Annotated in this window: 105 protein-coding genes, 1 tRNA gene and 1 pseudogene (1 of these 107 running past the window's edge); 76 read left to right on the top strand and 31 right to left on the bottom strand. The window is 46.5% G+C overall.

Annotated elements, in window-relative coordinates:
• Positions 1–924, bottom strand: the 5' portion of a protein-coding gene (locus tag TY10_RS24930; RefSeq protein WP_042169809.1) for a quaternary amine ABC transporter ATP-binding protein. Its footprint begins 276 nt before the window's first position; 924 of the gene's 1,200 nt are visible here — the first part of the coding sequence; the start codon lies at positions 922–924; its stop codon lies off the left edge, out of view.
• 243 nt (positions 925–1,167) lie between these two features.
• Between TY10_RS24930 and TY10_RS24925 the strand changes: the two genes are divergently transcribed.
• Positions 1,168–1,725 (top strand): GbsR/MarR family transcriptional regulator, encoded by a 558-nt coding sequence (locus TY10_RS24925; RefSeq protein WP_042169806.1) that lies wholly within the window; start codon positions 1,168–1,170, stop codon positions 1,723–1,725.
• 66 nt (positions 1,726–1,791) lie between these two features.
• On the opposite strand, the gene TY10_RS24920 is transcribed toward TY10_RS24925, so the two are convergent.
• On the bottom strand, positions 1,792–3,003 hold the full coding sequence (locus TY10_RS24920; protein WP_042169803.1) for a DUF418 domain-containing protein: 1,212 nt from the start codon (positions 3,001–3,003) through the stop codon (positions 1,792–1,794).
• A 140-nt stretch (positions 3,004–3,143) separates the two neighbouring features.
• On the opposite strand from TY10_RS24920, the gene TY10_RS24915 reads away from it, so the two are divergent.
• From TY10_RS24915 to TY10_RS24880, 8 genes are all read left to right on the top strand, one after another.
• Positions 3,144–3,860, top strand: a complete 717-nt coding sequence (locus TY10_RS24915; RefSeq protein ID WP_042169800.1) for a response regulator transcription factor — start codon at positions 3,144–3,146, stop codon at positions 3,858–3,860.
• On the top strand, positions 3,857–5,602 hold the full coding sequence (locus TY10_RS24910; protein ID WP_042169797.1) for a sensor histidine kinase: 1,746 nt from the start codon (positions 3,857–3,859) through the stop codon (positions 5,600–5,602). Before TY10_RS24915 ends, TY10_RS24910 begins: the two co-directional genes overlap by 4 nt.
• 70 nt (positions 5,603–5,672) lie before the next feature.
• Positions 5,673–5,763 (top strand) — tRNA-Ser (locus tag TY10_RS24905).
• A 407-nt stretch (positions 5,764–6,170) separates the two neighbouring features.
• The gene (locus TY10_RS24900) at positions 6,171–8,948 is read left to right on the top strand and encodes an S-layer homology domain-containing protein (RefSeq protein WP_162160686.1); all 2,778 of its coding nucleotides are present in this window, start codon (positions 6,171–6,173) and stop codon (positions 8,946–8,948) included.
• Between the two features lie 456 nt (positions 8,949–9,404).
• On the top strand, positions 9,405–9,815 hold the full coding sequence (locus tag TY10_RS24895; RefSeq protein WP_337588389.1) for a class F sortase: 411 nt from the start codon (positions 9,405–9,407) through the stop codon (positions 9,813–9,815).
• Between the two features lie 386 nt (positions 9,816–10,201).
• The gene (locus tag TY10_RS24890) at positions 10,202–10,573 is read left to right on the top strand and encodes a type IV secretory system conjugative DNA transfer family protein (RefSeq protein WP_081735483.1); all 372 of its coding nucleotides are present in this window, start codon (positions 10,202–10,204) and stop codon (positions 10,571–10,573) included.
• A 697-nt stretch (positions 10,574–11,270) separates the two neighbouring features.
• The gene (locus TY10_RS24885; RefSeq protein WP_052350760.1) at positions 11,271–12,185 is read left to right on the top strand and encodes a helix-turn-helix domain-containing protein; all 915 of its coding nucleotides are present in this window, start codon (positions 11,271–11,273) and stop codon (positions 12,183–12,185) included.
• Positions 12,185–12,550, top strand: coding sequence for a PBECR3 domain-containing polyvalent protein (locus TY10_RS24880; RefSeq protein WP_042169783.1), 366 nt, complete (start codon positions 12,185–12,187; stop codon positions 12,548–12,550). The genes TY10_RS24885 and TY10_RS24880 overlap by 1 nt, the downstream gene beginning before the upstream one ends.
• Before the next feature lie 1,004 nt (positions 12,551–13,554).
• On the opposite strand, the gene TY10_RS31885 is transcribed toward TY10_RS24880, so the two are convergent.
• A complete protein-coding gene (locus TY10_RS31885; protein ID WP_042169778.1) occupies positions 13,555–13,773 on the bottom strand; it encodes a hypothetical protein in 219 nt (72 codons plus the stop codon).
• Positions 13,774–14,550, bottom strand: a pseudogene (locus TY10_RS32635) (MobA/MobL family protein); the annotation flags it as partial.
• A 115-nt stretch (positions 14,551–14,665) separates the two neighbouring features.
• On the opposite strand from TY10_RS32635, the gene TY10_RS24860 reads away from it, so the two are divergent.
• A complete protein-coding gene (locus TY10_RS24860; protein ID WP_042169774.1) occupies positions 14,666–15,022 on the top strand; it encodes a VOC family protein in 357 nt (118 codons plus the stop codon).
• Between the two features lie 448 nt (positions 15,023–15,470).
• Here TY10_RS24860 and TY10_RS24855 read toward each other — a convergent pair whose 3' ends face one another.
• A complete protein-coding gene (locus tag TY10_RS24855; RefSeq protein ID WP_042169772.1) occupies positions 15,471–15,653 on the bottom strand; it encodes a YjzC family protein in 183 nt (60 codons plus the stop codon).
• Between the two features lie 198 nt (positions 15,654–15,851).
• On the opposite strand from TY10_RS24855, the gene rpsF reads away from it, so the two are divergent.
• The 7 genes from rpsF (at position 15,852) to TY10_RS24815 (ending at position 21,607) form a co-directional block, all read left to right on the top strand.
• Positions 15,852–16,136: a 30S ribosomal protein S6 gene (rpsF, locus tag TY10_RS24850; RefSeq protein WP_042169770.1), complete on the top strand. Its 285-nt coding sequence runs from the start codon at positions 15,852–15,854 to the stop codon at positions 16,134–16,136.
• 37 nt (positions 16,137–16,173) lie between these two features.
• Positions 16,174–16,725, top strand: a complete 552-nt coding sequence (ssb, locus tag TY10_RS24845; RefSeq protein ID WP_042169768.1) for a single-stranded DNA-binding protein — start codon at positions 16,174–16,176, stop codon at positions 16,723–16,725.
• A gap of 18 nt (positions 16,726–16,743) precedes the next feature.
• A complete protein-coding gene (gene rpsR / locus TY10_RS24840; RefSeq protein WP_042169765.1) occupies positions 16,744–17,028 on the top strand; it encodes a 30S ribosomal protein S18 in 285 nt (94 codons plus the stop codon).
• Between the two features lie 257 nt (positions 17,029–17,285).
• Entirely contained in the window at positions 17,286–17,723 is a 438-nt protein-coding gene (locus TY10_RS24830) for a helical membrane plugin domain-containing protein (protein ID WP_042169758.1), read from the top strand.
• A 23-nt stretch (positions 17,724–17,746) separates the two neighbouring features.
• Entirely contained in the window at positions 17,747–18,925 is a 1,179-nt protein-coding gene (locus TY10_RS24825; RefSeq protein ID WP_042169755.1) for an NAD(P)/FAD-dependent oxidoreductase, read from the top strand.
• Between the two features lie 200 nt (positions 18,926–19,125).
• Positions 19,126–20,301, top strand: coding sequence for an AI-2E family transporter (locus tag TY10_RS24820; protein ID WP_042169752.1), 1,176 nt, complete (start codon positions 19,126–19,128; stop codon positions 20,299–20,301).
• 151 nt (positions 20,302–20,452) lie between these two features.
• A complete protein-coding gene (locus tag TY10_RS24815) occupies positions 20,453–21,607 on the top strand; it encodes a cation:proton antiporter (protein WP_042169749.1) in 1,155 nt (384 codons plus the stop codon).
• Positions 21,608–21,681: 74 nt separating this feature from the next.
• Here TY10_RS24815 and TY10_RS24810 read toward each other — a convergent pair whose 3' ends face one another.
• Positions 21,682–23,013 carry a hemolysin family protein gene (locus tag TY10_RS24810; RefSeq protein WP_042169746.1) on the bottom strand — a complete coding sequence of 444 codons (1,332 nt, stop codon included), beginning with the start codon at positions 23,011–23,013 and terminating at the stop codon, positions 21,682–21,684.
• Positions 23,014–23,278: 265 nt separating this feature from the next.
• On the opposite strand from TY10_RS24810, the gene TY10_RS24805 reads away from it, so the two are divergent.
• The gene (locus TY10_RS24805) at positions 23,279–24,004 is read left to right on the top strand and encodes a DUF1836 domain-containing protein (protein ID WP_042169743.1); all 726 of its coding nucleotides are present in this window, start codon (positions 23,279–23,281) and stop codon (positions 24,002–24,004) included.
• A 25-nt stretch (positions 24,005–24,029) separates the two neighbouring features.
• On the top strand, positions 24,030–24,377 hold the full coding sequence (locus TY10_RS24800) for an MmcQ/YjbR family DNA-binding protein (protein ID WP_042169740.1): 348 nt from the start codon (positions 24,030–24,032) through the stop codon (positions 24,375–24,377).
• A gap of 51 nt (positions 24,378–24,428) precedes the next feature.
• Here the strand turns inward: TY10_RS24800 and TY10_RS24795 are convergent, their stop codons facing one another.
• Positions 24,429–24,782 (bottom strand): DUF4870 domain-containing protein, encoded by a 354-nt coding sequence (locus TY10_RS24795; protein WP_042169738.1) that lies wholly within the window; start codon positions 24,780–24,782, stop codon positions 24,429–24,431.
• A gap of 232 nt (positions 24,783–25,014) precedes the next feature.
• Here TY10_RS24795 and TY10_RS24790 point away from each other — a divergent pair, with 232 nt between their 5' ends.
• The 15 genes from TY10_RS24790 (at position 25,015) to TY10_RS24720 (ending at position 43,940) form a co-directional block, all read left to right on the top strand.
• A complete protein-coding gene (locus TY10_RS24790; protein ID WP_042169735.1) occupies positions 25,015–26,082 on the top strand; it encodes an LCP family protein in 1,068 nt (355 codons plus the stop codon).
• A 30-nt stretch (positions 26,083–26,112) separates the two neighbouring features.
• Positions 26,113–26,529, top strand: a complete 417-nt coding sequence (locus TY10_RS24785) for a CBS domain-containing protein (RefSeq protein WP_155986047.1) — start codon at positions 26,113–26,115, stop codon at positions 26,527–26,529.
• A 104-nt stretch (positions 26,530–26,633) separates the two neighbouring features.
• Entirely contained in the window at positions 26,634–28,571 is a 1,938-nt protein-coding gene (locus TY10_RS24780; protein ID WP_042169731.1) for an amidohydrolase family protein, read from the top strand.
• Positions 28,572–28,814: 243 nt separating this feature from the next.
• On the top strand, positions 28,815–29,759 hold the full coding sequence (locus tag TY10_RS24775; RefSeq protein WP_238327999.1) for a DUF2232 domain-containing protein: 945 nt from the start codon (positions 28,815–28,817) through the stop codon (positions 29,757–29,759).
• Positions 29,760–29,777: 18 nt separating this feature from the next.
• Positions 29,778–31,739, top strand: a complete 1,962-nt coding sequence (locus tag TY10_RS24770) for a DHH family phosphoesterase (protein WP_042169729.1) — start codon at positions 29,778–29,780, stop codon at positions 31,737–31,739.
• A complete protein-coding gene (gene rplI, locus TY10_RS24765) occupies positions 31,736–32,182 on the top strand; it encodes a 50S ribosomal protein L9 (RefSeq protein ID WP_042169727.1) in 447 nt (148 codons plus the stop codon). Before TY10_RS24770 ends, rplI begins: the two co-directional genes overlap by 4 nt.
• 223 nt (positions 32,183–32,405) lie before the next feature.
• Positions 32,406–33,770 carry a replicative DNA helicase gene (gene dnaB, locus TY10_RS24760; protein WP_042169723.1) on the top strand — a complete coding sequence of 455 codons (1,365 nt, stop codon included), beginning with the start codon at positions 32,406–32,408 and terminating at the stop codon, positions 33,768–33,770.
• Between the two features lie 199 nt (positions 33,771–33,969).
• On the top strand, positions 33,970–35,259 hold the full coding sequence (locus TY10_RS24755) for an adenylosuccinate synthase (RefSeq protein WP_042169720.1): 1,290 nt from the start codon (positions 33,970–33,972) through the stop codon (positions 35,257–35,259).
• Between the two features lie 239 nt (positions 35,260–35,498).
• Positions 35,499–36,209, top strand: a complete 711-nt coding sequence (locus TY10_RS24750) for a hypothetical protein (protein WP_155986046.1) — start codon at positions 35,499–35,501, stop codon at positions 36,207–36,209.
• A gap of 144 nt (positions 36,210–36,353) precedes the next feature.
• The gene (locus TY10_RS24745) at positions 36,354–37,910 is read left to right on the top strand and encodes a M23 family metallopeptidase (protein WP_042169712.1); all 1,557 of its coding nucleotides are present in this window, start codon (positions 36,354–36,356) and stop codon (positions 37,908–37,910) included.
• A gap of 156 nt (positions 37,911–38,066) precedes the next feature.
• Positions 38,067–38,831, top strand: coding sequence for a response regulator YycF (yycF, locus tag TY10_RS24740; protein WP_042169709.1), 765 nt, complete (start codon positions 38,067–38,069; stop codon positions 38,829–38,831).
• A gap of 2 nt (positions 38,832–38,833) precedes the next feature.
• The gene (gene walK, locus TY10_RS24735) at positions 38,834–40,672 is read left to right on the top strand and encodes a cell wall metabolism sensor histidine kinase WalK (protein WP_042169707.1); all 1,839 of its coding nucleotides are present in this window, start codon (positions 38,834–38,836) and stop codon (positions 40,670–40,672) included.
• Positions 40,669–42,258, top strand: a complete 1,590-nt coding sequence (locus TY10_RS24730; RefSeq protein ID WP_052350759.1) for a YycH family regulatory protein — start codon at positions 40,669–40,671, stop codon at positions 42,256–42,258. Before walK ends, TY10_RS24730 begins: the two co-directional genes overlap by 4 nt.
• Positions 42,259–42,305: 47 nt before the next feature.
• Complete coding sequence (yycI, locus tag TY10_RS24725) at positions 42,306–43,052, top strand: two-component system regulatory protein YycI (protein WP_042169704.1); 747 nt, start codon at positions 42,306–42,308, stop codon at positions 43,050–43,052.
• A gap of 81 nt (positions 43,053–43,133) precedes the next feature.
• Positions 43,134–43,940, top strand: a complete 807-nt coding sequence (locus TY10_RS24720; protein ID WP_042169701.1) for an MBL fold metallo-hydrolase — start codon at positions 43,134–43,136, stop codon at positions 43,938–43,940.
• Here TY10_RS24720 and TY10_RS24715 read toward each other — a convergent pair.
• Complete coding sequence (locus TY10_RS24715; protein WP_042169698.1) at positions 43,909–44,151, bottom strand: hypothetical protein; 243 nt, start codon at positions 44,149–44,151, stop codon at positions 43,909–43,911. The two genes, TY10_RS24720 and TY10_RS24715, sit on opposite strands and share 32 nt — an antisense overlap.
• 483 nt (positions 44,152–44,634) lie before the next feature.
• On the opposite strand from TY10_RS24715, the gene TY10_RS24710 reads away from it, so the two are divergent.
• The 5 genes from TY10_RS24710 to rlmH all read left to right on the top strand — a co-directional run bounded on the left by TY10_RS24710 (position 44,635) and on the right by rlmH (position 48,278).
• Entirely contained in the window at positions 44,635–46,014 is a 1,380-nt protein-coding gene (locus tag TY10_RS24710; RefSeq protein WP_042169696.1) for a S1C family serine protease, read from the top strand.
• A 62-nt stretch (positions 46,015–46,076) separates the two neighbouring features.
• Positions 46,077–47,027 (top strand): acetylxylan esterase, encoded by a 951-nt coding sequence (locus tag TY10_RS24705; protein WP_042169693.1) that lies wholly within the window; start codon positions 46,077–46,079, stop codon positions 47,025–47,027.
• 2 nt (positions 47,028–47,029) lie between these two features.
• On the top strand, positions 47,030–47,212 hold the full coding sequence (locus tag TY10_RS24700) for a hypothetical protein (protein WP_042169690.1): 183 nt from the start codon (positions 47,030–47,032) through the stop codon (positions 47,210–47,212).
• A gap of 413 nt (positions 47,213–47,625) precedes the next feature.
• Positions 47,626–47,793 (top strand): CxxH/CxxC protein, encoded by a 168-nt coding sequence (locus TY10_RS30065; RefSeq protein ID WP_081735479.1) that lies wholly within the window; start codon positions 47,626–47,628, stop codon positions 47,791–47,793.
• Positions 47,794–47,798: 5 nt separating this feature from the next.
• The gene (gene rlmH, locus TY10_RS24690; protein WP_042169685.1) at positions 47,799–48,278 is read left to right on the top strand and encodes a 23S rRNA (pseudouridine(1915)-N(3))-methyltransferase RlmH; all 480 of its coding nucleotides are present in this window, start codon (positions 47,799–47,801) and stop codon (positions 48,276–48,278) included.
• 36 nt (positions 48,279–48,314) lie between these two features.
• Here rlmH and TY10_RS24685 read toward each other — a convergent pair whose 3' ends face one another.
• Together TY10_RS24685 and TY10_RS24680 are read right to left on the bottom strand one after the other, a co-directional pair.
• Positions 48,315–50,240, bottom strand: a complete 1,926-nt coding sequence (locus TY10_RS24685; RefSeq protein WP_042169683.1) for an SEC-C metal-binding domain-containing protein — start codon at positions 50,238–50,240, stop codon at positions 48,315–48,317.
• 369 nt (positions 50,241–50,609) lie between these two features.
• Positions 50,610–51,578: a helix-turn-helix transcriptional regulator gene (locus tag TY10_RS24680; RefSeq protein WP_042169681.1), complete on the bottom strand. Its 969-nt coding sequence runs from the start codon at positions 51,576–51,578 to the stop codon at positions 50,610–50,612.
• Between the two features lie 164 nt (positions 51,579–51,742).
• Between TY10_RS24680 and TY10_RS24675 the strand changes: the two genes are divergently transcribed.
• The 3 genes from TY10_RS24675 (at position 51,743) to TY10_RS24665 (ending at position 53,338) form a co-directional block, all read left to right on the top strand.
• The gene (locus TY10_RS24675) at positions 51,743–52,165 is read left to right on the top strand and encodes a DoxX family protein (protein WP_042169679.1); all 423 of its coding nucleotides are present in this window, start codon (positions 51,743–51,745) and stop codon (positions 52,163–52,165) included.
• A 202-nt stretch (positions 52,166–52,367) separates the two neighbouring features.
• On the top strand, positions 52,368–52,847 hold the full coding sequence (locus tag TY10_RS24670; protein WP_042169677.1) for a GyrI-like domain-containing protein: 480 nt from the start codon (positions 52,368–52,370) through the stop codon (positions 52,845–52,847).
• Between the two features lie 26 nt (positions 52,848–52,873).
• Positions 52,874–53,338, top strand: a complete 465-nt coding sequence (locus TY10_RS24665) for a hypothetical protein (protein ID WP_042169675.1) — start codon at positions 52,874–52,876, stop codon at positions 53,336–53,338.
• 119 nt (positions 53,339–53,457) lie between these two features.
• On the opposite strand, the gene TY10_RS29215 is transcribed toward TY10_RS24665, so the two are convergent.
• From TY10_RS29215 to TY10_RS24645, 4 genes are all read right to left on the bottom strand, one after another.
• The gene (locus TY10_RS29215) at positions 53,458–54,066 is read right to left on the bottom strand and encodes a zf-HC2 domain-containing protein (protein WP_052350758.1); all 609 of its coding nucleotides are present in this window, start codon (positions 54,064–54,066) and stop codon (positions 53,458–53,460) included.
• A complete protein-coding gene (locus TY10_RS24655; protein WP_042169672.1) occupies positions 54,067–54,546 on the bottom strand; it encodes an RNA polymerase sigma factor in 480 nt (159 codons plus the stop codon). It abuts the gene before it with no gap.
• A 374-nt stretch (positions 54,547–54,920) separates the two neighbouring features.
• The gene (locus TY10_RS24650) at positions 54,921–56,663 is read right to left on the bottom strand and encodes a sensor histidine kinase (protein WP_042169669.1); all 1,743 of its coding nucleotides are present in this window, start codon (positions 56,661–56,663) and stop codon (positions 54,921–54,923) included.
• Positions 56,660–58,243 carry a response regulator gene (locus TY10_RS24645; RefSeq protein WP_162160685.1) on the bottom strand — a complete coding sequence of 528 codons (1,584 nt, stop codon included), beginning with the start codon at positions 58,241–58,243 and terminating at the stop codon, positions 56,660–56,662. Before TY10_RS24645 ends, TY10_RS24650 begins: the two co-directional genes overlap by 4 nt.
• A gap of 309 nt (positions 58,244–58,552) precedes the next feature.
• Here TY10_RS24645 and TY10_RS24640 point away from each other — a divergent pair, with 309 nt between their 5' ends.
• From TY10_RS24640 to TY10_RS24625, 4 genes are all read left to right on the top strand, one after another.
• Positions 58,553–59,521, top strand: a complete 969-nt coding sequence (locus tag TY10_RS24640) for an ABC transporter permease (protein WP_052350757.1) — start codon at positions 58,553–58,555, stop codon at positions 59,519–59,521.
• A gap of 33 nt (positions 59,522–59,554) precedes the next feature.
• The gene (locus TY10_RS24635; RefSeq protein ID WP_081735478.1) at positions 59,555–60,496 is read left to right on the top strand and encodes a carbohydrate ABC transporter permease; all 942 of its coding nucleotides are present in this window, start codon (positions 59,555–59,557) and stop codon (positions 60,494–60,496) included.
• A 141-nt stretch (positions 60,497–60,637) separates the two neighbouring features.
• Positions 60,638–62,257, top strand: a complete 1,620-nt coding sequence (locus TY10_RS24630) for an extracellular solute-binding protein (RefSeq protein ID WP_042169666.1) — start codon at positions 60,638–60,640, stop codon at positions 62,255–62,257.
• A 123-nt stretch (positions 62,258–62,380) separates the two neighbouring features.
• The gene (locus TY10_RS24625) at positions 62,381–64,936 is read left to right on the top strand and encodes a glycoside hydrolase family 97 N-terminal domain-containing protein (protein ID WP_042169664.1); all 2,556 of its coding nucleotides are present in this window, start codon (positions 62,381–62,383) and stop codon (positions 64,934–64,936) included.
• Between the two features lie 69 nt (positions 64,937–65,005).
• Here TY10_RS24625 and TY10_RS24620 read toward each other — a convergent pair whose 3' ends face one another.
• Positions 65,006–65,575 carry a LemA family protein gene (locus tag TY10_RS24620; RefSeq protein WP_162160683.1) on the bottom strand — a complete coding sequence of 190 codons (570 nt, stop codon included), beginning with the start codon at positions 65,573–65,575 and terminating at the stop codon, positions 65,006–65,008.
• Positions 65,576–65,707: 132 nt separating this feature from the next.
• On the opposite strand from TY10_RS24620, the gene TY10_RS24615 reads away from it, so the two are divergent.
• Complete coding sequence (locus tag TY10_RS24615; protein WP_042169660.1) at positions 65,708–66,760, top strand: DUF3137 domain-containing protein; 1,053 nt, start codon at positions 65,708–65,710, stop codon at positions 66,758–66,760.
• Between the two features lie 110 nt (positions 66,761–66,870).
• Here the strand turns inward: TY10_RS24615 and TY10_RS24610 are convergent, their stop codons facing one another.
• Positions 66,871–67,974 carry a PRK06851 family protein gene (locus tag TY10_RS24610; RefSeq protein ID WP_042169658.1) on the bottom strand — a complete coding sequence of 368 codons (1,104 nt, stop codon included), beginning with the start codon at positions 67,972–67,974 and terminating at the stop codon, positions 66,871–66,873.
• A gap of 59 nt (positions 67,975–68,033) precedes the next feature.
• Between TY10_RS24610 and TY10_RS24605 the strand changes: the two genes are divergently transcribed.
• Complete coding sequence (locus tag TY10_RS24605; RefSeq protein WP_155986044.1) at positions 68,034–68,690, top strand: hypothetical protein; 657 nt, start codon at positions 68,034–68,036, stop codon at positions 68,688–68,690.
• A gap of 355 nt (positions 68,691–69,045) precedes the next feature.
• Positions 69,046–69,648, top strand: coding sequence for a suppressor of fused domain protein (locus tag TY10_RS24600; RefSeq protein WP_042169656.1), 603 nt, complete (start codon positions 69,046–69,048; stop codon positions 69,646–69,648).
• Between the two features lie 460 nt (positions 69,649–70,108).
• Here TY10_RS24600 and TY10_RS24595 read toward each other — a convergent pair whose 3' ends face one another.
• The 6 genes from TY10_RS24595 to TY10_RS24565 form a co-directional block, all read right to left on the bottom strand.
• Positions 70,109–71,926: an ABC transporter ATP-binding protein gene (locus tag TY10_RS24595; protein WP_052350754.1), complete on the bottom strand. Its 1,818-nt coding sequence runs from the start codon at positions 71,924–71,926 to the stop codon at positions 70,109–70,111.
• A gap of 8 nt (positions 71,927–71,934) precedes the next feature.
• Positions 71,935–72,498, bottom strand: coding sequence for a TlpA family protein disulfide reductase (locus TY10_RS24590; RefSeq protein WP_042169653.1), 564 nt, complete (start codon positions 72,496–72,498; stop codon positions 71,935–71,937).
• A gap of 13 nt (positions 72,499–72,511) precedes the next feature.
• Positions 72,512–73,033: a MauE/DoxX family redox-associated membrane protein gene (locus TY10_RS24585; RefSeq protein WP_042169651.1), complete on the bottom strand. Its 522-nt coding sequence runs from the start codon at positions 73,031–73,033 to the stop codon at positions 72,512–72,514.
• Positions 73,034–73,394: 361 nt separating this feature from the next.
• On the bottom strand, positions 73,395–74,213 hold the full coding sequence (locus TY10_RS24580; protein WP_042169648.1) for an SDR family oxidoreductase: 819 nt from the start codon (positions 74,211–74,213) through the stop codon (positions 73,395–73,397).
• A gap of 87 nt (positions 74,214–74,300) precedes the next feature.
• Positions 74,301–74,837 (bottom strand): PadR family transcriptional regulator, encoded by a 537-nt coding sequence (locus tag TY10_RS24575; protein WP_052350753.1) that lies wholly within the window; start codon positions 74,835–74,837, stop codon positions 74,301–74,303.
• Positions 74,838–75,477: 640 nt separating this feature from the next.
• A complete protein-coding gene (locus TY10_RS24565; RefSeq protein ID WP_042169644.1) occupies positions 75,478–76,200 on the bottom strand; it encodes a YheC/YheD family protein in 723 nt (240 codons plus the stop codon).
• Positions 76,201–76,487: 287 nt separating this feature from the next.
• Here TY10_RS24565 and TY10_RS24560 point away from each other — a divergent pair, with 287 nt between their 5' ends.
• From TY10_RS24560 to TY10_RS24550, 3 genes are all read left to right on the top strand, one after another.
• Positions 76,488–76,979, top strand: a complete 492-nt coding sequence (locus TY10_RS24560; RefSeq protein ID WP_042169640.1) for an SMI1/KNR4 family protein — start codon at positions 76,488–76,490, stop codon at positions 76,977–76,979.
• 237 nt (positions 76,980–77,216) lie between these two features.
• Positions 77,217–77,714, top strand: coding sequence for an RNA polymerase sigma factor (locus TY10_RS24555; RefSeq protein WP_081735476.1), 498 nt, complete (start codon positions 77,217–77,219; stop codon positions 77,712–77,714).
• On the top strand, positions 77,704–78,351 hold the full coding sequence (locus TY10_RS24550; RefSeq protein WP_042169638.1) for a hypothetical protein: 648 nt from the start codon (positions 77,704–77,706) through the stop codon (positions 78,349–78,351). Before TY10_RS24555 ends, TY10_RS24550 begins: the two co-directional genes overlap by 11 nt.
• Positions 78,352–78,513: 162 nt before the next feature.
• Here TY10_RS24550 and TY10_RS24545 read toward each other — a convergent pair whose 3' ends face one another.
• Together TY10_RS24545 and TY10_RS24540 are read right to left on the bottom strand one after the other, a co-directional pair.
• Complete coding sequence (locus tag TY10_RS24545) at positions 78,514–79,197, bottom strand: hypothetical protein (RefSeq protein WP_042169635.1); 684 nt, start codon at positions 79,195–79,197, stop codon at positions 78,514–78,516.
• 44 nt (positions 79,198–79,241) lie between these two features.
• A complete protein-coding gene (locus tag TY10_RS24540) occupies positions 79,242–79,754 on the bottom strand; it encodes a DUF7689 domain-containing protein (RefSeq protein ID WP_420329428.1) in 513 nt (170 codons plus the stop codon).
• 262 nt (positions 79,755–80,016) lie between these two features.
• Here TY10_RS24540 and TY10_RS30645 point away from each other — a divergent pair, with 262 nt between their 5' ends.
• From TY10_RS30645 to TY10_RS24440, 22 genes are all read left to right on the top strand, one after another.
• Complete coding sequence (locus TY10_RS30645) at positions 80,017–80,187, top strand: hypothetical protein (RefSeq protein WP_155986042.1); 171 nt, start codon at positions 80,017–80,019, stop codon at positions 80,185–80,187.
• Positions 80,188–80,470: 283 nt separating this feature from the next.
• Positions 80,471–82,084, top strand: a complete 1,614-nt coding sequence (locus tag TY10_RS24535; RefSeq protein ID WP_042169632.1) for an RNA polymerase sigma factor — start codon at positions 80,471–80,473, stop codon at positions 82,082–82,084.
• A 258-nt stretch (positions 82,085–82,342) separates the two neighbouring features.
• Positions 82,343–83,647, top strand: coding sequence for a VOC family protein (locus TY10_RS24530; RefSeq protein WP_042169631.1), 1,305 nt, complete (start codon positions 82,343–82,345; stop codon positions 83,645–83,647).
• 202 nt (positions 83,648–83,849) lie between these two features.
• Complete coding sequence (locus TY10_RS24525; protein WP_042169630.1) at positions 83,850–84,905, top strand: LytTR family transcriptional regulator DNA-binding domain-containing protein; 1,056 nt, start codon at positions 83,850–83,852, stop codon at positions 84,903–84,905.
• A 141-nt stretch (positions 84,906–85,046) separates the two neighbouring features.
• Positions 85,047–85,892: an ABC transporter ATP-binding protein gene (locus TY10_RS24520; protein ID WP_042169621.1), complete on the top strand. Its 846-nt coding sequence runs from the start codon at positions 85,047–85,049 to the stop codon at positions 85,890–85,892.
• Positions 85,889–86,605, top strand: coding sequence for an ABC transporter permease (locus TY10_RS24515; protein ID WP_042169619.1), 717 nt, complete (start codon positions 85,889–85,891; stop codon positions 86,603–86,605). The genes TY10_RS24520 and TY10_RS24515 overlap by 4 nt, the downstream gene beginning before the upstream one ends.
• A 247-nt stretch (positions 86,606–86,852) precedes the next feature.
• Positions 86,853–87,878: an iron chelate uptake ABC transporter family permease subunit gene (locus TY10_RS24510; protein WP_042169617.1), complete on the top strand. Its 1,026-nt coding sequence runs from the start codon at positions 86,853–86,855 to the stop codon at positions 87,876–87,878.
• Between the two features lie 135 nt (positions 87,879–88,013).
• Positions 88,014–88,160: a hypothetical protein gene (locus tag TY10_RS30640; RefSeq protein WP_155986041.1), complete on the top strand. Its 147-nt coding sequence runs from the start codon at positions 88,014–88,016 to the stop codon at positions 88,158–88,160.
• Positions 88,161–88,216: 56 nt separating this feature from the next.
• Positions 88,217–88,720 (top strand): hypothetical protein, encoded by a 504-nt coding sequence (locus TY10_RS24505; RefSeq protein ID WP_042169615.1) that lies wholly within the window; start codon positions 88,217–88,219, stop codon positions 88,718–88,720.
• A 516-nt stretch (positions 88,721–89,236) separates the two neighbouring features.
• A complete protein-coding gene (locus tag TY10_RS24500) occupies positions 89,237–89,974 on the top strand; it encodes a hypothetical protein (protein WP_042169613.1) in 738 nt (245 codons plus the stop codon).
• Positions 89,971–90,600 carry a glycosyltransferase family 2 protein gene (locus TY10_RS32630; RefSeq protein WP_081735474.1) on the top strand — a complete coding sequence of 210 codons (630 nt, stop codon included), beginning with the start codon at positions 89,971–89,973 and terminating at the stop codon, positions 90,598–90,600. Before TY10_RS24500 ends, TY10_RS32630 begins: the two co-directional genes overlap by 4 nt.
• A 222-nt stretch (positions 90,601–90,822) precedes the next feature.
• Positions 90,823–91,296 (top strand): RNA polymerase sigma factor, encoded by a 474-nt coding sequence (locus tag TY10_RS29210; RefSeq protein ID WP_052350752.1) that lies wholly within the window; start codon positions 90,823–90,825, stop codon positions 91,294–91,296.
• Entirely contained in the window at positions 91,296–92,600 is a 1,305-nt protein-coding gene (locus TY10_RS24480; protein WP_042169608.1) for a hypothetical protein, read from the top strand. Before TY10_RS29210 ends, TY10_RS24480 begins: the two co-directional genes overlap by 1 nt.
• Positions 92,601–92,786: 186 nt before the next feature.
• Positions 92,787–93,251: a hypothetical protein gene (locus tag TY10_RS24475; RefSeq protein WP_042169606.1), complete on the top strand. Its 465-nt coding sequence runs from the start codon at positions 92,787–92,789 to the stop codon at positions 93,249–93,251.
• A 216-nt stretch (positions 93,252–93,467) separates the two neighbouring features.
• Positions 93,468–93,926 (top strand): SMI1/KNR4 family protein, encoded by a 459-nt coding sequence (locus tag TY10_RS24470; protein WP_042169603.1) that lies wholly within the window; start codon positions 93,468–93,470, stop codon positions 93,924–93,926.
• A 99-nt stretch (positions 93,927–94,025) separates the two neighbouring features.
• Complete coding sequence (locus TY10_RS30635) at positions 94,026–94,190, top strand: hypothetical protein (protein ID WP_155986040.1); 165 nt, start codon at positions 94,026–94,028, stop codon at positions 94,188–94,190.
• 167 nt (positions 94,191–94,357) lie between these two features.
• Positions 94,358–100,372, top strand: a complete 6,015-nt coding sequence (locus tag TY10_RS24465) for a cadherin-like beta sandwich domain-containing protein (RefSeq protein ID WP_042169601.1) — start codon at positions 94,358–94,360, stop codon at positions 100,370–100,372.
• Positions 100,373–100,537: 165 nt separating this feature from the next.
• Positions 100,538–101,509 (top strand): helix-turn-helix transcriptional regulator, encoded by a 972-nt coding sequence (locus tag TY10_RS24460; protein WP_042169599.1) that lies wholly within the window; start codon positions 100,538–100,540, stop codon positions 101,507–101,509.
• A gap of 96 nt (positions 101,510–101,605) precedes the next feature.
• Positions 101,606–102,142 (top strand): DinB family protein, encoded by a 537-nt coding sequence (locus TY10_RS24455; protein ID WP_052350751.1) that lies wholly within the window; start codon positions 101,606–101,608, stop codon positions 102,140–102,142.
• A gap of 207 nt (positions 102,143–102,349) precedes the next feature.
• Positions 102,350–103,531: a serine hydrolase domain-containing protein gene (locus tag TY10_RS24450; protein WP_042169597.1), complete on the top strand. Its 1,182-nt coding sequence runs from the start codon at positions 102,350–102,352 to the stop codon at positions 103,529–103,531.
• A 69-nt stretch (positions 103,532–103,600) separates the two neighbouring features.
• Positions 103,601–104,101, top strand: coding sequence for a LytTR family DNA-binding domain-containing protein (locus TY10_RS24445; protein ID WP_238327997.1), 501 nt, complete (start codon positions 103,601–103,603; stop codon positions 104,099–104,101).
• 10 nt (positions 104,102–104,111) lie between these two features.
• Positions 104,112–104,543 (top strand): hypothetical protein, encoded by a 432-nt coding sequence (locus TY10_RS24440; protein WP_042169593.1) that lies wholly within the window; start codon positions 104,112–104,114, stop codon positions 104,541–104,543.
• A gap of 91 nt (positions 104,544–104,634) precedes the next feature.
• Here the strand turns inward: TY10_RS24440 and nspC are convergent, their stop codons facing one another.
• On the bottom strand, positions 104,635–105,759 hold the full coding sequence (gene nspC, locus TY10_RS24435; RefSeq protein ID WP_042169591.1) for a carboxynorspermidine decarboxylase: 1,125 nt from the start codon (positions 105,757–105,759) through the stop codon (positions 104,635–104,637).
• Position 105,760: 1 nt separating this feature from the next.
• A complete protein-coding gene (locus TY10_RS24430; protein WP_042169589.1) occupies positions 105,761–106,999 on the bottom strand; it encodes a saccharopine dehydrogenase family protein in 1,239 nt (412 codons plus the stop codon).
• A gap of 801 nt (positions 107,000–107,800) precedes the next feature.
• On the opposite strand from TY10_RS24430, the gene hprK reads away from it, so the two are divergent.
• The gene (gene hprK, locus TY10_RS24425; protein WP_042169586.1) at positions 107,801–108,718 is read left to right on the top strand and encodes an HPr(Ser) kinase/phosphatase; all 918 of its coding nucleotides are present in this window, start codon (positions 107,801–107,803) and stop codon (positions 108,716–108,718) included.
• A 189-nt stretch (positions 108,719–108,907) separates the two neighbouring features.
• Positions 108,908–109,786, top strand: a complete 879-nt coding sequence (locus TY10_RS24420) for an AraC family transcriptional regulator (protein ID WP_042169583.1) — start codon at positions 108,908–108,910, stop codon at positions 109,784–109,786.
• A gap of 76 nt (positions 109,787–109,862) precedes the next feature.
• Here the strand turns inward: TY10_RS24420 and TY10_RS24415 are convergent, their stop codons facing one another.
• From TY10_RS24415 to TY10_RS31880, 5 genes are all read right to left on the bottom strand, one after another.
• Positions 109,863–112,211 carry an ABC transporter permease gene (locus tag TY10_RS24415; RefSeq protein ID WP_042169579.1) on the bottom strand — a complete coding sequence of 783 codons (2,349 nt, stop codon included), beginning with the start codon at positions 112,209–112,211 and terminating at the stop codon, positions 109,863–109,865.
• 1 nt (position 112,212) lies between these two features.
• Entirely contained in the window at positions 112,213–112,971 is a 759-nt protein-coding gene (locus tag TY10_RS24410; RefSeq protein ID WP_042169577.1) for an ABC transporter ATP-binding protein, read from the bottom strand.
• A gap of 125 nt (positions 112,972–113,096) precedes the next feature.
• The gene (locus tag TY10_RS24405) at positions 113,097–114,368 is read right to left on the bottom strand and encodes a HAMP domain-containing sensor histidine kinase (protein ID WP_042169575.1); all 1,272 of its coding nucleotides are present in this window, start codon (positions 114,366–114,368) and stop codon (positions 113,097–113,099) included.
• A complete protein-coding gene (locus TY10_RS24400) occupies positions 114,365–115,045 on the bottom strand; it encodes a response regulator transcription factor (protein ID WP_042169573.1) in 681 nt (226 codons plus the stop codon). The genes TY10_RS24405 and TY10_RS24400 overlap by 4 nt, the downstream gene beginning before the upstream one ends.
• 104 nt (positions 115,046–115,149) lie before the next feature.
• Positions 115,150–115,343, bottom strand: a 194-nt coding sequence (locus TY10_RS31880; protein ID WP_042169570.1) for a hypothetical protein, incomplete at its 5' end; no start/stop codon positions are given.

The following is a 115,343-nucleotide window of genomic DNA, read 5'->3' as shown; positions in this document are numbered from 1 at the left end:
GACATAAAGGCTGGACACGCCTTGCTCCCTCATAAATTGCAGGGATACACGAGGGCCCTTCTCCGGCGTAATCGTCGCCGCCTTCTTCATGACATGGGAAGCGGTCAACACTTTCGATAAGTCGACGTCTTCAACGAAACGCTCTACATATTTGTTGGCCGGCTGCATTAGAATTTCTTCCGGCGTACCGATTTGAACGATGCTGCCGTCCTTCATCAAAGCGATCTGATCGCCGATACGCAGCGCTTCATCCAGGTCATGGGTGATGAAGACGATCGTTTTTTTCATTTTCAGCTGCAGCTCAATCAATTCATCCTGCATATCCTTCCGAATAAGCGGATCCAGTGCGCTGAAGGCTTCATCCATAAGCAGAATTTCCGGATTGTTCGCTAAGCCGCGAGCCAACCCGACACGCTGCTGCATGCCGCCGCTAAGCTGCTCGGGATAGCTGTTCTCCCAGCCCTTCAGACCAACAAGCTCCAGCGATTCCATCGCCATTTCCCTGCGTTTCTTCTTATCGATGCCTTGGATTTCAAGGCCGTATTCGATGTTCTGCACGACTGTGCGATGCGGGAACAGCGCAAATTTCTGAAAAACCATGCCGATATGCTTGCGTCTATACTGCCGGAGCTGCTCCGGCGACATCTTTAGTACATCCGTGCCGTTAAACAGCAATTGGCCGGAGGTTGGCTCGATTAACCGGTTAAGCAGCCGTACCAGTGTCGATTTGCCGCTGCCGGACAAGCCCATAATGACAAAGATCTGGCCAGGCTCTATCATAAAGTCGGCTTGATTAACGCCAACGGTGTGCTTGGTTTCGGCTAGGATCTTTTCCTTGGACCAACCTTTATCTAATAAAGCAGCTGCTTTCTTGGGGTCGGACCCAAATATTTTTGTAAGCTTTTTGGCTTCTATAATCGCCATAAGTGCGCCCCCTTTGTATGTGGTCTCACCTGTAATAGTGTATCTGGTTAACTTTGTAAGGGTCAAAACGGGTGAGAGACGATATAGAACGTACAGTTTAAACTTTACGTACTGTACATGCCGAATACTCTTGATAACTCCTTTTTCCGGTCGAGAACGAATCTTTACATGCGGATAAGCTCTGTTTACAATACAAGATGTAGGATTTATTGGGAGCAATCAGGTTCCCTCAGGAGGAAAATCATGAATGAACTTGCAGATCTGACAGACGAGCAACGGGAACAGCTGCTGCATACACGTCGTCGCGCGATCGAGTCAATCGGTAAAAATATGGACTTATATGGCATTACATTGTCTATTGGTCATTTGTACGGCAATATGTACTTTAATCAGGAGCCTGTTACCTTGAATGAAATGAGCGAGGCGATGGGGCTCAGTAAGACGTCGATCAGCACAGGTATGCGCACGCTCCATGATTTGAAAATGATTAATAAAGTATGGGGAAAAGGCTCGCGGAAGGACTTATACGAAGTGGAGCCGGATTGGCATCAAAACTTCGCCGATTTCTTCTCCATTAAGTGGAGAAAGGCCGTTGAGCAGAACAGAAGCGCTTTGCGCAAATGTATGAAAGAAATTGAAACGCTTGAGGAGAAATATAGCGAGGACGCCGTCTTTATGAAAGTGCTGGAGCATGATCGGTTGAAGATGCTGGAATCGATGAAATATTATAAATGGCTGGAGCGATTGATCGATTCCTTCGAAAACGGGGATATTTTCACACTTATTCCTAAGGAAGAATAGCAGGGCTCCAATTGAAAAAGCGGATGATGCGAGGGCATCATCCGCTTTTTTTCGTACATAATGCGCTTAAAGGTCGGCAGAAACAGGGGGAACTGGCTTGGACTGCGGGACATTGCGCAGCTTTCCGTTAAGCGAGAAATACGTTCCGATGCGAAGCAGCATTTCGAACGGGCCGTGCTTCACCCGTTTGAGCAGCAAAGCTGATCCAATGGCTTGAAGCGCATAAATCACGATGGCGAGCAGTGTGCCGGTGATAACGCCCACTTTTCCGAACCAGCCTAAGCCATAGCCATAGAACAAGGTGGTGCAAATAACGGTCTGCATCAAATAGTTCGTCAAGCTCAAGCGGCCAACGGATTCAAAGGCTCTGAGCAAGTAAGACGATCTAGACAGATGAGAGAGCACCAACGCGAATGCCGCCAGATAACCCAAGGCAAGCAGGGGGCCGCCGATTTGAGTAAGAACGGGGCCGATTTGCGTCTCGGACATCCCTACCCCAAATCCCTTCAACAGGAGGCCTACAGGCAGAAGTACAGCAGCGCCGTACTGATAAGCGGTCCGCTCCTGCCGGGGATTGCGAAACCAGCCTTTTTTAGCGGCGGCAATACCGAGCAGGAACATCGGCATCAGCATGAAAGGAAGCATAAGGGCTACAAATATGAGGCCGGCTTCTGGAATATCGAGCGGGCTTTCTTCACGGAATTTGGCAATGTCGGCGTAGCTTCCTTCACTTAAAATAGGGATCGAGCGCTGCACGTATTCTGTTGTTTTTGGGTCTTCGCCTTGGGAAGGCTCATACATGCCATAAGTTGCAGCAGCGAATAGAACCCCTAATATAACCGCCCAGATCAGCAATGTCTTAGGCTTGCGGTTCACAAATAGAAGAAGAACAAAGCCGGTAATGCCGTAAGGAAGTAAAATATCGCCGTCCCACAACAGAATCGAATGGAGAAGACCTGCTCCTGCCAATAAAGCAAAACGTCTGAAAAGCGCCCGCCAAGGCTTTAGCCCGCTCTGTACCAAACGCTCTCTAAGCTTAAGTAGGCTGTAGCCAAACAGGAACATAAAAATCGGCATAAAGCTGCCCTCAGCCACAACGAGCAGGACGTTATGAGCGGCAATGTCTACGGGGGACGCATGGAACAGCTCCAGCATTCCTTTTCCGTACATGCCGTATTGGAAAATAAGTATGTTGCATATCAGGATGCCTAATAAACTAAACCCTCGAATCGCATCGATTATACGAATACGATTGACTGAATCGGTTGTCTCCTTCATATCTCCATCACCTCAATAAACAGGTTATCAGCGGAGATTGAATAGGAAACAAACAATACTGTAACGATGGCTTAATTTTTGCCAGTTTTGTTAAACTGCTGTTAAGGTTTATGTGGTAGCCTATTGGTGGGTGATGAATAATGATGACGAGTAAAATATTAATTGTAGATGATGAGCCTTCCATTGTGAAAATGCTGCGTATGGTGTTGGTTAAAGAAGGCTTCGAGCAAGTATATACAGCGGGCAGCTGCCGGGAGGCGCTGGAGCAAATCGAACGCTATGGAGCGGATATCATTATCCTGGATGTCATGCTTCCGGATGGCAACGGCCTAGAGCTCTGTTCCAAGCTTCGCACTTATGGCAATCCTTATATATTATTTCTCACGGCAAAAGTATCGGATCTAGACGTGCTTAACGGTTTCGCGGTAGGGGGAGATGATTATATTCTAAAGCCGTTCAACCCGTTAGAAATCGCAGCGCGCATTAAAGCCCGAGTACGGAGGATGGGGGAGACCTCAGAGCCATTAGCGAGAGCGATAAAGCCTGTCTACAGCTTCGGACGCTTCCAGTTGAATGAGTCGGAGGGAGAGCTGTTAGTCGATGGCAAGCCTGTCAGCTGCCCGGCTCAGGTATTCCAGCTGCTGCTGCACTTCTGCAAGCATCCTGGCATCGTATTTTCCAAAACACAGTTGTATGAGGCGGTATGGGGCCTTGACGGCTTAGGTGATGACAACACAGTCATGGTGCATATCCGGCGAATACGCGAGCGGATTGAGCATGATCCGGGAATGCCCACACATCTGCTGACGGTGCGCGGGCTTGGCTACAAGCTGGCGAAGGAGCCGGAGATGCGATGAAGCTTCAGCGGAGATTGGCCATTCATTTTACATATCAGCTGGCCGCTTATTCGATTGTGGTCTTCGGGCTGATGGTTGCAATGGTGCTTGTGATGGTTAACGTGATGACCCGGGAAGAGATTAAACGGAATTTCCCGGCCAATGGGCTCGGAAGCATCGTTGCAGGAACCTTTTACACCAATGGTGAAATTCAATTGTCCAAGCAGTGGCAGGATGTAATAACCGAGCGCAATGCCTGGCTCCAGGTGGTCGATGTGAAGGGAACTGTCATCTTCGAAGTCAATACGCATGGGGAACAGCCGCAAACGTACACGCTTGCCGATCTGGTCCAAATTCAAGACGGGAAATCAAACGGCCGCTACAACATAAAAGGTGTATTGGACGATACGTTTTCAAGCCCGTTGTTCTTTATTTTTGGGTATAAGAATGCAGGGCTGGAGAGTCTTGCCGGACTGCACGCGCAATATGGTGGGAGCAGCGGGCTCGTGCTGGAAGCGGACATTCCTTCATTAGAGCAGAAGCTTAAGGAGACCGGAAGCTATTTGACCATTGTGGATGCAAAGGGAGAAGAGCTGCAGGCAATCGGGAAGAAAGCAGAGGAAACCGGTCATTACGATCCGCTTGATATCATTGCGATGCGACAATCGCCGGGCGCCTACGATACGAACATTACAATCTACTCTTCAGAAGAGGGATTTCCGATCTGGATTCTCCATGCGCCTAATGTGGAAATTAGCGGGTCGAGCAAGTGGATGTACAGCACTCAGTTATGGCAGTTTTCGCTTCTTGTAGCGGGCATTCTACTATTTGCCCTGGCGCTGTCGGTGTGGCACGGCTACCGTTATGCACGGCCGCTGTTGCTGTTCACTGGGTGGTTTGAGCGCATGGGGAAGGGGCTGTATGAAGAGGTGCTTACACCGCGGGACCGCCGGAAGTTATTCCGCCGCAGAGGCCAGTTGAAGCTGCGCTACCGGCTGTACAAAGAGGTGCTGCAGTCCTTTTACAGCATGGCCGAGCAATTGGCTCAGACGGAGAAGGACCGCAAGAAGCTGGAGCAGATGCGCGAGGAGTGGATGTCCGGCATTTCTCATGATCTCCGTACACCACTCTCCACGATTCAAGGGTACGGCTATATTCTAGAGAGCAGCGCCTCAGGAGCATGGTCCGAGGACGAATTGCGCGACATGGGGACGCAAATTCGCGAGAAAGGCGAATATATGCTGGAATTGATCACCGATTTCTCCCATATATCCGAGCTGAAGCAGCAGCATACTGCTGGTATCGTCCGGAGCCGGATCGAGCTGAATGAGCTGCTTCGTGTATCTGTACTTGCTTATGTGAATGATGCTACGCTTTCTTCCGCGCAGTTTCGTTATGAGAGCGAGGATGTTCCTTTGTTCATTCACGGCAATGAAAAGTGGCTGCAGCGTCTTTTTGGCAACCTGATCTCCAATGCGGTTAAACATAATCCCGCCGATGTCATCGTCACGGTATCCAGTGGAATGGTAAATGATGAAGTGTATATCCGGGTTGAAGACAACGGCGTGGGAATGGATTCTGTTACGCGCCAGAAGCTGTTCGATCGTTACTACAGAGGGACGAATACAGAGGAGTCGACGGAAGGGACAGGGCTCGGCATGAGCATTGCCAAAATGGTCGTAGAAGCCCATGATGGCCGGATAGAGGTTCATTCGAAGGCGGGAGAGGGAACTCGCATTACGGTGTATTTGCCGGCTATTTGAACCCTTCAAAAAAAGTTAGCACAAGCCCTTGCAAAGGGATATCCGCTGTGCTATATTATTTATTACATGCGGAGAGGTACCCAAGAGGCCCAAGGGGGCTGACTCGAAATCAGCTAGGCGTGTCAAAGCGTGCGTGGGTTCGAATCCCACCTTCTCCGCCATTAACTTTTAAATGACAACCTTCTACAGTTTGACTGTAGAAGGTTTTTTTGTTGTCTTTTTATATATATCGTTCATTCCACTGCAGCCTTCATCAAACATCAAACAGCATGAGCTTGATGGCCCAGACCTCCAAGCTTCCACTGCCTTCTGTTAGTCAAATCATCCCTCTTAATCTGTATCTATATCACTATTCAAAAGGCTATCTTCTAATAAAATCGGATAATTTTGGAACATTTATCGTTGAAATTAATTCTTCTAATGGTATTATTGTACTATTGGAAAATTTACTATTTTTCAATAAATCATCATAAAAGGAGTAATGATTATAGAATTTTGCAAATAAGTAATGGGGATGTCAGCTAGTATTTTTCTAAAAAGAAACAAAACAAAAGGGAGAGATTGTATTTTGTTGAGAAAACAAGCACGAAGAAAAATTTCTATTCTACTCGCTCTAGCAATGGTTCTATCTATTTTCTCTACCAACTATTTCGCTTTCGCAGCGGAGACAGCAGCAGCAACATCGTTATCGGATATTGACCAATCGTATGCTAAAGCAGAGATTACTGCACTTGTTGAAAAAGGAATTTTGGCCGGATTCACAGACGGAACCTTCAAGCCTGGTGACTCTTTGACCCGTGCACAGCTGGCTAAAGTGCTCGTATTATCGTTGAATAAAGAAGAAGATTTATCGGGCGCAGCTTCCTTCAAGGACGTAGCAAGCAGCGACTGGTTTGCCGGCTATGTTGGAGCGCTTGTTAAATCCGGCATTACGCAGGGCACTTCGGCGAGCAGCTTCTCCCCTAACCAGACGGTAACGAGAGAAGAATTGGCTGTTTTCTTCATTCGCGCTTTCGGATGGGAAGAGCAAGCCAAAGCTGCAGCTTTGGAAACCAGCTTGTCTGATTTAAATAGCGTATCGGTATGGGCAAAGCCTCATGTATCCTTCGCTTACAAAATCGGCTTTATTAAAGGAAGCACAAATAACGACGGTTCCATTAGCTTTAACCCGTCGGGCAAAGCAGACCGTCAAGCGCTTGCGCGTCTGGCCTATGAATTTGCCGTTAATAAAGCGGCTTATGCTGATAAAGTAAGCGCGCTGGGCACCAAAAAGCCTGAGGACGACAAAAAACCGACGTCCCCTGGCGGCAACAGCGGCTCGGGCAATGGCTCTAATCCGACGCCGACGCCAACAGCAACGCCTAACCCTGAAACGACAACAACGATTAACGAGCCTGGCACACGCAGCTTGGGTACATTAACTGGTAATGTTGTCATCAGCGCAGCAGACGTTACGCTGAAAGATACGACGATCAATGGCAACCTTACGCTTACTTCGGCAATCGGCCTCGGTGATGTTACGCTCGATAATGTCACGGTAACAGGTACGACTAACGTTCAAGGCGGCGGTCCTAACAGTATTCATGTGTCTAACTCAATTCTGGCTACTGTAGTTGTGAACAAAAGTGACGGCAGCATTCGTCTTGTTCTGGAGAATGGCACTGATGTACAGCAAGTAGAATTGCGTTCCGGCGGCATTATTCAAGCCAATGCTGCAGGCGAGATCGGTCCGATCAGCCTTACGAACACGATTCCGCAAAATGCTACGGTTACTTTGAACGGATCATTTGATACGGTAAATGTGAACGCTCAGCAAATTAACATTAGCTTGGCAGAAGGTGCTTCGATAGGCGACCTGAACGTATTGCAAGGCGCTGTAAACAACGCTTTTCAACTGTATGCAGGCTCGTCTGTCTCGCGTCTGATCGTTGATGCCATCGCATCGTTTGCTGGAGCGGGTATCATTTCTTCTGCTCAAGTGAATGTGAATGATGTTGATTTTGGCGGTCTTACTACGCCTCCGGTTATGGCTGCAGACCCTTCGGTTACTGCCGTTGTTCATAACCCGCAATCCCTGGATTTAACGGCTGCAGGAGCAACGAAGCAAATTGTGCTGATCGGCGTTAGAAGCCAAGGCGACATCGACCTTACCCAGATTGCTGCTTGGAACAGCTCCTCGTCTTCCGTAGCTGAAGTTGTTTATGGTGTGGTTAAAGCAGTAGGTGAAGGTACAACAACAATCTCCGCTAACTACGGTTCTTTCAATGTTGAAGTTCCTGTAACGGTATCCGTCTATCAGCCGGTTACACATCCTACAATTACGGGCATCGTAGTTACAAATGGCCAAATCGATGTTCAATTCGATCAACAGATTGAAGATCTGTCTTTGGAGCATTTTAAGGTGACAGCATCGTTAAACGGTGTAGAAACGCAGCTGCGCGGCTTAAATTATTCGAATGGTAAAATTAACTTCCAGCCTATCAGCACTTACGGCAAAACATTGTATGTAACGGTTCAGCATGATGCGAACTTCACGAAATTCGCTGGCAGCCAAAGCGGCTCCATTAAGCTCACAGGCTTCGGCGGTAAAATTACCGATGTTCACGAAGATGCAGTTGCAAACCTGACAATTAAATTTCGTAAAGGCTTGAATGCAAAAACAGGCGATGTCGTCGCAATCGCAACAACAGATGCAAACGGCAAGTACTTCGTGAATCTTCCTGCCGGCATTTATACAGGTGAGCTTGGCGGCGAAGGCACGGACTACATCAAATCGTATTTAATTGGTGTTGCCGCAAGCAATGTGGTGAATCAGAATGAGAACTTCACAGCCATCAAAATTCCACTTGCATCCGAAACTCGTATTGTACTGACGTGGGGGCTGCAACCTAAAGACTTGGATTCTCATTTAATCGGACCTGCAGTTGATGGAAACGGACAATTTCACACATGGTACAGTAAAAAAGATTATACGGTAAACGGTGAGCTTATTGTTGATCTCGACTGGGACGATGTAAACTCGTATGGTCCGGAAACAACGACACTTCGTAAAAACGTTCCGGGTACGTATCTGTTCTACGTTCATAATTTCTCACAAACACCAGCAATGACAGCTTCGGGAGCAAAAGTTCAAGTGATTCAAGGAACAGATTGGGAAAATCCAATCGAGTTCACGATTCCGACTGGCGCTGACGAACTGTATTGGCTCGTATTCGAATTCACTATCGATGAGAATGGAATCATTACGATACATCCGATCAACGAATTGACTAACGAGAATCCTGCTACGGGACGCTACGTCAATGAACGATACTATGAAGAAGAGAACCTGGAAGAAGAGTTTTAAGAAATTTTCCATGTATTCTACTGGCTAATAAAAAGGGTTGGCTCTCAGATGTTACGTCTGAAAGCCAGTCCTTTTTTCTGTCATATAGAATTCGCCTACGCCAAATCCGCTAAAATCGCTGATTCCAAAAACAGGTGACGGGTCACTTAACCACGAACAGTGGTCCAATCTGATTTCTAATCTATTCAATATTTCAATCTCTGTTTGCGGCGTTTACTCCTTTGCTGCCTACTTAATCGAATTACGGAAAGTTCGATGCGAGTGTGGCAAATCATGAAAAAGCTACCGTTCTTGCTGGTTTTCGTCCTTCTACTCTCCAGTTGTTTAAGTAGTAATGCCGTAGATCCGATAATTAAATAATCAGCTCTCCATGTCGAAAGGAATCTCGCCGCTGCCGAAAGCACTCCGACATCTGTAGCGGAGGAACAGCCGGCAAGTTTCCCGGTATCCACCCTCATTCCTGGAGGTCTCTATTCAAGCGGTGGGCCTCTATCACGAAAGACGAAGGCGACGATCCCGGCCGTCGAGGACATTGAATGGTACAAATTCGGGGCAATGCCAGGGCAAGAAGGAAATGCGATATTAGCCGGACACCGGGATTGGAAAGGGTCTTTCGGTAATTTCCGGGACATTGAAAAGTTGGACGTAGGTGACGTTGTAACAATTCGCTTCGATAAAGGAAGCAAGAAAATCTTTAATGTCGCCTTAAACAACACGTACCGCCTAGACGATGTTCCAGAAATGGTCATGGATCTTGCAGGAGATTCGCGCGTTACGTTGATTACATGCGGCGGGCGATTTGATAAAAAGTTTGCGGGTTATCAAAATACGATTGTTATCGTTTTGAAAGGGGAAGGACAGGCTTGAAGGTAATAGTAAAAGTTATTACATTTCCGGCTGTATGGCCGATCTATCTCCGAAAAGCCCTCGAAAAAAAATATGGGACGTATCCCCCAAACCCTGCTAATGGGGTTTATCGTTAGTACGTTGATGGGGCGATCAGTTTAGGAATTTTGTTCGCCTACTGGTACCTTAGTGGACAGTTCGGTGCTTTAAGCGAAGAATCCGGCGTGGCCCTGAAAACTCCCCAATCCATAGTCTATATTTTAGGCGCTGCTTCTTTTTACTACGGTATATTGTCGTTGCTCTCACCATGGCTTCCCGGATCGGCGGCAATTCATCGGGAAGGAAACCGTTAAAAGACGCATGGTGACGCTCGGTTCTCAACCTTAGAAGAAGTTACCGCTAAGGGACTGATCGGTGCAGGAATTGTTTTTGGCCGCTTAAAAGAAAAGCTAATTGAGAAGCCGCCAGAAGCAGAAGGACATGTTTTGGTTGCAGGCACACCCGGCACTGGAAAAACCACAGGCGTTGCCATACTCACGCTGTTCCGGTTTAAAGGCGGCGCAGTAGTCGTTGATATTAAAGGAGAGCTATCAGCATTAACAGCTAAGCACCGAAGCCAATATGATCCGATCTATTTGCGGATTTGGCCGGGCAGGCTACCGTCCATTCCAAGAGCGTCACGATCTGAGCTGGTTGGGTTCCTAATATGGTCCGATCTGAAACAGGGGTTCACCTCATTCGGCCCGAAATTTGGGCACGGCTGCCCAAGCCAATTCTAATGGTGCTCAGTATGCAACCAACAGAATTAGAGCTAGCGTATTGGTTCAAAGACAAAGACTTCAAGCAATTCGCATTGCCAAGTACCAAAGACGCCGGATAGAACATGAAGATACACTCCTTTTCGATTTCGGAAAGTCTTCCAACTAAAAGAAGCAGGGCATCCACCGCCGCTACTTCTTTTTTTATTGTCCGAAGAAAAGCTATATTTATCCTAAGAGGTGATTAAACATGAAGAAGAAAAAGTGTCTTGAAGATGTTGCTCGTCGATATGCAAGCGGTCAGCGATGCGTTAGCTAAATTAAAGCAGGCACGTCTTGCCGCAAGGTTCGCCAATAAGGCGAACTTTTTTTATTGGAGGTATAAAATATCCTCTCTCAATGATCGAACGATACTTGTCTGAGAAGACATGCCATGAGCAAATGAGCCAACAATTTATGATGGCTTATTTTTTGAAAAAAATTTAAAAATGTCCCGACACGAAAATGGGTATCGTGCCACGCAACCTGTGTATTATTCGCCTATGTTATTATATATTATTATTAGTATATTGTTATTATCGTATTATTTATACGAAACTTATCGCACAAAAATCAGCGTTCCGTCGCATATATTATTTAAAACTTATGCGCCATTTCGCATTTTACAGATCGAATGGATTCGTATAGACTACTTATAGATAAAGAAGGGGGCCTTATAATGGCAAGAATACCTATTTTGGGAACAAATTCAGATGGTTTGGATGAAATAGAGGCGCTGAAGAGCTATTATAATCAATGGCGTCAGAACAACACCAATATGAAGGAGCCTTTCTTTGGAGTGCTACGGGCATTCAAAGACAAGGAGCTGCTCAAGGATCTGGATGAAGGAGCGCTTCGCCTTTATCTATATTTGGGGTTCGTATCTAACAATGAGACCGGCACCAGCTGGCATAGCATTCAAACGATAGCGAATTACTTCGGGAAGCAGACCCGGACGATTGATTTTTGGATTCAAAAGCTGGGTGAGGCTGGCCTTATTTATCGCACGCGGCATAACAAAAAATCTGCAACCACATTTTTGATTCCTTTCACAGATTCAATCATTAATGTACAGCCAGCCAAGAAACGCGAATTCGATGATCAGGAATTACTCGATGATCTATTGGAATCGCGCGAGCAATTGGCTGCCGTCTATGGCGAAATCATCAAGGTCTATCATATTTTCCACTGGGGATTAGACCAGAAGAAGAATCCAGATATAGACTCATCCACTACTAACTTTTTGTTCATTATTACGAAGAGAGCGGATGGCGTGCTTGTTGGCCATCGGCATCATCTTCGGAAATCGGTCAATTACGCCATTAGTCAGCTTTATGTTGATGACGTAGTGATATTCGAGAGTCCATTTGTATATAAGGATCATCCAGTATCGGGAATCGCCGTTAATCACATGCAACGACTAAGGCAAAAAGATAGAACGGAAACACTTATAAATATGATGAGGGATTTAGCTGTTGCCGATGCCGAAATACTACTACAACATCCAACGGCTATATATGGATCTATCGACGAAGTGTTGGAAGCTGAAGATGATGGTGAGGAGGCTGAGACAGATAAAGGGGGAGAGGATTAATGCCAGAAAAAATAGGCATAATAAAGACAAAAGAAGTTCAGCATTTAGGTTTGATTGTCCCTGTGGGAACTCCGATTTTTATTGGTGAGCCAAACAGGGAGCATATGAGGGAACAACACCCAGAAGACTACAGAAAGTATGGGCATTATCTTAATGAAATCATCGCACAGCCTGATTATGTTGCGAAGCATCCCAAGGACGGATCTATTCAATACATTAAGGAATACGGTTCCCCAGAGGACCGTGTATTAGTGGCGGTGAGAATGACAGCAAAGGGAACGTTTTTTGCTCGCACGTTGTTCGTCATGTCCAAAGAGAAATGGACGAGCTACAGAGAAAACGAGTATCTGTTCCCGTATATCTAAGCGAAAACGACTGGAGACCTTGTATTTCAAGGTTTTTCCGGGTTGCGCACTTCCGAAGCATAGTCTATAATAAAAGAAGTTCAACTGCATATACTACTGAAGAGAAGGATCTGAGGTTGGAACAGGCAGCCAGCGCCCCGTGAGTAATCACGGTTAGGAGATCCGGGAATGTCACCCCGGCTATCCTTCTCTAAGGTATATGAGTCCGTAGCTTATAGCTACGGCTTTTTGCTGTATTTCTAATATGTTTCGTCTACGCAGATGCCTCTGGCATCCTCAAACAATGCCCTTGCGGTTTGGGCCGCAACTTACACAGACTTTTGAAAACATCATCTGATAAAGGAGTATCGTTCACGAAGTAAGATATAAGCTGGCTGGCACTTTTCACGGTAAGTTCATCGAACCCGATATTCAAGAGATACTCGGAACGGGGAAGCAACGTGTTTAGATACCTGACTTGTTTCTCGGTTGCTGGAACAACGTCACTGTTCCATGCCTTAGCTTGATCCTTCACGAATTGTTCCAGGTCCGCATTCTCCGAAAACTGATAGATCAAGCCTAGCCCAGATGCCGACCAATCCGCTATATCTGTATTACCATTTTACTGTATACCTGTACTTACAGGAAAACTGCGCCATGTTGCATAAGCCTTTGGGATACGCTGATCAATGTACTGAGCTATATCGTCCAACATCTTTTTAGGATCGGGAGTATGCCTTAGATCTCGGTCGAAGTATTGGCGTTCATCCGAGGACAAAAACGATTTGGCCAGCTCGTACCGATTCATGCGGCTTAGTTCATCCGGAGAACGAACGATTTTACTGAATGGCCGCTCTTGCACAATATGATGCGCAACTTAGTTGCCAATTCACGCTTTTACTTTTCGTTTATCTGCGTATTCAAACATTCACCATCACCATCACCACCCCAAACCTTTTCCCTGCCCCGCTCCTTCTACTCACTATAAAACTGGAAAGCCATATCTGGCCGCTTTTCGATAGCACTCATACTTGCTTTACCTCGCTCTCGGGAGTGTTTTTATCTTGCTTAGTAGCAACAAGCGTAGATTCGGATTTCAGAAGGCCAGAATCGGCCTTTTGCGGCTCGATCTCCTGACGCACAGCCTTTCGCCGATATGCTTCCAACTCAACGACAATCGCGTTATGCTCTTTTGCTGCACGGTTCAAGTCGCCACGATCCGTCTGAATGCCTCGTTCTTCCATCTCACGAACATTCGGCCCCTCGTGAACCGTAGGAACCCGATCCGTCGGACCTTGTACTTTCAGGCTCCTGTGATCGATTCTAGCTTCAATGCCTTCCCGCTCTAAATATCTATTTGCATATTCAGCCCATTTGCCCCGCCATTTCAGGCGAATTTTCAGCGTTGACGTTATTACGCCATCCTATACCGACTTCTTCAGCTTCTTTGTATGTAACAAAGTCCCCGTTCCATTCGCGGTTTTGTTCCCGAGACCTTCCGGGGTAATTTCCCTCATTCGCAACATCACATGAGCATGAGGATTCTCTGAATCGTTTCTATGAATACAAACATCGGCGATCATACCCCGATCTACAAATTCCATTTGTACAAAATCAAGAAGTAGTTCCCGCTGAGACCCATAAGACATTTCCCGGGAGTAGTGCTACGGCAAATTCCGGGCAAGTTGTGCCGTCGCCCGCAGGGTGCTTTTGTCTTCTGCCTTTTCAACTTCATTCCGCCGTTCACGGTCATAAACCCAATCAGGGGCATTCTCTGGCGCAAGGATCCCGCTTTCGATCAAGTACCGCTCTTTACGGAAACCCCTATGCTTCTCATCATACAATTCTTCACCGCTCCGATAGGAAGGGGCGACGACCTTCGGATCGGCGAATGACCTGCATACGCAGATGGAAAATCGCCATATGAGATGTCCCCCTTTCTTGGAATATTTATTTAGCAAAGCGAAGCGTATAAACGCCGAAGGCGAAAACCAGGTGCAGGGTGGAATCCAGCCGCACACATTACGAAGTAATGTATAAATCCACTCAATAGGTTATTTATTGTCGACAATGGTATAATCATGAGCAAAGATTCTGCATCATGGATTACAAAAAGCAAAGGGGCATTACAAGCTCATGAAATTAGGACATATTATGATTTTCGTTAATGACATGACCAAAGCCAAATGGTTTTATTCTGAATTGTTGGGTATGCAAATCGTGTTAGAGGAAGAAAATAAACTTATATTTGCCTTTGACGGTTGTCAGCTTGTAACGTATAAGTGTGAAAAGACAAAAGAGGTTGGCGATTATTCAAACGAGGCTAGAACCGTTTTGGTGTTTGATGTTAACTCTGTTGACCAAGCATTTAAGGAAATGAAGGAAAAGGGCATCCCATTTCTGCACGAAGAGCCTACGCAAGGGCGATATGCCGCTTTCGTTGATCCATTTGGCAACGTGCATGAAATTGCGGAACGGTTAACTTATCTTTAATAAAAACAAGGGACTGGCTCAGACATCATTTCTGAAAGCCAGTCCCTTGTTCTGTCTGTCTGAAGACAAAAGAAGAGAGCTCTTGCGAGCTCTCCCCCTGTGACGGCGCTTGATCGTTGAGTCATGAATTCACACTTCGTAAAGAAATTAGGAGCTAACACTCTTCAATACGGCAAACCCAATTCCACAAAAGCTTCATCGTTTAAGCCGTATGAATGATCAGGAGCTTAAGCGGCTGTATCTAACAGCTTATATTAAGTCTGATCTTGAATGCGCTTGTGTTACAGATAAGTGTCTTTGGCACAACCCTCCGCTTCTATGCTGAGTGGACCAATTCCTCTTGCAGCCATTGCACCATTTGGTTCAACGGAACCACACCTCTCTTCGCGCCGTCGTTTAGTATGATGTCCGATGCTCTAATTCCTTATACATCACTTATGCAAAAAAATTAGTGGCCCATCCTTTTCCATTTACGCTCATGGTTCGTTGTATCCGGGAACCGCTCGCCTTTGCGAAGCTGAACCTTTTTCGGATTGTTGATACCCATATGAAAGGAATTAACTCCGTCTTCAATATAAGTGCCGTCATTCGGAGCCTTGTCGCCAGGGGAAAACATCGTCCATTCACCCATCCTGTTCACCTCCTTGAAACCGTGTTGCTCTATTATTCGCCAACGGGGGAGGGAACATGAACGGCATAAAACGCCAATGCGAAGCGACTTGTCAGACGATGGGCGATTTGGTATAGTATAAAGATGCGAGTATGATCTAATCATAACCGCTCCTTGCTCCCTAGTGGAGCCGCTTAGTCCAAAAGGAGGTGAAACAATATGCGCAAATATGAAGTGATGTACATCATTCGTCCAGACGTTGAGCAAGAGCAAGTTCAAGCCCTCGTTGACAAATTCAATGGCATCATCAACAACGGCGGTGAAGTCACGAAATCTGACTTGATCGGTAAACGTCGTCTTGCGTATGAGATCAATAAGATTCGTGATGGTTACTACGTTCTGGTTCATTTCAATGCAACGACTGAAGTTGTGAACGAACTCGACCGCATCATGAAGATTACGGATGAAGTTATCCGTACTTTGATCGTCAGAGACGTTGCCTAAGCCATGCCAGGATTGATCGATTGGGAGGTCTGTAACGATGTTGAACCGTGTAATACTGATTGGCAGATTAACGAGAGACCCCGAGTTGCGTTATACGCCCGCAGGCGTAGCGGTCACTCAATTTACGATCGCAGTAGACCGTCCGTTTACGAGCGGACAGGGCGAGCGCGAAGCGGATTTCATTCCGGTCGTAACTTGGAGGCAGCTGGCTGAGACTTGCGCCAATTACTTGCGTAAAGGCCGTTTAACAGCGGTTGAGGGACGCATTCAAGTGCGGAATTACGAGAACAACGAAGGCAAGCGCGTCTATGTGACGGAAGTTATTGCCGATAACGTTCGCTTCTTGGAATCCAATCGTGAGGGCGGAGCTCCGCGCGAAGATAATGGCAATAGCTATAGCGGCGGAAATAACAGCAACACCGGATCTTTTGGCGGCGGTGGTGGCGGCAGCGCTTCATACAGCGGTGGCGGCAACAACAGCGGCGGAAGCCGGTCCGGTAACTCCGGCAACTCACGTAACGACAGCCGTGATCCGTTCTCGGATGATGGTCGACCGATCGATATATCAGAAGATGATTTGCCATTTTAATTGAAAGGATGGGTTCGAATGAGCTTTAAGCAAAGAGAAGGCGGAGACGGAGAGCGTCCAGAACGCAAATTCGGCGGTCGCAAAGGCGGACGCAACAAACGCCGTAAAGTTTGTTACTTCACTGTTAACAAAATCACTCACATTGACTATAAAGATACGGATTTGCTTCGCAAATTCATCAGCGAGCGCGGCAAAATTTTGCCACGTCGTGTAACTGGAACAAGCGCGAAATACCAACGCTTGCTGACTGTTGCGATTAAACGTTCGCGTACAGTAGCTTTGTTGCCATACACAACTGAGTAGTTATCTGCTCAGAAAGGCCTGTTAGAGATTATTCTCGGCAGGCCTTTTTCTTGAGAAAAATGTACGATTCCTGAAAATAGGAATTGAACATTTGGTGAAAGAGGAATACAATGAACATATTGAGGAGCAACGAGCCGTCATAGTTTGTCCGGATTGTGAATGTTTTCACAAGAAATTGGCACATTATTAAGGAATGGTTCGTGAAAGCAATACACAGCTCATAATACACAGCATGCATAAGGGAGGCTGCAATTCGTATGTCCGAAACAGTAACGAAACAACTCGAGAGCGGTGAAGAAGCCGTATCTGTACGTGAACTGGATGTGCTTGAACAATTGTTGAAGCCGGAGGTTCAAGCGTCGCTTACCGTATTGGTAGAGAACCTGCCGAAATTGGCTGAGATGGTAACACTGCTTACAAAAGCGTATGACGTTGCATCGACAGTAGCGAACGACAAAGTATTGGTTAACGACATGATTCATGGCGCAGGAGACTTTATTAAACCAATCGCCGACAAGGCTAAAGGTTTGGCTTCCGCAGCAGTAGAAGCTAATGATCGTGCACAGGCTGACGCTTCGGCGACTATCGGTCTGTTTGGATTGTTGAAAATGCTGAAAGATCCGCAAGTGCAATCGTCATTCCGTTTTGCACAAGCATTTCTAGCGGTATTGTCCGAGCGTAAAGGCGCTAACTAACATACTAAGGACGGAGGATTAGCATGGCTAAACAAATTTTAATTCTAGGTGGCGGCTACGGCGGCTTGCTGAGCGCTCTGACTGCCCGCAAACACTTCTCGGCTGAAGAAGCTAAGATTACGCTCGTTAACCGTGTGCCTTACCACCAAATCGTAACCGAGCTTCACCGTCTGGCTGTAAGCGGCCTGGATGAGAAGAACGTTGCGTTGCCTTTGAACAAATTGCTGAAAGACAAATCGATTGAGCTGATCATCGACAACGTTGAAAGCATTGATCCGGAGAAAAAACAAGTTCGCCTGCTGGCAAGCGGCAACCTGGGCTACGATAAGCTCGTTGTAGCGCTTGGCGGCGAAACAGCATTCTTCGGCATTCCAGGTCTGGAAGAGAACAGCATGACGCTGAAATCGGTTGAAGAAGCGAAAAAAGTATCCGCACACATTCAAGCTCGTCTGGATGCTTATGCAAAATCGAAAGACGCGAAGGACGCTACGATCGTTGTTGGCGGCGGCGGCCTGACTGGCATCGAGCTGATCGGCGAAATCGCGGACATGCTTCCAAAATGGTGTGAAGCTAAAGGCGTTGACCGCAATGAAATCAAGCTGTACAACATCGAAGCTGGCCCGTCGATTCTGGCTGGTTTCCCTGCTGAGCTGGTTGAACGTGCGAAAGCTAGCCTTGAAAACCGTGGCGTTACGCTCATCATGGGCGTTGCTGTAACGGAAGTACAAGGCACGAAAGTATTGCTGAAAGACGGCAACGCGATCGATACGAATACGTTCGTATGGACTGGCGGCGTAACAGGCAACCCTGTTGTAGCGAATTGCGGTATCGAAGTTAACCGCGGCCGTGCAACAGTTAACGAGTTCCTGCAATCCACTTCGCATGCTGACGTATTCCTCGCAGGCGACAATGCGGTTGTATTTGGTCCAGAAGGCCGTCCATTCCCGCCAAGCGCGCAAATCGCATGGCAAATGGGCGAAGCAATCGGCTACAACCTGTATGCGAACCACAAAGGTCTGCCAATGAAATCGTTCGAGTTCGTGAACTCCGGCGTATTGGCAAGCTTGGGCCGCAAAGATGCGATCGGTACGGTTGGCGCTAGCCAGCTTCGTCTGAGAGGCCTTACGGCTTCCCTGATGAAGGAAGCGAGCAACGTGCGTTACCTGTCGCACGTCAACGGTCTGTTCTCCCTGGTTCACTAATAACGACGAACAAGAAGTCCTCTCTGTCGGAGCTAAGTCATTAAGGTTTACTTAATGACTTAGCTCCCTGGAGAGGGCTTTTTTTTACGCGTAGATACAGCTCCGTAAATTCGCAATCGGTCAAGTCTGAATGCTATAATATCCCTTATAGTGCAAGCATAGCTTTAGTTATGGATTATATAGATCAGGGAGGAAACGATATGGAACCGACGCAAACGGGCCCCAGCCGGTTCAAGCAATTATTTCTGAACAACAAGTTCGTCATCTTTCTGTTCGTGCTTCTGCTCATCGGGCTGAATATTATGGTATTTACGAAAATATCGTATATATTTACGCCGCTGACCGTGCTGCTCAAGACGATATTACTGCCCGTCTTATTAGCGGGAGTAGTCTACTATTTATTGAATCCAATCGTCGATTATCTGGAACGATGGAAGGTGAAGCGGGCCTATTCCATCCTGCTGCTATTCGTCATTATTATTGGCTTGATTACGATCCTGCTCGTATCCGTCATTCCGCTCATAACCGACCAGATTACTGGTTTTATTAATAACTTCCCGGACTATGCGGAGCAAATCCAGAAACAGTTCGATTCCATTATTGGGAGTTCACTTTCCAGTCAGGTTCAGGAATGGCTCAATATTAACACCACTGAATTGACCAGCAATGTAACGAGTAAGGTTACTTCTATACTGAACAATGTGTGGTCCAGCGTCGGTGCGTTCTTCAGTACGCTGAAGGAAGTTGTGCTTGCCATCATTACACTGCCGTTCATTTTGTTTTACTTACTGTACGAAGGCAAGAAGCTGCCGCGCACCATCGTCGGCTTCCTTCCGACTAAGGTTCGTGGCTCGTCGCTGCGCGTGTTCGGCGAGATGAATTCGCAAATCAGCAGTTACATTCGCGGACAAATTATTGTCAGCTTTTGCATCGGCGCCTTGCTCTATCTGGGCTATATCATTATCGGGCTTAAATACTCGCTTGTACTGGCTCTGATCGCGGCTTGTACGGCTGTTATTCCATACTTGGGGCCAGCTATTGCGATTACGCCTGCGCTTATCGTGGCACTCGTAACGTCACCGATTATGCTGGTGAAGATGATTGTAATATGGACGATTGTCCAACTCATCGAAGGGAAATTTATTTCCCCGCAAATTATGGGTAAAAGCTTGCGAATTCATCCCATTACGATCATTTTCGTTATCCTGACCGCAGGCAATTTATTCGGCATAGTAGGAATCATATTAGCCGTTCCTGGCTACGCGGTGTTGAAGGTTGCCTTTATGAATCTGTTCAACTACATCAAGGGGAAATCTACATTGTATAATGAAGAAGAAGTCACCCCGCCGCCGGTTTCCATTGAACCTAAAGCGTAATTTCTGTATAATAGAAAGCAATAAATGAATAAGCACGGACTGGAGGAGCCTGTCAACGACGGGCTTTTTCTGTCTTTAACTGACAAGAGGAGCCTGTATAGATACAGGCTCCTCTTGTCATAATAAAGCCATTTTACTGTTGGAGGGGAATATGACTTTTATTTTGTATTTGATGTTGATTATTCTATGTACCAAAGTTGCAGGAGCAATTTCAGTTAAGCTGGGACAGCCTTCGGTGCTTGGCAAGCTGCTGGCCGGTATTTTGATTGGACCGGCTATACTCGGCTGGGTTCAGCCTAACGAGTTTATCGGTCATTTTTCAGAAATTGGTGTGCTGCTGCTAATGTTTATCGCAGGACTGGAGACTGATGTTGATCAGCTGCGCAAGAATTGGAAAGCCAGCTTTTCGGTTGCTATTGGGGGAATCCTATTACCATTTATCGGGGGATACGCTTTGGCGGCAGGCTTTGGCCTAACGAATAATGAAGCGCTATTTCTCGGCTTGCTGCTATGCGCAACTTCGGTCAGCATTTCTGTACAGACACTGAAGGAGATGGACCGGCTTAGATCGAGAGAGGGAACGACGATACTTGGTGCGGCTGTAGTGGACGATGTACTCGTCGTTATTTTGCTGGCGGTCATGATGAGCTTTCTAGGTACGGCGGGTGATGTCTCTATCGGTCTATTGATTGGCAAGAAGGTGTTGTTCTTTATCGTTGTCATCGCTGCTGGCTGGTTCATCGTGCCAAGGTTCATGAAGTTATTCGCACCGTTCAAGGTAACGGAGGCGGTGATGAGTGCAGGTTTAATCGTCTGTCTCGCCTTTTCTTACTTTGCGGAAATGATGGGCATCGCAGGCATTATCGGCGCATTCTCCGCCGGGATTGCGATTTCGCAGACGTCCTTCAAGCATCAGGTGGAGTCGAAAATAGAGCCGATCGCTTACACGTTATTCGTACCGGTCTTTTTCGTCAGCATCGGCCTGAACATTACCTTCGATGGCGTCGGCAGTCAATGGCTGTTTATTGTATTGTTGACAATCGTGGCTGTTGTTACGAAACTCATAGGCGGAGGCGCGGGGGCGAGGCTTACGGGCTTCGATAACCGGTCCTCCATCGTTATTGGCGCTGGCATGGTGTCTAGGGGGGAGGTAGCGCTTATTATCGCGTCAACGGGATTACAGGCAGGTCTGCTGCTGCCTGACTATTTTACCTCCGTTGTATTGGTCGTTATTCTTACGACGCTTATTACCCCTCCGTTGTTAAAAGCGGTTTTTAAAGAAGATCGTCAGTTAACCTCGAAATAAGGTGAGAATAAGGAGATGAAAAAAGAACCCGCTGCTACCAGCGGGTTCTTATCTTTATAAAGGGTGTATAGAGGTTAGGCCGTTTCGACTACGGCTGTCTCTTCAGTTGCCTCGTTCTCGATGATCAGCTCAACCTTCTTAATCCGGTGCTTGCCGACCTCGCGAATAATGAAGCGCATGTTGTCATGGCGAAGCTCTTTGCCTGGCTTCGGATCTTGAATGACGCTGTACAGCCAGCCGCCGACTGTGTCGACTTCATCATTGTCCAAGTTGGCGCCGGTCATGTCGCTGATCTCATCGAGCGATACTTTGCCGTCGAGCAGGTAGCAGTTATCGGCCAGCTTCTCGATCTCACGGCGTTCGTCGCCATCAAATTCGTCGCGGATTTCGCCGACGATCTCTTCCAAGATATCTTCAATCGTAATGATGCCGGAAGTACCGCCATATTCGTCCATCAAGATGGCGATATGAACGCGTTCCTGCTGCATCCGTTTGAGCAAGGTTTTAACCGGAAGTACTTCGGATACCGTCAGTACCGGATGAACAAGCTTTTTGAAATCAAACTCGCGATTGTCTTGGAATTCAAGGAAAAGCTGCTTCGTGTTGATCATGCCGACAATGTTGTCTTTGCTGTCGGTCGCAACCGGGAAGCGTGTATATTGTTCCTTACGGATAATGTCCATGTTTTCCATTAAAGAATTGTTCGTGTACAAGCAAATCATGTCGGTGCGGGGCACCATAATTTCTTTGGCAAGCATTTCGTCAAAGGCAAAAATCCGGCTTACATAACCGTATTCGGTATTGTTGATTTTGCCGCTTTGGAAGCTGTCATTCAGAATGATCTGAATTTCTTCCTCGGAATGCGCCTCTTCATGTTCTTTGGCCGGCTTCAGTCCAAACATGCGGGTTATGGCATTCGCAGAGCCGTTAAGCGCCCAGATGAACGGATACATGATTTTATGGAACAAAATAATCGGCCGTGCAACCTGAAAGCTGATAAACTCGGCTTTCTGAATTGCCCATGTTTTCGGGGCCAGCTCGCCCACCACGACGTGAAGAAATGTAACTGAAGCAAATGCAATGATAAAGGATAAAATATGGCTGATTTCATTGTTGATATGCATGCCTTCAAACAGAGGAAGAAGGATCTTCTCTACTGTAGGCTCGCCGAGCCAGCCTAAGCCGAGAGCAGTAATCGTAATACCTAATTGGCAGGCGGACAGATACGCGTCCAAATTACTCGTTACTCGCTGTACGAACTTCGCGTTTTTCTTGCCTTCGAGGACCAACTGATCCACACGGCTTGTGCGAAGTCTGATAATTGCGAACTCCGTCGCCACAAAAAAGGCGGTTAATACGATCAACAACGCAATCAAAAATAAATTTAATCCTATACTACTGTCCATTTCGGTTCTTCACAATCCTTCGTATTGTAGATTTTTGTAATATATATATGCTCTACTATACTGAATATTATAGTCGCTATGCAAATTCGCTATATTGCTCTGCAAGTCGGTAACGGAGTGTTTTAGGTTGGAAACCGGAATCAGGAGGGTATTATCTGCGATTATCTCGTCTTTACAAGGCCTTGTTCATGGGCGTATGATAAGTTCAAATGAACTCCAAATGAGATAATTGCTCTTTTATTTACGTCTGAGGAGGAAAGCGACCATGGAGACCTTCACGCTTACTCGCAAAGAAATGGCAGGTCTGCTGCTGGCACTGCAAGGCAGCGGCCAGGATAATCCGCTGCAGGTTCTGCAGCAGGCATGGAAAAAAACACATTGTGAGGCTTATGCCGCAGGATCGCCGCTGCCGGCTTTTTTATCGACTGCATTGCCTCCTGTACTGGATAAGCTTATTAAAGGAAACAAGGTGAGAGGTTTTTCGCTGCAGGAAATATCCGCACTGGGCCAGCTTATCGAATACTCTCAAATTTCAATGACCTCGATGCAAAATTGGGTTAAACGAGATTTTAAAGCGTACTTTGAATGTCCGCAGGTGGGCAAGAAATATTCGCTTAAACAAGCGGCGCTTCTGTATATCATCGATGATCTGAAAGCGAATCTCGATTTCGATTCGATCCGCAAGCTGTTTGATCTCTTATTTTGCAAACCGCAGGGTGAAGGAGCGCAAGGCGACTTGATTGATCCGCTGGCTCTCTACGCGGCTTACTCTACGCTGTTTGCTGAGCTCGAAGGAACGAGGCAACCGATGCTGGAGCAAGCGATCCGCACGGCTGCTGACAAGCTTGCCGGTTCGTTCACGCATTTGACGGATGAGCAGGGCAAAGCGCTGCGCAACATCTTGTTCATTGCCGCGTTGTCGATCCAGTCCGCGTATTTTCACTCGCTTGCGAAGCGGTATTGCAGCGCAACGTTGTTTCTAAAAGGCTGATTAGGGGTATGAAGGAGAGAATCTAGTGACGGATCGTGTTACAAGCAGCATTGAATATTGCGATAACAAGCCCGGTGCGGTTCAGGAGTATCCGTTTGGTCCGCAGCCGCTTGTTATGAAGGTGGGAGGCAAGATGTTCGCCTTCTTTTCGAAGGATTCGATTACATTGAAATGTGATCCGCATATTGCAGAAAATTTGCGCGAGCAGTATGCCGACGTAAAGCCGGGCTACCATATGAACAAGAAGCACTGGAACACAGTGATGCTTGAAGGCACGCTTACGGAAGAGGAGCTGCAGAGCATGATGGATCATTCCTACGAGCTCGTAGTTGCGGCTTTGCCGAAGGCAGTCAGGCAAGCTTTGCAGACATAGCAAAGAAGCAGGCCGGATCATTAGTCCGACACTGCCTCTTTTTGCTGCTGCCTAGAATTTGTTAGCTTGCTGCTCGGCCCAGTCTCCGATATACGGCACTTTGAACTGCTTGCCCTGCAGCGCAAGGAGCATCAGTGCAATCCAGAGAATGAAGCTGACAGGCGCCAGAATCGCGCCAAGGATCCAACCGATAAACGGAAGAATGCCGAACAGAATGTTCAAGACGATCAGTACGACGGATACGGCTATCGATTGCATCGCATGAAACTTCACGAATCGGCTCTGCTTTTCAATGGCAAGAAATATAATTCCGGTCACGAACCAACCCAAATAGACCAGCAAGCCAGCGATTTTCGGGTCGAGTCCGGTCGAGGAACGATCCGGCTCAATACCAGGTGTGTTCATCCGAAGAGTCACCCTTTCTATATGTAATCCTGCCTTGATTGTATTCGTAGCGATAGGTGAATATTCCTCCCAAATCTTTCAACTTTACTAAAAATAAAAGAAGATTTCGGCGAGTGTTGTATAAATTGGTAGAGTCCTGTTGTAAAAGTTTTGTAACTCTTCAACCAATTCGCTCGTTTACAATGGAGAAGGTGCACTTATGTGCTCATTAGACTATAGTTAGGGGTATCTGATGAAAAAGAACATGAAAAAACGCTGGACTTATACAATAACGATAGCCGTTGTTCTGCTTGTGCTTGGAACGACCGCTTATGCAAACCGGACTTCTCTAGCTTTGCTTGGCTTCAATCTGTTTCTATCCGATTCGGTAGAGAAGAGCTTGGAAAACAGCTATAAACCGCTCGAAGGCAGAGAGCCGGTCAATGTCACGAAGACCAATCAAATGCAGAAGCCATTCTCCGTTCTGCTGCTCGGAGTTGACCAGCGCGGCAAGGAAACCGGACGCTCTGACACGATGATCTATACGGTCGTCCGTCCGAAGGATGGAGCGATTCTGATGGTGTCGATACCGCGTGACGCATATGTCGAAATAGTAGGCAAAGGTACTGAAGATAAAATTACTCATGCCTATGCATTTGGCGGCGCGAAAATGGCGGTAGAGACGGTAGAGAAACTATTCGATGCTCCGGTCACCCACTACGCGGCTATTAATTTTGCCGGATTTCGTGATGTAATTGATGCTATGGGAGGAATCTCGCTCCCGATTGAGAAAGATTTAGTGAATAAAGATCCAGACCATGAGCATTTCATTGTGAAGGCTGGCCAAGATTCCTATAACGGGGTCGACGCATTGAATTACGTCCGTTACCGTGAGGATGCAGGCGGCGATATGAGCCGGACTGAGCGCCATCAGACGTTTTTGAACGCGATGATGGAAAAAGCATCTTCCATCGGGCAATGGACGAAGATTCCTGAATTCATGGACATTATGGGCGGAAACTTCAATACGGATATGCCGCCTAGCCAAATGATCGATTTGGCGAAGGCCATGCTGCAAACGAATAACCGCACGATCTACAGCCACACGCTGAAAGGCGAAGGACACCGGCTGAAGCCAGGCGGTACGTGGTACTTTTTCAATGATGAAGATGATTTAAGCCAAACCAAGACGATGATTCAAAGCTGGCTGAACGAGGATACAGCGAAGAGCTCGCTAACGCTGCCGGACAAATATGTCTCCAAGACAATGAAGCCGGTACAATCGCTCTCGGCCACCGTTGAGACGGAATCGTCCAAATAAAGAGAGACGGAGTTGAATGACGGATGAATATTGCGATTTTTTCTGCTGCCCAAGCAGGAGGTAGTCACCGTAACGCAAGAAGCAACGCTCAGACAAACCCTTGAGAAGATGGAGCATCACCGCTATACAGCCGTACCCATTATTAATCATGATGGCGGCTATGCGGGAACCGTGACAGAAGGCGATTTGCTCTGGTTCATGAAGAACCGGCCGGGCATTACGTTCGAGACCGCCAATCGGGTAGGTCTTTCCGAGGTGCCGCTGCGGCTTAACCACCGCTCGGTGCGCATTGATTCCAATATGGAAGACTTGATCAGTCTAGCCAAGATTCAGAACTTTGTGCCGGTCGTGGATGATATGGAACGGTTTATCGGGATTGTAAGAAGAAGTGAAATTATCGATTATTGCCAGACGATTATGCAAGGTGCTGCTGCAGTAGAGGCCTAGTTAGGCAAAGCTGCGAAATGTTGATTCAACCGCTGGTCTATTTTTCCAAACAATAGGGGACAATAGGGCCATACCATACGGTTTGAACTTCAGGAGGGGCTTGCATGTCGGATAAAAAGCGCCAAAGAGACGGAAACCGCGGACGGTTCCGTCTCTTTGGCTTATTGGCGGTTATCGTCGTCGCACTGTACCCGGGCTGGTACGGCCATGGCGGCGGGAATGAGAGCAAGGGCAGCGTTACATCTGCAGATAAGGTGAGCAAGCCGGTTTCGGTCGTCCAGCAGCAATGGACGGAGGAGGAGCTCGCAAGAGAGTATGATATCGTCATCGCGGGCGGACGTGTCATTAATCCGGAGACGAAGCTTGATGAGACGGGCTGGAATGTTGGTATTAAGGGTGTGGAGATCGCGATTGTAACGCCTAAGCCGCTAAAGGGGAAACGTATTATTGATGCGAAAGGGATGGTCGTCGCGCCGGGCTTCATCGACAATCTCTCGTATGATCCTAACCCGCTGGGTGTCTGGCAAAAAATTGCAGATGGCGTAACGACTAACATCGCCATGCATGGCGGTACTTCAACGCCTGCGAAATGGTATGACTATTATGAGCGCAATGAGACGCCGTTGCACTATGGCGCCTCATTCTTCTATACGCAGGCGCGGAATCAGTTCAGGCTCGGCCGTTACGACAGCGCGCAGCCCGACCAGATTGGCGAGCTGGCGCTGCAGGCTGAGAGGGCGCTTAATGAAGGGGCGTTGGGTATTTCGTTCAGCCTGGAATACGTGCCGGGCATATCCTCTGATGAGATTATTCCGCTTATGGAGCTGGCACATGAATATAACGTACCCGTCTATTTCCATGCCCGTTATTCCGATATGGAACAGCCGGGCACGAATATTGACGCAATTGAAGAATTGATCGGCTATGCCGAGAAAACAGGTGCTGCTGTTCATATTGACCATATCAACAGTACGGGCGGCACCTTCTCAATGAAGCAGTCACTGGCGCTGATCGATGCGGCTCGCGCTAAAGGGCTGGACATCACCTCCTGTGTCTATCCGTATGATTATTGGGGGACGTATCTCAATTCGGCGCGCTTTGATGAAGGCTGGCAATCCAGATTCCGGATCTCCTTCACCGACCTGCAAATTGCAGGCACGATGGAGCGGCTGACGGAGCAGACCTTTGCCCGGTACCGGTCGGAAGGGAAGCTTGCCGTCGCTTATGCGATACCGGAGCAGGATGTGGTCGATGCGCTGAAGGCGCCGTATGTCATGATCGGCAGTGATGCGATATTGGAGCCTGGCTTGAACAATCACCCTCGGGCTTCTGGCACGTTCGCAAGAACGGTAGGACTGTATGTTAGAGAGCAGCAAGCGATATCACTCATGGATGCGATAGCGAAGATGAGCCTGCTGCCGGCACAGCGGCTGGAGAAGCAGGCACCAGCGCTTCACCGGAAGGGCCGGCTGGCAAAGGGAATGGATGCAGATATCGTTGTTTTTGATTACGATACAATCATCGACCGTTCCACGGTGGAAAACCCAGACCGGTTGTCCGGGGGGATTCGCGATGTCATTATTGACGGCAGGCTTGTTATGGATGACGGGAAGCTGAACAAGCGGATTCGGGTCGGTGAACCGATTCGCAGCCAGTTCGTCCGGGTGAAGAGTACGGCCGGACAATTGCAATGGTCGAAACAGCACTACCCGGTAATTTCCTTCTACGGCCAGCCTTACGCGGACCTTGGCTTGCTAAGCGAGCATGGCTATAACGTGAATTGGGATGTGGTTCAGCATACGTATACGGTTCGTTCAGGTAAAGGCGCGTTCTCTGGCCGAGAAGCGGACAAGTCAGTTGTTGAAGAGAGTACACCTGTTGGCGAGTTGCTTCTGGAGCGGGGTTATGAGGCGGAGTTAGACAGTGGGGAACGGGTGCAGCTGCTGTCGGTCGGGAAGCGGGATTATATACCGCTGTCGATGTTGGAGCAGCTTGGCTACACCGTGAAGAATGATAACGGCAAGTGGATTGTAGGAAGTTAAGCGAAAGCGGCGGCGCAGCCGGGCATAATGGAGCTCGGCAGTGCCGCTTCTTTATTTGCATAATGGGGTTATTGAATGTGCTTCCCGGCTGCCAGGCAACCGTTCCTGTATCTCATTCACAGGGAAAGGTAAAAATAAAGGCATCGGGCGATGGAAGAACGAACCGTTTGCGGATGGGGATGCGGGGCGGAGCTTTTGTGTTATAATGGAATGTGCAAAGCTTATAGGCTTGATTGTAAATTAATGTTGCTGATGATTACGCGTGCAGAGGTGAAAGGTTTGAAACCCGGATTGAAATCGGTTTTATGGAGCGGAGCGGCATTGCTCCTTATTTTGTTCCTGGCAGTGCCTGGTCTTAATTTATTGTCTGTTCTGCTGTTGATGGTGCCTTATGTCGTGTTGTTCAGCACGCTGTCGGCGAGATCCTTCTTGCTGCATCTGGTCCCGGTGTGGGTTATAGCGGCCATTGTATTGGGGCCGGGAATTTTGATCGTAGCGTTGTTCTTCTTAATCCCGTCTGTTGTGATGGGACAGCTGTATAAGCGGAAGGAACCGGCCTCTAAGGTGCTTAAAATGACCTTTGTGGCGGTACTGGCTTTATTGCTGCTTGAACTGATCGTATTCGAGTACGTGCTGGACTTGTCGGTATTTGACCAAATGCGTACCGTGGTGCGAGATATGGTGTCAGATCTCCGCAGCAACAATTTGCTGCCGGCGGTATGGACGGATGATTACACCGATCTCATGATTCGCATGATGATCAACTCGATTCCAGTCGCTTTCATGATGATTGCGTTCATGTATTCGGTTATCACACATTTTATTGCCCGCCGGATATTGAATGCCAAGACATACGGCATGGAGCTGCCGGGCACACCGGAGGCAAGAGAGTGGAAGCTGCCGCGTTCGCTCGTCGTGTTTTACTTAATCGTATACGTGCTGGATCTGTTTGTATCCGTAGAGAGCAGCTCGTTTCTACCCATCGCTTTAATTAACCTGATGCCGCTGCTGCGGCTTGCGTTTGCGATTCAGGCTGTCGGATTTTTCTTCTTCATTGCCCATGAACGGGGTTGGCATAAAGTGGTTCCCGTACTGATTGCGATACCGGTACTGCTGTTCCCGCCGCTGAGCATCATTGGCGTGCTGGACGCCGCTTTCCCAATCCGCAAGTCGTTTAAGAAAACATAGCACGGGAGCGAAAAGGAAATGCCGAAGTTTCTTGTCACGCGATGGCACGGAATGCATCAGGTCTGGGCTTTCGCATTAATGGTATTGATGACGGTGGCGCTTGCCTGGTTTCAGTGGATACTGGGTCTGGCCGCCCTGCTGCTGACGATTGCCGCAGGCGTCTACACGGTGCTTGCGGAACGGGCGTTTCGCAAGGATTTGAAGACTTATTTAGGGACGTTGTCCTACCGGGTGAAAAAGGCGAGCAACGACGTCATCACCGAGCTGCCCATTGGCATCATCCTGTATAACGAAGAGAAGACGGTCGAATGGCATAATCCTTATATCTCGCAAATGATGTTTCAGGATTCGGTCGTGGGGCTGCCGCTAGGCGAGTTGTTTCCTACGCTGCAGCAGGCCAAGGATCGCGAGGGAGCAGTAGAGGCTACTTTCGGGGGCCGGATATACCAGCTGCTGTTCAAGCAGAAGGAACGTATTCTATATGTAACGGATATTACGGACAACTGGCAGTTGAACAAAAAGTATGATGATGAGAAGCTGGCGCTTGGCGTGGTGATGATCGACAGTCTGGAAGAAGTAACCCAAGGCATGGACGATCACCAGCGGAGCTCGCTTCAAGCGAAGGTGACGACAGAAATTACGGAATGGGCTCAGCGCTTCCATATTTACTTGAAGCGGCTGACGTCCGACCGGTTCCTGCTCATCACCGATCAGAAAACGCTGCGTCAGTTGGAGCAATCCAGATTCGTCGTACTGGATGAAGTACGTGAAATGACCGGCGATCAAAAGATTCCGATTACGCTCAGTATTGGCTTTGCGGCCGGAGCGGAAAGTATCGTAGAGCTTGGGCAATGGGCCCAGTCCAGTCTCGATATCGCACTTGGCCGCGGCGGCGACCAGGCTTCCGTCAAGTTTGGCGGAAGACAGTCCTTCTACGGAGGCAAATCCAATGCTGTGGAGAAACGGACCCGTGTCCGGGCCCGCGTCGTGGCACATGCGCTGCGCGATTTGATACGCGAGAGCAGCAACGTCGTCATTATGGGGCATAAGATGCCGGATATGGATGCGATCGGAGCCGCGATCGGCGTACTGAAGGCAGCCCAGATCGGCGGCAAGGAAGCCTATATCGTACTGGAGGGCATTAATCCCGCCATTCAGAAAATGATGGAGCTGCTGCGCGAGGACGACAAGTTCGCCAAACGTTTCGTCACACCGGAGCAAGCACAAGGGCTGATGGATTCGGGAACACTGGCCGTCGTCGTCGACACGCATAAAGCTTCGATGGTGAAAGAGCCGAAGCTGCTCGGCTTAACGAGTAAAATCGTCGTCGTCGATCATCATCGGCGGGGCGAGGAATTCATCTCCAATGCGATACTCGTCTACATGGAGCCGTATGCCTCATCCACCTGCGAACTGGTAACGGAGCTACTGCAGTACATTCATGACCGCGTCACGCTGGATGTGCGCGAGTCAACGGCGCTGCTCGCAGGCATTACCGTCGATACGAAAAGCTTCTCGCTGCGAACCGGCGCGAGAACGTTCGAGGCCGCGTCGTTTCTGCGCCGTAATGGCGCAGACTCCATGATGATTCAGCGTATGCTGAAGGAAGACCTTGAGGAGTATGTGAAAAAAGCCGAGATCATCAAGCACGCGGGTGTCTATTATGAGCATATTGCAATTGCGGTGGCGGAGCCGGGCCGCAAGGTTTCGCAGCTGCTGATCGCGCAGTCGGCGGACACGCTGCTGAATATGACCGACATCTTAGCTTCTTTCGTTATTGGCGAAAGACAGGACGGCTTGATCGGCATTAGCGCCCGTTCACTGGGTGCGATGAACGTGCAGGTCGTGATGGAGCGAATGGGCGGCGGCGGACATTTGACGAATGCTGCTTCCCAACTGGAAGGTACAGTAATGGAAGTAGCCGAGAAGTTAAAGCAAGTATTAGAAGAAATCGAAGCGGAAGAGGGGTTATTTGAATGAAAGTAATCTTTTTGAAAGATGTGAAGGGTCAAGGCAAAAAGGGTGATATTAAGGATCTGTCGGAAGGTTATGTGCGTAATTTTCTGCTGCCGCAAGGACTTGCCAAGCTGGCTTCTGACGGCAACCTGAAGACGCTGGAGGTTCAGAACGCCTCCGAAGCGAAACGTAAGGCGCAGGAGAAGGCCGATGCTCAGGAGCTGGGCAAGAAGCTGGAAGAGTTAACAATCGTTATTAAGGCGAAAGCTGGTGAAGGCGGCCGTCTGTTCGGCGCAATCACAAGCAAGCAAATCGCTGAAGCTCTGGCGGACCAGCAAGGGATTAAGGTCGATAAACGCAAGATTGAGCTGGACGAACCAATCCGTACGCTGGGTGTAACACAAGTGCCGTTGAAGCTTCATGCAGACGTGAAAGCGAAGCTGAACGTTCAAACCACGGAAGAATAGACTTGTGTCAATGAAGCCGTTTATGGAAGCGGCATGAATAGAACATTAACAGCAAAGGTGCAGTTGAAAGCGACTGAAAGTTGGGCTTTAGAGCTTTTTGAGCGATCAGGCTGCACTTTTGTTTTTTTACTAGACGATAGAGTTGGAAACAACCTGCACGATGACAGGCAGGGCATGATCCTGTAAACTTTATAAGTTGCATGACAACCTTTAGGAGGGAACCATGAGTACAGAGCTGATGTTTGATCGTGTTCCGCCGCAAAATCTGGAGGCGGAGCAAGCCGTTATCGGTGCCATCTTGCTGCAGTCCGAGGCGCTTATTACAGCGATGGAACGGGTACGCAGCGAAGACTTCTACGGCGTCCCCCATCAACGCATCTATGAAGCGATGGTCGAGCTGGCGGAGAGCAACCAGCCGGTTGACCTTGTCACGCTGACCGCGCATTTGCAGGATCAGCAGCTGCTTGAAGAGATCGGCGGCGTGTCGTATTTGGCCAAGCTGGCCAATGCCGTGCCGACAGCAGCCAATGTCGATTACTACGCTCAAATCGTCGAAGAGAAGTCCATGCTTCGCCGCTTGATTCGTACAGCTACGAATATCGTCTCAGATGGCTATGCCAATACCGATGAAGTGAGCGTGCTGCTCAGCGACGCAGAACGCAAAATTCTAGAAATCTCGAACCGCCGCTCCAGCAGCGGCTTCATCTCTATTCGCGATGTGCTGATGGAAGTATTCGAGAAGGTCGAGACGCTTTATAATACGAAAGGCCAGGGGATGACTGGCATACCTTCGGGCTTCACTGACTTGGACAAGATGACTTCGGGCTTCCAGCGAAGCGACTTAATTATCGTGGCCGCTCGTCCATCCGTAGGTAAAACGGCGTTCGCGCTCAACATCGCGCAAAATGTCGGCGTCCGCGCCCGCGAGACTGTGGCGATCTTCAGTCTCGAGATGTCCGCGGCTCAGCTCGTCCAGCGGATGATCTGCGCAGAAGCGAATGTTGATGCCGGACGGATGCGGACCGGCTATCTTGAAGGCGATGACTGGGAGAAGTTGACGATGGCGATCGGCGCTTTGTCCGAGGCGCAAGTCTATATCGATGACACGCCGGGCATCACCGTCGCGGATATCCGCGCGAAATGCCGCCGTTTGAAGAAGGAACGCGGACTCGGCATGATTCTGATCGACTACCTTCAGCTCATTCAAGGACGCGGCAAAGCCGGCGAGAACCGGCAGCAGGAAGTATCGGAAATTTCCCGTACGCTGAAGCAAATTGCCAGGGAGCTTGAAGTGCCGGTAATTGCTCTGTCCCAGCTTAGCCGGGGTGTAGAGCAGCGGCAGGACAAGCGACCGATGATGTCTGACCTTCGGGAATCCGGCTCGATCGAGCAAGATGCTGATATCGTCTCCTTCTTATACCGGGACGATTATTATGATAAAGAATCCGAGAAAAAGAATATTATCGAGATTATTATTGCTAAACAGCGTAACGGTCCGGTCGGAACGGTAGAGCTGGTCTTTCTGAAAAATTTCAATAAATTCGTAAGCCTTGACCGATCGCATGAAGATCCTTCACAAGCCTCATAGATTGATAGAGTATATCCGAACAATTGCATGGGTCCCTGTGCAATTGTTCGTTTTTTGTTTGACTTCTTATCAGTAGACTGCTACACTAATATTGCTGTCTTTCTGACAATTGACGGGCTGCTCCTCAGTCGGGCAACGCGTACTATGTTCACAGACGGTAAATTTCGATGTGCTCAAACATCGGACGGGGGTATGTTTTATGTCTACGGTAGTTGTTGTCGGTACGCAATGGGGAGACGAAGGGAAAGGCAAAATTACCGACTATTTGGCGGACGGTGCAGACGTAGTCGCTCGTTACCAAGGCGGTAACAATGCCGGGCACACCATTCTCATCGACAATAAAAAGTACAAATTAACGATGATTCCATCAGGTATTTTCAATCACAATAAAATATCCGTAATCGGCAACGGCATGGTTATTAACCCGCAAGCGCTGATCGACGAAATTAACTATATTCATGACAACGGTTTTTCGACCGACAACCTGAAAATCAGTGACCGCGCGCATGTCATCATGCCGTATCACCTCGTATTGGACGGTCTGGAAGAAGAGCGCAAAGGCGATAATAAAATCGGCACGACCCGCAAAGGTATCGGCCCTTGCTATATGGATAAAGCGGCACGCAACGGCATTCGTATTGCCGATCTGATGGACGCTGAAGAATTCGAATCGAAGGTTCGCCGTCTCGTTATTGAGAAGAACCAAGTGATTCAACAGGTTTATGGCGGCGAGCCGCTGGAAGCCGACACTATCGTTACGGAATACTTGGGCTATGCTGAAGTGCTTCGCAAATACGTAACGGATACTTCCGTTGTATTGAACGATGCGATCGATGCTAACAAAAAAGTGCTGTTCGAAGGCGCGCAAGGCGTTATGCTGGATATCGACCAAGGCACTTATCCGTTCGTTACTTCGTCGAACCCGTCCGCGGGCGGCGTATGTATTGGATCGGGCGTTGGCCCATCGAAAATCCAGCAGGTTATCGGGGTAGCCAAAGCTTACACAACTCGCGTAGGCGACGGTCCATTCCCAACGGAGCAAATCAATGAGATCGGTGATTTGATCCGTGATAAAGGCCATGAGTATGGTACGGTTACAGGCCGTCCACGCCGCGTTGGCTGGTTCGACAGCGTTGTTGTCCGCCATGCACGCCGTGTTAGCGGCATCACTGGCTTATCGCTCAACTCGCTTGACGTAATGAGCGGCCTTGAAACGGTTAAAATTTGCACAGCTTACAAATACCGCGGCGAGACGATCGAGCACTACCCGGCAAGCCTGAAAGTATTGGGCGAGTGCGAAGCAGTATATGAAGAGCTTCCGGGCTGGTCGGAAGACATCACGGGTGCGAAGACGCTGGAAGACTTGCCGGTTAATACGCGCAACTACTTGAACCGCGTATCCGAGCTGACAGGTATTCCAATCGCGATCTTCTCCGTAGGCCGCAACCGCGAGCAGACGAATCCAGTCGTATCGATCTACGGCGTATAATAGCATACAGCTCTCATTAGATAGGATGGTCCCCCTGGGGCCATCCTATTTGATTTGTAATGGCTATGATCAAGGTGAGACCGTTGTCCAATCCATCAGTTCCCCGAAACACAAGAGTTAGACTGCGCAGTTCCCATCCCAAACATGCAATCCATTCCAATAATGTCGTTAGTGAAGGGAATGTATGCTCTTATTGTTGACCATAATGGTTGATAGAGCATAGAAGAGGGTAAGGAAGGGTGAGTGCAATGTGGAAAATGACAGGCTGGCTGGCGAAGACAGTGGCGGCCGGGCTTATCATAAGCTTTCTATCGATTTGGACGACGGGCTATATTGTGAATAGCTATGTCGAAACGCTATTGAAGCAATATAACTTGCCGCTAGAGGTGCAGCCGATGGCGCTGTCGGGCGTATGGGGCAAGCTTTGGGGTGCCGGGCCGGCAGCTCCTGCCGGTCAGAAGCAGCCTGCAGACAGCGAGGCAATCGATGGCGGGGACGGAAGCGGCAAAGGCAAAGGCGACTCTCCGGTTGCCATTGATGCATTCGGGAGGGAGGAGCCGGAGTCAGAGACTCCTCCGTTAACCGATATTGGCATCGGGGGCGGCAGCAAAGCAGAGGGCGGAGCTGCAGGTGAAAGCGGAGCTGGCGGAATGGGCACCGGCCAAACAGAAGGGAAGGTTGAAGCGGGCGAGGAACCGGTAGATGGAACCGAGACAGCCGTTACGACTGAAGATTTGAATCAAGTGAAGGAACAAATGAGCGAGGCGGACAAGGATGAATTGTTCGGATTATTAATGAGCAAGCTTCCCCAGGATGCTTGGCAAACGATCTCCGGTTATATGGAGAGCGGCCTTACGGAGCAAGAGCTGACGGCTGTTCAACAGATTATGGCCCAGCATCTGGATACGGAACAATACGAACGAATGATGAATATTCTGAAAAAATATTAATCATTTACTCTATCAGGAATCCTTGCCCGTGTTAATAGGCTTATGTTAAAGTATTAGGCGAATGATCCAACAGGATTTTCGCCTTTTTTTTACTCTCAAATCTAGGAAGAAAGTGGCAGTACCACTCTCGAAAAGGAGACGATCATGAGCGAGTTTAGGCCTAAAGATCGAATCCGAAAGTCATGGAACGCAACCGTTCAATTCTTTCGGCAAGCTCGACCGCAACAAAAGCAAGGCATGATTCAGCAGCAATCGTCAAGCGAGACCGCGCCATGGTGGCGTACGAAGACGGCAATGATTACGGCAGGAGTTGTCGTTATCGCTGCAGCGGCCGGCATCGGCGGAACCCAATATGTACAAGCCAACACCGTTGATTACTATAATGTATATAGAAATGGAACAGTCGTCGGATCGGTAAGCGATCCATCTGAAGTAGAGCAATTGATAGCGAAACAAACGGAAGTGGTCGAGAACAGCAATCCGGAGCTGCGGATGGTTCTGGACGCAGGCACAATCACATATACCAGTGAAAGTGCTTTCAAGGCAGTGCCGGAGACGGCAGTGACGCTGGACAAGCTGGCGGGGATGTTCGATTCCCATGCAGTAGGCGTAGAGCTGAAGATTGACGGCAAGACAGTAGGGATTGTGAAGGATCAGGCAACAGCCGATGCTATTCTGACCCGCGTGCAAAGCAAGTATGCGCCTCAGCTCGCAGCAGCTAAGAAGAAGTCTGGCGAGGTCACGACGCTTTCTTACAGCGGCGCGGCAACGAAAGCAAGCGGTGAAGGCTCCGCTAAAAGCGGTGTTGAGCTCAAGGCCGTGCAGTTTGTAGAAGAAGTAAAGACAACAGACGTCTCTATCGATCCGAGCAAGATTGCGAATGCGGATGATCTATACAAGCAGCTCATCCAAGGCAGTATTCAACCAACGAAGTATACGGTTCAGCAAGGTGATTGCATCGGCTGTATTGCGGAGAAGTTCGATATTTCCCCGCAAGTGATCTATGACAACAACCGATGGATTGAGGAAGATAAGATTAAAGCCGGTGACGTACTGGATTTGACCGTGCTGCAGCCGGAAATAACGGTGAAGACGATTGAGAATGTCGTGGAGACGGTCAAGATCGAGCCGCAGGTGGAAATTCAGAAGAATGCCAGCATGCGGGCGGGAGAATCGAAGACGATCCGTGAGGGTACAAGCGGACAGAAACGCCTTACATACCGCGTTGTGAAGCAGAACGGTTATCTGGTCAGCGAGGAGCTGGTGGATAGCGAGGTGCTTGTAAAGGCTATTCCTTCTATTATCGTGAAGGGCACGAAGGTGATCCTTGGCGAAGGAACGGGCAAATTCGCTGTTCCGGTCAGCAATTGGTCACTATCGAGCAAGTACGGCCAGCGCTGGGGCCGTTCACACAAAGGCATTGATATAACCGGCAACAAAACGATTAAGGCAGCGGACAACGGCGTCGTTACGTTTGTTGGTACGAAGAACGGCTATGGCAATACGGTTATTATCGATCACAAAAACGGCTATGAAACGCTTTACGGGCATTTAAGCTCCTTCGACGTGAAGGTAGGCGACATTGTAGAGAAGGGCGACAAAATCGCCATTATGGGCAGCACCGGCCGTTCGACCGGCGTCCATCTGCACTTCGAGATTCACAAAAACGGAAGCGTACAAAACCCGTTGACGTACTTATAAATTTTATCATCCGGAATACCGCTCGGGCTGAGGCCTGCGGCGGTATTCTTTTTTTATGCCAAATGCTGCAATGAAGGAACTTTAATTGTGAACGCGAGGCATCCATATGGTAAGATAGAAGCATATTTATGAGGACAAGCGACAGGCGGTGTGACGATGCACGGTAAAATTTTGGTGGTCGACGACGAACAGCCGATTGCAGATATATTGAAATTCAACTTGGAGAAGGAAGGCTATGAGGTGATTTGCGCTTTCGACGGCGGCGAGGCCGTTCGGCTCGCGACGTTAGAAACGCCCGACCTGATGCTTCTTGACTTGATGCTTCCCGTGAAGGACGGCATGGATGTGTGCCGCGAGGTACGCTCGAAGCAGCTGCAGATGCCGATTATTATGCTGACAGCGAAGGATACCGAGATCGACAAAGTACTCGGTCTGGAGCTGGGCGCAGATGATTATGTGACGAAGCCGTTCAGCACGCGAGAGCTGCTGGCACGGGTGAAAGCGCATTTACGCCGCCAGCAGAAAGCGGCAGAATCGGCTGCAGCTTCCGCAGAAGCGGGACAGTCAGGCGATGGCGCTGCGCAAGCAGAGCCGGAGAAGCAGGGACTCAAGCTGTTCAACCTTTTTATCGATACAGATATGTATGTCGTCTACAAAGACGGAGAGCCGCTCGATCTGACCCATCGGGAGTATGAGCTCGTCTACTATATGGCGCGCAACAGCGGCAAGGTGATGACGCGCGAACACTTGCTTCAAGCGGTATGGGGCTTTGAGTATTTCGGTGATGTCCGTACGGTGGATGTGACGATCCGCCGGCTGAGAGAGAAGATCGAGGATGATCCGAGCCGTCCGGAGTATATTATGACGCGTCGCGGCCTTGGCTATATGATGCGCAATCCGAAGTCGGGAGGGTTTGGCTGACCATGAACGGCAAGCGTTTTTTTCGCACCATTCAGGTCAAGCTCGTTATCATCTATTTGCTGCTGATTCTGGTTGCGATGCAATTGATCGGCGTCTATTTCATCAGCACGATGAAGACGTCGCTGACGGATAATTTCACGAACAACTTGAAGGAGCAGGCCGATATTCTATCGAAGCTGGCAGCCCGCAATTTGGCGATGAAGCCGAGCAGCGACAGCGAAGCCAGCAGTGAGAGTGCGGAGGACCTTAGTCTAGTCGTGCGCAATCTGTTCAGTATCAGCGGTACAGAGGTGCAGGTGCTGGACGGAAATGGACGGGTTGTCGCGACATCGTTGCAGGTGGCGGAATCGTATATCGGCAAAAAAAATACGTCGCTTGCGGTTAGCCGGGCTTTGCAGGGCATTTCGGACAACGAAGAAGAAGTAATCGACGAGAATGGCGTGCGGAAAAAAATTATTGCGCTGCCCGTAACGTACAACGACAATGAGCGCGTTGTAGGGGCCGTCTATATGGTCGCGTCTATGGACAGCTTGTATGATACGGTAAACCGGGTTAATCAGATCTTTTTCTCCGGTTTGCTTATCGCTTTGGGTTTAACTGGTTTGCTGGGCATTCTGCTTGCGCATACGATTACGAGTCCGATTCAAGGATTGACACGGCAAGCGGCGGCTGTAGCCGAAGGGAAGTTTGACTTGCAGGTGCCAGTGCTGGGCGATGATGAGATCGGAAGGCTTAGCATGGCCTTTAACGATATGACGAAACGGCTGAAAGAAGCATTGTCTGTCAATGAGGAAGAGAATGAGAAGCTGGGCTCTATTCTATCGAATATGAGCGATGGTGTGATCGCGGCTGATGAGCACGGACAAGTGATCATCTGGAACCGGCGCTCGCTTGAAATGCTTGAAGTGCAGAGCTGTGAGGGCTGCAGCCTGTCTGAATTGCTGGGTTTGACGGAGCCTATGCTTCGCGAGCTGCAGCAAGGCAAGCAGCAAACCGTTATTTTGTCTCGTGAACAGGAGACGGATGAGCCGGAGGGTGTACTTCGGGCTACGTTCACGCCAATTCACAGACGGGACAAGGGCATCACAGGTACGATTGCGGTGCTGCAGGATATTACGGAGCAAGAGAAACTGGAGCAGTCGAGGCGGCAATTCGTTGCCAACGTCTCGCATGAGCTGCGGACACCGCTGACGACGATCAAGAGCTATGCGGAGGCGCTTGATGACGGGGCGCTCGCGGAGCGTGAGCTGTCCGAACGGTTCGTTGGCGTCATTCGCAATGAGACAGAGCGGATGATCCGCCTCGTAACCGATCTGCTGCATTTGTCACGGCTGGATTCCAATCAGGCGCCGCTGCGCAGAAGGCAGACGAATGTCCATGAAATGCTGGACGAGGTCGCCGACCGCTTCTCCTTCCAGCTGCGGCAGAAGTCGATTCGGGCTTCCATCCGGGTGGACCGGAGCTTGAAAACCGCTTGGCTGGACCGCGATCAGATTGATCAGGTATTGGATAATCTGATGTCCAATGCGATTAAATATACGCTTGATGGCGGCACGATTGAGCTGGGGGCGCAAAAGCCCGATCCGGCATCGATTGCAATTAGCGTCAAGGATACGGGCATTGGCATTCCGAAGAAGGATTTGTCGCGTATATTTGACCGCTTCTATCGTGTGGATAAAGCCAGATCACGCAATATGGGCGGTACAGGCCTTGGTCTGTCCATTGCCCGGGAAATTGTAAAAGCGCATGGCGGCACGATCTCGCTGAACTCGGAGCTGAACGAAGGCACCACTGTGACCTTCACGCTTCCGGCGCTGCAAGAGGACGGTGAATCCGCATGATCGAGAGAGCGAAGACGACGCTGCTGGTGCTGCTCGTAGGGCTCAGCCTGCTGCAATCCTATCTGCTGGCTTATAGCATGCCGGGTTTAGGCGCGACAGTAAAGACTGAGCAGGACTATATTAATGCGGAACCGCTTGGCGAAGAAGCTTCTGTGGAGGATGTTGTGTTTCCAGAGGAACTGGTGATTCACTTCGGCGGGGACAAGCATACGGTGCTGTATCCGGGCTCGACGTTCTATGACATGATTCTGAAGGAACGGATTCAGGGACGTGAGTTTAAAGGGTTCCAGCGTAATCCGGTTAACGTCCTCAATTGGGATGATGTACGAAGAAATGATATCGGCGTGGAGCTTCGATTCCATAATGGCATTCCCGTCGATTTGCTGAAAAAGCTCTTGAAGGTGCAGGGCGATCTGCTGTTTCTTAATGAAACCATCGACCGGATCTGGATTTTCAAGACAAAGGACACCGAGGATGTGCGGACCTTCTTCTTCACCGCTGACGGGGAGAAGGTGTATGAATCGGCGCAAGCTGACTTGACAGTTCGCGACGTGCAGGACTATGTCGGCTTCGGTGAGTTCCAGACGAAGTACATCGTGACTGCGGACGGCATTTACTTGCCGGATAAGCCGATGCAATCTGTGGAGATGGTGTTTCCTTACGAGACTTATTCGCCGGATTTGATGCAGCGCAACCTGTTCTTCGATCCCGGCACGACCAAAGCGCTGGAGGATCGGAACGGCTCGCAAATTTTCACCGACGGTAAGCGGGGATTGCAGGTGGAGCAGAACGGGAAGTGGATTACGTATACCAACCCGGCGGCATCGCAAAGCAAGGATAATCTGCTAGGTGACAATGTGTATGCATCCGTCGAATTCGTTAATGAGCACGGCGGTTGGGATGGTGTACACCGTTTCGTTAATGCCAGTCCGGATAAGGATGGCAAAGCAGCCAAAACGATTATGTTTCAACAATATTTAAACAATTATCCGGTGATTGAAACGCGGAATTTCCAATATGGCACAATCCGGCTGACCTTGCAGCAAGGCACGGTAACGGGTTATACCCGGTCGTTGATTACACTGGCGGACAAGGCGAAATCCCGGCAGGCGAGATGGCTGCCGGGCGGCGAAGACTTGCTCAAGGCGTTCGAGCATTATGAGCGCCGCTCGGAAGCAGTACGTGTCTTCCCTGCACTGCAAGCGCAGCCGATGGAGGACGACGAGCTGCGGTTCGTTCCTGTATGGGGCGTACTGCTGAAGGACGGCACGAATGATGTGCTGCTTCAAGCGTATCCGGCGGGCTACACGCCGCCCAAGACGGAAGATGAGACGACGGCCCCGCCAGCTGGGAAAACGGGAACCGATGGTAAAGCCACAGATGGTAAGGACGGGAAAGAAGCTGCCGATGCATCGGGCAATGATGATGCGAAGGGGAATACCGTATCCGGCAAATCGGCTGTCAGCGGCGAAACGGCGGGTATGGATGCGATCAGCGGCGGGACTGCTGCTAAGGGAACCGCTGCTGGTCTGAAGGCAGGTACGATGAAGATCAAGCTTGGGAACAATGCGGCACTGCCGCGTTAAGCGGCAAGCAAGCGGAATGATTGAAGCGGAAGCGGAGGTGTTGACCGTTGGATTGGGGCAGAGCGAAGAGTGTGCTTATTATATCGTTCCTGTTGCTGAATATATTGCTGGGCTATCAGCTCTGGGGAGATATTCGGGAGCAGCTGAACGCAAATAAAAATACGGCGGAGCTGCCGCCGGAGACGGTCACGATCATGAAGCAGAAGCGGATTGAACTGGATGCGACGCTGCCGCCGGAGACACCAAAGCTGCGTGACTTGACCTATTCCTTAACGAACGGCGGCCCGGAAGCCCAGAAAGAAGTGAAGCTGGCGCAGCCGGTGGATAGTAAAATTATTTTCTCGCCGTCAGAATTGCAAAAGACGCTGGGCCATATTATTCCCGATCTTGATCAATACCGGTTCGATATTACGATGAGTACGGATAAGGTATGGATGCTATACCGGGTGGCGGATAACCGGCCTATGTTCGATGTGAAGCTGGAGCTGTTCTACAGCAATCAGAAAATTACGAGCTACAAGCAGGTACGCGTCGATGTATTGGGCCCTGGGGAATCCAAGGAGCAGACGGTGCTTCCGGCATCCAAGGCAGTGGCTCCGTTCATTGAACGTAATTTGCCGGACGGCTCGGTTATTCGTGACATTCAGCTTGGCTATCACGGCCAGACGTTTGATACGGAGACGCAAGTGTCGGCTCCTTATTGGCGGGTGCTGATGGATGATGGCGTTGTCTATTATATTCATGCGATCAGCGGGGAAGTTGCGCAGGATAAAGAGCAGCAGCTAGAAAAGTAGACTAGCAGCGGCGGGTAGGGATCGGCTTGTCATGGGGCCGGTTCTGATGCAGGGCAGGGGAGAAAGGACAAGAAGGCAAAGATGGGACTTTCGTTTACAGTATTGGGGAGCGGCTCGACAGGCAATGCGACTGTCGTTAGCAGCGGGGATAAGATGGTATTGGTCGACGCCGGCCTGAGCATGAAAAAAATGGACGAGCTGATGCGCGGGCAAGGCGTATCCGGCCATCAGATTGACGCATTGTTCGTGACGCACGAGCATTCCGACCATATCAAGGGGCTTGGCGCTTTTGCACGCAAGTATGAGCTCTCGATCTATGCCAATGAGGCGACATGGGGTGGTATGGAGCGCCATATCGGGACGATTGCGCCGGAGAAGCGGGTTATTATGGAGACAGGTGAGAGCTTCACCTTCGGCGCGATGAAGGTACAGTCCTATCCGATCTCGCATGACGCGGCAGAGCCCGTCGGTTATACATTCGAGTGCGATGGCGAAAAGCTGAGCCTGGCGACGGACCTTGGTTACATGAGCGATAAAGTGAAACGGGAAATCATAGATTCTGACGTGCTTGTACTAGAGTCGAATCACGATACGGAAATGCTGCGGATGGGGCGGTATCCTTGGAATATTAAACGCCGTATTTTAAGCGATGTCGGGCATCTCTCCAATGTGGCAGCCGGAGAAGCGCTTTGCGAGCTCATTACGGACCGGACGAAGCGGGTTTATCTGGCCCACCTCAGTCTGGATCATAATATGATGGAGCTTGCGATGCTGACGGTGAATTCAATCTTAGAGAATAACGGTATGTTTTATAAAAAAGAAGAGCATCCGCTCCGCCCGACTTATCATGACCGTCCTACGGCATGGGATGAAGTGAGGCGGAAATAAGCGAATCCAGCTCGGCGTCGAGCTGTTCGGCTTTCAGAGCAAGCTCTTCGCGGGTCAGCAATCCTTTGTCGACAAGCAGCTCCAGCATGGCGCTGAGGGTGAGAACGGTACGGTAATGCTCGTCCTTCAGATCGGCGACTTTTGCAGCTAACTGTACTTGCTCCCAAGCGGATGGCGAGACGGATTTGGAACCGGATTTCGTTATTTTCATAACTAGAAAATGCTCCTTTCATAGTGAGGAAATAATTATATAATGAAGTGATGGAATCTATTATTATTTTAGTCAGATCATCCGAAAATATTCCTAGAAAGAAAGATTCGTATTCGCTAGCGGCAATAGCCTATTGGAGAGCGCGATGGCGGAGATTTATTTTGCGGAAAACGTTTCAAAGAAGTGCAGATTTGGGTAAGAGTTAAGAGAAGGATTGTTGCTCTGAAATTCGGCTGACCCGCATAGTTTAAAGTAGTTAAGGCATGGCAGGATCAGCGATTTGTCAGGATAGCCTGACCGTAAGAAAGGTACATACTAGATTGATGGAAACATTATCGGGTTGCCAGGTTGAAGTCCGTTCATTACCTTGAGAGATATTTGATCTAACAACAACATAGCAAGACCGAAGAAGTCGTCACATTGGCTGATTATAGATATACAAATAGTCTTGATGCCTCGTCCGGCATCGAGAGGAGCGATCAAATGGGATTATTCGATGACGATTTCTATTCCACGAAAGTATCAAGGCGCGCGCGTTCTTCCCATCGGAAGGACGACCGGCTTTTTTCCAATAGACGCGGCAGCCGTAATTGGTCGAATGTCCGCATAGCATTTATTTCTTCTTTTACGAGCGCAGTAGCTGCAGTGCTGCTGTTTTCTGTGTTTTTCGGAGGCGGTCATAACGGTGGCGGTACTGGTACAAGTGCGACTGCTGCCGCAACGGTAGCGGCCAGCGATTCGCTGGAGCAGCGGACGATTCAGGCATCGGCCAAGGTGAGGCCGGCGGTTGTCAGCGTCGTTAATGAGCAGCGCTTCCCTTATGGATTTGGTTCAGTGCCCGAAGATGGCGTTGATGGGGGCGATGGTGCTGGTGATGCTGATGATTCAAAGGGGAATAAGGGATCAGGTAACGAAGGAACGCTACAGGAGGCGGGCGTAGGCTCTGGCGTTATTTTCAAGAAGCAGGACGGCAAAGCTTATATTATTACGAACTATCATGTCGTGGTCGGCGCGGAGTCGGTGAAAGCAATTCTCGTGAACGGTGAACGCCGTGAAGCCCGCGTAGTTGGCGAGGACCAGATTACGGATCTTGCGGTGCTGGAGATCGATGCGAAGGGCATCGATGTGGTGGCGGAGATCGGTGATTCATCCGGTTTGCATGCTGGGGAGTTTGTCATCGCAATCGGCAATCCGCTTGGACTTGGTGATTCACTATCGATGGGCATTGTGAGCAAGACGCGGCAAATCGTGCCAGTGTCCTTGAACCAGGATGGCGTCTACGACTGGGAGCAGGAAGTTATCCAAGTGGATGCTTCCATTAACCAGGGCAATAGCGGCGGACCGCTGATCGATCTGAACGGGCGTGTCGTCGGCATTAACAGTATGAAGATCGCTGATATTGGTGTAGAGGGACTTGGCTTCGCTATCCCGATTAACAATGCTATGCCGGTCATCGACAGTCTGCTGGCTAAAGGCTATGTGCCTCGTCCGTATTTGGGCGTATATACGATGGATTTGGAGCAATACTTTGCTCAGCAGGGGTCTGCTGGCTCTGAGGGCGGTTCCGACGATGCGGAAGGCGGGTCGAAAGCGGGGGAGCAGCCGGCGCTGAAGCTGCCGGATGAGATTTTATCGGGCGTGATTGTGCTGGAAGCAGTAGGACCGGCCAAGGATGCTGGACTGAAGTTCAACGATGTGATTACGAAGCTGGATAAGCAAAGCATCGGCAGCACGATGGAGCTGCGCAAATATTTGTACGGCAAGAAGAAGATCGGCGACGAGATTGAGATTACGTACTATCGCGACGGCAAGGTGAAAACAACGAAGTTTAAGCTGAGCGAGAAGACGAATGAAGATGATTAAGGGCTGAAGCGGGCAGGCTAGTTGTAGAGAAGGCATAAGGTTAAGCCGGGAAGGAAAAACGTATGAACGCGATAGAGAAAAGAATTGAGGAGCTGTACCGCTATAATCCGGATTTGACGCCGCCGGTGGATCTGGATGCGTTCTGGCAGCGCACCTTCCAAGAGGCGGCGATGCGGCCGCTCCACGGGACGAGAGTGTTGACGGAGACGCCTTTTCCGGCGGTTGATGTCTATCATGTAACTTATGAGGGTTATGACGATACTCCGTTGAAGGGCTGGTATATCGTGCCGAAGTTCATGGCGGGTATGGGTCCGCTGCCATGCGTAGTTGTCTTCCACGGCTATACAGGCGGTAAAGATTATCCTGAGGCGTACGCCGACTGGGCGCTGCTCGGCATGGCAGTGTTTGCTGTTGATGTTCGCGGCCAAGGCGGCGAAACCGGCAACCGGATGGATAGCGAATACGGGATGACCAAGGGCTGGCTGACGCAGGGTATTTTGGATAAGGACCAGTTCTACTACAAGGCGATTACGGTCGATGCATTGAAGGCGCTGGAATGGGTGGCAGAGCAGCCTGAGATTGATCCGTCGCGGATCGCCGTATATGGAGATAGCCAAGGCGGAGGGCTCAGCCTGATGATGGCGGCGCTAAGCAATGTGCCGGCGGCTGTCGTGGCGAACATTCCGAATATGTGCCATATGGATTTTGGCATCTTGAACTCGACCAGCTCCTTACAGGAAGCGGCTGAATTCGTTCACCGTTCCCCGGAGCATCTGAACGCGGTGCTGAATACGCTCAGCTACTTCGACATGGTGCATCTCGGCGAGATGATCGAAGTGCCGGTGATGATGTCGGTCGGCTTGAAGGATACCGTTTGCATGCCGGAGACGATATTTGCGGCGTATAACCGCATCCCGTCGGAGAAGGTGCTCAACATTTACCCGTTCACGGGCCATCAGGTGAGCAGCTATCAGAAACGGCAGGCGATGGAGTTTTTGAAGAAGCATTTGTGAGGATGGCTGCGAAAGCAGCTGTGAGAGCAATTGTAAGTGCACAAGCAAATGCAAGAGCAACAAGTGCAAGAGCAACTGCAAAAGCAGCTGAAAGAGTAGCTGAAGAGCAACTGCAAGAGCAGCTGTGTGGGGCGCGTCCTGGGGGACGCGCTTTTTTGTTGGTTGTTGGCTGGCGGGCGGTGTGATACAGAAGTGGTGTGGATGCAGGATGTAGGAATGATGGGAGAAGTGGGCAGGGTTACAAGTAGATAAGAGGGGTGGAGACGGAGCAAAATGTAAAAGTGCATTTTGTTTGAGATGAAATGGGCTGTTTTGGGGCTCAAAATGCAAAAGTGCATTTTGATTGGCCGTTTTGGCGGGAAATGGGCTATATTTGGCCGTTTCACCTGCACTTTTGCATTTTGAACGGCAAAATCGGCGATTTGAGAGAGTTTGAAATGTATTTTTACATTTTGAGGCTGGCGAATGGCAAGGTTGGCGTGCAGAAATGCCGGGAATAGGCGAGTGGAAGTCTTTTTCCCTTCACAGGCATATGGAAATTCTGCTATGCTTGGGGGAGATTAATAAACCACGGCTAAGAAAGAGGAATCGACATCATATGTATTGTGTATGCAAACAACATGTAGAGCTGGCTATTGATAAATTTGTGGACGAGTATGAGGATGCGCCTGATATCGTTGACTTGGAAAAAACCGAATTTGCGGACTGGGATCCTCCGCGCAGCTGTGATATGTGTGAGCAAGGCGCCGAGTTCCTGGTGGTGTAGCCGGGATGCATATTCAGATAGCGGCGGTCGGGAAGCTGAAGGAGAAGTATCTTGTGCTTGGCATCGCGGAATATGCCAAGCGTCTCGGGCCTTACGTGAAGCTCACGCTCACGGAAGTGCCCGATGAGAAGGCGCCGGAGACGATGAGTCCGGCGGAGGAAGTGATTGTGCGCGAGCGAGAGGGAGAGCGGCTTCTGGCGCAGCTGAAGCCGGACGCCCATGTTGTCGCGCTCGCGCTGGATGGCGAGCTCTGGTCAAGCGAGGACCTCGCGACCCAGCTCGATAAGTTAGCCACGTATGGGCGCAGCCACGTGGCTTTTGTTATTGGCGGGAGCACGGGACTGGCTCCCGCCGTGCTTCAGCGCGCCCAGCAGAAGCTCAGCTTCGGGCGCATGACACTGCCGCACCAGCTCATGCGGCTGGTGCTGGTGGAGCAGGTGTATAGAGCGGTGAAGATTAACCGAGGGGAACCATACCATAAGTAGGGCGTAATTGTTTGTCATTTGTTAACTATATTGAATTCAGTTTCTCGTGTTATGTTCATATTGGCTCTTGATAAAGTTAATTAACATCTCAGTGTTTTTCACTGACCATTGTGCAAAACTGGGAGTTAAAATTTTTAGTGGCCAAGAGTTTGCAACTTCTCTAAGTTGTATACTTGCTTCTAAATTCTTTATAAATGGAGGCATAGACTTCTCGGGAGGTATTATTTTAATGTAGTTTAGAGTTTTAGAATGCACTAACTCATTTCTAATGGTTATTAACTTATTAACATTCGACCATAGACTTCCCTTTTCGGGCGGCCACGTGTCACCGCAGAAAAGGGATCCAATGGCTGAAACTTTATCTATTAAGCGTTCATTTTTTTGATATGAAATATGGTCGGAGCTGATTTCTAATGGTATTCTATTTAAAATGAAACCAGGCAGTTCATTTTTGTTTAATGTAGATATAAAATAGATAAGCTGATTTACGAATGCTTCAAGTGCACTAACGCTTATCATTACTGCTCCTAGACAGTTACTAACTTCTTCAAATAAGTCACCAGTAGATGCAGAAAATGCAAGTCTCCTTGCAGAATTAATGTGTAGGCTAGCCATATCCATAAGTTCAAATATTTCATGCCAACCATTGTGTTCGATAATCTCGACCCATGATAGACGGATATCAGAGTCATTCATCTTCCTCATAATATTATCAAGCTTTTTTATGTTGGGCTTTGTGTCTTCTTTTACCCCGGATACAATTTTTGCAAAAGGTATTAGATTGGGCATACCAAGGATTTGTTCCATAGAACCAAAATCGAAGTCAACCTCACCGCAACAATCTCTGTATTTTTTATTGCTTCCACAAACGCAAGTTGCTCCAGGACCAATGACCTCGCCATTAGTAGCCAATTCTCTTGAATCATCTTTTAACTTACTGATTAGGTTCATTATATGAAGCACCAAAGCGGCGTTTTCAATTACTTCTGCTAACTTTTTGGCTTCATAAAGAGTTTTTCTTGCTTCAGACATCTGTTTTGCTTCCGCGTATATTAATGATAAATTAATAAGAGTTGAAATCTCTCCCCTTAATGAACCAAACTGTTTAGTTATTAATAGATCCCTTTTTGTGTATGCTATAGCTTCAGCAATTTTTTTTCTTCTCAAATAATATAATCCTAGAGTGCTATAGTTATTCGACACACCTAAAATATAACCTTCAGTTAGCTTTTCATGAGTATTTCTATTTAATAAGTTTATGCCTTCATTTTGAATTATTTTATCGTTACTTTTTAATAAAAAAACTGCTTTATTAGACTGAGCGCCTAAGTAATGATCAATATCTTCATCTCTTGATTTATCAAAATTTTGAAGTACCTTATCGAAGATGTTGTTAATATACTCAAATGGGACATCTTCCCTCTGATAGTCAAAGTCAATGAAATGCAAAAACGTCTTTCCGATTTCTAGCAATGTTCCTCTCTTATTTATCCCATCATTTGAATTAGAATCTAACTTTTCAACGAGTAGTAATAGCGTATCAATCGTGTTAAAGATTACTTTTTTATCTTCAGACAGATTTACATATAGCCTTAGCTTTTGAGTTAAAATAGCATTCTTTGACCTAACATCGAGTGAATCTATATCAAACTCCTCGTTTATTAATTCCAGTGCTTTTCTATCAAAACCAAGTGAGATATAAAATTGAAAGAGGTTCTGTCGTATAGTTTGTTTTGTCTTGTAACTTAAATCCGACCTAAGGAGCTCAAGTTCTAATTCCGATGAACATAAATGTAATTGCTCCCTGGTCATACTTAAAGAATCTTTTAGTGATTTCTCTAGTCTATCAATAAGAATATTCTCATCTTGAGAACTGTTTTTAAAGTTTTTTAAACAACAGTTTTTATATTTTTTGCCACTCCCACAAGCGCACTTGCTGTTTGCATATTTATATTCGCCCATAGTTCCACCATCTCTTTAGCTTATCATTGGATTATTAGTCCACTTTATTTACTCTCGCAAGGAATATTGGATACCTCAATCAATTAGATTTTCGACAAATAATCACAATTCCCTTTCTAACTCTAGATGATCTTAACGGTTAAATCGCTGATACAAAAAAATTAAGGAAAGGTGTTCAAGCTGTCGCAGGGAGTCATGTATTCAACTGAGTGCCTTCAATTTTCGCCGTCACTTATGATACGGTGAACCTTACCATAAGTGGGGCTAAAATAATTATCCTTAACCTCATGTAGCACGGAAATGTCATTTTTAAAAAATCGAAATTACGTCTGCTATATCTTCAATGAGCTTTACAGCGGCTAGCTAGAGTCAATTACTTGTTCCCAACACATCTATTCTCCCCTGTAACCCCTCCACAACTTCCTTCGGAATTTCCCTAATCTTGATATCTCCACCTAAGAAAAGCAGCCAATTTGTCATTTCGGCTAATTCATCCGGATGATGAACATTGACAAACGTCTTTAAAATAGCCGTAGTTTGATAAGGATTCGTATATGAAATTGTAGTTTTTAAAGGATGATACTTTTTGAACTGAGCAATCGCCTTGGGACCGAGTTCGATAACCAGGTTGATTGCTTCTTCCTGTTTCTTTAGTTGTTCTGCAATCTTCTTTTTGCTTATTCTTCTTTTCCCAGAGTATGTTTTGACATCGGTGAGATTGTCGACAGGGATAATCCGCCTTTTCCCCTCCTCTAGGCTGAAGCCTTCAATTTGCCAAGAACTTTTTTCACGATAGAGGCGCATGAGATAGATGGGATAAGTGTGTATTTCTCTTCCTTCTTCAATGGAAGCCACTAAGTAGCGGTCTTCAAGAAGGATCTGGATGAGTTGTTCTAACATCGGATGGGGCAGATCGGATAGATCGAGCAGGTCAGGATTGTGGGGATTGGTCCCTTCGAAGAGCAGGATTTGATTTAACAGAACGAGATCATCTTGCTGGTTTTGAGAGATGAGGCCGAGCAATTTCTCTGCTAAAGAGTGGCGGCTCTTGAGGTAAGGGAGCTGCAGATTGCGTGTGGCCATGAAGGCGATAAAAAGAGCTTTAAGCTCGTTATCGGTAAAGCGAACCGTGGGCAGGACAGAGTTGTTCATCACAAAGTAGCCCCCGTCCCTCCCGACTTCGGCGACCAGAGGCATTCCCATTGCTTCAATTTCCCTAATGTCCCGAATCGCCGTCGAACGGGAGATATTGAACTCATGCATGATTTCTGAAATGGTAAAATGGGCGCGGTTGTTGATGTACCGCATGATGATGTTAATCCGTTCTACTTTTTTCATCGGGACCTCTAAACAGTATCATATTTTGACATGATTTATCGTTATTATAAACCCATCAAGTAAAAACACAAGATCAAATCAAAAAAAGGAGCTGGGAAGATGGCAGCGTCAGATCAGAAGCATCGGTACCGGAAGCACACAGGGAGATCAAAGGAGGAATTGGAATGAGTATAGTTACCGATAATGAAAAGATCGCGAAGGTTGAATCCCGTCCTATCGGAAGGACGGCAGCTTATTGGATTGTCACCAGCATTCTCGCATTCTCTATTGCATTAAGCGGGATCGGGCAATTGATGCAATATGGCGGCAATATCGAGTTGGTAACCGATATTGGATTTCCGTTATATATCACGAGCATTCTCGGGACTTGGAAATTGCTTGGAGTCATTGCGATCGTCATACCAGGTTTCCCTCGGCTCAAGGAATGGGCTTATAGCGGTATCTTTTTTCTAATGACAGGTGCAGTCTTATCTCATGTGTTCGCTCATGATTATGGGGATGGCGGATTCCATGTTATTCTTCCGCTTTTTTATGCTGCACTTGGCATCGCCTCCTGGGCGCTGCGCCCGAAAAGCCGCAGACTCTAATGGAAATGACATCAACGCGAGTCCATTCTGAATCGGATAGACTTTCCCTGTCAAAGACACTAATATTTAGGTAGGGAGTTGTAGGAGAGAATAATTGGCTGAATGTTAAACAGTATCATATTTTGACATGATTGAGGCTTATGATAAACCTATCAAGTGGATAAACAAATTAATGAATACATTCAAAAAAGGAGCTGGAATTATGGCAACGTATACCTTTGAGGAAAAAGAAAGCTTTATCGTTCTGGGAATTGGAACGGAGCTGAAAAGCGATTACACGGATTATGCCGGTATCAATAAGGAGAAGGAAAGCTTTTGGCGGTCAGTGGAGCAGGATGGAAGGCTTGACGCGTTAAAGGCGATTGCTGCGAACGATTATATTTTTGCCGTAAACGAAGCGGTCAATCACAAGATGATGTATTATGCTGGCGTAATGACAGATTCATCGGTACCGGAAGAACACAGAGTGATCCAATTTCCTAAGGGACAATACCTCGTGGTTAAAGGCGAGGGGAAGTCGGCTGATGAGCTCAGCAGCAAGCTTACTGGCATTGCCTTTGGTCAAGCGTTGCCAGCAGCCGATAATTACGCTTATGTTGGCGGGCCTAATGCAACGGTTGAGATGGGGCAGCGAGATAACCTCGTATACGGGGAAATGTGGATTCCGGTTGTGGAGAAGTAAACGAAATCAGTAGGAGGAATGAGGAAATGTCTACGATCGTTGACTTTAAAAATGTGTCTGTGGCTGGTCTGGAATCTTCGCCGGTAGCAGAAGTGCTAGCTGGTCTTCGCGCGAATGAAGCCCGTTACTTCATGAACAAATACAAGCATGAATTTACGACCGTACCGGCTGGCGAAAGCCAGGAGACGCTTGATTATGTGAAACGAGTGTTGAAAGAAGAACGTGGTATTGAGTTTGCAGCACAACCGCTGGAAACATCCCTTTTTCAAGTAGAAAATATCAAATGGGCCTTCGTCTTTTATGAGGATGGTCTAGCGGTCAACGTCTTGTATACGGTGGATGATCCTAAGAAGCGGGCCGTGGGTTTCAAGCTATCTGAGGGGATGGAGGTTCCTAAGGAGCTGGAAGAGAAATTCAAATTTGCAAGACAGAAGTCCAAGCTGGCAGGGACCATCCGAGGTTCGTTTTTCGTGATTAAAGGGGAGTATTGAAGCAAGCCCCAAGCCACCGAGATAAAGAATTACCTTGCAGCAAGAAAATATAATAATAACGAATGGCGGCCATAGGGCCGCCATTTTTTTCGCCGATAGACCTGTTCGTTAGTTGAAACTTACTTGTCATAATTATCTGATGTAAAAACAATGTCACCGTCTGCTAATCGGAGAATGATTTTATAATCAGGCTTGTTGAAGCTGTCGATCGTGCTGCCAAACATAAAGGAAGTATTATCGCTTTCCAAGATCGGTGAAGGCACCAATTCGTGAGGTTTTATAAGTTCACCAACAATAGGTTTGACACCATTGCTGTCTTTTTCGCCATAAATTGGCTCTGTTTTTACAAGCAAGGCTTTGCCGTTTGTAAGTTCCATATTTATTCGCCACGTGTCCCCCACAAAGCTGGTTGTATAGATCAGATCTGTCTTGCGGACAGGCGAGCCTATGGCAAAAAAGTAAGTTAGCAGTGCAAAAATCAATAGGAGTACTGTAAATCCCGTTACCACTTTCTTCGTTGTTTTTATTCTTACTTTCTTCAGAAAATCGATTTCTTTCTTATTTATATGTAAATCCGAGTTATCTATTGAAGTTGAAAGCTTAGCATGAAGCGTACGGCATGCTTCGCATTCCTCAAAGTGTTGTAGGATGTCATGTTCGGTTTCTGCACTGAGCAAGCCGTCTATGTAATTTGGCATAGTGTCTTGGACAATATGACATTTGATCATTTATAACACCTCCATAATTTTTTGTTTTGCTCGGTAGAACGTGACACGTGCCCAGTTTTCATTTTTGCCAAGTATTTCACCTATTTCCGCGAAGGAAAATTCACCTGAGATACGCATATGGACAATTTCCCGCATAGGTTCACTCAATTGGTGAATAGCTCGATACAAGTCCATTTTGTTACTCTGGAACAGACTGGCTTCCTCCGGCGACATATTCGGTGAAGGGACATCCTCTTGCAACTCTTGATTTGGATGCTTTTTTCTTTTCTCAAGCTCCTGATACCACACATGCTTGGCGATCTGGCAAAGCCAAACACTTATTTTGCAGGATCCGTTATAGGTATGAATTGAGTATACAGCGCGGTAAAATGTTTCCCCCGTTAATTCTTCGGCCAAACCTTCATCATGAGTAAGGCTAAGTAAATATCGGAAGACACTTTTTGCATAATGTTTATAAATTTCTTCTATATCCTCCGCCACTCTCTCACTCCCTTCGACTATATATCCGAAAAAAATATATTTCGTTACAATGAAATGTATTTATTTTTGTCTTTCTTTAAAGCATACAATTCACTCACACCTTGTCGTACTGGCCGTAGAGGTAGAGTATTGAATCCAATATGGTATATATTAGCAGTTACTTCGTTAGGAAGATATGGTGAACCGTTCCATAAGTGACGGTGAAAATTATTTTGCAGTACGGTGTTGAAGGAGATGGGGAGAGGAAGAAGGGCATAGGAGAAGTAGAAGGCGTTTCAATCTCAAACGGGGCCCAACTAGAATTAGACTGCTGAGCCCCATCTGAAATAAAATACTATTGAATTTCAACTTTATCGAAAGCTGAATGGAGCTGATCAATCATCTTGTTGCAAAGGCAGCATGACAGTAATTTTGGTACCCAATCCAGCTTGACTATGAATGGTTACGCCGTAGTTCTGTCCGTAAGCAAGCTGCACACGTTCATGAACATTTTTTATCCCATACCCTGCTTTCGATTCGGAGGATAACAGTGTTTCAACTTGCTTGGAGGACATTCCACAGCCGTCATCTTCGACTTCCAATATGAACGCTGGAGCACCAACGTGAACGGATCGGTAAACACGGATGGTGATATTCAGACATGTATGATTATCATAAATAGCGTGATTAATGGCGTTTTCCACAAAAGGCTGCAGCAATAATTTTAACGTTTCATGGGTTAACAAGCTTTCGTCAACTTCCCAGTGCTCCATGAAGCTATCATCAAAGCGCATATGCTGGATGGCAAAATAGTGTTTGGTTAGGGTGATTTCTTTCTCCAGCGTAATATACTGACGCCCCATATTGAGTGATGTTTGATAGAATCTTGCGAGACGGTTAACAATTTCACTCACTTCAACATTACCTTTTTGGATGGCCAGAGAGGAAATACCCGATAGCGTATTATACAGAAAATGCGGATTGATCTGGCTTTGCCATGCATAAAGCTCCGCATCGCGCTTGGCTATTTCCTTTATATACAGCTTATCAATCAAATCTTTGAGCCGTGTGCTCATCTGGTTGAAAGCGGTGCTTAATTGACCAATCTCATCCCTGCTGGGATCTGCGGGCAAGAGGGTGAAATTTCCCAGTTCGACTTGCGCTGCCTGACGGTTTAATTTACGCAGACGGAGCGATAGATATTTGGCAATAACAACGATCATTAGGATAGATAAGACAAGACTAAATATCGCGATCACAACAATTTGCATCGCGGTTTGACGAGAGGAACGCATGATTTCGTCAATTGGGGTGAGAGAAACAGTTTTCCAGCCATGATACATGGTATTGTACACCAGCAAATTGGGATCTCCGTTTATGGTGACAACCTCTTTATCGGCGGACAATTCGGGGCCGACGGCTTCGTTGAATGACAGGTTTAAAAGCGATTTATCCGTTGCTGAGATGATTTGGTTTTTTTCATTGAGTAAGTAGACGCTTTTGTTTTGCTCCTCTTTCTCAATCAACCTGTAGAGCAATTCTTCATAGATCCCGATCGTCACCATGCCGTAGGGCTGGTTTTGTGTATTAAAATTGAGAGTACGCCCCAGATAAATAATGTTTTTCCCTTTTTTGTCCTGAACGACGTTGCTGAACATATTGTTCCCGTAGGTTTGTTGTAATTGAGACAAATACTGAAGCGGCAAATTTTCATGGGTGATATGTTTGAGAAACAGACCATCCTCTGGGAGTGTTGTATTGTGCACATAAAGAGTAATGCTGGCCAGGCTGTTGTTCGCAGTCATCAAGCTGTATAGAAGTCCATCGATATATCGGTAGGCTTCGAAGACAGAATAGTCATCTGTGTAGTTTTGCGTAAGGTAAGCTTGTAAGGTTTCATCTGTATAAATCATAGATGAAATTTGGTTAAGATTATCCAGATGAGCTTTTACATTGCTGCTGATTTGCTGGTTGCTGCTATACATATTTTCATAGGTCAATTCCAGCAGCCGTTGCTCCGTTCGATCATAGAAGAACATCGTAATGAATATCAGAGGGGTGATCGTTACGGTAAGAAACATGAGCAGTAATTTCTGCAGCAAAGACGAATTGTTGAAAAACCTTTTCAATGTCTTCATGTTCGTGATCCCTTTTTCGCATGTGTACGGTATTGGTTAGGGGTGAGTCCCGTACGTTTGAAAAAGACAGCGCCGAAGTAGGAGGGGCTGTCATAGCCGACTCGTTTGGCAATCTCCTGAACTCTAATATTGGTCTCCTGCAGCATAAGGCAAGCATTATCCATGCGGATCTGAGTCACATATTCGAGTAATGTTTTTCCGGTAACATCTTTGAATATCGTCCGGAGATAGTTGGGTGAAAGAAAGATAAGCTCAGCCAGCATATCAATCGAAATAACCTGTTCATAGTTTTTCTGTATGATCGTACATACTTCGTTGACAATCTCGATATGCCGATCGACAGGAGATGCCTCCAGCTCGTCCATTATAAGGCTCAGAATTTGCCGCATATGTGTTTTCATAGATTGCATGCTTTCCATCAGAGAAAGGCGTCCGAAAAACTTGGAATCCTTATCCATTACGTCTTGCAGATGACGGTTATTAGCCGCAACTGCGGATCGTACTGCATCAAAAATAGAAACGCTTTCTACAAAAACTTGACTGATATTTCCGGGCGGCAGACCGCCATCGTAAAAATCATGAAGCCATTCTTCCACTTGGTCTCTGCGGTTTTGTTGTACGGCGGCAATCAAGTGCTCTGTCTTGGGAAAGGGTTCCTTCCGAGATGCGGTGTGCGTGTTCTCCCAGTTGTCGTTGATCAGTCCTGTGCCGTGAATCGCAACCAGTTGATTGTGGGTTTGCAGCATCTTCGACCATTGTTTGGTAAAGGAGAGCAGTGATTGCGGGTGGTCTGTCAGGAACAGAGATATCCAGCGTTGCGCACTCGCAGACTGATTCCGCCAATTCATAAACACAGTACGGTCTGATTCCTTGGTGGCAAAAATCCATTGGCCATCGCGCAGTTTGGTCAGTACACCACGGGAGTGACTGGGCAATCCGGCGATGAAGAATTCTAGCCGTTCTACAGTGGAAAAATCCCCGGAAGGCGCGTCGAATGCAAGAGGGTGCTCTGCCAGAAGCGTATATTCGTTTATGCTGATAAATACAAAGTAAAAGGTTTTGTTATCCGCAGGAAGATGCAAATGGTGGTTGTATACAGCAGTAACTTCGTCCGCTAAGCCAGAGAGCAGATTACCCCCGATTTGAAGAAGTTCACGCAGGTATTCCCCCGACGTTAATAAGGTGGAGTTGAGTCGGTTTTTCTGCTCTTCACACCGTCGACGAACCGTCCTCATAGTGGCAGCCAGCTCTTCATGGTCAATTGGCTTCAGCAAATAGCCGCAGGCACCATGCTGCAGTGCAGCACAAGCATAATCAAATTCATTGTATCCGCTTAGAAAAACAATTTGAATGTTAGGGAATCGAGTATGAACTTGCTTACAGAGTTCAATGCCGTCCATGACAGGCATTTTAACGTCAGTAATGAGAATATCCGGCTGCAGGGATTCAACTTTTTCCAATGCATCTCGTCCGTTGCTGGCAGTGGCAATGACACGGCAGGACATTTTTTCCCAATCTATATAATTAGCAAGAGTGACTAAAGTGAGCCGTTCGTCATCGACTAAAATTATAGTGTACATAGACCCTCCGCGCATGCTATTGTCCTTTTCTATTGCACTGTAACTCGTCTAGAAATCATATGCCGTTATAGGTAAACGCTTACTTAGAACAGAGTATAAGTTTGAATGCAGGTTATGTCAATTGCAAGGAATGGAGTATCGGATGGCGTCCATATAAGTTCATGTCTTCCTATTTTTTAACCAAAACCCTTGGTATTTTGCAAGTTCGTTTTTTTGTTATAGAAATCGGAAAATCGTGATATAGCCATACAATTCAAGATTCCCTATGATGAATTCATGATCATAAATCGGACATGAGGAGGCGGGAGAATGGAATATGAGGTGGATAGAAGCAACGAGAAAGCGCCGTTTCTTAGGAATCCTATAATAAAAAAAATGGTTCGACAGCGATATTTTTATTTGCTTCTCATTCCGGGAGTTGTGTGGGCCGTATTGTTTGCTTACGCCCCAATGATTGGCTTGTACATGGCATTTGTAGATTATAAGCCGACTTTAGGGGATTTCTGGGGCTCGCTTTTTAAAGCAGACTTTGTGGGATTTCAGTGGTTTGAATACTTCTTTTCCGGACAAGATTTTTGGCAAGTGATGCGCAATACTTTGGTTTCCAGTGTGTTAACACTGTCGATAGGGTTTGTTCTTCCTATTTTCATTGCAATAACACTGAATGAAGTAAGAATCAACTGGTTTAAGCGGACGGTACAAACAGCCTCCTATTTACCATTTTTCATTTCATGGGTTGTAGCTGCAAGTATCGTTGTTACCTTGTTATCCGCTGAAGGACCTGTAAATCAGCTGCTGATGAAAATCGGAATTGTAGAACAAGGTGTGCTGTTCATGCAGGAAGGCAAGATGTTCTGGATCATTATAGCTCTTTCGAATGCTTGGAAGGATATGGGCTACAATTCCATCATGTATCTGGCTGCCATTGCTGCCATTCCAACGGAGTTGTTCGAAGCGGCGAAAGTGGACGGCGCCAATCGTTTGAAGCAAATCTGGCACGTTTTACTGCCGATGCTGCGGCCTACCATTATTATTCTATTGATTTTGAACATCGGCAACTTGATGAATACCGGGTTTGATCAATATTTTTTACTAGGTAATTCACTGAACCGATCCTATTCTGATGTAATTGATACCTATGCGTTCCGTTATGGCATTCAGAATGGCATGTTCTCCTATGCAGCCGCTGTAAGTATGTTCAAATCGGTAATAGCGTTTATTCTGGTCATAACTGTAAACAATATTTCTAAAAAAATGGGTCAAACTCATTTGTTCTAATCGTTGTGCATGTGGCTGGGGGAGGAGTAAGAAATGGATAATGAAGTTGCACGGTATAACAAGACGGACGTTAGAAGCAACTGGTCACCGCGCTATACGCTGGCAACCATTACGGGAAATACGATTGTTTACGGATTTTTGTTGCTATTGTTCATCGTTACCTTTTTTCCTTTCTGGCATATTTTCATTTTGTCCCTGAATGATGCGTCAGACCCGGCTTATGGACAATTCATGCTGTGGCCATACGATTTCACTCTGGACAGTTACAAAACCGTTTTGAAGGATGCAGAAATTCTGAATTCTATCGTCGTGACGGTCGGCCGAACCGTGATTGGCGTACCTCTTACGCTGGCTTGTGTTTCAATGCTGGCTTATGCACTAAGCAAAAGAGAACTTGTAGGCTGGCGCGGAATTAATTTGTTTTTCGTATTCACGATGTATTTCAGCGGCGGATTGATTCCTACGTACATGGTCGTGCGCAGCTTGAATCTGATCGATAATTTCTGGGTTTTTATCTTCCCGGGGATAATGAGTATATTTTGGATGATATTAGTTCGCACCTACATGGAGGGTTTGCCCAAAGAAATGGAGGAAGCGGCACAAATAGAAGGTGCAAATGATATTCAGATTTTTCTGAAAGTAATTATCCCTGTGTGCACTCCGGTATTGGCAACGATCACTTTATTCTCAGCCATAGGTCATTGGAATGCTTGGTATGATTCTTACATTTATACCTATAATCCTGATTTGAAAACATTATCTGCGGTTCTGGTAAAAATTCTGAATCAGTTCCAGACCAATGACATGTTAAATGCGGCACAGCAGCTTGCCAATGAACAGCGTAAGATGCCGGTATCCAGCGAGAGTATCCGTATGGCCGTTACGATGATAGCTACACTGCCGATCATTCTTATGTATCCATTACTGCAGAAGTACTTCCTGAAAGGAATGCTTATTGGGGCAGTGAAAGGCTAAGCGATATCAATCAGTCGTGGTTTCGCCCCTATCCCGAATCGGGCATCCGGATCAGGATAGGATTGAAATATAATCTCCCTGCATGGGCAGGAGGGAAGCAAGCTGGATGGTTCAGGAATTTCATTTATAGGAGGGGTCCGAATGCGAAAAAGAATTCTCATGGCAACGGTACTTGCATGCACGATGCTGTTGAGCGCATGCAGCGGCGGAAACAAGAATGTAAATGAAAGCGTATCCAAAGGGGAGGGAGAAAACAGTACAACGAAGAAGCCTATTACATTAACTTTGTTTGACAAAAATGTGGGTGATCCGTTTACTAACCCTGTTGCGAAAGAAATTACAGAACGTACAGGTATTTTTATTGAGGTTCAGCAGCCTACCGGTAATCCGGACGAGAAACTGAATCTGATGCTGGTCAGCGGAGATTTGCCTGATATTGCGCTAATCGACAGACGTGAAGCAACCTTGAACAAATACATTGCTGGTGGAGCCTTGATTCCGCTGAATGATTTGATTGAGGAGCACGCTCCGAATATCAAGGCGCGTTATGGTGACGTGCTTTCCAAAAGTGTGTATGAGGATGGCAAAAATTATTATTTGAACAACTGGTACGGCTTGGATCCAGATCCAAACTGGGCAATCAATATGCGTATGGATATCCTGGAGGAGTTCGGATATGGTGAGCGCGCATTGGCCGGAGATTCCTTTACACAGGATGAGTTTCTGGACTTGCTGAGAAAATTCAAAGCGAAATACCCGTCTGTAGACGGAAATCCTTCTATACCGATGACAGTGAACGCAGATCATATGCCTACTATTATCGGTTCATTCAAGGCGATGTATGGCATGAAAACCTATTATGAGCATGATGGCCGTCTCGAGTTTATAGTTAGAGATCCGCGTTACTTGGAAATGATCAAATTCATCAACACTCTTTATATAGAAGGCTTGCTTGACCGTGAATGGGGCATCAATAAAGCCCAAAACTATGAGCAGAAAACAGCCAGCGGACGTGTGTTTGCCACGGCGGGCGGTATTGTGAATGAGGCCAACAGTGCATTCCGCGCCAAGGATGGCGAGGATACAAATAAACTGTTCTACGGGTTTAAGGTAACTGCTCCAGGCGTTGATCCGGAAAAAACAACATTTGGCCCTCGCAGTTCCTTGGGTTGGGACGGTGTTGGTATTACAGTAGCAAATGAGCATCCGGTTGAAACGATCAAGTTTCTGGACTTCCTGGCAAGTGAAGAAGGGCAGTATTTGCTGATGTGGGGTAAAGAAGGCATGAACTGGAATATGGAGAACGGAGTTCATGTACCGACGCAAGAAGCATTAGCTGCAATTACTGCGGATTGGGCAGAATTCTCGAAAACAACAGGCGCGCGTAAATGGACATGGATGATTCGTAATGGATTGGGCGAAGACGGCACTCCTTATGATTTAATGTTCCGTTATAACAGAGACAATGTAAGTCAACATGCATTGAAATCAATGGCAGGCTCCACTTGGGATACCGCACTTTATGATGATCTCGGTCCAAAGGGAGGCTCGCCTGACGCATTGAGTGAGCAAAAAATCAAGGATATTATTGACAATAGTTTCTCTACGATGGTGTACGCAAAGTCACAGAATGAAATTGATGGTATGTATGCAAAAATGATTGCGGAGCTAGAAGCAAATCATGCAGGGAAGATTGAAGATATTTACACAGCTAATTACAAGGTTCGTATGGAGCTGTACAATACGGCCGAAAAAAATTAAGACTGCAGCAAGCCAAGGAAGTATCACTATTATTACGGGGCAGTTGGCGACAAAAGGTATCCTGCCCCGTTTATTTTAATATTGAATAACAAATATCTAACGAATGGACAGGAGATTGCATCGATGTGGAAACTGTATTCGCCTAATAATGCTGTTAGCTTCACAGTTTTTGAGAGTTCTGAGAAGGAATTAGGGTACGCTGTTGAGCGTAATGGTAAAGCGGTAATCGAGCAAAGCAAGCTTGGCTTTGAAAGTGATTTGGAGAATTTCACAAGAGGCTTTCGTTTTGTAAAGGAAGCTCGTGCGGTTGTTGACGAGACCTATTCGATACCAGCGGGTAAAAAAGCAGTTTATGAGAATCATGCGAATGAGATGACGTTAGAGTTTGAGTGTGGCGCGTATACGTTTGTACTATGCGCGCGCGCGTATGATGATGGTGCTGCTTTCCGCTATCAAGTACTGTCTAATGAAGAAAAACCGATGAAAGTATTACGTGAAGCAACAAACTTCACTTTGTCAGAGGCCTACAATGATTTGTGGCTGCAGCATTGGGTAAGCAGCTATGAGGGTACCTATGATCGTACCGGCTGGGAAGACAAAGAAGGCAGAGATTACGGGATGCCTAGCTTGTTCCACGCTGACAATGGCGGCTGGGTCATGCTTACAGAAGCAGAGGTATATAACACGGATGGCAGCTACTGCTCATGTCATTTGCGTGGAGCCGGAAACCGAACCATGTCTTTGGAATTCGCTCCGGAAGAAATGGGCGGGCCGCTCTCCTGTAAACTGCCGTTCTCCTCTCCTTGGCGCGTCATTGTGGCGACAGACGATTTGAACGAACTGGTTAATACCACAATAAACTATAACTTGAATCCGCCATCTGTAATGGAAGATACAAGCTGGATCAAGCCGGGTCGTTGTTTGTGGGGCTGGTGGGAATATATGAATAGCGCACAGCTCTACACCGAGCAGAAACGCTTTGTGGATTTTGCGGCAGGGGTCGGATTTGAAGGACTCACCGTGGATGCAGACTGGGATATTACGTGGCTGAAAGAGCTATGCGACTATGCCCATTCGAAGGGGATTGTCGTATGGCTGTGGAGCGCCATGCAGTATATTGACACCCCTGAAAAAGCACAAGAGAAAATTCCGCTGTGGGCAAGCTGCGGGGTAGATGGACTCAAGGTCGATTTCTTCCAAAATGATTCTCAGCACACGATGTGGCAATATGAAATGATTGCAAACTTAATGACGGAACATCGCTTGATGATTAATTTCCATGGCGCGACCAAATGCATGGGCGAAGGACGCACTTGGCCGAATTTCATGACGGCAGAAGGTATCTTGGGGCTCGAGCATTATATGTGGAGCGGCTTGCCGGACGCAAATCACAATTGTACCGTTCCGTTTACACGCAATGTGGTCGGTCCGATGGATTATACGCCGACCGGGTTCTCGAACAAAAACCGAAACACGACGCTAGGGCATCAAATGGCGCTTTCAGTCGTTTATGAATCAGGCGCTGCGCATATTGCAGCATCCATTTATTATTTGGAGGCATGGAAAGGGACTGATTTTTTACGCCGCATGAAGCCTGTGTACGATGAGGTAAAGGTGCTGTCTGGTTTTCCAGGTCATCATGCAGCCATTATGCGCCGCTCACAAGGGGATTGGCTGATTGGCTGCATCACAGACGAAGCAATGATTTTGCGTCTGAAAATGGATTTTCTGCCTGAAGGTGAGTTTGAGGCTGATATTTATGAGGATGATTCCAGCGGTGAATTGATGAAAGTTAAGCGCATCAAAGTGACTTCTGCTGATGTAATCGAACTCCCGCTTCTGAAAAGCGGCGGTGCCGGAATTTATATCACCAAAGAAATCTCAGAGCTGCCAAAAGGGATTTGTTCCGGTTACATGAGTGAAGCAAGAACAGAGTACTTAGCACTAGCGGGACAAACACTGCAAGGCAGCGAGCCTGTCGTTTATGAAAATGAACAGGAAGCCGTTTTACTGAATGGCAGTATTGTGTTTGCAGTGGAAACAACGGATACGCCTCAGACAATAAGACTATTCTATGCAGCACAAGAGCCTTGGACACTGCGTGTAAGCGACGGAATCAACAAAGTGGAAATGGAAATGCCGCAAAGCGGCTCTAATAAAATATTCCTTACTAAAGATGTGGTATTTCCTTTCGCTGGCGGCGAGAGCGCGTTGTTCTTCGAGCGTATTGGAGGAGCTGTGCCTGCTTTGGAAAGATTCCATATTATTGATAACATTCCGCAAAAGGAATTGTATGTTCCGGTTGGAAAAGGCAGCCTGAGCGGTGGCGCAGAATTGGTATTAGATGCAGCAGGCGCGGAGAAGGCTACTGGTCTTGGTAATGGCGGCGAGCTGAAGTTTGACCGTGTTAGGGTGCCTAAGGATGGCTATTATCTAATGCGCTTTGACTACTGTGCAGGGGAAAGCAGGGACCTCAGCATAGAGCTTAACGGGGGAGCACACACGTACAGAACAAATTTACACAACACAGCCGGTTGGGGATTCCCACGCTGGGATATCAAGGATCAGCGTGAAATTCGCATCTGGATGCAAGCGGGCAATAATACATTCCGTCTGTATAATGACGAAGGCCGGGCAGCTCATATATACGGCTTTGTGATTATTGCGGATGAGTACTAAGATAATTACCAAAGAAGATTTCATACAGCAAGAGCCGCGACTCGTTTTGAATCGCGGCTCTTGTACTGCCTAGGAACGTTGGAGAACTTCCTTCATATTCAGGTCTTCTTTCTTCGACGCCTCGACTTCATACAAGCTTTGTTCCTTGAAGCCAAGTAATCCCGATATCAGGTTGGCGGGGAAGGACGTAATTGCCGTATTGTACGCAATCACGTTGGCATTGTAGGTTCTCCGGCAAGCGGACAGCTTCTCCTCCAAGTCGGCTGCGGTATGCTGCAGATGCAGATAATTGCCGCTTGCCTGCAATTGCGGATATTCTTCCCCGATGGCCACAATGGCACCCAGCTTGCCGGTAAGCTCGTCCATCGCGTGCAGTTTGTCGCTCCAGCCTGCGTTCGAGGCCGCTGCTCTCATCTGTGTAATCTCTCTCAAAGTGTTTTCTTCGTATTTGGCATATTCCACTACCGTTTGCGCGACCTTAAGCAGCGCGTCGTATCGCTGCTGCATATAGACGTCGAATGCAGCTGATGTTTCTTTAATTCTGTTGCGCATGCCGAGCAGACTATTGTATTTGAAGATCATGTACAAAGCAATCGTGACAGCAATGATGATAACCCAAGCCATGAATTTCTCCCCCATGATCATATTCACCTAAATATAGGCCTATTGTAGTATGGATTTTGAGGAATAACAAGGAAATTTTACTGATATTGTCGAATGGAACTATTCAAGGCTCTACTACTACCATAACGAAAGAAGGCCTGCTCCATCATGCTTCCTTCCTACGAAGAAGTTTCCAAGAATATTTCCGCGCTCCAAGCATGGGAGCGACTGCGTCATCACCGCAATCGAACTATCCTCAGGCGCAGCTGGCATGTCGTGATCGGACTTGCCATAGCGACCATCGGACTCGGCATGATATGGTATTCGTTCGGGGAATCGAGCGCTGTCGGCAGTGAAACCACGGAGGAACTCGAGGGTCCCATTTATCTATTCCTATTTGGTCTCCTTGTCCTCATCTGTTCTCCTCTTTACATTCGCCAGGCATTTCGTAAAGCGCATAAAAAATACAGCCGCTTCTATAAGGAATTGATTATGCCTCCTATGGTTGCCAATATGGTGGGTAAGTCTAACTATCCTCCCGAACTCAGAGACAGCCGTTTCGACTGTCGTTTCGAAGCAGATGGCTTTATTTCGAAAAATCAACTGCTGGAAATTCCTATATTCAAAAGTTTGAGCAAAGCCAACCTGTATGAAGGGGAAGATTATTTCCAAGGAACGTTAGGTGTAACCGACTTCCAGCTATGCGAGATTCGCGCTCAAAAAGAGGAGAGGGATACTGAGAGTGGCAGCAAGGTCAGATCGACATTGTTTGAGGGGCTTGTCCTCGTTGCGGATTTTCACAAAAGCTTTGAGGGGACGACCGTCATCGTATCGCGTAAGGGAAAGATCAGTCATTACTTGCATCATGTAGGAGATTTAATGAAAACAATCAGCCATAATTTCGACAAGCAGTTTCGGGTTTGGACGACCGATGAGACGACGGCCAGTTACCTGCTGCCTGTCGATATGCTGGAGAGACTCGTGCAGCTACACACTCATTTTTCCAAAAATAGCATGAGCATCTGCCTGCACGAAGGGAAGCTTACGATCGCGATTCACTGTATTGACTACTTTGAAGCCAAAGGAATTAAGAAGCTTGAGAACGACGGTATTCTTCACACCTACAATGAAATTCGCTCCATACTGGGTATTGTGGATCTCCTCAATCTTAATACACGCATCTGGAACAAGGAAACCAAGCCTGCTCAATTGCAGTCTTAAACCCAAAAAGGGGAGAAAGATACAGGAGATGTAGAAATAGATTCAATCTCAGATGGAGCTCAACTCGCATTAGACGGCTGAGCCCCATCTGAGATTGATGGGTTGAAGCTTTATTTTGAAAGCGGAGTGGAGCTGATCAATTCATTCAATTCCGACTGTAATTGCAGCTGCAGTTTCTCAACGACCGAAAAATCTGTGGCCGCTACATAGTAGGCCTTGATCTGAGAATCGATGGTTTCGGCTTCCGCCAGATGGGAGGTGGCCTCTTTCATTTTGGCTGAGTAGCGTGCTTTGATACCGGCTATTTCAGCAGCATAAGCTTCATCTGTTCCAGGAGTTATAGCCAGATCGTACATATCTAGAATCTCATCCCCGTCCCGGTCTGGAAAGTATTCATGCGGGGCGGTACTGTCGAAGATAGCTGTCCCAAGCTTCGGGAAAATCAACATATCAAGGCTGTTCGGATCAAAGCCGCAATGAAATACTTGAACTTCGATTCCGTTCTGTTCGGCAGCGGAGGCAAGCTTTTTCAGCAGAGTCGATTTGCCAGATCCCGCCCTCCCTTTGATGAAAATCCGTCTTTCCAGCTCAGCGGTCAATCTTTGAATAAAATCGTATGCCCCCTTCGGAGTTGCAGCTCCGAAAAACAAGTGACGGGGAGTGGTTGGCGTATCGCCTTCGTGACCAGCGTATAACTCTTCAATTAAATCCTGTGCAATCTGATCAGCCTTCGAGAAGTCCATGTTCTCGATATAATATTTTTCCCACTCGTCATGAATTTGCAATGCAGCTGCGAACGTCTCATACGTTTTTGAATAGGCGCTCTCGAGCTGACCGCGAAGATCTTCTATCGTTAGGATATGTTCCGGTAAAAGAAGACTGTTATCAAACGCTTCCTTAAAGCCGATATAGACAATTTCACCGGCCCCGCTATCCGAAATCCCCGTGCAGACCCGCCCGTCGACAATACCAACCTTCAATTCCGTTAAAATGATGCCATCCAGTTCGTCGGAACGGAGAGGGGAGTGGAAGTGCTGCACATCCATATTCAACAGGCTATCTGCCAAGCTTTGAATGACCGTCGATTTCCCCGTACCTTGGGGCCCCGTAAGGACAAATATCTTGTTCAACCCTTCAAATGCGGATTTATACAAGAAATGGGCTCCACGCGCAGTGTTGCCGTGAGCAAAATAGTGAGAAGATTTTACTGCCAACCCGATACACTCCTTTGTGCCTATTCCGATTATCATCAGAATAAGCATAATTGGGATAGATGCCTATTCCTTTGTATATTCCGCATTGTAGGAAGTGGTGTTCGTCTTCTTCCCTAATTTTCTTGGCTTTTTTTGAAATCAATATAGATGATGAGGAGGGGAATTATATAGCTAATTATTTTAATATTTCAATGCCTATTATGGATTTTCTTACGGAGAGCCATAATGCAATGCTGAGTCATGGAGTTAAACTATATGCAGAAATATTTGTTAACGCACAAGGTGAACGTCAATATTCATCTTTTGAAAGTGAAAAAATCGATTTGTTCTCCAGTTACTTTAATAATACGGCATATAACTCTTTTTTCTTCTCCTCCTACCCTGTACAAGATATAATGCGAGTCAAGGAGTTTGGATATTTTTATGACATACCAGGCTCCTATTCTATTGAAGTTACAGGCGGCAGAGAAACCTATAAAAGTCGAGAACTTATACAAATGCGTATGATATCAAAGAATCCTAACAAACCAATACAATCCTTTTATCGAACCCTTCAAAGGGACTTAAAGAAAATTTCAGGATTGCAAAAGCATACTCAAAAGAATTATTTTTACTTGCCAACGGAAAAAATTATAATTCCTGCTAATCCGCATTCACAGAACACAAGAGATAATTGGGAGGACTTTTGTCTTTCAAAGATGGAGAGTACCCTATAAAAAACTTAGAAATTAAAGATAAAATCGTAATCGCTATTAATGAATATTCCGAGTTAGAGGAGAGAATAAAAAGATGGATAAGGATCTATTGGAACAGCTCACTCTTTGGCATAACTCAAAAACGTATAGTTGGCTATTTAGGAAATAAATTACCAACGGTTACCTTTCCTAAATGATTTGAATTGAGTTACAAATACTGTAAATTACGAGTGGGAAACATACATGAATAGACGACAGGCCAGGGATAAAAGGCTGGTCGTTTTTTACTTTAATCTTCCTTAGAATAGAGGGTTGCTTTTGCGTGCGGGGATTATTTTATAATAATGAATAAAAGCAAAGAGGGAGCGTGTATGCCATGTTGACGGAATCAAGCAAAGAGAGAAAGCTTTCGTTCGATATTCGAAGAACGATCATCTTGGGTGCCTTTATCAAGGAATGGTCGATGCCGGAGTATCGGGTCATTCTGAATCAACCCGACAAAGCAATCCATATCGAAATCTACTATTTTCCCGCAGTAAGCGATAACGATGTGGCGAGATTTGCTACTGTCGGGTTATCCGGTACTCTCCGTTCCAATGGACAACCAATCTATACGGAATGGATGATGGCTCTGTCATCTGATTTAGGCGGAGAGTCTGTCGATCGGATATTTTCATATGTATGTGATCTAATTGCACATCATATTGAAACATCCCGTAATTCCCAGATACCAAGAGTGATGGAGGAAAGCGGGCTTGCACCGGCAAACTGGTCGACGAAAGCCTTTCTCCTTGATGAGCTGAGGGGAGAAAGTGAAGAACTGGAGGAGATCCAGATAGGCAACGAGGTTGTCCAAGTCGTATGGGCTTTGCCTATCACTGCGCAAGAAGCCAGCCTGATCCTGCGGGAAGGCGTGGAAGCCTTCGATTCCTACATGGCAGACACCGAACATTCCATTATCGATCCCCGACGGTCGTAGGCAATTGCATGAAAAATACGGATACCCAAAGGGATACCCGTATTTTCGGAATGCTTGATTTCAATTATATTAACAGCAGCCTACTTGGTACCAGGACACGCCATTATCGTCCGAATTATACGCTGCTCTTGATGCTGGGCAAGCTCCAAAGGAGCATTTATACAAATGCTTCACCTCTTTTAATAAAGTGGATGAATCCATTAACAGCAACCGACTTGATACCAGTACGAGCCGCCATTATCTGATTTATACGCTGCTCTAGACAATGGACAAGAACCGAAAGAACATTTATACATATGTTTTCACCTCTTTTCATAAGGTAGATGAATCCATTAGCAGCAGCCTACTTGATACCAGTACGAGCCGCCATTATCTGATTTGAAAAATGCTCTTGATGCTGGGCAAGCTCCGAAAGAACATTTGTACATGTATGTTTCACCTCCTTTCATAAGGATGATGATTACTGGTACCACTCCGCTTGGGTGCGGAACATGCTTGCATATTCCCCATCTAAATTCATTAATTGCTCATGGTTACCCTGTTCTACCAGTTGGCCGTCCTTTAAGACGAGAATCCGGTCAGCTGCCCGGCAAATGCCTAATCGGTGCGAAATAAAGAAAGTAGTTTTACCCTCGGTTAGCTGAGCGATCTGTTCAAACAGCTGTGCTTCCGCCATCGGGTCTAAAGCCGAGGTTGGCTCGTCCAGCATAATAATAGCAGAGTCGCGGAAAAAGGCCCGGCTAATCGCGATCTTCTGCCATTGACCATAGGACAACTCATGCCCGCCATAAAATTTATGCCCTAGCTCAGTGTCAAAGCCTTGGGACAGCTCATTGAAAAATTCGTCTACACCTGATTTTGCAGCGGCCATTTGCAACCGGCTTTCCTCTTGCATCCATTCCACATGGCCTAACCCGATATTTTCACGCAAAGTAAGCTGATATTGCGCAAAATCTTGAAAAATCGCGGTGACGTGCTCCCGGAAATCATTCGTATCCATTTGATCCAGCGGAATGCCGTTGTAAGATACCGTGCCCGCAGTTGGCTGGTAGAGTCCGAGCAGACATTTGGCAAGGGTGCTTTTACCGGCGCCATTCTCACCTACGATCGCGATTTTCTCTCCAATATTCACATCGAATGAAATACCGTTCAGAATCGGCCTTTCATTGTTCGGATAACTGAATCCGAGATTGTTCACTGAAATTCCCTCCTCCAAAGAAGCGGGGAACGGTAATTTAGGCGATTCGTCCGTTTCCTCCTCTTTCATCCCAAGGAAATGGAACAAATCGCTGGTATATAAAGCTTGCTCATAGATTCCGGCGATGTAGCTGGCCATATATTTCAGATTCGACTGGATGGAGAATACGGTTTGGATCAAGGCTACAAAGCTGGCAATGGTCATCGTTCCTAAAGCCGCCAATTTGATCAAGAATCCGCTTATGAGCGTCACCATGACCAATAGGAGCCCATTAACCGCAACCTTGAAAATGGACATTTTCCGCTCCAAATCGATTTGCTCTTGCCCATTCTGTTGGGTATACTTCCGCCATTGGTTAATGAAATAGTCGGATAAGCCGAAGATACGAATCTCCTTGGCCCATTGCCGTTCCGTTAGCAGAGTATTGAAATAGATCGATCTTCTTCGGACCGGCGTTTGTCGTACAAACTGGGATACCTTAAAGCCGCTTTCCTTGATATCGATGTATAAGGAAGGAATAATCAGCAGCAGAATTCCGAATGCGAGCAGCCAGTGAAATCCCAATAAAACAACGACGAAGCCGGTAATGGTAATCAGATTCTTAGCTATTTGCAGAAAGGACTGGAAAAATTGCAGCCCCCGGTGCTCCAAGCCTGTTGAAACTCTCTGCAGCAGATCGAAAAATTCATGGTTTTCAAAATGAAGCAGGGAGAGCCGGGCAGATTTCTCTGTAACTTCTTGGCCAAGATGCAGCAAAACGACCAGTTTGATTTTGCTAACTAAAAAATCAACAAACACTTCCAGCACTAATTGCAATAAGAATAGGCATAGCTGATACAATAAAATGACGAAAGCGGGTCCTAATTGCGATGCCCCTTCTTGAATGACCCGTTCGGTACGATGTACCAATTCGATCGTGACATAGACTTGCAGCACGGGAATGATCGCAGTACTAAACTGGGCAATGCTTAAACCGGTCATGTTGAATGGAGTTAGTTTAAACATCATACGAATCATCTGAACCATCATCTGCAGGGATAAACGTGTTTGCTGTGCTACATTTTTCAAGGATGCGGACATTAGAGGATTTACCATGCTTTTGCTAAGCGGCTTTCATTGTCCACAATTGCTGAAGCCAATAGATTGAGGTCATTGTCTTGATCCAGATTGCTTTTAGAAGCAACGAGTCCTTCTTGGTCAACGGAGTAACCAAACGGGAAAAAGTGGGTTTGGAAAAATTCAGTATCTTGGGGAGTGCAAGCAATGACAGGCAGCTTAAGCTGATATTTATCGACCGTTTGCTTAATTTGTCCTTCCTGATCTGCGAACAACAAGATATAGATAGGAATGTGAGGATGTTGTTGATGGAATCGGTGCAGCTTCGGATACAGCGCTTCACAGGTTCCGCATAGGGTCATGGAGAGTATAACGATTGCATTATGAAAATGGGGTACGGCTCCATTCAATGTTAAACGGCCGTCATTCGGAAAGGGAATTCCCTTTGGCAATCCGATGCTTTCCAAACCATTCTGTACGGGTGCTTCTTGTGTCGGACTGGGCGGTTTTCTTTTTAAAAGATAAACGCAAGCTGCAGTTAAGAGGATTACCAGCATCCACAATATGACATACGATACATAAAATATAGCTGACAAAATAAAGCCTCCTTTAATCCGTTTGTGGGTTTGAAATAGCACTAATAATGAATTGCGCGATCATATATAGGCCTAATATGCCAACCCAGGAAAGGATGTACAGAACTAAATCCTCCCCGTGTATAGCTGCAAAGGAAGCGGGATGATTGGCAATCGTAATGTAGCTGTTCATGATTAGCAGCATGAGAACTCTCAGAATTGTGCCCCAGCCGAGATACTCGTCCCGCAGTTTACCAAAGCAGTTGCATTTGATTTGTTCTTTCTTGTATAAGGCTATGAAAATAGCATATATAAATCCTCCAATTAAGCCGAATGCTAGTATTTCTCCAATCCAAACGGTTGCACGCGATAACAAGAAAACGGCGGTCAGAACTTCGAACAGAGGAACCAGCCAGGCGCCTGCCGAACTGAGCGGCTTGGGTATGCCGATGGCTATAAGCGTACTTTTCATAGAAGACGGGGAGTACAATTTCAGTATGCCAGTTAGTCCGAAAATAATAGCCAGTCCCATTTGAATAAAGCTTGGAACGCTCATCTCAACCTCCCTGAGTTGCTGTAATGAATGGCTTTAAGCTTAGCCAGAGGGCAAGGATGCCTGTCCAACATTCATGAGCTCCTTATCTCACTGGCAGTTGTCTTGTCCATATTGTAATTATTGGAACATAATCCGCACAATGTCATCCGCTACTCTAGTTATGTGCAAAATTACTATAGAATATATTTTCATAGTTTTGCTTTCTAATGGCTAGTGTGCTGGTCCCCAAGAAGGTAAGCAGGTTTGTGCTTGGAAAAAGCAAAAAAACCTTCCGCTGCTTTAGCGGAAGGGACTTGCTCGAAAAAATCGTATTGAAGGGTCGTGGCGGATAGATAAACGATAATTTCAAATTTTCTCTTTTTTAAGAGAAATGCTGAGCTATATTCGTTAAGTACTCTTCTTCTTTCGTATTTTCTTTCATATGAATGAGCATCTTAGCATCTTCTCCAACTACATATCGGAATTGATTTGTACCGTCTGTAGCCGCTTGGTATATGGTTTCGGCAACAATTTCTGGAGGCGAAGCGTATGCCGGGTGTTTTTCCATCTCCCCTAATTTACCTCTAAACGCAGTAGTAAATGACTTATAGTCTGTTAATGCATCATCGAAAAAGAATTCCATTGATCTGCCGCCAAAGTCCGTAGCAATAGCCCCTGGTTCAATTAACTTTACTTTAATATTTTGTGATGCCAATTCATAAGAGACCGACTCGGAAAAACCCTCCACTGCAAATTTGGTTGAGTGATACAGAGACATCGTAGGAAAGGTCACTTTCCCTCCCATAGAAGAGATATTGATCAGCAAACCTTTTTGATTCGATCTAAAATGCGGCAATATGGCTTTAGTCATACTGATAAGACCAAAAACGTTCACTTCAAACTGTCTTCTAATTTGTTCATTCGTAGCTGCTTCTATAAGACCCATTGTTCCATATCCAGCGTTATTGAGAAGAACATCAATTTCACCAAACCGCCCAATCGCTTCCGCTAATGCAGATTGAATAGTATCTTCTTTCTCCACATCAAGTCTTAGTACCAATACATTATCTACTGTAATAAATTCAGTTTCTAGTTCAGGTGAACGCATCGTGGCTGCTACGTTCCATCCTCTTGCAGCAAAATGTTTTACCGCAGCTCTCCCAATGCCCGATGAAGCACCCGTGATGAAAATTGTTTTCATAACAATTCCTCCTAAAAGTTTTGTGAACGTTACAACTGCAACATGTTTGTACCAAACTTACTTCTTAAGTGCCTGGATTCACTAAAGTCAGCTCTGCTCTTGCACTAACTTCTCCATACTTACCAATCCCTCAGCAATGGTTGTAAGTTTAGCCTTATATTCTTCTATTCCAATTTGGATGCAGATGATCTGCGCTGGATGCATTTCATCTTTATAAAGCGAATATTGCTCAAGCAATTGATCTAACTTTTTTTGTGAGTCCTCTTGGGCTTGCTTCAACCAAATAATCACCTTGTCATACCCAACGAATTCACCAAAATAAAGTCTCATCATAAAATCAGATTTCCTGGTGCTGTCTCCTTCTAGCGGGCCAAGTAAATAGGCGTTAAAATAATCTCTGCCTTTAGGCGTTATATTTAGAAGATTTTTGTTAGGCTTACCGTCCTGGGTCACATTTTCCTTAGTTATCAATCCCTCTTTTTCCATTCGAGCAAGCGTGGGATAGATCGTGCCATAAGTAGATCTATAGAAATTGGAGAAAACATTCTCCAATAACTGTTTTATTTGGTAGCCAGTCAACGCTTCTTTCATAAGCATGCCTAAAATAACATCCTGACTGTTCAATACTTAGCCTCCTTATCATTTAGGGAAATTTTGTTTACCACGATCACAATATATCATCATAATATATATTGAGTCAATATATATTATGATGATATTTAAAGCTCATATATAAGCGGTCGTATCTTGCGTATGAGGACAAACGTACTTTTTTTCTCTTGTCCACATTTATACCTTACCAAAACTATTTAATTGCATTTAATGGGACTATATCAAAAACAAGGAGGTTTTGAGGATGGGAAATAGAGGGCCTGGCGCATATGACCCCGTTCGAATCACTAACTCTACACCGTATAACGCGTTTGGGAAAGTTGAATATGCATCCATCTTTTGCAGTGATGATAATTACAGTGTTCAGCGTGACGAGACTTGGGTAGCTTCTAGCCGTGGAGTCTGTTTGGTGACAAAAATCACCGCAACGGTTAAAACGCCGAGTGGAAATGTTGAAGCGGAACCGTATACTTCTTCCGGCACTTCGTTCAGCAGATTTGCCATTATACAGGTAGGGGTAAATAAGTTCCAAGTAACACGAGTTGTAAGTGCCAAAAAACGCCGGTAAAAATCCAAGCAGCATTAATAAGTACTAAACATAAAAAGACGACCGGCCAATGATAAAAGAAAGGCTGGTCGTCTTTTTATCGCTTTAATGCTTCTTGTACCATATAATTCTGCGATGCATTGAGGAATCTTTCAAGCGCCGGAAGGGGCGCAAGTCTGGCCTATAATTGCCTTCGATGATCCAAACCCGGTGTTTCCTGTCGATGCCTATATCGAACCCCACTTGCCTAAGCTTGGGATAACGCTCTCCCAGCCGTTTGGATGCCAATAGTGCGACTCGTTCGGCTTTAACAAGCAAGCTCCGATTGCCGATTTTAGCTAGTTTTAGCGCCTTAAGAACAGGAATAGGACGGCCAGTCACATTTGTGACCAGATAGCCTTGCGCCGCAACTTTAGCATATGAGCCCGTTACATTCCAAGCGGATGACACCCCTTTTTTTCGTTGAGTCATGATCCGCATGTCGAATGGCTTATGCCTAATTTGAGCAAGCTGCAGGCGCCTTTGAACAATATATCCTCGGCCTTTATTTCTTTTACGGAGCCACTTGAGTACCTTTTCGGTACCTCTCATGGTGACCGCGTTATTTTCGTTTTGAACCTGATAGGTATTCGCACCATAACGTTTGATGAACACGATATTCATTCCGTAGCTCCCGTCACGGGGCTTCAGTACGACGCTGTGATACCGGCGCAGCATCTTCGCTAAAGTGTTCTTATTAAGCAACTGTGTTTTTGGCAACCGTCTGGCAAGAGAGGACCTGCTGCGCAGGATGCGATACTGCAACCATTTGTCTCTTTTGATCAACATTGTAATCACAGCCCTTATCCATATTCTAAGGTAATTTTAAGTTAAATTAGTGTTCAGTATAAGTGACTATTCGTCCATATTTAGGTGGAAAATCAACCGCTATTGCTTGCTTGACGACTATATCGGCTGAACAAGATGAATCTCACTTTACATACCTTTTGAAAAAGAAAATGACTCCTCGAAAGGGGTCAGACACTGTGCCACGAATAGAGTATAAGCAGTAGAGTAGATTGACCAATGGAAGAGCATGACCACAACATCCGAACTATGAAAAAAAGGTGATAAGTGTGCATACAAAAATTAACGATTTTATAATTTGGGCTAATGAAAACGGTTGGGATATAGCGAAAAAATCTGAGCCGCAATTAAATCTGGACAGCAGTATTACTTCTAGATATAAAACGATCCCAAATGATTATTTAGAGTTTTTAAGCGTGGTAGCAAAGTGCATTACACCCAATGAGATGACTTGGTTTATTTGTGAGGACGAGTTCAATAATAGCTCCGATAGTGAATTTAAATGGAATGAATATGAATTGCTCAGCTTAGAAGCAGCAGATGATGATAGTTGGAAGTCGGAAATAACGGCGTGGTGGAATAACTATTTGCCAATAGTGATGTCCGTTGATGGCGGATATTCCTTCTATGCGATTGATTTGGCAAATGATAAAGGTGCTATTGTACGCGGAACTGAGCCTGAATTCGAGGAAGCAGAGAAAGTAGCAAATACTCTTGAAGAGTTTTTTGAGTTAATGATGTCTAATTCCATAGAGTTATAGTTATACAAAAGATAAATGAGTCGAATATCAATAAAAAACGGGCGTGCCAGATTGGCGCCCGTTTTTCAATCTGTTACAAACAGCGCGGTGATGAGCACTGAACATATCGGTACAGTATCAGGAGAGAATATAAGCAAAGCGATAAAACTATTGTAATTTCCTGACAGAAGTGCAATTTTGATTAAATGAAACATTTTCTGATGGTTTAACGTGTTAGGTACGAAGGGGGAGAGGTCATTGGGGAGTAATGATACAAATAGAAATGAAAACTTAGCAATGTTAGTGAATAAGTATTCCGATATGGTGTTGCGCTTAGCCTTAAGCCACCTTGGAAATCTTGCGGATGCACAAGATGTATGCCAGGAGGTATATATCAAACTTTTCAAGCATCAGAATCCATTTAACGATTCCGAACATGAGAAAGCATGGATCATTCGAGTAACAATAAATACATGTATAGACGTCAGCAGAAGTCCATGGAAGAGATGGTTCTCCCCTCTTGAAAAAATACCTCTGCCTAATGCACATAAAGAGAGCATGGAGATAGTCATTTTTGTACTTAAACTTCCAAGAAAGTATCGATTGGTTATTCATCTCTATTATTATGAAGGCTACAAAACAGCCGAGATCGCTGAACTTCTAAACTTGAAAGAGAGCACAGTACGAACACAACTTAAGCGAGCAAAAGAGCTTCTTAAGGAAAAGATAATGGGAGGGTTTGACGATGACCATTAGAACGAAATATGTTAATGGAATGAATGAAATAAGGGTAGATCATTCACTCAAACAAGCAATCATAAACAATTGTGTAACAAGAGCCTCTACCTCACAAAACACAAAACAAGTAATTCACAGTAGGTTTGTGAGGGTTGTGATTTCCTGTATAATTTTATTCCTTCTTGCAATTGGAGGAAGACTTATTTTTCAAAATGGAGAGAGCAATAATCCAACTGCTTTATTCAGTGGGTTCGTGGTTACTGTTTATGCGGCAGATGGAGCCTCCTTCGTGGTAGAACCGGATGTAGACTTCCCGCTTGGTCAATACTCATTGCTTATGAGCAGTGTACCAGGTTTCCCTATAACAATCGCATCCAAGAATGCAGACATGATTAAAGTACAATCATCAGAAGGCCAACTGATACTATGGAATCCCGCGGATTCCAAGGTGATACATTTGGGGGAGCAAGCGGCTGTTAGATCAAATGATACGATTTACTGGTCCCCACTGGTAGAAGGAGATCAGTCACGTTCGGTAGCAACTTCGGGCATACTTCAGATTACTGCTTACAAGGGTGATACAAAGCTGGGAAGTAGTACAATAGAGATCACATTAAATGAACAAGGTAAATACAAAGGAAAACTATCCAACTAACGAAAACTAGCCAGGCTGCATTCAGTTGGTGTGTAATGAATAACAGTTCTTGGTGTAGGAGAAAACAAAGGTAAGGCGGCAAAACGTTCAATACGCAACGGTTTGCCGCCATTTAAAACGGAGATATATCTTCTTAATTACTTTCTTTATACGAATAGGACATTATTGTTCTAACACATACTGTTTGAGAATTTCTAATTCTTCCTTATGAATGGACGTCCACTCTTTGAAATCTATTGCATCCTTATTAAGGCTGCTATTATTGTTGTTGCTTAATATTACAAGTGCTTGAAATAAATTTGAGTCAACCGATTCGACCTCTTCCAATATAAATGGCATTGCAGGAGTTCCTAATTCAACCAGTTGAACCACTTTTTCATCTGTGTTCAAATTTATATCCGAAGAAATGGATTTTACAGCAGTAGGAATGGTTTTTAAATGGTTTTCCCATGTAGTATTAAACGATTTCGGGGTGTCCCATTGTGTAGACTCTTGTTTTTTAAGATCAGTCTTGGAGATACGTTCAATAGCAATTGCAAGAATATATTCTTGTAAGCCATCGTTTGGGCTTTGATCTATTTTCTTTTGTAATATCGGTAATGCGTTATTTCCTAAAAGTAATATTTCATTGAAATCAGTATTATTTACGATGTAATCATACGGATTTGAACTTTTTGAAAGTTCAGTTTTTAATTCGACTTCCTTATCGAGTTTTTTGGTAATTGAAATAATTCTACTGTCAACTTGTTGTTCAACGGAGGCACTCACATCACTTTGTTTGATCAAAAACACCACCAAAAAACTACATACGAATAGTATTATAAACATCTTTACCTTGCTTTTCATTAATAAACCCTCCTCATTATTGAATAATTATCAGAATTAGATAATTATGGTGCATATTTACGAACCGCTGCGCCATATGTTCCGTTTACTGTATAGGGATCCCAGCCTAAATGTTGCAGCCTCTCTGCTTGTCCCCACTTTGCATTAGAATATTCTGTTGAGCCTACACGAGCTGCTCCTACTTTAGAAAAGTGTGTGATATTAGAAGATGTACCGTAGGATACTATTTCATAGTCACCTTTAGTAGTACTACTAAAAGCTCTGCTAATAGAATATCCTTTGCCAGATAAATAAGTATCTACTTGGGAGGAGGTTGGATTACTTGAGCCCCATGGCCATATCCAGCTTGAGGTATTACCTAATGCATATGCTAGACAGTTATAACTAGGGTCAGCATCTGCTAACCAAGCGTAATTGTTTGCTGTTTTTAGTTCAGCGTTCAGAATAGATGATGGCGTCGTAATCCCCGCGAAAGCTGTTGTAGCGCCTCCAACAATTGCAGTTGTAGCAATTATGACAGTAAGTAAACCCTTCTTTAACTTCAACCCATTGAACATTTCCAACCCTACCATCTCCTTGAATAAAATGTAAAACTATCTATCATTTTATTCAAACATAATATATATGTCAAATTTTATTTTTAAAAGAATTTTTTGTCTAATTTCCAAATATATAAATGAAAATTGAATATAGGATACAATTTAGTGAAGTGATGGTTAGCCGGGAATGAGCTTGATGCTACTATTGATCAGAATTTCCGCCCGAACCCTAAGAATAAAATTGAAATGAAGCATCAAGGAAATCGAGGCGCTGGAAAATTTGCGTAAAACGGAGGTATACGGCTTCACATTTCCGCCAGAGCAATATGTGAACGTATATTCAGCTAATAAGCATGATTATTTTCTCATCCCGGCTGGAACGGTCTATTGTTTAGTGACAGGCTGTAAGGTGCCGGGGATAAGCGCGGCACCTTACATTTTCAACTTTTAGCTATGGGAATGGAACCGGCGAATAAGCGACTGTAGAGAGTCCAACAGGCGTATTTGAACCTTTCGTTGTCCGTTATGCCAAAAGAACGCCTGAAACATCAATCGCTCTCTGCAAGGCCATTTTAGCCAAGCAGAGAGCGATTGTTTTTATATGGAATTAAATTTTCACGTTACAATGGTTAGGTTGGGCTGTACTCTAATTTTTTTTCCTAATCCACCCAACCTTTTTCGTTTTCGCTGCAGTATTTAGTTGAGTGCCATTGAAAAGAAGGAGCTTTTAAGTCATGGATAAACAACAGGCCGACCGTGTCATCAAGGATTATATCAAGCCGCTGTATGGATTTGCTTTGAACAAAACGGGCAATATCGCCGAGGCCGAGGAGCTGGCGGGAAGAATGACGCTGGAGGTTTATCAGACGCTTCTTAAAAAGACGGAATTTCTGGATCTGAACAGCTACGTCTTCAAGATCGCGCATTATGTGTGGGCGAGACATGTCGGTGAGAAAGTGAAAGCATCCAACCAGTTGCGGATAGATGACACTGAGGTGTTGTCCAGAGACGAGGGCTTCGATAGGATCATCCGTCAGGAAACGGCCGGCGCATTGCGGCGGGAAATCGCTTTTTTATCACACCAGCAGCGGGAAATCGTAATCAAGTACTATTACGGCGGTATGAAAATTAGCGAAATTGCAGCTGCGATGGGGCTATCCGGCGGCACGGTCAAATGGCATCTATTCGAAGCGAAAAAGGAGCTGAAGCACAAGATGAACACAATTCGATCGATGGGCAATCTTGGCATGAACCCGGTTCGCATGTCCAATTTAGGGCATAGCGGATCGCCAGGCAACAAAGGGGACACCGCCGATTTTCTGGCGACGGCAATCAGACAAAACATCGCTTTTTCCGCCTATCACAAGCCGCTAACGATCAAAGGAATCGCCGAAGAGCTAGGGATTTCACCCGTATTCGCCGAGGATGAGGTAGAAGCGCTTGAAGAATACGGCTTCTTGGATCAACTGCCGGGCGGGAAATATCGTACCAATATGTATATTGAAGATCCGTCCCAAGCAAAGAGTGAGGCGCTGCACCGTTTGTTCGAAGAGTATGCCGAAATAGCCGTCGAGCATTATTTTAAGCCCTTTTTTTCGATGGCTGAAGTATTCCAAGAAACCGGTGTCTACGTCCCAGAAGGAGACATTAATCTGCTGTTATGGAGTCTCATTCCGTATGCGGGCAAACAGCTGAGATTTAAAGAACTTGATAGGGTGGCCGATCAAGAGGTTACAGTCAGCCGTAAAGATGGCGGGCAGTATGCTGCTTATGCAACGATCGACAGAGAATATGACGTTAGCTTTGACCGTAAATTATACTACTTCTGCGGCGATATGAACCGGAATTCCGATGAGCTCTCACTCAAGGCATGGCAGACTGATACGTGGTGGAGCGGCAGACAGGGCGGCTGGCGAGATAATCTGGGTTCAGATTTCATCAGCCTGATGCACGTCATCAATGGAGATTTGCCGCAAAACCATACGAACATCGACGCCTATCGGCGCCTGTTCGACAAGCAGTATTTGCTGCGAACGGAATCTGATCTCGAGGTCAATATCGTTTATTGTAAAGATAAGCAAACAGGAGAGCGTCTGCATGCATCACTGCCACAACCGTCTGAACGAATCAGAGAAGCTGCATCGAAATTAGATCAGGCAGTCTATCAATTGCAGGTTGCTGGACAGCCAGAGCATGCGCATAAATACGTCGGCTACTGGTCTCAGAACAGTATGGCGATGGGCACAATGCGCACATACGTACTCAAACATCTGGTTGATGCGGGCATGTTAAAAATACCTGATGCGCACCGGCAAAAAGGCATCTCGACGATCATGTTCATCAATTAGAGATCAAAGAAAGGGCTATCCATGAAGGATGGCCCTTTACTTGTAGCTCCCATCAAGCAAAGCAATGAAAAACCGTCCTCCATTTAAAAGAAAATGACTCCCCGAAAAGGAGTCTTGGCAGCCATTCACGAATAAGTCTACCAAAAGTTAATTTAAAAGGTTTTAATTGTAATTCAGTTCAATAACTAGCTGATGAATGCTATACTAATCAGCTCTATTAAGCAAGAGCTCTGGCGGCCATTTTGAAAGGGGACGAACATGACTGCAGCATTGGGAGAAAAACTATCAGATTTAACTGCGAATATCGAAAACTACGTAACCGAAACGAGTGACGGATTATCTGTGTACCATGAGCATCATCTTGATAAAACATACATACTCACTCCCAGAGCCTACAAGGTTCCAGTGAGAATTGAAGCAGTTGCCCGGACAGACTCCAGCAACATTAGGCTGAAGTATGGAAAAGGGCAAATCATTTTTAACTGGGAACGGAATCATGACTCCTTGCGCTGCGGGGAACCGTCAAAGGGCCGCGCGTTCAACAATATGAATGGTCGTATTCCCGTTAATGAATGGGTTCATTTTGTGTGGGAAATTGAGTCGGATTTCATGAGAGTGACGGTAAATGGAATAGAGCGGCTGCTTTTAGAAGGGAAATTTGCGAACATAAAGGGTCAAGCAGGAATTGGATCGGCGTTCCGTTCCAAAGTGGACGTGAAGTCATTTCGTATTTCGGGTGGGGAGACTGATCCGCCGCCTGCACTTCTCAAACCGCTAATGTTCGAATACGACGAGACGCATATCTCTGTCCCTGAAGGCTCTTTAGACAATGCGACACGATGGTATGCGCATCATCTTGGTCTGGAGCCCAAGCCAGGCTTTGGCCCTTGTTCACTTCATCCCTCGATGAAAGGAATTCTTATGCAGTTCCCGGATGGTCAAGGTTCTCTGCACTTGGTAACCGTGTCGGAGGATCAGGAGCATTTTCGGGTGAATCGGGAACATGGGGATCATTGTTACCTGCAGCTCAAGGCAAAGGATGTCCGCGCTGCATTCGCCTATGCTCAAGACAACAGTATCCGCACAAGCAGCCTGATCGAGGAGCATGGAGAAGTACGGTTTCAACTTTATGACCCTTATGGTAATCGGCTGACGGTGACGCAGGGCAAAGACTCCTCTGTTGAGCCAACAGGTTCAGGAATTTACGGCTGTGACATTTCAGTCGTCGGTGTCAGCGACCTTGAGAAATCTATAGAATGGTACACCAAAGTGCTGGGTTTGAAAAAATCCGCTCGCGGCTCTGGCAATGGGCATGCGCTGCTGCGCGGGGTTTATCGCCATAACGGAGCGAAAGTGAACCTTCTGCAGCTTGTACATGACCCGAACTGCTCCAATCCTGCTGCCGGCAGGCCAGGTGTACGCCAGTACTTTTTTGTGGAGCGGCATAACCTCAAGAAAGCTTACCAGAAAGCGCAAAAATGGTGCACTTCCATATCTCCGCTTGAAGAGAAGTCATTCCACTTCTACGACCCCGATGGCAATCGGATCAATGTATTTTCTTAGAGTAGAAGAATAGTGCTGCATGAATCTGGCAGGTATCGGTGACACGGTATCTGCTTTTTTTGTGTGTTCATAGCAGGCAAGATATGTTTCATGGGGCTTCTCCATGCTTTTTCACCAGTCATGGAAGCATATGGATCAACCTTCTATTGTAGGTTACAATCGGAATAGATGTGTAAGTTGGACTATAGGAGGCTGGATACGTATGAGCGTATTGCAAATACAAAGTGAAGCCGGAAAAAGGGATGCTTCATCGTCACCAGTGGAACTGGAGCTGATGGCTGGACAGTGTGCGGTGGTGCAATGTAATTATGAGCATGGCCGCCAGTTCATCCGATCTGTTCTGGGTGAGCCTTCTTTGCTTGGGATTCAAGCGTTGTACCGTGGGGAGCCTCTGCAGCTCAACCGTTCTGAAATCGTGGAGCGTGTCGGATGCTGCTTTTTGGATGATGGAGTATATGATCGAATGAAGGCAGCCGATTATTTGACCTTTTGGGGACGGCTATACATCACTCGTGTGCCCGTCAGCGAATTGTTGACATTAGTAGGGCTTGAAGGTCATGCCAATATGCTAATCTCCAGACTTAGTTATTCGGAGAAAAGGCTGCTTAACTTGGCGCGAAGTCTCATCCACAATCCTGAGCTAGTCATATGGGAGAACCCGGAGCAAAATCTCGATCTTGAGAGCTGTATCATCCTCAGAAAAATGATTACTTCTCTCGTCGATAGAGGTAAAGCAATCCTGATCACCTGTTCAACGATGGAGCAGGCCATGTTCCTTTCCGAGCATATTTACCGATTAACGGAGGGAGGACTGTACCCGGTTACTACGCAGGAAGAACCGGAAGCCTCCGAGCAGACGATGCAAGGAACAGAAGGACTCGATCCGGATATGGATCAAAATGTTCCACGTGTAACGGTAGCCAAGCTGGAAAAGCTGCTGATCAAAACGGACGACAAATTTGTCTTCGTAGACCCGGCAGACATTTATTATATTGAAAGCAGCGACGGGCTGTCACATATTCACACCAAGACAGACGACTTCACGACGGCATGGACATTAACAGAACTGGAGGAGAAGCTTGCCCCATATCAGTTCTACCGCTGCCATCGCTCCTACCTCGTAAACCTTAATCATGCATCCGAATTGATTACTTGGACACGCAATAGCTACAGCTTGGTTATTCGTGACGACAAGAAGTCGATGATCCCGATGTCAAAGACCCGATTCGAGGAAATCAAGGGTATTGTGGGGCTGTAACATCCGATTTTTCAACCTGAATATGACTCCATTCATCCCCCTGACTGCGCTTTTCACGGGGGATTTATTGCTCTGTGGCTGTATTCGCGATAGTCTTGCGGTGAGCTTGAAAGGGCTACTATGCAATAGTGGGTGAACGTCATGGAAAGCATCATCGAGGTAAATAATCTTGCGAAAATGTACCAAAACAAGCAGGCGCTAAACAACCTTAGCTTTCAGGTGAAGAAAGGAGAAATATTCGGATTTCTCGGTCCCAGCGGTTCCGGTAAGACAACAACGGTGAAAATACTGACTTCTCAGCTGCGCTATACATCCGGAAGGGTAACGGTATTGGGAGCCGCTCCGGATCGCGGCCGCAAAGCCAATTTTCTGGGCCGAATTGGCGTTTTGACCGATAATAGCGGCCTGTATGATCGTCTAAGCGTCTACGATAATTTGGCCTTGTTCTGCCGGCTGTATGGCGTACCTGAAAGCTCGCTCGGAGGCTTGCTCGATACTGTCAATCTCTCGGCTGATCGGAATACGCTGGTGCAGCAGTTGTCCAAGGGAATGAAGCAGAGAGTTACGCTGGTCAGAGCTATTCTTCACCGCCCGGAGATTCTGTTCCTCGACGAGCCAACATCTGCACTCGACCCGGTTAATGTCCTGCAAATTCATGAGACCCTGCGGCAATTGAACCGGGACGGGACAACGATCTTTCTGACCACGCACAACATGCAGGAGGCGGAGGCGCTATGCGGTCGTGTTGCCTTTTTGAACAATGGCGAAATCTCGGCACTGGATACACCTTTGCAGTTAAGACTGCAACATGGGGATAAGACCATTACTGTGACGACACCGAAAGGTCCGGAAATCGTAGGACAGGATGCAGCAGGGGCAAACCGCATCAACGAGCTGATTCGCAGCGGAGCATTGTTGGCGATTCATTCCAATGAGCCGACGCTCGGTGATATTTTCGTAAAATTGACAGGGAGGGGCCTGGAATGACATTCTCACTAAACCGACTGCTCGCGATCGCCGGGAAGGAGTGGAAGGATTCCGTTAGGAATCCGCAAATACTGCTTATGGCAGGCATGCCTATTGTTTTCTCCATCTTAATGAAAGGGCAGCTTTCTGAAGGCAATGCCATCGATCGCTTCACCGTGCCTGTCATGATTGCGATTGCGGTTGTTGGTGCTTTTGTTCAAGCTCTTATGATCTCGGAGGAAAAGGAAAAGAACACGCTGCGTGCACTCATGCTGTCTCCAGCCTCGCCGGTGGAGGTATTGCTGGGCAAAAGTGCAATGACGACCGTGTATACGATTGCCGTCATGGTTGTTTGTATGCTGATTACCGGAATTCCGGCGATAAATATAGGGTATCTGATTATATACATTCTGTTTCTGCTAGTAATTTTCATGGCTTTGGGCACGTCAATTGGCTTGATCTCCCGAACGGCGTCTGAGACGTCTATCGTGGGGCTTCCGATCCTGCTGTTTTTTGTCTTTGGTCCTATTTTCGCGCCGGGACTGAAGGTTTCATTCGTTATGGATGTGATCGGCTTCATTCCTTCTTATCACTTCATGGAGGGATTGTCGGCAGTTGTTCATGACGAGGGGAGGGAGCAGATCTGGCTGAGCCTGGGCAACTTGCTCGTATGGATGGTCCTCTCTACGTTGTTAGTCCTCTTCATTTACCGCGGCAAACGTTTTGACAAGTAGCCTCGCTAATGAACTATGGAAGGAGAGGAGGCTTCATATGAACAAAGGGACGAAAAATGTAATCTTGGGCGTCGTCGTACTCGCCGTTGTATTGATTGTTAGATGGCTTTGGCTCCCAGACGGGATTATTGGCTTTTTGAATGGGAAGGAGTAAAGGCGATTTAAATAAAGGACATTCATAACCTTACTAATGGAAATGACCACATTTTCCGACAAAATAATTATTACCTAACAGTGGAGGACATGAATGGAACAGAACTATGTGCAAGAAGGCAGCGTAATTCGATTCTTTACAAGAAACAACATGATTTTGTTAGCGGGTTGCTTGATAGTGACAATAGTGTCATACTTGCTCGCATTGCGTTATGGCGGTGTAGCAACTATTTCTCTAAACGAAATTTTCAAAACGATTTTGCAAAGTGATCCTGCTTCGTCTCACGGCCGGCTATTTATGGAGATAAGATTACCCTTGGTTACTAATACGCTGTTATACGGTGTTGCCATAGGGGTGGCGGGTGTTCTGCTGCAACGTGCAACTCGTTCTACGGTAGTATGCCCTTCTACATTAGGAATCGTGCCTGCTTGTATTGTGGCTATCTTAATTGCGTTGCATCTCTTTGAGCTTCAAAATGAGTGGGCTGCCGTATTGATAAGTATTTTGGGAGCCGCTTTTGGACTTCTGCTGACCTGCCTTTTTTCACTTGTGATTCCAATCCAAGTAAAAGGAATACGACTTTTAATCGGGGGATTGGCGACAGCTTGCGTACTTGGCATTGTGCTATTCATCTTAGTCATAAAATGGAGGCAGGAAACCCCGTTTATTCTGGGTTTGGAAACCGGTTTATTTACGATAGGTTCACTGTTGATTCCAATTAGTCTTGTCTGTTTTATTCTCTCGCTATGCTTGTCCGGCCGTATGAACGGGAACGATTCGATTTGGCTTATAGCTATCTGTACTGCTATGGCATTAATTCTGACTGGAACTGCTGTTGCAACATCAGGGGTTTGGGTAATGGCAGGATTAATCGCTTCGACTATTGCCCGGGGGCTGACGAGAAAAGCAGATTATCGCATCCTTATACCGGTATCAGCAATGATTGGAGCATCTATCATGACTTTATTAAAACTTCTCTCCTATCTTATTAATCCTCCTCTAGAGACCCCGCTCAATATGATGACTGGTCTAATTGGATTGCCTTTACTTGTTCTACTCATATGGAAGGAAGCTGTTCGTTATAGTAGAGTGTCACAAGCAGACAGGACAACAGCTTAAATATAAGGCCGCCAGTTTTGGCGGTCTTTTTTCAATAATTTTGTGTGTGCAGCAAGTTCAATCCACTTAATTAACATGGGTTGAGACTGCTGGCAGATCTGGTGCAATATTAGAAACGAGGAGGTGTCTGGAACGATGGGAAACCGGACTTTTTTAAGTGTTAATGCGGAGGCGGCAAAGGGGCAGTATGAGGATGTTGCCTTTGAGACGAATAATTTTCTCGCCCCATTTTGGTTCAGCTTGGCTAGTCAGGATCAGTATCAAGGCTGTCGCGAGCTCTAAGCTTGGAATGCAGTAGAATCCCATCTGGAAGATGAGGAGCTTGAGGAAAGACCGGAGTGGGGGCATTTACACGGGCTTTAAGCTGGCATATTCCATGGGCGGAGGCCGTAGAGCAATTGCGGCAGTGCCTGCCTGTTGTCCTAGCACGTTTTCCGGCCCTGGCTCCTCACCTGTCAGAATGGTTGGAAACAGTATTTACACATGTTCAGACGCATCAGTCTCCCATTGTTCATTTGGAATTGGGTGGTGAGCATTTACCTAAAGAAGAACGGAATGCTGCGGACCAGAGCAAAGAAGAAGCATTAATGACAGCACAAATAGTAGAATCAAAAGTTAGTAATTCGGCGCCTTCAAAAAAGCAATATCCGAAACGGCCGGAAAAGCTTTATGTCTGGCTTCTGTCTATTTTATCAGGGGCACTTTTCTTAGGGACTCTGCTGTTGACTGCAAGCTTGTGGCTAGCAGTGCTTGCCTTTCTGCTTCCTGCTATCTGCATCATTGTGTGGGAGCTGCTTATTCGCTCTCTGTTAAGAAGGAAAGATCGAGTCTGCCAGTTTTGAGGGATAAAATCACATATTACGATGGAGCTTCGCCAATTCGTCCTTAAGGCATTGAAGCCGTTAATGCGGATAACACCGGCTTTATCACTGTGCCATGGCATCATATTTTGAATGCTAAGGTTAGCTTGCCGAATCAAATTATGCTTATATTCCATACTGAATTTCAAAGCTGGTATCCGTCACCTGGCCGGGCCTTCGCGGCACTAAAGGTTTATAATCAAGCCACCATCTGGTTGGCTTTTTTTTTAATTCAAACAACGATGTGAAAAAGGTGTATTTTCCAGTATATTTAAATTTGTCATGAGATAGTTTATGACACTGGCTGTTACTCATTAATGATATAATTAATGCTAGTAATAAAAGACGCATATCTGCAAATTACACAGTAATTCGGCGAATAGATAGGCCATTAAAATGAAACTAACCGGTACAAACAAAATATAAAACGAGATTAGTGAAATCATACGTTACAGCTGGAACAAGCACAATCGGAAAGCAAACTGAAGGAGCCGTGCAATGAAGAAGATAGATGCCTTTTGGGAGCAGCGGAATTTTAATAAAAAGGTTCTGGAAGTCGAATTGGATGATGACGATTCCAACGATAGTCTGAATGATCTTACGGATGATTGTGCTAGCTATGATTATATAGTGGCAAAAGTGCCCAAGTGTAGAATGGATCTCGTACATGGTCTTGAGGAATTAGGATTTAGATTTATGGAGACGCAATTAGAAATGACGATGAATCTGCTAAAGATTGCAGAAACATCGCGATTTACGAAAGCAATTTCAGAACAAATCCAATTTCAAACCATCGAAACAATAGAATGTTTGGAAGAGCTATTGTCTAATATTGATAAGGATCTTTTTGTAACTGATAGGGTGTCGCTTGATCCTGTACTGGGTACTGACTTGGCGCACAAGCGTTATCTCAATTGGATTAGAGATGGCTTTCTCGGCGGAAATGCTTTAATCATTGAGGCGACTTTTAAGTCGCAAAAGATTGGCTTTTTTTATTTCTGGAAACGTAAAGACAAGACTCTAGATGCAGTTCTTGTTAGTGTATATAAAAATGTTAGAAGAAAAGCGGTAGGATTAAGTTTTTTAGAAGAAATTCGCAGCTGGCTGGCGAATGAGGGGTATACAAGATTGAATACAAGGGTTTCATCGAATAACCTTGAAGCGCTAAGAGCTAATTTATTTGTCAGTTTTGAAATAAGGGAGATCTATTACATCTTAAGAAAAGTGACGCGATAGCACATGGGAAATGGATCGGAAGTGGAACATGTCCAATTAGGGAAATCATCTTAGTCAATGATTACAGTAAGGATAACAGTCGTCAGGTGTGCGAAAATTTAGGAAAGCGTTATGCTGCGAATATTATAGTCATTCATCACGAGACGAATGGCGGCCAGCATCGCGCATTAATGACCGGGCTCAGGAATAGTCGGGGCAACCTTGTCGTTCTTATGGATGATGATATGCAAAATCCGCCTAGTGAAGTCACAAAACTAATCAACAAAATTAATGAGGGCTACGATGTTGTTATTGGTAAAAGGATGGTTAGTACAAAACAGAGAGTCTCATTCAGCAACTTCCTAATTATGAGAAGAGAAATCGTGACGAAGATTACAGAGGATCAATCGTCTGATCCTGTGATACATGGGCTAATCTTACAAAGTACGGCGAATACAACAAATGTACTAACTGTACATAACCCAAGGAAACACGGCAGATCTAACGATACGGTTGCAAGACTATTCAAGCATTGGCTGAATGTCTCCTCTTACATATCCCCATCTGTGAGTTATTCACTTGCTCTGTTGATTATAATGATGATAGTAGGGCTAAGTGTTACTACATATTATTTTCTGCACCGATAAATTTCTTCAGGGTAATTATTAATGATGTAGCAATGAGAGAAACTCAAAAGGTTGTTCTCAGATGTTACATCTTTTTTTATGCTCTATATCTTAGTCACTTTGTTCCGATAAGCGGGCAGCCCACTGTAGGTATTGTACATGTGTATAAATTTTTCCAAATCAATAAAACACTTCGATCACCTCATTCGTTTCTAATAATGAGAGGCGCGAAAGGGTGAAAGAATGAACATTTCCAAGCTGTGGGAGGAATACGGAGGAGAATTAAACGGCTATCTGCGCAAAACAGCCCGTAATTCTTCAGATGCTGAAGACATCACTTCGGAGGTGTTTCTGCGTGCGCTGAAGAATCAGGTGCTGTTGGACGGGATGACGAATCAGCAGTGCCGTTTATGGCTCTATACGACAGCCAAACGAATTGTCATTGATCAGGCACGCAGGAAAAGGCTGAATTCGCGAGTTCAGTTGATTCCCGATCAGGTTGAAGATGATTTGTCAGGTGTGGCCGTTTCACAGGTTATTGGACTTCTTCCCGATGAATTACAGGATATCTTCGTGATGCGTTATTTTTCAGACATGGATAGTACACAAATCGGACAGCAACTGGGCCTCTCACCAGCAACTGTGCGAACTCACCTGCGCAAGGCACGTAAGCTTTTGCAAAACTATTGGAATTCTCATTCAGGAGGAACAATGTGATGGAAAAACATTTGCGGGTGAATACTTCAATTTTCGACATGATCTCTACAACAGCGGAATCAATCGATGCATATGATGAGATCAAAGTGAACTGCTCAATCTGTTTGACAACTTCTAAGTCAAGGCAGCTTCTTGCCAGAGGAACTTTTGGGGTGAACACGGAGCAGCTGATCGATGTCGGAGACGACGAGAATGTGAAGGTTACGACATTCAATGGGTTAAAGGTATTGAACTCCCAAGTAACAGCTCCAAAGGACCCGACAATTGTTATTGCCAATGGCGGACTAATTATCGAGGACAGTGATAAAAAAACGCTCGATCAATTCAAGTATATCTTCGTGAACGGTTTTGTATTTCATCCGAAAAGTTTAGATACATCGAATTTTATGGTTAATGGCGTCATGCTCTCCTATCCAGACCGTGCTATTCTTATGTTTCAGGCGCTCGAGCTTACCGATGTATTACTGAAAGCGGCTCCACAGGGATCGATATACAGTGTTCAAGGCATCCCTTCCAAAAAGAATAAACTAGGTAATGGCTTGATCGGGACATTTAAAGAAATTGGAATTATTGCTACCGAGCCGCTGGACTTTGAATTGCTGAAAAGCAAGAACATCCGATTTAATACCAGTTGGGTAACGGTGAGTGAGGACAATGCGGAGCAGCTGCTGCCTTTCGTGGAAGGCTATGTAGGTATGACCATTATCCCATCCAATTTTAAAATTATGCGTGGAGGAAAGCTCGATCGGCTTTCTGTTCGCAGGTTTGGCACCCGTATTTATGTTGACGGTGATCTGCAAATTGATGCTGACGCAGCCGACACGCTTGCAGCTGTCGAACAATTGCAAGTAACCGGAAGGGTCACTGTGGCAGACAGCCTCGCCGATGATTTCTTTGCTAAGTGTCAGCAATATGGGGATGTTACGGTCTATCAAGGGGAATGGATCGAGCATACCGGATCGGAAATGCTCCTGAACAGCGAGATGCTGGAGGGATTGGCAGGAGGAGCAACATTATACTTGGAAGAAGCGGATGTCGAACTCGCTGCAGACACTCCGGTTCAATTACTGGCAGACAAACTTCACGGAATTATTTTGAAAAACAGTTCTTTAACTCTAGGCCTTAACCAGCAAAAAGTGCTGCTCAAAAAAATTGAGAATTACGACAGTGATCTTATTATTCGCGAACAGGTCCAACCAGTTGACCTAGAGCAAGAGCCACAACCAGAAACAAGGTCAGAACCGGAGCCAGAAACAAAAACGTATGTGGAAACGCGAATTAACACTTCGTATTACAAGCTATAAGCCGGGCGTACTTGAATAAAAAATGTGTAAAACAGGGTCTTATTGAGGCCCTGTTATTTATATTGCACGGAACCTATTAGGGCAGGATTCTTTCAGGTGAGTGTTTAATCTTTATAGATTAGGTTAACAACTAGATAGAATATAAGGACTTGTTTCTAGGATAATTAAAGGAAAGGAAGAATGAACATGTCAGACATCGTTGATTTCAAAAATGTATCTACAATAGGTTTAGAATCTTCGCCTGTAGCAGAAGCACTTGCTGGTTTACGTGCGAATGAAGCCCGTTACTTTATGAACAAGTACAAGCATGAATTTACGGTTGTTCCTGCCAGCGAAAGTCAGGAAACTTTGGACTATGTGAACCGGATTTTGAAAGAAGAACGTGATATTGTATTTGCTGCCAAGCCGCTCGAAACATCGCGTTTTCAAGTGGAAAATATTCAGATTGCCTACGTTTTTTATGAAGATGGTCTTAGCATCAATGTGATGTATACGATAGATGACCCTAAGAAGCGGGCTGTAGGTTTCAAGCTTTCTGAGGGAATGGAAGTACCTCAGGAGTTAGCGGAGAAGTTCAAATTTGCAAGGCAGAAATCTAAGCTTGCTGGAACGATCCGGGGCTCGTTTTTCGTTATTAAAGGGCAATATTAAATGAACATAACTGAAAAGTATTTTTAGTTCAATGAAGGGTTTTTCCGCATAAAGGAAAGGCCTTTTTTTACTGCAGCAATTCGTGAATTAGATCGTACAGCCTACAAATATGCAGTGATAATAGAATCATCACAGTCATCTTTTTGAATGATATAATGGAAAAAAAGGAAGGTATCTGGTGATTTTGAACGGATACAGCTAGATAGGATGAAATCTATGTACGAGCGTCTTTCAGAAAAATTAAAGGCAACTTCAGCTTTAAAATGGTTTCCCAACCATGGCGCTGAAGAGAGCTGGATTGTCCAAGTGGAAGAGGAACTCGGGTTCAGCCTGCCTCCGTCTTACCGCTGGTGGCTGGCGCATTACGGCAATGCCAGGTTGAATGGAGGGGAAATTCTAGCCGTCTGCTCACCGGAGCATAGAGAGTATGACGATAGTGACATTCTTTATATACATCGGCTGAATTTAGCGGAGGACTGGTGGGTGAGCCGGTTTCCCAATAGAGTAGATTTGTTCGTTCCAGACAGTGACGAGCTTTATTTCTTCGATACCTCATCCAGAAATGAGCAGGGCGAGTTTCCGATTATGTGTTACGATCTTATGAATGATATGATCGACATCTATGCTTCGACGTTTGCAGAGTTTTTAGAACGGCTTATTGATCAGCATTCATAACTTTTATTTTGCAGTTTACCGTCATTTTACCTCCCATTCTTATCATGTACCTTATGCGTTCCGCGAGAACGAAATTTTTTAACGAAAGGTAGATTATGAATGGCGAAAACAGTATCCCTAAGAGAGGTTTTTCCAGGCAGCGTTCTGGCTGCGAAGGTAATAACGCCTGCGGGCATGGTCCTGCTCCCGGCTGGCGTGAAATTAACGAGAGAGCTGCTGGAGAAAATCAGGAAATTCGGAGTACATACTATAAAGGTAGAATAGATAGATAGTCAGGGCGGTGTAATAGCGATATTAGCAAGAGCGAGCGGTATCCCTTTCATAACAAGGGATGCCGCTTTTTTCAATTCATTTTTTGCCGGAATTTTACCGTCATTTTACCTGAACCATCTATTGTATCAACTATCAAGTGCAGATGGAGGTTTATTAAAATGAGGTTTTCAATATATCGCGTTTTGCTTATTCAGTTAATAGGAATGATGCTCCTAGCATCTGTCCCGTTGCATCCCGCTCAGGCAGCTCCGGGCTTTGCAGGTGGCGATGGTTCACCTGGCTCTCCGTATCTAATCGAAAATGCCAGCCAATTCAACGAGATCCGAAATGATATTAATGCTTCTTATAGGCTGACTCAGGACATTGATTTATCATCGTATGCTTCATTAGATGGAGGGAAGGGCTGGAGGCCGATTGAAGGTTACTTTTCAGGTCAACTGGATGGGGACGGTTATCGGATTACTGGCTTGTCTATTCACCGGGGGGATGAGAATAATATCGGTTTATTCCAGTCTATCTGGGGTAAAATCAATCGTTTGAGCATTGTACAAGCCGAAGTTACAGGCAACGACCATACCGGTATTTTGAGCGGTGATATGTATATGGGCACTGTTGAAGATGTACATGTCTCCGGACAAGTAGAGGGTGGATCGCAGGTTGGAGGCTTGATCGGGGGAATTCAGGATTCACAGGTGCAAGGAACTGGAGCTTCCGTTTCTGTTAAAGGCACTAGCAGCCATGTAGGCGGGTTAATTGGAGCTAGTTCAAATTCGGCCAACACGACCATAGCTGTTGCGGACAGTTATGCGGAAGGAAATGTCGAGGGACTAGACACTTATGTAGGCGGGCTTATTGGGCTTCTGTTCATGGGAAGAGTGGAACGCAGTTATGCCTCGGGAAATGTTGCCGGGGCTAACGAAACAGGCGGACTCGTTGGAACAGCATATGCTGGAAGTGTCATTCGGGACAGCTACGCGCTTGGCAAGGTTAGCGGAGACAAGACGGTTGGCGGATTTGCCGGCCATATCTATGAATCGAGTATCAGCCAATCCTATTCTGCGGGCACCGTAACGGGCAATACTAACGTAGGCGGATTTGCCGGGTACACCTACAATTGGACATCTAGTCAGTTGTATTGGAACTCTGATGCCTATGAGCAGGCTTTTGGTTTTAGCGCGAGCAGTATTACTGGTATTTCAGGAAGTAACCTGCTCAAAGCCTCGAACTATGGTGGCTTCGACTTCAGCAGCAAGTGGGCAATTGCTGAGGGCAAGAGCTATCCCTATTTGCGCGGCAATGCTCCACTTTGGCTTAATAATTTAACTTTAACACCAAACGCCGGTACGGCTGGCAATATCGCACCTGCTTGGCAGTCTTTTATCAACCAATATGATTTGAGCGTCACCAGCAGTGTAACTTCGTTGACAGCTGTGCCGGTTGTTGCGAATGCCGGAGCAGTTGTAGAGGTCTCTGGAGTGAATGGACTTACTACTGGAACCAATACGGCGACAATCACTATAAAAGATTCTAAGGGAGTAAGATCTCCGAATGTTTATGTCATCCATATACATAAATTGACTTCGTCCAATCTGTCTTCTGACGCCAGCTTGTCGGACTTGCGAATTAACGGTGCTCCAATTGCCGGATTTAGCGGCAGCACGCTTAATTACAGTATAGTCGTTCCAAACTCGTCTACAGCCGTGACGATAACGGCAACGCCAAATCATCCTGATGCTGTATATACCGTCATAGGCGGGACTGCTCTCAATCTGGGAGATAACACGGTAACAGTCAAAGTGACAGCATCTGATGGAACGACCCGTACGTACACGCTGACAATTAATCGAAACCGCTTTGCAGGAGGGAACGGGACGGAGGCGTCTCCTTATCTCATCGGGAATGCGAGTCAGTTTAATGAAATCCGTAACGATTATCAGAAAGTTTACCGGCTCATTGCGGATATAGATCTGTCTGCTTATGCAACGGCAAATGGCGGCCAGGGATGGGAACCCATTTATTTTGAAGGGATTCTGCAGGGTAACGGACATGCCATTAAGGGTCTCAATATTAATCGGCCTAGCGAAAATGTAATCGGCTTGTTCCAATATATTTATCTTGGCAGCGTGTCTGATCTAAATATTGTGCAGGCTAACGTAGTTGGGGGGGATGATGTGGGTATACTTGCTGGCCTGCACAACTCTAACACAATTACAAACGTACGGACATCTGGCTCGGTTTCCGGCAACAGTAATGTGGGGGGACTTGTCGGAAGCTTGCATAGCGGTACGATAAAGGCTAGCAGCTCTGCTGCAACAGTTATTGGCAGCGGCGATGCAATCGGCGGGTTAGTTGGACAAAGTTATTCAGCGATTGAAACAAGCTACACCGAGGGTAATGTGCATGGTTTAAACAAGGTGGGCGGTTTGGTCGGTGAAGCGATTGGCTCAACGATTTCGAATAGCTTTGCTATAGGGGAAGTAAAAGCAGATACGGCTTCGGCGGGTGGATTGATCGGCCGAAGCAATCAAGGTACCTATACGAATTTATACGCTGCGGGGAAAATACAAGGAGGCAGCGCTGTTGGCGGTCTGGTAGGTACTCGGTCAAACTCAACCTTCACAAGAGGATATTGGAATCCGTCGACGACTGGTCAAATCTTGGGAGCGGGTTCGGGTACGGCTACCGGATTGACAGGATATACGACAGCGCAGATGAAATCCAGCAGCAGCTTTAGCGGCTGGGATTTCAGCAGCATCTGGAGCATTGCTTCAACGACAACGCCATATTTGCGGAGTGCGCCGCTGCCGTTGTGGCTTACCGGTTTGACGGTTACGGGGGATACGGGTGCTGCTGTAAACGTATCTGCATTTGATAATTTAACGCGATCCTTTACGGTAGGTGTGGCAGCCGATGTGCACAGCGTTACCATTACGGGAACCGCAATTGATCCTTTGGCAGTTGTGACCGCGGGCGGGGGCATGAATTTGTCATCCGGCTCCAACCCGGTCGTCGTTACGGTTAAGGGGGCTGACGGCTACAATAGCCTCGAGTATCGGTTAAACGTGATGCGCGCCAATCCTTCTATAGCTGGTCTAAGTGATATAACATTATCCTCGGGTACGCTTAGTCCCGCATTCGCAGAAGCGACGACAGGCTATTCGGTTAGCGTTCCCTTTGCAACGTCTACACTGGCCGTTACTCCTTATGTCAGCAATGCTGGGTCCACGGTTAAAATAAACGGCACTGCCGCTGTTAGTGGTCAACCTAGCGGAAATATTGCACTTACGGCAGGTACAAGCACGGTCATTACGATAGAGGTTACTTCCCAGGACGGAACCAATACGAAAAGCTATACACTGACGGTGACAAGAGCAGCCGGCAGTGCGAATGCAAACCTGAGTGCATTAACGACAACGGGGGGAGCACTAAGCCCGACATTCTCCGCTGCTACGACATCCTATACCGCCGCAGGAGTGTCCAATACGACTACCAGCGTTACGGTACGCCCAACAACAGCGGATTCTTCGGCCACGTTGGCAGTTAGCGTGAATGGCGGGACTGCTGTATCCGTAACAAGCGGTCAAAACAGTTCGGCGCTTGCTCTTAACGTTGGAGCCAATACGATAGAGATTACGGTAACGGCTCAGGATGGAACGATAAAACGATATTCGATTTCTGTAACGCGTGCTGCAAGCACGGTTACAACATTAAGCGGACTGACTGTATCTTCTGGAGCACTTAGTCCTGGTTTTACTTCTACCCGTACAACTTACACGGCCACGGCCGCAAGCAGTTACTCTAGTGTGACGGTGAAACCTACGGCAACTTTCGCAGGCGCGACGATTACAGTGTCGGTCAACGGAAGTGATCCGGTTGTCGTGGCAAGCGGAACAGATAGCGTGGCCCTGCCTTTGAATGCCGGAGTCAATACGATCGAGATTAAAGTACTCGCTCAAGATGCCGTCTCCTCGCGAACATATACGATTACGTTGACGCGAAGTGCAAGTACGGCGAGCGATTTGACATCATTCAGCTTTGAGGGCTTGTCGCCCGCAGTGATCGGGACAATTAATGGAACGAATGTTTCGCTGACCGTGCCGTACGGGACGAATGTCGGACAGTTGGCCGCGACCTTCGCCAACTCAGCTGCATCTACCGTAACAGTCGGAGGCGTGACTCAGACTAGCGGCGTGACGACTAATAATTTTACAGCACCTGTCTTATACAAGGTGACGGCTGAGAACGGTACAACAACCAAAACCTACACGGTCACGGTTACGGTAGCGGCGAGTACAGAGAAGGAATTGATGTCGTTCAGCTTTGCTGGACTAACACCAGCGGTGACGGGAACGATCAGCGGCAATAATATAACGCTGACCGTGCCTTATGGAACGGACGTTAGCACACTAGTGTCGACGTTTAGCAGCTCGGCAGGTTCAACAGTCAAAGTAGGAACAGTCGCTCAAGTGAGTGGAGTGACCGCGAATGACTACACGTCTCCGGTGGTTTACACAGTGACAGCACAGGATGGAAGTACGCAGGATTACACGGTGACGGTCATGGTAGCATCGAACATGGAGAAAGAGTTGACGTCGTTCAGCTTCGCAGGACTAACACCTGCGGTAGTAGGGACGATTAGCGGCAATGATGTGACGCTGACCGTGCCTTATGGAACGGACGTTAGCGCACTAGTGTCGACGTTTAGCAGCTCAGCAGGTTCAACAGTCAAAGTAGGGACTGTTGCTCAAACCAGTGGAGTGACCGCGAATGACTACACGTCTCCGGTGGTTTACACGGTGACGGCGCAGGATGGAAGTACGCAGGACTATACGGTGACGGTCGCGATAGCATCGAACACGGAGAAAGAGTTGACGTCGTTCAGCTTTGGAGGACTGACACCTGTGGTAGTAGGAACGATTAGCGGGAATAATGTAACGCTGACCGTGCCATACGGAACGGACATTAGCGCATTAGTGTCGACGTATAGCAGTTCCGCAGGTTCAACAGTCAAGGTAGGTAATGTCACTCAAGTGAGTGGAGTGACCGCGAATGACTTCGCGTCCCCAGTAATCTATACTGTCACTGCTCAAGATGGCAGCATAAAGAGCTATACGGTAAGCGTCACAATAGCGGATAATCCGTCACCAGGCGGCGGCAATGGAGGAAATGGAGGAAGCGGAGGCACCGGCGGTGGTGGTGGCACTGATACCGGACCGAAGGACTATGATGAGATCATAATAAAAGCGGGACAATCCGGAAGCTTCAAACGTGCTGGCGAAATCAGCCTGTCCATCCCGAGCGGCGTATTTGAACAGGATGCAACGCTGCAGGTAAGAAAAATCACCGACACATCGAAGCTTGTGAATCATGATGAACGGCTAGTTGGTCCAGTTTATGAGGTGCTGAAAAAATCATCAGGCATGATTATGAAAAAAATGCTCATTACATTGCAGTTTGATCCTGCTTTAATCAAAGAAAACGAGAAGCCAGCTATTTTCTACTACGATGAGGTTAATAAGAAATGGATAGAGCTTGGCGGTACTGTTGAGGGCAATAGCGTTACTGTAGAAACGAATCAATTCGCTAAGTTTGCGGTGCTGCCCGTTCGTAAAAATTCGGATGGCGGGACAACGTCTCCGCAGTTTACGGATATAGAGGGGCATTGGGCTGCAGCTGCAATTATTCAAGCAGCATCGATAGGAATTACTTCCGGGTACGCCGACGGCACGTTCCGGCCGAATGCACCGATTACGAGAGCAGAATTCGCAGTTTTGCTCATCAAGGCGCTTCAAATCCAGGGTGAAGGTTCAGAATTACGTTTCACGGATAACAAAGCGATAGGGAATTGGGCCAAACATTATATTGCTCTAGCGGTCAAGGAAGGAATCATTAACGGTTATTCGGACGGTACCTTCCGACCTCACGGACTTATTACGCGCGCAGAGATGGCTGTCATGCTGGCCAATACACAGCACACAAAGCCAGAAGCAACCGTAACGACAACCTTCGCAGATGATACGGATATTCCAGCTTGGTCGAAAGGGGCGATTAAGGAGATCGCTGAACAAGGAATCGTACAAGGGAGAGGCGGGAACCGCTACGTGCCTATGGCTACCGCTTCCCGTGCGGAAGCAATTGTCGTTCTCTTGAAGCTCATTCAGAACGCAGAATAGTGATTTTATTAGATTAAGCCCCTCCGGGGCTGCTCCTCCAACAACCATTGACGACCAATAAGTCGCCGATGGTTGTTTTTCTTCGCACGATGACTCGCTTTCATTGAACGAAACTGTTTTGTTCAGTAAAATAATAGAAAAACGATAGAGAGAAGAGGTCTTCCGGTGGCGAAATGGGATAACATGCTGTCTATGCTTTGGATGCTGCGTTCCGGAAGGAAATTTACTGCGGCGCAGATTGCAGACAGCTTGGAGATCAGCGTCCGTAGTGTGTACCGGTATATCGACGCATTATGCGCCAGCGGCGTGCCTGTTGTGGCGGAAGCTGGCCATGATGGCGGCATTCGCATTCTGGACAGCTTTAAGGAAACACCGCTGTTTTTCAATTCCGTAGAGCTGAAGGCGCTTGTAGATGCGTTCAAATTTACGCAAGGCGCTGGTTATCCCTATACCGAGGAACTGGAAAGCGCGCTGAAGAAGGTGGAGAACGGTTTGCACGAGGATCAGCTTCACGAGCTGTCCCGTCAGACGAGCGGCTTGGATGTGATTGCACCGTCGATGCCCCCATTTGTCGTTCCCTTGTTAAAGGATTTGGAGCAAGCGGCAAAGGAAGGGCAAACAGTCCGTATCGCCTACCGCAAAGAGAATGCGGAGCGGGCTGAGGAACGTGATGTCGATCCGCACGGACTAGCCTACAACCGGAATGTATGGTATGCTGTCGCGTTCTGCCATCGGTCACAAGCGGTGCGGACGTTCCGTGTGGACCGTATAACGGGGCTGGAGCGGACGGAAGCACGCTTCGAAATACCCGAGCGGTTCTCCGCGTCGGACTACTTTCGAGACCAGTCCGAGCAGGGACGGGAATCGGCGGGACCACTCATCCTGATTCGCATTGCGGGAGAGCCGGGCACACTGAACGCAGTGTGCAGCAACTGGCATCTGCGCCATTTTTTAAAGGAAAGAACCGATCAAGAGGCCAGGTTTCTGCTCGATGTCCCAACGATGAACAAGTACCTGCCCATGTATCTGCTGTCGTTCGGCAAGGCTATTCACATTCTGGAGCCGCTGGAGCTGAAACAACGAATTCATGAGACGGCTTGTGGCATCGCAAAGCACTATGAAGAAGATTGGGATTAATCTTCCCTGACAGCAGTTGTCAGTGAATCGGGTATATGATATAGGTAAGGCTAAGGCAGCCAAACGAAGGCGTATAAAAGAAAGGTGTGTTCATCGATGCTGCAACAATCCCATCAATTGTACGAATATCATGTTTGGGCGAACGAACAGCTATTTGCTCACTTCGAACAGCTTCCTGAGGATGTATTTCATGCGGAGATAACGAGCGTCTTCCCATCCGTTGCACAAACTTTAGGCCATATTTACTTATTTGATCAGCTCTATATGTTTGTGCTTGCAGAAACCCCCAATGAAGATATTTTTCCTAGGATGCCAGGCTGGATGGAGGAAGCGAAGGGAAAAAGCGCAGGTGAGATGCGGCAGCTGTTTACGGGTGTCACTGAACAGTTCCGTGAATTGCTGCGGCGTACGCCAGATCCCGATAAGGCAATGACAATCCGGCATCCAAAGTACGGCAGTCTCGACACTCGTTTCTCTGATATTTTGCAGCATGTGGTGAACCATGGGACCTATCATCGGGGAAATGTCACCGCAATGCTGAGGCAGCAGGGGTATGCTGGCGTTCCGACGGACTATATGTTTTATTTGCTGGAGCTGCAGAAAATCAAAGAAAAATCGCTTGAAGCTAAATAAAGCGTTCTAATGAAAGGGCCATCCCGCCAAGGATGGCCTTATATTTTTGCCCGAATAATAGGCAGCTCGCTGTAGGGCATCCACGCAGGTATCAATAAAGCCATATTACCCTTGAATAATGACCACTTAGAGCAAATGTATTTTTATATGCTAAGCCATCGATTAGATTAAGGTATGAAAAAGTACATGAAGCGAGAGGTGGTCATTATGAGAATAGCCATTGGTATATTGCTTGGCGTTATCCTTTTGGTCGGAATCGGGTACGGGGCATTAGCTTATATGAACAGGCCCATTTCTAAAGAGGCAGTTACTGAAAAAATTGAGGAGCACCTCGCAAAGGTAGTGAAAAGAAATGGCTCATTATCTAGCGCATTATTGACCATTTACTCTAATCAAACGGGCTACTTTGAACAATTCGCAACAGGTACGAAAAATCGGGGCTCCGATGAGCCTGTTCGTATCGATAGTCCATATCATGCAGCCAGCGTTGGCAAAATGATGTGTGCGGCTGTCTATGGCATATTAGCAGACGAAGGGAAAATCAACTTTGACGATAAAATTAGTTCTTGGCTGGATACGGATACCCTTAAGAGATTATTCGTTATAGACGGCACCGATTATAGCGAACAGGTAACGCTTAGACATTTGTTAACCCATACGTCTGGAGCCGCAGATTATTTTGAAGGTCCGGTGAAGAGCGGGCACCCGATGCTGGAGGTCATCTCATCCAACCCGGATCTATCATTTTCTCCGCAGGAGCTAATTGCCTTCACGAGAGACAATCAGGATCCTGTAGGGAAGCCGGGCCAACAGTTTTATTATTCGGATACCGGATATATACTGCTTGGTCTTATTCTGGAGGAGATCGAGAAGAAATCTTATGCGGATATATTGGATGAGCGAATCTTCAAGCCTTTAGGTATGAACGACAGCTATTTATATCAGGACGAATCTTCCGATATTGTCGGCATATATTTGAATGGCATGGACTATAGCGATAAAGCAGCGTTATCGGTTGACTGGTCAGGCGGCGGCGTCATAACGACGATGAATGATTTATTAGTATTCATGAAGGCTTTCGTGAACGGGGAGCTGCTGTCTGACGAAGTGTATAAACAGATGACAGACTTTCATAATCGTTATAGAAAAGGCATCTATGCGGGTATGGGGATGATGTATTTCGACTTTAGCAAGTTGTCATTCCTGTTAGGTTTAAGCGCTATGACCGATGTCTACGGCGGTATCGGGGCGACAGGCACTTACGTCCTGTATGACGAAGATAAGGAAACCTTCTTCATTGCGAACTTCGGGTCTCTTGATTTTGCAGAGAAAAGCATAGAAGAACTGGTAAAAATAAGAATGATTTATGATAGGATGAAAAGTGAATAACTACTTCATATAGGTTATGAGGGCGACATGATGGTTCAATTGTTGTGTTCAAATAAGGTTTATGAAAAATTGAAGCAAGAGTTATCCAAATACCAGATTGAGATTCATCCAGACAGCGATTGGGTGCTCGTAGAGAAAGGCTATGACCTGCCTGAGGGAAAGCTTAATATCGTATTTGATGCTATTGATTATATGGAAGTGATTAAGCTCGTCGTTTCCGGTATTCGCGAAGATATCTATTCGATGAACACCCTTACTGGCTTGAGCGAAAATAAATTTGCGGTTATCGAACCAGCGGATGTTGTATATCTGGAAGCGGGGCCGGGCGGTCTCATGGCCTATACAAAGTCTAACCGATATCATATTAAAGAGACTTTGCAATATTATGAAAGCCTATGGACAGTAAAGGGCTTCATCAGAATCAATAAATCACAGCTTGTTAATTTGCTGCATGTAAAAGAAATTATCCCATGGTTCAACTCCAGGTTTGTACTTCGAATGGATAATAGCATGGAACTGGAAGTATCAAAAATGTTCTCGAAAAAACTTAGAAACACACTCAAACTATAGGAGAACCATCATGGAAAAAATTCATTTAGAAAATAGTATAAAATCATTTTTTCTGGGCCTCTTTATTGGAGTGATACTGCTGTTTTTTAACAGCGGGGATGTGCAGGTTTCTTATAAAGTGTTAACGATATTAGCCAGCGGAAGCATTGGGTTTATTATTGGTTTTATTACAGAATGGCTCACTTCTATCCTTCCGATCAGTATGGCGAATCCCCGGAATTATTTTCTAATTAACAACCTGATTGCATTAATCGTTACGATTATCATTCTGACATCCTTGGCTTGGATCGCAGGCGGCAATAGTGAGGGGAAAGGGAATTTTACGCTGATTTGTTTGACAGTGCTCAGTATTATATGTACAGCGAATCTCTTCGATTATATCGCGTATCGGCGGGCTCAGCGTAAATTGAAGTTATTTAAGGCAGGGATGAAGGACAAGTAAAATCAACTTGTGAAATAAGAATGATGAAGCCAACTCGAAAAAAAAGCCTTAACCCTATCGCAAATCAGGGTTAAGGCTTTCTATCTATTCATTAAGCTAGGCGCGTTTTGAAATCCTGATAGCCAAATTCGCGAACGACGCGGCAATCCCCGTCTTTGTCCTGTACGGCAATTGCCGGCAGCGGCATGCCGTTAAACGTATTCGTTTTGACCATGGAGTAGATCGCCATATCACCGAACACTAACCGGTCGCCGATCTTCAGCGGCTGATCGAAGGAGTAATCCCCGATGACATCGCCCGTAAGGCAAGTTGGACCGCCTAGACGATACGTATGAGGCTTCTCGCCAGCTTCGCCCGAACCGAAAAGCGGTGGACGATACGGCATTTCCAGAACATCCGGCATATGGCAGGTAGCCGACGTGTCCACGATGGCAATCTCAATACCGTTCCGATTAAAATCGAGGACAGAGGTAACCAGATAACCCGCGTTGAGCGCAACGGCTTCTCCCGGCTCCAGATAGACCTTCAGGCCGTAATCTTGCATTCTGCGAATACAAGCTTCAAGTCTCGGGATATCATAGTCTTCTCTTGTGATATGATGACCGCCGCCGAAATTGATCCATTCCATTTGAGGCAGCCATTGCCCGAATTTCTCTTCCACTGCATTCAGCGTGGTCTCCAAATCATCCGAGTTCTGTTGGCACAGCGTATGGAAGTGCAGTCCCGAAACGCCTTCAAGCAGCTCCGGCTGGAAATCTTCCAATCTGACACCAAATCGCGATCCTGGCGAACAAGGATCATAGATTTCATGGCCCTCTTGCGTGGAGCACTCTGGATTGATACGAATACCGATCTTCCGGCCGGCAGCAAGAGCTTTCGCTTTATACTTTTCCAGCTGGGAGAAGGAGTTGAAAATAATGTGGTCGCAAATGGCTATAATTTCGTCGATTTCGTCTTCGCGGTAGGCAGGGGAAAAGACATGATTTTCTTTTCCCATTTCCTCTTGACCCAGTCGCGCTTCATATAAACCGCTTGCTGTTGTGCCATTCAAGTATTTTCCGATGAGCGGATACATCGTCGTCATGGAAAAAGCTTTTTGCGCCAAAATAATCTTGGCTCCCGTGCGCTCTATGATACCGCCTAAAATGTTCAGGTTTTTCTCGATTAGGGCTTCATCAACTACGTAACAAGGTGTCGGTAACTCCTCGAACCGCATCTTAGCGAACGAGCTCCGGTTTTTTCGTATCTTCAGGCAACGCGTCAACCAGTATTGGATTGAAGTCCTCTACCCAAGGAAGTCCCCATTTGTTCAGCTCTTCCATGAATGGATCCGGGTTGAACTCTTCGACATTGTATACGCCTGGTTTATTCCATTTTCCAGTCATAACCATCGCTGCACCGATCATGGCAGGAACGCCAGTTGTGTAGGAGATGGCTTGGGAGCCCACTTCTTTGAAGCACTCTTGGTGGTCGCAAATGTTATAGACATAGTAAGTTTTGTCTTGGCCGTCTTTTTTGCCTTTGAAAATGCAGCCAATGTTCGTTTTACCCACTGTACGAGGTCCAAGGGAAGCAGGGTCTGGAAGTACAGCTTTCAGGAATTGAAGCGGAATGATTTGCTTGCCTTCGTATTCGATTGGCTCAATGGAAGTCATGCCTACATTCTCAAGCGCCTTTAAGTGCATGAGGTAGCTTTGGCCAAAAGTCATGAAGAAACGGATACGTTTCAGGCCAGGAATGTTTTGCGCAAGTGATTCCAGCTCTTCATGATAAAGCAGGTACATATCTTTTTCGCCAACTTCAGCGAAATCGTACGTGCGTTTGATTTCCATTGGCTTCGTTTCGATCCATTCACCATTTTCCCAGTAACGTCCGTTTGCGGATACTTCACGGATGTTGATCTCCGGGTTGAAGTTGGTTGCGAACGGATAGCCGTGGTCGCCGCCGTTGCAATCCAGAATGTCGATATATTCGATTTCGTCAAAATAGTGCTTCAGTGCGTAAGCGGAGAATACGCCAGTTACGCCTGGGTCAAAGCCGCTGCCCAGCAGAGCTGTGATGCCCGCTTGTTCAAAACGCTCACGGTAGTCCCATTGCCATTTGTATTCGAACTTCGCCGTATCTTCCGGCTCATAGTTTGCTGTATCCATGTAGTTTGTCTTAGTAGCCAAGCATGCATCCATGATGGTCAGATCTTGGTAAGGGAGAGCCAGGTTCATCACGATATCCGGCTTCACTTCGTTAATCAGAGCGATCAGTTCTTCCACATTATTCGCGTCGACTTGTGCAGTCGTAATTTTTGTTTTGCCGCCATCCAATTTAGCTTTCAGCTCATCACACTTGGATTTTGTACGGCTGGCGATGCAGATTTCCTCGAAAACTTCGCTGTTTTGAACACATTTATGAATCGCTACTGCTGCTACGCCTCCGGCGCCGATGACTAGTGCTTTTCCCATTTTTCAATCTCCTCATCCAAATAAAGTATTTTTTTATGCAAAACGGTAACAAAAAAAGCAAGCGAAACACGCCTCATGCGCATCACACTTGCTTGATATTTAAATTATTAAAAGACATGACTGGACATACGTGCTCGCCAGTCCGCCATAAAACGCATCGTTTCATGGAGAAGCCTTTAAATATTCAAATATCATGTTAGGATCAGAGTCTATATAGCAAATAATTACTTTTACCACTCTTATTGACCGTTTCACAAGTTGACGTGCATATGCACTGGTTGTAAAGTAACCAACTTATAAAATTTGAGCTTTTAACTCAATCAATAAGGCAACGAAAGTTGCCAATCGGCATTTGACCCGGCTGTCCGTATGGCCTTAACTTCTTGGTGGAAGTGGTCAAAGATTATCTGCTTGGAAAGATCCTACATGACTGAATATTAGCTTTCCAAAATCATACCTCTGTATAATAGCAGGATAAAGTTTAATGAGCAAGCAAAATTTTTTGGGAACGGTTATTTTATTTGCGGTGCTGAATAGTACTCCTTGATACAAGCTGATTTCCCTATAGTTTACCCGCATTTGAAGCCCGGATTTATGGTAATATAAGTAGACAAGAATTCCGTGTTTATTGCGTAATAACGCGGATTCATCAGCATTTCGAACGGGTGATTTTTTGGCTGAAAACATAACGACAACAAGGCCGTCAGGAAGTCAATCTGACGGCCTTGCTTCAGAGGCGTGTTTATGTTTTTTTTGTAAATGTGACGAATAGGGGTGCGCTCTGCAGAAAGGGGAGAAGGTATGAAAACAATTACCGTGAAACAGTTAACCGAGGTGTTTCAATTGGAAGTGCTGGCAGGATCGGAACGAATGGATCGCGTGATCTCCCGTCCGCGAACGCATAGACCCGGACTCGAGTTTGTCGGGTACTTCGATTTTTTTCCTATGGAACGGGTGCAAGTGCTGGGACGCAAGGAAATCAACTATTTGCTGACGCTGACGGTAGAGGAGCGTTTGCTTCACATCGGAAACATCGTGAAATATCATCCGCCATGCTTTATTGTGACGTCGGGACAGCAGGAAATTCCTTATCTGACGCTGTTCTGCGAACAGGAGGGCATACCGTTATTGCGTACACCAGAGAAGACGACGGAGTTTATTGCCAAGCTGGACGGCTATTTGGTCAAAGCTCTGGCGCCGGAAGTGTCGATTCACGGCGTATGCGTAAATGTCTCCGGCATCGGCATTCTGCTGCGGGGCAAATCCGGAATTGGCAAAAGTGAAACGGCCCATACGCTTATCCGAAGAGGACATCGATTTGTCGCGGACGATATTGTCGTACTTAAGAAGCTCGGTCCGGCTACCCTTCTGGGCACACATAACGTGACGGCTCGTGAGTTTCTTGCCCTGCGCAGCGTAGGGTTGATCAATGTCGTACGCCAGTACGGCCGCAGAGCATTCCAAGATGAGACGCGAATTGTACTCGATATCGAGCTTTCCCCTTGGCAGGAAAATTCGCTGAACAACGAGCTGGAGGTCATTCCACAGTACACGGAATATCTCGGCGTTCAAATCCCGCATATCGAAATCCAGCTTCAACCGGGGCGTGATGTGGCCGGATTAATCGAAGCAGCGGCGAATAACTGGTATTTGAAGCAGCACGGCTACAGTGCCGTTGATGAGTTTATGAAACGAGTCGAAGACGGCATGCAGCAGTGATTGCAAGCAAATTGTAAGGAGAACGAGCTTTGTGGCGTTCTTCTTTTTGTTTAGGACAATGCCATACTTGTGCGAAAGAGAAATTTTCAGTAGATTGTTTTGTGGAACACCCCTGCAATAGTTGAACGGAATAAGTCGGATGCTAAGCGATATATCCTGCTAGTCTGAGTGAGAAGGGAGGTCATTGGAATGAATATGCTTGAAAATTTGAATAGGGCATTAGCCTATATCGAACAGAACTTGGAGAATGAAGTGGATGAGCAAGAGTTAGCAAGACGTGCGTATTGCTCGGTGTATCATTTCAAAAGAATGTTCGCCTACTTGGCAGGCATTCCGCTTCAAGAGTATATTCGCCGCAGACGTCTAACGCTTGCTGCACTTGAACTGCAGAACCGTACTATGAAAGTAATTGATGTTGCAGTAAAGTATGGGTACCATTCGCCTGATGCTTTTACACGCGCGTTCCAAATGCAGCACGGGATGACACCTACGGAAATGAGAGCAACGAATCAGTCGTTGAAAATATATCCTCCAATGACCTTTCGTCTAACGATTGGAGGAGGCGAACCGATGAAATTTAGAATTGAGAGCAAGGAAGCGTTTCAAGTGATCGGGATCACAAACCGGGTTACACCTGTTGAAATGGGCGAGCATCCCGGTGTCGAACAGCTGTGGCAGTCATTGGATCATGACACTTATACTGAACTGAAATCTCTGAATAATGCAGAACCGTTCGGAATAGCTCATGTGAATGTTGGAGAAGGGGCTGGACGGACAAAAGGGGATTACGATTATTATTTAGCCGTTGCTTCAACAGAGCCAAGTCTGGACAAGTTTACTAGCTTGCTTATACCGGCTGCGACTTGGGTCGTAATCGATATCAAGGTTCCGTGGGAGCCAGAGAAATGGCAGCAAATTTACGGAGAATGGTTCCCCCACTCTGGGTATGAACAGATAGAGGGTCCTACTATACAAGTTGGACCAGACATTCAAATTGGTGTAGAAAAGCAGGTCATGACAGAAGAAGTTGCAATCGAGTATTGGATACCGGTTAAGAAAGTCCGGTAAGGTCTGCTCATCCCACAAAAATAGTCTAAGGGCCATCTGGCAACGGATGGCCCTTAGACTATTTTTTCGATTAATATTACTCACTAATCAACGAATAAGGCGAAATTTTGCGTATCCGCCAAGCGATCAGCATCGACACCAGATAAGCTAAAGCAGTTAGTGCGACACATGTGATAATGGTCCACGCAGTCGGAGCAGGCAGGTTGGTTTTGACAATACCCGCACCGCGCATAAACAAAGATAATATCGGATTTAAGCCGAAATATCCGCCTGAACTGCCGAGGATCGTTCCAATTAGAATAATCGGCGTATAATGAAGCGCGGTTTGATTCATCAACTGAAAGGTGGTAAAGCCTAAGGCTTTCTGTAACCCGAGCTCACGCTTTTTGCGGAGAATCATAGTCTTAATGACCATGTACAGAATCAGCAGCACCACCAGCATCGTGACAGCAAGCATTCCCGCGGCAACAACGGCAAAAATATCGCCAATCTGGCTAAATTGTGTACGGATCAGCTCCTTTGTGTTCACGGCATAGCTAAAAATATTGCCTTCTGCCGCTTTTACACTTTGAAGAAATATAGTCGTATCCGTGCCCGCTGCGAGATAAACACAAATTTGATCAAAGGTGAAATCCGGTTTAATTGTAAGAATACCGTCATAAGTCATCATCATATTAAGGCCGCCGCTGCTCATGCTTTGAATGAAGCCGGTGATGATAAACTCTTTTTCCTGCCCGCCCGCATTCACCATTACCGCGTCGCCGATTTTCTTGCCAGTGGACGCAGCAAAGGTGTAGCCAACGGCAACCTCATTGTCATGCTTAGGGTAACGCCCCTCGAACAGCATATTAACCTCGCGCTGCTCGAAATCCTTCGTAATGAAGCCGGAGACATCGATATTTTCCGAAAGTAGTGAAATATGCTGATAACCGAATGCCTTGCGTACCTCTGGCCGCTGTTGCAGATACTGTACAACATCATCGGTGCGGCTTCGGTCCTTTAGAACAAAGGCAGCATCGGCATTCTCGCCCGCAATCATCGAAAGAAAAACATCCGGTTTAACGCCAACATTATAATAAATGGACATCCCGGCAACCGAAGCAAAAGACATTGCCGCGATAATCACGATAACCATTACCGCCTGCTTCTTGCTTTGCATAAGCTGCTTCATAGCCAGAATAAATGGCAAGGGGCCTTGTGTTTTCTCAAGCAAAAACGTGTTTCGCTTGAAGCTGTGCGTGTGCAGTCCGCCGCGCAAAGCGATTAGAGGATGAAGCTTGAAAATACGTTTTACCGCCCACAAGGATACGGCCAGCACCAACAGAATGATAAACAGCAAAGATTTGAACGCTAATGCAGTATCCAGACCGGGCTTCCAGATCAATGCCGATTGAGACTCCATAAGGTTCGCCAGTACAGGCAGCATGAGCTGTGATGCAGCAATCCCAATCAGGCCGCCAACGAAGGCGATGCCTGTGAATTGCAAGACGATGGAAAGCATAATCTGACTGTTTCTATAGCCAATCGCCTTCAAAGCTCCGATGTTGGTCATGCCCTCATCAATGTTGTTCACAATGCCAAAGTGGATAACAATGAGGCTGACGATCAGTATGATTAGCGCAAAGGCTGTAATTAGCAGGGCAGTGATAGAGACCGTAGACCGTGCCTCTTTTGCCGCATTATAGCTAAGGGCAAACACAAAGGGCGAAGATACATTTTTCATTTCCTCAGTATGGTAAAAAGATTTCTCATAATCCAGCTGCGCTTGCAGGCCCATACTGCTCTTTTCCATCCGTGCCGTCTGCAGATAGCTTTGGCTATCCGGAAACTGGGCGGAAAATGTTGCGAAGGCTTTGTCCGGCACATAGAACCGGTATAAATCACTCATTAAAGCGCCGAAGGTCATTTCTTCGGTGAAGCCGGCGATGGTGAAATGCAGCTCTTGCCCGTCAAAATTCAGCCGGTAGTCATCACCGAGACGATAATCGCCAGCAACCTTCATAATGTAAGGCACATAAATACCGTTCTCTTCGAGAGGCAGCGACTTGCCAACGAGCGTAGCTTTGTTCATCGCCGAGCTGTCGTTGGCATTTTGAAAAATAACGGCGGCAACGTTCTTAGATTCGTGCATAAAGTATTCGCCGTAATCCGCTAATACAGCCAGCTTTTCCGTCTCGTTGACGCCAGAATAACGCTTCAGCCAGTCCAGCTGCTCCTCTTGGGTATATTCGGCTTTTTGCAGAATAGTGAGATGAGGGGCATGATGCAGCTCGGCCCGTTTATCGAAAAAGGGGTCAAAGTTAAACAGCAGCACTAAGCCTACATTCAGAAACAGAACCGCGATCAGGACAAAGAGCAGCAGGCTCCCTGCCTGACTTTTGTTTTTATGGATATTTGCAGCAGCAAGCATTGTAATCTTCCGCATGCTACCACCCCATTTCATTCAAAAACGAACTTAGCTTCTCATGCCGTTCCCTATCGCCGCTTACATACTTGCCCAGCTGGCATTCGCCGCATACGACACCGTCCCGCAGGTAAATAATGAGGTTGCCCCGCCTTGCCGATTTCAAATCATGGGTGACCATTATTATGCTTTGACCCTGCTCGTTCAGTTCGGTCAGCGTGTCGAGAACCGCTTTCCCGGCGGCTGAATTAAGCGCGCCTGTCGGCTCATCTGCAAACAGAATTTCCGGACTGTTGATTAATGCGCGAACGATAGCCGCCCGCTGCGCTTCGCCTCCCGAAACCTGCGCCGGAAATTTGCGCCACATCATTTCATCGAGATTTAACCGCTGCAGCAGCTGTTTTGCCCGTTGGACGACCGCCTTATGGTTTTTAGTGACCAGCAGGCCGCTTGCTATGATATTATCCAGAATGCTCATATTGTCCATGAGATAGATTTGCTGAAAAACAAAGCCGCAGTGATTCCGCCGAAATACGGCAAGCTTGTCGTTGGAGAGCTTCGATATCTCTTGATCGCCGAAATAGATTTCACCCAGCGTCGGCTTATCCATGCCGGAGAGCGCATAGAGCAGCGTCGATTTTCCGGCCCCGGAGGACCCCATAATAACGGTAAAGTCGCCGCCGGCGATTTCAACGTCCAGATTTTTCAGAACATGCTGCTGGTTTCCACCAGTGGAAAACGTTTTGCACAGCTTCTTTGTCGATAAAATAGCTTTTTGCATGTATGACCCTCCTAAGCCAATAAAAAATGAGACTGTATCCTGTACAGCCTCATTATGTCACGCCCTTTCTTAATGGGTCTTTGCCGGTTCCTTAACCAATTCTTAAATCGGTAACGATATCGAATTTACTCCGCGAGGCGCAGCATTAGGATAACGGTGAAGCCGTCCGTCTGCTTTTTAACATGGAGCTCACCTAACATTTTCTCCGTCAAATAACTGCTGATGTACAGCCCAAGGCCGTAACCGCTTATACCGTCTGCATTTTTCCCGCGATAATATTTGTTGGGCAAAAGAGGGAGCTCCTCGAAGGGGACACCGTCTCCATAATCAGTAATCTCTAAGACGAGAAAGCCATCGTCGAAAGACGAGCTGATCGCAATTGCCGTTCCCGCATACTTATAGGAGTTGCTGATCAGATTGTCGAGCACCTGCTGCAGCCTTGGAGCATCGGCCAATATAACGCAATCCGGTATATGGTAGGGTATTACCCGCGATTCATAATCTGCATTTCTAATTAAGTCCGGAAGCGCTTTGCTTGGCATCTCAGCAACCGTCACCGTTAGCTCCTGAAGCTCTTTCATGGTCGCGTGGAACAGATTCGTTAATAGGGTCTCGATTTGGTCGGCTTTCATTCCGATTGTTCGCAGCTGTTCCGCAGATCGCTCGTTCCCGGCAGTCACAAGCATGAGCTCAGATACTGCTTTTATGGAGGCAAGCGGCGTCTTAATATCGTGGCTTAATGAGGCAACAAGCTCTTTTTTGCTTTGATTGGCTTTTCGTTCACTTTCTCGAGCAAGGTGCAATTGTTCCCGCATGATGTCAAAGCTCTCGGTAAACACGCCGAAAATATTGGACCGGTCGATTGCTAACGGAACATCCAAATTTCCTGCGGCAATGTTGCCGGCAAACCTTCTCATCTTCTGAAATGGGCGGAGGATGGTATGGTTCAAATAGGCAGCATAACTGATAGAGATTGCTAGTAATAGGACTAGAAAGCTCGTGCAGGCAATGACCAGAGTCGTTCGATAGGATTTCCATAGGGCGGCTGTATCGTTATAAAAGACGACTTTTCCTAAAATCTGACCGTCTTTCTCGATGTCCACAAGCGTGTCTCTGTTGCGGATCGCATGATTGAAGCTTTCATATTGTCCATTCCGGGTGGCGGCGATCAGTTGACTTTTTAAATCGACTACGGCATATTCCAATTCATAAGGGAATTCCGGTAAGCTTGCTGTATCGAGCACCTGCAGCCAGTTATCCGATACTGTTTTGACGATATCATTAGCTTGAACGGGGTTCAGCTGCGCAACCGGCGCCGTGCGAAGCAGGTACAGGAGGAAAAGAATCCCAACGGCAAGAAGAGCCAGAGCAAACACAAGCAGCGGCTTGATCTTCATTGCTTGTCCTCTTCGAATACGTAGCCCGTACCCCATACCGTTTTGATGTATCGTGGCTCATTCGGATTTACTTCAATTTTCTCACGCAGGCGACGGATATGAACGTTTAACGTATTGTCTCCGGCAACATAATCCTCCCACACCTTTCTGAAGATCTCATCCTTGGAAATGATACGGTTTTTATTCTCAACCAGATAGGTCAGTAGCTTATACTCCATAGACTTGAGTGTGATTTCCTTCCCTTGGACAAATACCCGCCTTAACTCATAATCGATTTTGATTCCCCCGGAAATGACCGATTTCCCATCCTGAGCCTGATACCGCTTTAGGACGGCTTTTACCTTGGCCAATAGCACGGAGAGGGAATATGGTTTTTTAATATAATCATCCCCGCCAATGTTCAAGGCGAGCAGCATATCGTCATCGCTTGTGCGGGCGCTTATGAACAGAATGGGAACGCTGATCGTTTCGCGAAGTCTTTTGCACAGGTCGAAGCCCGAGGAGCTGCCTAAGTTGATATCGAGTAAAATAACTTCTGCAGAATTTTCTCGGAAAAAATTCATACACGCCGTCGAATCGGCGACCCATGCTGTATTCACACCAAATAGATTGAAATACTCGCAGGTGCTTTGGGAGAGGACCTCCTCGTCATCTACAATCAAACAGTCATATTTCACGTGACAGTTCCTCCCGTCTTTTTATCCAGCTACAACTATTCTCATGCTTTCTTCATTATTCGATACTGTAAGATGATCTGCAATACCCCGGTACGGCTTGGGCTTTAAAAATATACAAAAAAGAGGGAGGAGCTTGTCATAAGCTCCTCCCTTGGTTTTAGTCTTGTCCGAAAAGGAATGGCGATCATGCTTTGTGAGTTCAGGCTGCCATTGGCTGGAGCAATCAGCGGATCAAAATGCAAAAGTACATGTGGGAGGCCGATTTTTCGGCGATTTATCGCTTCAAAATGCAAATGTG

Origin of the sequence: Paenibacillus gorillae, assembly GCF_000513275.1 — a bacterium.
GTDB lineage: Bacteria > Bacillota > Bacilli > Paenibacillales > Paenibacillaceae > Pristimantibacillus > Pristimantibacillus gorillae.
This window is presented reverse-complemented; position numbering and strand designations above follow the sequence as displayed.

Bases quoted from the DNA above. Each gene is read 5' to 3' on its own strand.
- TY10_RS24880 (WP_042169783.1), top strand. From the start codon at position 12,185: ATGCCAGAAAAAATAGGCATAATAAAGACAAAAGAAGTTCAGCATTTA.
- TY10_RS24685 (WP_042169683.1), bottom strand. From the start codon at position 50,240: ATGGGCGAATATAAATATGCAAACAGCAAGTGCGCTTGTGGGAGTGGC.
- TY10_RS24620 (WP_162160683.1), bottom strand. From the start codon at position 65,575: ATGGGGGAGAAATTCATGGCTTGGGTTATCATCATTGCTGTCACGATT.
- TY10_RS24705 (WP_042169693.1), top strand. From the start codon at position 46,077: ATGAACGCGATAGAGAAAAGAATTGAGGAGCTGTACCGCTATAATCCG.
- TY10_RS24585 (WP_042169651.1), bottom strand. From the start codon at position 73,033: ATGAGCGTTCCAAGCTTTATTCAAATGGGACTGGCTATTATTTTCGGA.
- TY10_RS24710 (WP_042169696.1), top strand. From the start codon at position 44,635: ATGGGATTATTCGATGACGATTTCTATTCCACGAAAGTATCAAGGCGC.
- TY10_RS24670 (WP_042169677.1), top strand. From the start codon at position 52,368: ATGGCAACGTATACCTTTGAGGAAAAAGAAAGCTTTATCGTTCTGGGA.
- TY10_RS24580 (WP_042169648.1), bottom strand. From the start codon at position 74,213: ATGAAAACAATTTTCATCACGGGTGCTTCATCGGGCATTGGGAGAGCT.
- TY10_RS24730 (WP_052350759.1), top strand. From the start codon at position 40,669: ATGATCGAGAGAGCGAAGACGACGCTGCTGGTGCTGCTCGTAGGGCTC.
- TY10_RS24645 (WP_162160685.1), bottom strand. From the start codon at position 58,243: ATGTACACTATAATTTTAGTCGATGACGAACGGCTCACTTTAGTCACT.
- TY10_RS24745 (WP_042169712.1), top strand. From the start codon at position 36,354: ATGAGCGAGTTTAGGCCTAAAGATCGAATCCGAAAGTCATGGAACGCA.
- TY10_RS24530 (WP_042169631.1), top strand. From the start codon at position 82,343: ATGACTGCAGCATTGGGAGAAAAACTATCAGATTTAACTGCGAATATC.
- TY10_RS24545 (WP_042169635.1), bottom strand. From the start codon at position 79,197: ATGAAAAGCAAGGTAAAGATGTTTATAATACTATTCGTATGTAGTTTT.
- TY10_RS29215 (WP_052350758.1), bottom strand. From the start codon at position 54,066: ATGATCAAATGTCATATTGTCCAAGACACTATGCCAAATTACATAGAC.
- TY10_RS24780 (WP_042169731.1), top strand. From the start codon at position 26,634: ATGTCGGATAAAAAGCGCCAAAGAGACGGAAACCGCGGACGGTTCCGT.
- TY10_RS31885 (WP_042169778.1), bottom strand. From the start codon at position 13,773: ATGGAAGAACGAGGCATTCAGACGGATCGTGGCGACTTGAACCGTGCA.
- TY10_RS24535 (WP_042169632.1), top strand. From the start codon at position 80,471: ATGGATAAACAACAGGCCGACCGTGTCATCAAGGATTATATCAAGCCG.
- TY10_RS24635 (WP_081735478.1), top strand. From the start codon at position 59,555: ATGGATAATGAAGTTGCACGGTATAACAAGACGGACGTTAGAAGCAAC.
- rlmH (WP_042169685.1), top strand. From the start codon at position 47,799: ATGCATATTCAGATAGCGGCGGTCGGGAAGCTGAAGGAGAAGTATCTT.
- TY10_RS24410 (WP_042169577.1), bottom strand. From the start codon at position 112,971: ATGCAAAAAGCTATTTTATCGACAAAGAAGCTGTGCAAAACGTTTTCC.
- TY10_RS30065 (WP_081735479.1), top strand. From the start codon at position 47,626: ATGTATTGTGTATGCAAACAACATGTAGAGCTGGCTATTGATAAATTT.
- TY10_RS24405 (WP_042169575.1), bottom strand. From the start codon at position 114,368: ATGAAGATCAAGCCGCTGCTTGTGTTTGCTCTGGCTCTTCTTGCCGTT.
- TY10_RS24665 (WP_042169675.1), top strand. From the start codon at position 52,874: ATGTCTACGATCGTTGACTTTAAAAATGTGTCTGTGGCTGGTCTGGAA.
- TY10_RS24640 (WP_052350757.1), top strand. From the start codon at position 58,553: ATGGAATATGAGGTGGATAGAAGCAACGAGAAAGCGCCGTTTCTTAGG.
- TY10_RS24550 (WP_042169638.1), top strand. From the start codon at position 77,704: ATGACCATTAGAACGAAATATGTTAATGGAATGAATGAAATAAGGGTA.
- TY10_RS24700 (WP_042169690.1), top strand. From the start codon at position 47,030: ATGGCTGCGAAAGCAGCTGTGAGAGCAATTGTAAGTGCACAAGCAAAT.
- TY10_RS24510 (WP_042169617.1), top strand. From the start codon at position 86,853: ATGGAACAGAACTATGTGCAAGAAGGCAGCGTAATTCGATTCTTTACA.
- TY10_RS24855 (WP_042169772.1), bottom strand. From the start codon at position 15,653: ATGGGTGAATGGACGATGTTTTCCCCTGGCGACAAGGCTCCGAATGAC.
- TY10_RS24470 (WP_042169603.1), top strand. From the start codon at position 93,468: ATGTACGAGCGTCTTTCAGAAAAATTAAAGGCAACTTCAGCTTTAAAA.
- TY10_RS24810 (WP_042169746.1), bottom strand. From the start codon at position 23,013: ATGGACAGTAGTATAGGATTAAATTTATTTTTGATTGCGTTGTTGATC.
- rplI (WP_042169727.1), top strand. From the start codon at position 31,736: ATGAAAGTAATCTTTTTGAAAGATGTGAAGGGTCAAGGCAAAAAGGGT.
- rpsR (WP_042169765.1), top strand. From the start codon at position 16,744: ATGAGCTTTAAGCAAAGAGAAGGCGGAGACGGAGAGCGTCCAGAACGC.
- TY10_RS24480 (WP_042169608.1), top strand. From the start codon at position 91,296: ATGGAAAAACATTTGCGGGTGAATACTTCAATTTTCGACATGATCTCT.
- dnaB (WP_042169723.1), top strand. From the start codon at position 32,406: ATGAGTACAGAGCTGATGTTTGATCGTGTTCCGCCGCAAAATCTGGAG.
- TY10_RS24790 (WP_042169735.1), top strand. From the start codon at position 25,015: ATGAAAAAGAACATGAAAAAACGCTGGACTTATACAATAACGATAGCC.
- TY10_RS24595 (WP_052350754.1), bottom strand. From the start codon at position 71,926: ATGTCCGCATCCTTGAAAAATGTAGCACAGCAAACACGTTTATCCCTG.
- TY10_RS24420 (WP_042169583.1), top strand. From the start codon at position 108,908: ATGAATATGCTTGAAAATTTGAATAGGGCATTAGCCTATATCGAACAG.
- TY10_RS24455 (WP_052350751.1), top strand. From the start codon at position 101,606: ATGCTGCAACAATCCCATCAATTGTACGAATATCATGTTTGGGCGAAC.
- ssb (WP_042169768.1), top strand. From the start codon at position 16,174: ATGTTGAACCGTGTAATACTGATTGGCAGATTAACGAGAGACCCCGAG.
- TY10_RS24770 (WP_042169729.1), top strand. From the start codon at position 29,778: ATGCCGAAGTTTCTTGTCACGCGATGGCACGGAATGCATCAGGTCTGG.
- TY10_RS24675 (WP_042169679.1), top strand. From the start codon at position 51,743: ATGAGTATAGTTACCGATAATGAAAAGATCGCGAAGGTTGAATCCCGT.
- TY10_RS24925 (WP_042169806.1), top strand. From the start codon at position 1,168: ATGAATGAACTTGCAGATCTGACAGACGAGCAACGGGAACAGCTGCTG.
- nspC (WP_042169591.1), bottom strand. From the start codon at position 105,759: ATGCGGTTCGAGGAGTTACCGACACCTTGTTACGTAGTTGATGAAGCC.
- walK (WP_042169707.1), top strand. From the start codon at position 38,834: ATGAACGGCAAGCGTTTTTTTCGCACCATTCAGGTCAAGCTCGTTATC.
- TY10_RS29210 (WP_052350752.1), top strand. From the start codon at position 90,823: ATGAACATTTCCAAGCTGTGGGAGGAATACGGAGGAGAATTAAACGGC.
- TY10_RS24540 (WP_420329428.1), bottom strand. From the start codon at position 79,754: ATGTTCAATGGGTTGAAGTTAAAGAAGGGTTTACTTACTGTCATAATT.
- TY10_RS24815 (WP_042169749.1), top strand. From the start codon at position 20,453: ATGACTTTTATTTTGTATTTGATGTTGATTATTCTATGTACCAAAGTT.
- TY10_RS24625 (WP_042169664.1), top strand. From the start codon at position 62,381: ATGTGGAAACTGTATTCGCCTAATAATGCTGTTAGCTTCACAGTTTTT.
- TY10_RS24440 (WP_042169593.1), top strand. From the start codon at position 104,112: ATGGAAAAAATTCATTTAGAAAATAGTATAAAATCATTTTTTCTGGGC.
- TY10_RS24630 (WP_042169666.1), top strand. From the start codon at position 60,638: ATGCGAAAAAGAATTCTCATGGCAACGGTACTTGCATGCACGATGCTG.
- TY10_RS24415 (WP_042169579.1), bottom strand. From the start codon at position 112,211: ATGCGGAAGATTACAATGCTTGCTGCTGCAAATATCCATAAAAACAAA.
- TY10_RS24885 (WP_052350760.1), top strand. From the start codon at position 11,271: ATGGCAAGAATACCTATTTTGGGAACAAATTCAGATGGTTTGGATGAA.
- TY10_RS24720 (WP_042169701.1), top strand. From the start codon at position 43,134: ATGGGACTTTCGTTTACAGTATTGGGGAGCGGCTCGACAGGCAATGCG.
- TY10_RS24775 (WP_238327999.1), top strand. From the start codon at position 28,815: ATGTTGCTGATGATTACGCGTGCAGAGGTGAAAGGTTTGAAACCCGGA.
- TY10_RS24430 (WP_042169589.1), bottom strand. From the start codon at position 106,999: ATGGGAAAAGCACTAGTCATCGGCGCCGGAGGCGTAGCAGCAGTAGCG.
- TY10_RS24650 (WP_042169669.1), bottom strand. From the start codon at position 56,663: ATGAAGACATTGAAAAGGTTTTTCAACAATTCGTCTTTGCTGCAGAAA.
- TY10_RS24500 (WP_042169613.1), top strand. From the start codon at position 89,237: ATGAAGAAGATAGATGCCTTTTGGGAGCAGCGGAATTTTAATAAAAAG.
- TY10_RS24465 (WP_042169601.1), top strand. From the start codon at position 94,358: ATGAGGTTTTCAATATATCGCGTTTTGCTTATTCAGTTAATAGGAATG.
- TY10_RS24915 (WP_042169800.1), top strand. From the start codon at position 3,144: ATGATGACGAGTAAAATATTAATTGTAGATGATGAGCCTTCCATTGTG.
- TY10_RS24515 (WP_042169619.1), top strand. From the start codon at position 85,889: ATGACATTCTCACTAAACCGACTGCTCGCGATCGCCGGGAAGGAGTGG.
- TY10_RS24910 (WP_042169797.1), top strand. From the start codon at position 3,857: ATGAAGCTTCAGCGGAGATTGGCCATTCATTTTACATATCAGCTGGCC.
- rpsF (WP_042169770.1), top strand. From the start codon at position 15,852: ATGCGCAAATATGAAGTGATGTACATCATTCGTCCAGACGTTGAGCAA.
- TY10_RS30635 (WP_155986040.1), top strand. From the start codon at position 94,026: ATGGCGAAAACAGTATCCCTAAGAGAGGTTTTTCCAGGCAGCGTTCTG.
- TY10_RS24450 (WP_042169597.1), top strand. From the start codon at position 102,350: ATGAGAATAGCCATTGGTATATTGCTTGGCGTTATCCTTTTGGTCGGA.
- TY10_RS24475 (WP_042169606.1), top strand. From the start codon at position 92,787: ATGTCAGACATCGTTGATTTCAAAAATGTATCTACAATAGGTTTAGAA.
- TY10_RS24565 (WP_042169644.1), bottom strand. From the start codon at position 76,200: ATGTTGATCAAAAGAGACAAATGGTTGCAGTATCGCATCCTGCGCAGC.
- TY10_RS30640 (WP_155986041.1), top strand. From the start codon at position 88,014: ATGGGAAACCGGACTTTTTTAAGTGTTAATGCGGAGGCGGCAAAGGGG.
- TY10_RS24525 (WP_042169630.1), top strand. From the start codon at position 83,850: ATGAGCGTATTGCAAATACAAAGTGAAGCCGGAAAAAGGGATGCTTCA.
- TY10_RS24605 (WP_155986044.1), top strand. From the start codon at position 68,034: ATGCCTATTCCTTTGTATATTCCGCATTGTAGGAAGTGGTGTTCGTCT.
- TY10_RS24520 (WP_042169621.1), top strand. From the start codon at position 85,047: ATGGAAAGCATCATCGAGGTAAATAATCTTGCGAAAATGTACCAAAAC.
- TY10_RS24755 (WP_042169720.1), top strand. From the start codon at position 33,970: ATGTCTACGGTAGTTGTTGTCGGTACGCAATGGGGAGACGAAGGGAAA.
- TY10_RS24860 (WP_042169774.1), top strand. From the start codon at position 14,666: ATGAAATTAGGACATATTATGATTTTCGTTAATGACATGACCAAAGCC.
- TY10_RS24600 (WP_042169656.1), top strand. From the start codon at position 69,046: ATGTTGACGGAATCAAGCAAAGAGAGAAAGCTTTCGTTCGATATTCGA.
- TY10_RS24680 (WP_042169681.1), bottom strand. From the start codon at position 51,578: ATGAAAAAAGTAGAACGGATTAACATCATCATGCGGTACATCAACAAC.
- hprK (WP_042169586.1), top strand. From the start codon at position 107,801: ATGAAAACAATTACCGTGAAACAGTTAACCGAGGTGTTTCAATTGGAA.
- TY10_RS24825 (WP_042169755.1), top strand. From the start codon at position 17,747: ATGGCTAAACAAATTTTAATTCTAGGTGGCGGCTACGGCGGCTTGCTG.
- TY10_RS24805 (WP_042169743.1), top strand. From the start codon at position 23,279: ATGGAGACCTTCACGCTTACTCGCAAAGAAATGGCAGGTCTGCTGCTG.
- TY10_RS24830 (WP_042169758.1), top strand. From the start codon at position 17,286: ATGTCCGAAACAGTAACGAAACAACTCGAGAGCGGTGAAGAAGCCGTA.
- TY10_RS24615 (WP_042169660.1), top strand. From the start codon at position 65,708: ATGCTTCCTTCCTACGAAGAAGTTTCCAAGAATATTTCCGCGCTCCAA.
- yycF (WP_042169709.1), top strand. From the start codon at position 38,067: ATGCACGGTAAAATTTTGGTGGTCGACGACGAACAGCCGATTGCAGAT.
- TY10_RS24715 (WP_042169698.1), bottom strand. From the start codon at position 44,151: ATGAAAATAACGAAATCCGGTTCCAAATCCGTCTCGCCATCCGCTTGG.
- TY10_RS24795 (WP_042169738.1), bottom strand. From the start codon at position 24,782: ATGAACACACCTGGTATTGAGCCGGATCGTTCCTCGACCGGACTCGAC.
- TY10_RS24920 (WP_042169803.1), bottom strand. From the start codon at position 3,003: ATGAAGGAGACAACCGATTCAGTCAATCGTATTCGTATAATCGATGCG.
- TY10_RS24820 (WP_042169752.1), top strand. From the start codon at position 19,126: ATGGAACCGACGCAAACGGGCCCCAGCCGGTTCAAGCAATTATTTCTG.